The sequence below is a fragment of the Flavitalea plasmicola genome, from assembly GCF_030546645.1.
Classification (GTDB): Bacteria; Bacteroidota; Bacteroidia; order Chitinophagales; family Chitinophagaceae; genus Puia.
Genome location: NZ_JAUOTO010000009.1, coordinates 1 through 115,343, shown reverse-complemented (window position 1 = coordinate 115,343; position 115,343 = coordinate 1). Strand labels below are relative to the sequence as shown.

General features: G+C 51.0%; 101 protein-coding genes (1 of these 101 running past the window's edge). 54 read left to right on the top strand and 47 right to left on the bottom strand.

The window, feature by feature from the left end:
• From Q4E93_RS30065 to Q4E93_RS30045, 5 genes are all read right to left on the bottom strand, one after another.
• Positions 1–779, bottom strand: the 5' portion of a protein-coding gene (locus Q4E93_RS30065) for a VCBS repeat-containing protein (protein WP_303591641.1). 2,590 nt of this gene lie to the left of the window's left edge; only the first 779 of its 3,369 coding nucleotides appear in the window; the start codon lies at positions 777–779; the stop codon falls past the left edge of the window.
• Between the two features lie 2 nt (positions 780–781).
• Positions 782–2,383 (bottom strand): glycoside hydrolase, encoded by a 1,602-nt coding sequence (locus Q4E93_RS30060; protein WP_303591640.1) that lies wholly within the window; start codon positions 2,381–2,383, stop codon positions 782–784.
• 74 nt (positions 2,384–2,457) lie between these two features.
• Positions 2,458–4,053 carry a RagB/SusD family nutrient uptake outer membrane protein gene (locus tag Q4E93_RS30055; RefSeq protein ID WP_303591639.1) on the bottom strand — a complete coding sequence of 532 codons (1,596 nt, stop codon included), beginning with the start codon at positions 4,051–4,053 and terminating at the stop codon, positions 2,458–2,460.
• A 23-nt stretch (positions 4,054–4,076) separates the two neighbouring features.
• Entirely contained in the window at positions 4,077–7,298 is a 3,222-nt protein-coding gene (locus Q4E93_RS30050; RefSeq protein ID WP_303591638.1) for a SusC/RagA family TonB-linked outer membrane protein, read from the bottom strand.
• 170 nt (positions 7,299–7,468) lie between these two features.
• Positions 7,469–11,530, bottom strand: a complete 4,062-nt coding sequence (locus Q4E93_RS30045) for a hybrid sensor histidine kinase/response regulator transcription factor (RefSeq protein ID WP_303591637.1) — start codon at positions 11,528–11,530, stop codon at positions 7,469–7,471.
• A 203-nt stretch (positions 11,531–11,733) separates the two neighbouring features.
• Here Q4E93_RS30045 and Q4E93_RS30040 point away from each other — a divergent pair, with 203 nt between their 5' ends.
• The 6 genes from Q4E93_RS30040 (at position 11,734) to Q4E93_RS30015 (ending at position 21,888) form a co-directional block, all read left to right on the top strand.
• Positions 11,734–14,787: a SusC/RagA family TonB-linked outer membrane protein gene (locus Q4E93_RS30040; protein ID WP_303591636.1), complete on the top strand. Its 3,054-nt coding sequence runs from the start codon at positions 11,734–11,736 to the stop codon at positions 14,785–14,787.
• A 12-nt stretch (positions 14,788–14,799) separates the two neighbouring features.
• Complete coding sequence (locus tag Q4E93_RS30035; RefSeq protein WP_303591635.1) at positions 14,800–16,263, top strand: RagB/SusD family nutrient uptake outer membrane protein; 1,464 nt, start codon at positions 14,800–14,802, stop codon at positions 16,261–16,263.
• Positions 16,264–16,375: 112 nt separating this feature from the next.
• On the top strand, positions 16,376–17,443 hold the full coding sequence (locus Q4E93_RS30030) for a Gfo/Idh/MocA family protein (protein WP_303591634.1): 1,068 nt from the start codon (positions 16,376–16,378) through the stop codon (positions 17,441–17,443).
• A gap of 115 nt (positions 17,444–17,558) precedes the next feature.
• Entirely contained in the window at positions 17,559–18,050 is a 492-nt protein-coding gene (locus Q4E93_RS30025; RefSeq protein ID WP_303591633.1) for an asparaginase domain-containing protein, read from the top strand.
• A gap of 87 nt (positions 18,051–18,137) precedes the next feature.
• The gene (locus tag Q4E93_RS30020; RefSeq protein WP_303591632.1) at positions 18,138–20,483 is read left to right on the top strand and encodes a TonB-dependent receptor; all 2,346 of its coding nucleotides are present in this window, start codon (positions 18,138–18,140) and stop codon (positions 20,481–20,483) included.
• 109 nt (positions 20,484–20,592) lie between these two features.
• Complete coding sequence (locus tag Q4E93_RS30015; protein WP_303591631.1) at positions 20,593–21,888, top strand: alpha/beta hydrolase-fold protein; 1,296 nt, start codon at positions 20,593–20,595, stop codon at positions 21,886–21,888.
• On the opposite strand, the gene Q4E93_RS30010 is transcribed toward Q4E93_RS30015, so the two are convergent.
• Positions 21,877–22,281 (bottom strand): response regulator, encoded by a 405-nt coding sequence (locus Q4E93_RS30010; protein WP_303591630.1) that lies wholly within the window; start codon positions 22,279–22,281, stop codon positions 21,877–21,879. The genes Q4E93_RS30015 and Q4E93_RS30010 overlap by 12 nt on opposite strands.
• A gap of 114 nt (positions 22,282–22,395) precedes the next feature.
• Between Q4E93_RS30010 and Q4E93_RS30005 the strand changes: the two genes are divergently transcribed.
• The gene (locus Q4E93_RS30005) at positions 22,396–23,922 is read left to right on the top strand and encodes a S10 family peptidase (RefSeq protein ID WP_303591629.1); all 1,527 of its coding nucleotides are present in this window, start codon (positions 22,396–22,398) and stop codon (positions 23,920–23,922) included.
• Between the two features lie 9 nt (positions 23,923–23,931).
• Here the strand turns inward: Q4E93_RS30005 and Q4E93_RS30000 are convergent, their stop codons facing one another.
• Both Q4E93_RS30000 and Q4E93_RS29995 read right to left on the bottom strand, forming a co-directional pair.
• Positions 23,932–25,272: a cytochrome P450 gene (locus Q4E93_RS30000; protein WP_303591628.1), complete on the bottom strand. Its 1,341-nt coding sequence runs from the start codon at positions 25,270–25,272 to the stop codon at positions 23,932–23,934.
• The gene (locus Q4E93_RS29995; RefSeq protein WP_303591627.1) at positions 25,269–26,846 is read right to left on the bottom strand and encodes an amidase; all 1,578 of its coding nucleotides are present in this window, start codon (positions 26,844–26,846) and stop codon (positions 25,269–25,271) included. The genes Q4E93_RS30000 and Q4E93_RS29995 overlap by 4 nt, the downstream gene beginning before the upstream one ends.
• An 80-nt stretch (positions 26,847–26,926) precedes the next feature.
• Here Q4E93_RS29995 and Q4E93_RS29990 point away from each other — a divergent pair, with 80 nt between their 5' ends.
• Both Q4E93_RS29990 and Q4E93_RS29985 read left to right on the top strand, forming a co-directional pair.
• Positions 26,927–27,391, top strand: a complete 465-nt coding sequence (locus Q4E93_RS29990; RefSeq protein ID WP_303591626.1) for a DUF2059 domain-containing protein — start codon at positions 26,927–26,929, stop codon at positions 27,389–27,391.
• Positions 27,392–27,468: 77 nt separating this feature from the next.
• Positions 27,469–28,137: a hypothetical protein gene (locus Q4E93_RS29985; RefSeq protein ID WP_303591625.1), complete on the top strand. Its 669-nt coding sequence runs from the start codon at positions 27,469–27,471 to the stop codon at positions 28,135–28,137.
• Here the strand turns inward: Q4E93_RS29985 and Q4E93_RS29980 are convergent.
• The 3 genes from Q4E93_RS29980 to Q4E93_RS29970 all read right to left on the bottom strand — a co-directional run bounded on the left by Q4E93_RS29980 (position 28,123) and on the right by Q4E93_RS29970 (position 31,129).
• Complete coding sequence (locus Q4E93_RS29980; RefSeq protein WP_303591624.1) at positions 28,123–28,815, bottom strand: LytR/AlgR family response regulator transcription factor; 693 nt, start codon at positions 28,813–28,815, stop codon at positions 28,123–28,125. The two genes, Q4E93_RS29985 and Q4E93_RS29980, sit on opposite strands and share 15 nt — an antisense overlap.
• Positions 28,812–29,819 (bottom strand): sensor histidine kinase, encoded by a 1,008-nt coding sequence (locus Q4E93_RS29975; protein ID WP_303591623.1) that lies wholly within the window; start codon positions 29,817–29,819, stop codon positions 28,812–28,814. Before Q4E93_RS29975 ends, Q4E93_RS29980 begins: the two co-directional genes overlap by 4 nt.
• Positions 29,820–29,899: 80 nt before the next feature.
• A complete protein-coding gene (locus Q4E93_RS29970) occupies positions 29,900–31,129 on the bottom strand; it encodes a family 16 glycosylhydrolase (protein ID WP_303591622.1) in 1,230 nt (409 codons plus the stop codon).
• A 264-nt stretch (positions 31,130–31,393) separates the two neighbouring features.
• On the opposite strand from Q4E93_RS29970, the gene Q4E93_RS29965 reads away from it, so the two are divergent.
• Both Q4E93_RS29965 and Q4E93_RS29960 read left to right on the top strand, forming a co-directional pair.
• The gene (locus Q4E93_RS29965) at positions 31,394–31,846 is read left to right on the top strand and encodes a carboxymuconolactone decarboxylase family protein (protein ID WP_303591621.1); all 453 of its coding nucleotides are present in this window, start codon (positions 31,394–31,396) and stop codon (positions 31,844–31,846) included.
• Between the two features lie 21 nt (positions 31,847–31,867).
• On the top strand, positions 31,868–32,710 hold the full coding sequence (locus Q4E93_RS29960; protein WP_303591620.1) for a sigma-70 family RNA polymerase sigma factor: 843 nt from the start codon (positions 31,868–31,870) through the stop codon (positions 32,708–32,710).
• A 13-nt stretch (positions 32,711–32,723) separates the two neighbouring features.
• Here the strand turns inward: Q4E93_RS29960 and Q4E93_RS29955 are convergent, their stop codons facing one another.
• On the bottom strand, positions 32,724–33,077 hold the full coding sequence (locus Q4E93_RS29955) for an MmcQ/YjbR family DNA-binding protein (protein ID WP_303591619.1): 354 nt from the start codon (positions 33,075–33,077) through the stop codon (positions 32,724–32,726).
• A 101-nt stretch (positions 33,078–33,178) separates the two neighbouring features.
• Between Q4E93_RS29955 and Q4E93_RS29950 the strand changes: the two genes are divergently transcribed.
• On the top strand, positions 33,179–33,616 hold the full coding sequence (locus Q4E93_RS29950) for a GNAT family N-acetyltransferase (RefSeq protein ID WP_303591618.1): 438 nt from the start codon (positions 33,179–33,181) through the stop codon (positions 33,614–33,616).
• Here the strand turns inward: Q4E93_RS29950 and Q4E93_RS29945 are convergent.
• From Q4E93_RS29945 to Q4E93_RS29915, 7 genes are all read right to left on the bottom strand, one after another.
• The gene (locus tag Q4E93_RS29945) at positions 33,613–34,839 is read right to left on the bottom strand and encodes a hypothetical protein (RefSeq protein WP_303591617.1); all 1,227 of its coding nucleotides are present in this window, start codon (positions 34,837–34,839) and stop codon (positions 33,613–33,615) included. The two genes, Q4E93_RS29950 and Q4E93_RS29945, sit on opposite strands and share 4 nt — an antisense overlap.
• 12 nt (positions 34,840–34,851) lie before the next feature.
• On the bottom strand, positions 34,852–36,174 hold the full coding sequence (locus Q4E93_RS29940; RefSeq protein WP_303591616.1) for an OmpA family protein: 1,323 nt from the start codon (positions 36,172–36,174) through the stop codon (positions 34,852–34,854).
• 9 nt (positions 36,175–36,183) lie between these two features.
• Positions 36,184–36,738, bottom strand: coding sequence for a hypothetical protein (locus Q4E93_RS29935; protein ID WP_303591615.1), 555 nt, complete (start codon positions 36,736–36,738; stop codon positions 36,184–36,186).
• Complete coding sequence (locus tag Q4E93_RS29930) at positions 36,735–38,129, bottom strand: IPT/TIG domain-containing protein (RefSeq protein ID WP_303591614.1); 1,395 nt, start codon at positions 38,127–38,129, stop codon at positions 36,735–36,737. The genes Q4E93_RS29935 and Q4E93_RS29930 overlap by 4 nt, the downstream gene beginning before the upstream one ends.
• Positions 38,130–38,199: 70 nt before the next feature.
• Positions 38,200–38,847 (bottom strand): response regulator, encoded by a 648-nt coding sequence (locus Q4E93_RS29925; RefSeq protein WP_303591613.1) that lies wholly within the window; start codon positions 38,845–38,847, stop codon positions 38,200–38,202.
• A gap of 46 nt (positions 38,848–38,893) precedes the next feature.
• Positions 38,894–40,990, bottom strand: a complete 2,097-nt coding sequence (locus Q4E93_RS29920) for a tetratricopeptide repeat-containing sensor histidine kinase (protein WP_303591612.1) — start codon at positions 40,988–40,990, stop codon at positions 38,894–38,896.
• Between the two features lie 43 nt (positions 40,991–41,033).
• Positions 41,034–43,661 carry a hybrid sensor histidine kinase/response regulator gene (locus tag Q4E93_RS29915; RefSeq protein WP_303591611.1) on the bottom strand — a complete coding sequence of 876 codons (2,628 nt, stop codon included), beginning with the start codon at positions 43,659–43,661 and terminating at the stop codon, positions 41,034–41,036.
• 204 nt (positions 43,662–43,865) lie between these two features.
• Here Q4E93_RS29915 and Q4E93_RS29910 point away from each other — a divergent pair, with 204 nt between their 5' ends.
• Positions 43,866–46,652 (top strand): M14 family metallopeptidase, encoded by a 2,787-nt coding sequence (locus Q4E93_RS29910; protein ID WP_303591610.1) that lies wholly within the window; start codon positions 43,866–43,868, stop codon positions 46,650–46,652.
• Between the two features lies 1 nt (position 46,653).
• On the opposite strand, the gene pdxR is transcribed toward Q4E93_RS29910, so the two are convergent.
• On the bottom strand, positions 46,654–48,126 hold the full coding sequence (gene pdxR / locus Q4E93_RS29905) for a MocR-like pyridoxine biosynthesis transcription factor PdxR (RefSeq protein ID WP_303591609.1): 1,473 nt from the start codon (positions 48,124–48,126) through the stop codon (positions 46,654–46,656).
• Between the two features lie 78 nt (positions 48,127–48,204).
• On the opposite strand from pdxR, the gene Q4E93_RS29900 reads away from it, so the two are divergent.
• Positions 48,205–49,119, top strand: a complete 915-nt coding sequence (locus Q4E93_RS29900; RefSeq protein ID WP_303591608.1) for an EamA family transporter — start codon at positions 48,205–48,207, stop codon at positions 49,117–49,119.
• A 6-nt stretch (positions 49,120–49,125) separates the two neighbouring features.
• Here the strand turns inward: Q4E93_RS29900 and Q4E93_RS29895 are convergent, their stop codons facing one another.
• The gene (locus Q4E93_RS29895) at positions 49,126–50,103 is read right to left on the bottom strand and encodes a GlxA family transcriptional regulator (RefSeq protein ID WP_303591607.1); all 978 of its coding nucleotides are present in this window, start codon (positions 50,101–50,103) and stop codon (positions 49,126–49,128) included.
• Between the two features lie 144 nt (positions 50,104–50,247).
• Here Q4E93_RS29895 and Q4E93_RS29890 point away from each other — a divergent pair, with 144 nt between their 5' ends.
• From Q4E93_RS29890 to Q4E93_RS29870, 5 genes are all read left to right on the top strand, one after another.
• Positions 50,248–50,655 (top strand): VOC family protein, encoded by a 408-nt coding sequence (locus Q4E93_RS29890; protein WP_303591606.1) that lies wholly within the window; start codon positions 50,248–50,250, stop codon positions 50,653–50,655.
• A 34-nt stretch (positions 50,656–50,689) separates the two neighbouring features.
• The gene (locus Q4E93_RS29885) at positions 50,690–51,106 is read left to right on the top strand and encodes a DoxX family protein (RefSeq protein ID WP_303591605.1); all 417 of its coding nucleotides are present in this window, start codon (positions 50,690–50,692) and stop codon (positions 51,104–51,106) included.
• A gap of 173 nt (positions 51,107–51,279) precedes the next feature.
• Entirely contained in the window at positions 51,280–51,459 is a 180-nt protein-coding gene (locus tag Q4E93_RS29880; RefSeq protein ID WP_303591604.1) for a hypothetical protein, read from the top strand.
• Positions 51,460–51,478: 19 nt separating this feature from the next.
• Positions 51,479–52,147, top strand: a complete 669-nt coding sequence (locus Q4E93_RS29875) for a hemerythrin domain-containing protein (protein WP_303591603.1) — start codon at positions 51,479–51,481, stop codon at positions 52,145–52,147.
• A gap of 81 nt (positions 52,148–52,228) precedes the next feature.
• A complete protein-coding gene (locus tag Q4E93_RS29870) occupies positions 52,229–53,146 on the top strand; it encodes a c-type cytochrome (RefSeq protein WP_303591602.1) in 918 nt (305 codons plus the stop codon).
• A 30-nt stretch (positions 53,147–53,176) separates the two neighbouring features.
• Here the strand turns inward: Q4E93_RS29870 and Q4E93_RS29865 are convergent, their stop codons facing one another.
• Positions 53,177–54,046 carry a hypothetical protein gene (locus tag Q4E93_RS29865; protein WP_303591601.1) on the bottom strand — a complete coding sequence of 290 codons (870 nt, stop codon included), beginning with the start codon at positions 54,044–54,046 and terminating at the stop codon, positions 53,177–53,179.
• Positions 54,047–54,136: 90 nt separating this feature from the next.
• A complete protein-coding gene (locus tag Q4E93_RS29860; protein WP_303591600.1) occupies positions 54,137–54,775 on the bottom strand; it encodes a 3-keto-disaccharide hydrolase in 639 nt (212 codons plus the stop codon).
• Between the two features lie 182 nt (positions 54,776–54,957).
• Between Q4E93_RS29860 and Q4E93_RS29855 the strand changes: the two genes are divergently transcribed.
• Positions 54,958–57,378, top strand: coding sequence for an ABC transporter permease (locus Q4E93_RS29855; RefSeq protein WP_303591599.1), 2,421 nt, complete (start codon positions 54,958–54,960; stop codon positions 57,376–57,378).
• Between the two features lie 24 nt (positions 57,379–57,402).
• Positions 57,403–59,964 (top strand): T9SS type B sorting domain-containing protein, encoded by a 2,562-nt coding sequence (locus tag Q4E93_RS29850; protein ID WP_303591598.1) that lies wholly within the window; start codon positions 57,403–57,405, stop codon positions 59,962–59,964.
• A gap of 22 nt (positions 59,965–59,986) precedes the next feature.
• On the opposite strand, the gene Q4E93_RS29845 is transcribed toward Q4E93_RS29850, so the two are convergent.
• From Q4E93_RS29845 to Q4E93_RS29835, 3 genes are all read right to left on the bottom strand, one after another.
• Positions 59,987–61,252: an amidohydrolase/deacetylase family metallohydrolase gene (locus Q4E93_RS29845; protein ID WP_303591597.1), complete on the bottom strand. Its 1,266-nt coding sequence runs from the start codon at positions 61,250–61,252 to the stop codon at positions 59,987–59,989.
• A gap of 135 nt (positions 61,253–61,387) precedes the next feature.
• Entirely contained in the window at positions 61,388–61,879 is a 492-nt protein-coding gene (locus Q4E93_RS29840; protein ID WP_303591596.1) for a RidA family protein, read from the bottom strand.
• A 91-nt stretch (positions 61,880–61,970) separates the two neighbouring features.
• Positions 61,971–63,005, bottom strand: a complete 1,035-nt coding sequence (locus tag Q4E93_RS29835) for an AI-2E family transporter (RefSeq protein WP_303591595.1) — start codon at positions 63,003–63,005, stop codon at positions 61,971–61,973.
• An 11-nt stretch (positions 63,006–63,016) separates the two neighbouring features.
• Between Q4E93_RS29835 and Q4E93_RS29830 the strand changes: the two genes are divergently transcribed.
• The 9 genes from Q4E93_RS29830 (at position 63,017) to Q4E93_RS29790 (ending at position 68,731) form a co-directional block, all read left to right on the top strand.
• A complete protein-coding gene (locus tag Q4E93_RS29830; RefSeq protein ID WP_303591594.1) occupies positions 63,017–63,607 on the top strand; it encodes a Crp/Fnr family transcriptional regulator in 591 nt (196 codons plus the stop codon).
• Positions 63,608–63,687: 80 nt separating this feature from the next.
• Positions 63,688–64,011 (top strand): ArsR/SmtB family transcription factor, encoded by a 324-nt coding sequence (locus Q4E93_RS29825; RefSeq protein WP_303591593.1) that lies wholly within the window; start codon positions 63,688–63,690, stop codon positions 64,009–64,011.
• A 6-nt stretch (positions 64,012–64,017) separates the two neighbouring features.
• Positions 64,018–64,482 (top strand): SRPBCC domain-containing protein, encoded by a 465-nt coding sequence (locus Q4E93_RS29820; protein WP_303591592.1) that lies wholly within the window; start codon positions 64,018–64,020, stop codon positions 64,480–64,482.
• A 5-nt stretch (positions 64,483–64,487) separates the two neighbouring features.
• The gene (locus tag Q4E93_RS29815; protein ID WP_303591591.1) at positions 64,488–64,898 is read left to right on the top strand and encodes a DoxX family protein; all 411 of its coding nucleotides are present in this window, start codon (positions 64,488–64,490) and stop codon (positions 64,896–64,898) included.
• Positions 64,895–65,473, top strand: a complete 579-nt coding sequence (locus tag Q4E93_RS29810; protein WP_303591590.1) for a YdeI/OmpD-associated family protein — start codon at positions 64,895–64,897, stop codon at positions 65,471–65,473. Before Q4E93_RS29815 ends, Q4E93_RS29810 begins: the two co-directional genes overlap by 4 nt.
• Positions 65,474–65,839: 366 nt before the next feature.
• Positions 65,840–66,370 carry a YceI family protein gene (locus tag Q4E93_RS29805; protein WP_303591589.1) on the top strand — a complete coding sequence of 177 codons (531 nt, stop codon included), beginning with the start codon at positions 65,840–65,842 and terminating at the stop codon, positions 66,368–66,370.
• Positions 66,371–66,417: 47 nt separating this feature from the next.
• Positions 66,418–67,353: a ring-cleaving dioxygenase gene (locus Q4E93_RS29800; RefSeq protein ID WP_303591588.1), complete on the top strand. Its 936-nt coding sequence runs from the start codon at positions 66,418–66,420 to the stop codon at positions 67,351–67,353.
• 32 nt (positions 67,354–67,385) lie between these two features.
• Complete coding sequence (locus tag Q4E93_RS29795) at positions 67,386–68,021, top strand: alpha/beta hydrolase (RefSeq protein WP_303591587.1); 636 nt, start codon at positions 67,386–67,388, stop codon at positions 68,019–68,021.
• Positions 68,018–68,731: a pirin family protein gene (locus Q4E93_RS29790; RefSeq protein WP_303591586.1), complete on the top strand. Its 714-nt coding sequence runs from the start codon at positions 68,018–68,020 to the stop codon at positions 68,729–68,731. The genes Q4E93_RS29795 and Q4E93_RS29790 overlap by 4 nt, the downstream gene beginning before the upstream one ends.
• Here Q4E93_RS29790 and Q4E93_RS29785 read toward each other — a convergent pair whose 3' ends face one another.
• Positions 68,732–69,949, bottom strand: a complete 1,218-nt coding sequence (locus Q4E93_RS29785; protein ID WP_303591585.1) for an alpha/beta hydrolase — start codon at positions 69,947–69,949, stop codon at positions 68,732–68,734. It abuts the gene before it with no gap.
• Between the two features lie 71 nt (positions 69,950–70,020).
• Here Q4E93_RS29785 and Q4E93_RS29780 point away from each other — a divergent pair, with 71 nt between their 5' ends.
• On the top strand, positions 70,021–71,214 hold the full coding sequence (locus Q4E93_RS29780) for a tetratricopeptide repeat protein (protein WP_303591584.1): 1,194 nt from the start codon (positions 70,021–70,023) through the stop codon (positions 71,212–71,214).
• Positions 71,215–71,216: 2 nt separating this feature from the next.
• On the opposite strand, the gene Q4E93_RS29775 is transcribed toward Q4E93_RS29780, so the two are convergent.
• Entirely contained in the window at positions 71,217–73,598 is a 2,382-nt protein-coding gene (locus Q4E93_RS29775) for an ABC transporter permease (RefSeq protein WP_303591583.1), read from the bottom strand.
• Between the two features lie 93 nt (positions 73,599–73,691).
• On the opposite strand from Q4E93_RS29775, the gene Q4E93_RS29770 reads away from it, so the two are divergent.
• Positions 73,692–74,390, top strand: a complete 699-nt coding sequence (locus tag Q4E93_RS29770; RefSeq protein WP_303591582.1) for a 2OG-Fe(II) oxygenase — start codon at positions 73,692–73,694, stop codon at positions 74,388–74,390.
• Here the strand turns inward: Q4E93_RS29770 and Q4E93_RS29765 are convergent.
• Together Q4E93_RS29765 and Q4E93_RS29760 are read right to left on the bottom strand one after the other, a co-directional pair.
• Positions 74,387–75,061: a flavin reductase family protein gene (locus Q4E93_RS29765; RefSeq protein WP_303591581.1), complete on the bottom strand. Its 675-nt coding sequence runs from the start codon at positions 75,059–75,061 to the stop codon at positions 74,387–74,389. The genes Q4E93_RS29770 and Q4E93_RS29765 overlap by 4 nt on opposite strands.
• 67 nt (positions 75,062–75,128) lie before the next feature.
• A complete protein-coding gene (locus tag Q4E93_RS29760; RefSeq protein ID WP_303591580.1) occupies positions 75,129–75,473 on the bottom strand; it encodes a hypothetical protein in 345 nt (114 codons plus the stop codon).
• A 127-nt stretch (positions 75,474–75,600) separates the two neighbouring features.
• Between Q4E93_RS29760 and Q4E93_RS29755 the strand changes: the two genes are divergently transcribed.
• Positions 75,601–75,888, top strand: coding sequence for an outer membrane beta-barrel protein (locus Q4E93_RS29755; RefSeq protein WP_303591579.1), 288 nt, complete (start codon positions 75,601–75,603; stop codon positions 75,886–75,888).
• A 243-nt stretch (positions 75,889–76,131) separates the two neighbouring features.
• On the opposite strand, the gene Q4E93_RS29750 is transcribed toward Q4E93_RS29755, so the two are convergent.
• The 3 genes from Q4E93_RS29750 to Q4E93_RS29740 all read right to left on the bottom strand — a co-directional run bounded on the left by Q4E93_RS29750 (position 76,132) and on the right by Q4E93_RS29740 (position 78,623).
• A complete protein-coding gene (locus tag Q4E93_RS29750) occupies positions 76,132–76,965 on the bottom strand; it encodes a LytR/AlgR family response regulator transcription factor (RefSeq protein WP_303591578.1) in 834 nt (277 codons plus the stop codon).
• Positions 76,949–78,154 (bottom strand): sensor histidine kinase, encoded by a 1,206-nt coding sequence (locus tag Q4E93_RS29745; RefSeq protein WP_303591577.1) that lies wholly within the window; start codon positions 78,152–78,154, stop codon positions 76,949–76,951. Before Q4E93_RS29745 ends, Q4E93_RS29750 begins: the two co-directional genes overlap by 17 nt.
• A gap of 130 nt (positions 78,155–78,284) precedes the next feature.
• The gene (locus Q4E93_RS29740; RefSeq protein ID WP_303591576.1) at positions 78,285–78,623 is read right to left on the bottom strand and encodes a hypothetical protein; all 339 of its coding nucleotides are present in this window, start codon (positions 78,621–78,623) and stop codon (positions 78,285–78,287) included.
• 186 nt (positions 78,624–78,809) lie between these two features.
• Here Q4E93_RS29740 and Q4E93_RS29735 point away from each other — a divergent pair, with 186 nt between their 5' ends.
• Positions 78,810–80,144, top strand: coding sequence for a D-arabinono-1,4-lactone oxidase (locus Q4E93_RS29735; protein ID WP_303591575.1), 1,335 nt, complete (start codon positions 78,810–78,812; stop codon positions 80,142–80,144).
• A gap of 475 nt (positions 80,145–80,619) precedes the next feature.
• The gene (locus Q4E93_RS29730) at positions 80,620–83,001 is read left to right on the top strand and encodes an ABC transporter permease (protein WP_303591574.1); all 2,382 of its coding nucleotides are present in this window, start codon (positions 80,620–80,622) and stop codon (positions 82,999–83,001) included.
• A 41-nt stretch (positions 83,002–83,042) separates the two neighbouring features.
• On the opposite strand, the gene Q4E93_RS29725 is transcribed toward Q4E93_RS29730, so the two are convergent.
• Positions 83,043–84,341, bottom strand: a complete 1,299-nt coding sequence (locus Q4E93_RS29725; protein ID WP_303591573.1) for a spondin domain-containing protein — start codon at positions 84,339–84,341, stop codon at positions 83,043–83,045.
• A gap of 187 nt (positions 84,342–84,528) precedes the next feature.
• Between Q4E93_RS29725 and Q4E93_RS29720 the strand changes: the two genes are divergently transcribed.
• The 3 genes from Q4E93_RS29720 to Q4E93_RS29710 all read left to right on the top strand — a co-directional run bounded on the left by Q4E93_RS29720 (position 84,529) and on the right by Q4E93_RS29710 (position 87,247).
• On the top strand, positions 84,529–85,269 hold the full coding sequence (locus Q4E93_RS29720; protein WP_303591572.1) for an SDR family NAD(P)-dependent oxidoreductase: 741 nt from the start codon (positions 84,529–84,531) through the stop codon (positions 85,267–85,269).
• Entirely contained in the window at positions 85,247–86,272 is a 1,026-nt protein-coding gene (locus tag Q4E93_RS29715; RefSeq protein WP_303591571.1) for an aldo/keto reductase, read from the top strand. Before Q4E93_RS29720 ends, Q4E93_RS29715 begins: the two co-directional genes overlap by 23 nt.
• Positions 86,273–86,341: 69 nt before the next feature.
• The gene (locus Q4E93_RS29710; RefSeq protein WP_303591570.1) at positions 86,342–87,247 is read left to right on the top strand and encodes a helix-turn-helix domain-containing protein; all 906 of its coding nucleotides are present in this window, start codon (positions 86,342–86,344) and stop codon (positions 87,245–87,247) included.
• Here the strand turns inward: Q4E93_RS29710 and Q4E93_RS29705 are convergent.
• The gene (locus Q4E93_RS29705; protein ID WP_303591569.1) at positions 87,237–88,277 is read right to left on the bottom strand and encodes a serine hydrolase domain-containing protein; all 1,041 of its coding nucleotides are present in this window, start codon (positions 88,275–88,277) and stop codon (positions 87,237–87,239) included. The two genes, Q4E93_RS29710 and Q4E93_RS29705, sit on opposite strands and share 11 nt — an antisense overlap.
• A gap of 80 nt (positions 88,278–88,357) precedes the next feature.
• On the opposite strand from Q4E93_RS29705, the gene Q4E93_RS29700 reads away from it, so the two are divergent.
• The 3 genes from Q4E93_RS29700 (at position 88,358) to Q4E93_RS29690 (ending at position 91,430) form a co-directional block, all read left to right on the top strand.
• Positions 88,358–89,653, top strand: a complete 1,296-nt coding sequence (locus Q4E93_RS29700) for a M20/M25/M40 family metallo-hydrolase (RefSeq protein ID WP_303591568.1) — start codon at positions 88,358–88,360, stop codon at positions 89,651–89,653.
• Between the two features lie 335 nt (positions 89,654–89,988).
• Entirely contained in the window at positions 89,989–90,576 is a 588-nt protein-coding gene (locus tag Q4E93_RS29695; protein WP_303591567.1) for a Crp/Fnr family transcriptional regulator, read from the top strand.
• A gap of 68 nt (positions 90,577–90,644) precedes the next feature.
• Positions 90,645–91,430 carry a sterol desaturase family protein gene (locus tag Q4E93_RS29690; protein ID WP_303591566.1) on the top strand — a complete coding sequence of 262 codons (786 nt, stop codon included), beginning with the start codon at positions 90,645–90,647 and terminating at the stop codon, positions 91,428–91,430.
• Here Q4E93_RS29690 and Q4E93_RS29685 read toward each other — a convergent pair.
• Positions 91,420–92,313: a type II toxin-antitoxin system death-on-curing family toxin gene (locus tag Q4E93_RS29685; RefSeq protein WP_303591565.1), complete on the bottom strand. Its 894-nt coding sequence runs from the start codon at positions 92,311–92,313 to the stop codon at positions 91,420–91,422. The two genes, Q4E93_RS29690 and Q4E93_RS29685, sit on opposite strands and share 11 nt — an antisense overlap.
• Positions 92,314–92,576: 263 nt before the next feature.
• Entirely contained in the window at positions 92,577–93,542 is a 966-nt protein-coding gene (locus tag Q4E93_RS29680) for a glycoside hydrolase family 43 protein (protein ID WP_303591564.1), read from the bottom strand.
• A gap of 106 nt (positions 93,543–93,648) precedes the next feature.
• Between Q4E93_RS29680 and Q4E93_RS29675 the strand changes: the two genes are divergently transcribed.
• Positions 93,649–94,122: a YybH family protein gene (locus Q4E93_RS29675; protein ID WP_303591563.1), complete on the top strand. Its 474-nt coding sequence runs from the start codon at positions 93,649–93,651 to the stop codon at positions 94,120–94,122.
• Here Q4E93_RS29675 and Q4E93_RS29670 read toward each other — a convergent pair.
• Positions 94,097–95,119 carry an AraC family transcriptional regulator gene (locus Q4E93_RS29670; RefSeq protein ID WP_303591562.1) on the bottom strand — a complete coding sequence of 341 codons (1,023 nt, stop codon included), beginning with the start codon at positions 95,117–95,119 and terminating at the stop codon, positions 94,097–94,099. The two genes, Q4E93_RS29675 and Q4E93_RS29670, sit on opposite strands and share 26 nt — an antisense overlap.
• A 503-nt stretch (positions 95,120–95,622) precedes the next feature.
• On the opposite strand from Q4E93_RS29670, the gene Q4E93_RS29665 reads away from it, so the two are divergent.
• Positions 95,623–96,657, top strand: a complete 1,035-nt coding sequence (locus Q4E93_RS29665; protein WP_303591561.1) for a glutamine synthetase beta-grasp domain-containing protein — start codon at positions 95,623–95,625, stop codon at positions 96,655–96,657.
• 391 nt (positions 96,658–97,048) lie between these two features.
• A complete protein-coding gene (locus Q4E93_RS29660) occupies positions 97,049–97,486 on the top strand; it encodes a carboxymuconolactone decarboxylase family protein (protein ID WP_303591560.1) in 438 nt (145 codons plus the stop codon).
• Positions 97,487–97,491: 5 nt separating this feature from the next.
• Here the strand turns inward: Q4E93_RS29660 and Q4E93_RS29655 are convergent, their stop codons facing one another.
• From Q4E93_RS29655 to Q4E93_RS29645, 3 genes are all read right to left on the bottom strand, one after another.
• Positions 97,492–97,956 carry a hypothetical protein gene (locus Q4E93_RS29655; protein WP_303591559.1) on the bottom strand — a complete coding sequence of 155 codons (465 nt, stop codon included), beginning with the start codon at positions 97,954–97,956 and terminating at the stop codon, positions 97,492–97,494.
• A 100-nt stretch (positions 97,957–98,056) separates the two neighbouring features.
• Entirely contained in the window at positions 98,057–98,449 is a 393-nt protein-coding gene (locus Q4E93_RS29650) for a hypothetical protein (RefSeq protein ID WP_303591558.1), read from the bottom strand.
• 108 nt (positions 98,450–98,557) lie between these two features.
• On the bottom strand, positions 98,558–99,487 hold the full coding sequence (locus tag Q4E93_RS29645) for a 3-keto-disaccharide hydrolase (RefSeq protein ID WP_303591557.1): 930 nt from the start codon (positions 99,485–99,487) through the stop codon (positions 98,558–98,560).
• A 106-nt stretch (positions 99,488–99,593) separates the two neighbouring features.
• On the opposite strand from Q4E93_RS29645, the gene Q4E93_RS29640 reads away from it, so the two are divergent.
• The 4 genes from Q4E93_RS29640 (at position 99,594) to Q4E93_RS29625 (ending at position 104,002) form a co-directional block, all read left to right on the top strand.
• Positions 99,594–100,109, top strand: a complete 516-nt coding sequence (locus Q4E93_RS29640; protein WP_303591556.1) for a hypothetical protein — start codon at positions 99,594–99,596, stop codon at positions 100,107–100,109.
• Positions 100,110–100,314: 205 nt separating this feature from the next.
• Positions 100,315–101,379, top strand: coding sequence for a hypothetical protein (locus Q4E93_RS29635; protein WP_303591555.1), 1,065 nt, complete (start codon positions 100,315–100,317; stop codon positions 101,377–101,379).
• Between the two features lie 10 nt (positions 101,380–101,389).
• Entirely contained in the window at positions 101,390–102,484 is a 1,095-nt protein-coding gene (locus Q4E93_RS29630; RefSeq protein ID WP_303591554.1) for a T9SS type A sorting domain-containing protein, read from the top strand.
• Positions 102,485–102,631: 147 nt separating this feature from the next.
• A complete protein-coding gene (locus tag Q4E93_RS29625) occupies positions 102,632–104,002 on the top strand; it encodes a site-specific integrase (RefSeq protein ID WP_303591553.1) in 1,371 nt (456 codons plus the stop codon).
• A 42-nt stretch (positions 104,003–104,044) separates the two neighbouring features.
• Here the strand turns inward: Q4E93_RS29625 and Q4E93_RS29620 are convergent, their stop codons facing one another.
• Positions 104,045–104,374 carry a hypothetical protein gene (locus Q4E93_RS29620; protein ID WP_303591552.1) on the bottom strand — a complete coding sequence of 110 codons (330 nt, stop codon included), beginning with the start codon at positions 104,372–104,374 and terminating at the stop codon, positions 104,045–104,047.
• A gap of 52 nt (positions 104,375–104,426) precedes the next feature.
• On the bottom strand, positions 104,427–105,059 hold the full coding sequence (locus tag Q4E93_RS29615) for a hypothetical protein (protein WP_303591551.1): 633 nt from the start codon (positions 105,057–105,059) through the stop codon (positions 104,427–104,429).
• A gap of 131 nt (positions 105,060–105,190) precedes the next feature.
• Here Q4E93_RS29615 and Q4E93_RS29610 point away from each other — a divergent pair, with 131 nt between their 5' ends.
• A complete protein-coding gene (locus tag Q4E93_RS29610; RefSeq protein WP_303591550.1) occupies positions 105,191–105,505 on the top strand; it encodes a helix-turn-helix domain-containing protein in 315 nt (104 codons plus the stop codon).
• A gap of 574 nt (positions 105,506–106,079) precedes the next feature.
• Here the strand turns inward: Q4E93_RS29610 and Q4E93_RS29605 are convergent.
• On the bottom strand, positions 106,080–106,451 hold the full coding sequence (locus Q4E93_RS29605) for a hypothetical protein (RefSeq protein ID WP_303591549.1): 372 nt from the start codon (positions 106,449–106,451) through the stop codon (positions 106,080–106,082).
• Positions 106,452–107,074: 623 nt separating this feature from the next.
• Here Q4E93_RS29605 and Q4E93_RS29600 point away from each other — a divergent pair.
• Positions 107,075–107,428 (top strand): helix-turn-helix domain-containing protein, encoded by a 354-nt coding sequence (locus Q4E93_RS29600; protein ID WP_303591548.1) that lies wholly within the window; start codon positions 107,075–107,077, stop codon positions 107,426–107,428.
• A gap of 320 nt (positions 107,429–107,748) precedes the next feature.
• Here the strand turns inward: Q4E93_RS29600 and Q4E93_RS29595 are convergent, their stop codons facing one another.
• The 3 genes from Q4E93_RS29595 to Q4E93_RS29585 all read right to left on the bottom strand — a co-directional run bounded on the left by Q4E93_RS29595 (position 107,749) and on the right by Q4E93_RS29585 (position 112,129).
• Positions 107,749–108,843 (bottom strand): ComEA family DNA-binding protein, encoded by a 1,095-nt coding sequence (locus Q4E93_RS29595; protein WP_303591547.1) that lies wholly within the window; start codon positions 108,841–108,843, stop codon positions 107,749–107,751.
• Complete coding sequence (locus Q4E93_RS29590; protein ID WP_303591546.1) at positions 108,836–111,529, bottom strand: AAA family ATPase; 2,694 nt, start codon at positions 111,527–111,529, stop codon at positions 108,836–108,838. The genes Q4E93_RS29595 and Q4E93_RS29590 overlap by 8 nt, the downstream gene beginning before the upstream one ends.
• Before the next feature lie 369 nt (positions 111,530–111,898).
• Positions 111,899–112,129 carry a hypothetical protein gene (locus Q4E93_RS29585; protein ID WP_303591545.1) on the bottom strand — a complete coding sequence of 77 codons (231 nt, stop codon included), beginning with the start codon at positions 112,127–112,129 and terminating at the stop codon, positions 111,899–111,901.
• A 665-nt stretch (positions 112,130–112,794) separates the two neighbouring features.
• Here Q4E93_RS29585 and Q4E93_RS29580 point away from each other — a divergent pair.
• The 4 genes from Q4E93_RS29580 (at position 112,795) to Q4E93_RS34505 (ending at position 114,764) form a co-directional block, all read left to right on the top strand.
• Positions 112,795–113,049 carry a hypothetical protein gene (locus Q4E93_RS29580; protein ID WP_303591544.1) on the top strand — a complete coding sequence of 85 codons (255 nt, stop codon included), beginning with the start codon at positions 112,795–112,797 and terminating at the stop codon, positions 113,047–113,049.
• Between the two features lie 33 nt (positions 113,050–113,082).
• Entirely contained in the window at positions 113,083–113,373 is a 291-nt protein-coding gene (locus Q4E93_RS29575; RefSeq protein ID WP_303591543.1) for a helix-turn-helix domain-containing protein, read from the top strand.
• Entirely contained in the window at positions 113,354–114,220 is an 867-nt protein-coding gene (locus tag Q4E93_RS29570; protein ID WP_303591542.1) for a reverse transcriptase family protein, read from the top strand. The genes Q4E93_RS29575 and Q4E93_RS29570 overlap by 20 nt, the downstream gene beginning before the upstream one ends.
• Before the next feature lie 256 nt (positions 114,221–114,476).
• Positions 114,477–114,764: a PIN domain-containing protein gene (locus tag Q4E93_RS34505; protein WP_368501908.1), complete on the top strand. Its 288-nt coding sequence runs from the start codon at positions 114,477–114,479 to the stop codon at positions 114,762–114,764.
• The last annotated feature ends 579 nt before the right edge of the window (positions 114,765–115,343 follow it).

The following is a 115,343-nucleotide window of genomic DNA, read 5'->3' as shown; positions in this document are numbered from 1 at the left end:
CTGATGGCTACGCCAAGCCCATACCCATCGTCTTTGATGCCGGCAGACGACGAAACATCTTTAAAATAAGGATGGTTGGTGCCCGCAAGGATCCCCATGTTTTTATACAGCTTGTCCGATCTGATGGAAAGACCACTATTGTCGGGCCTGACAATATCATTTTGCGAAACCGCAGGATGCAGCTCGTGATTGACGAGATACATATCCAGCCGCCCGTCCTTGTCAAAATCGAAGAACGCCGCTTGTGTGGAATAGCCCGTATCAGCCAGTCCATATTCCGAAGCGTTTTCCGTAAAAGTAAGGTTGTGTTGATTGATGAAAAGCAGGTTCTTTCTTCTCTCGCCTGGCACATTGCCGGATACGCAGACATAAATATCCGCATACCCGTCATTGTTAATATCCACTACACTGATTCCCGTGCACCAGCTGGTCGTTTCAAGGCCGGCACTTTGGGTGATATCCCGGAAGTGATGATTCCCCAGGTTCAGATACAGCCCGCTACTGCCCTGCGATGCCCCGAAAAAAAGATCCGGCAGGCCGTCGTTGTTAAAGTCCCCTACTCCAACGCCACTGCCCATATAGGCATATTCGTCAACCACCAGGTTGACAGAGTCGTTTTCAGTGACCGTATTACTAAAATGGATGCCGGAAGTTCCGGCATCCAGCTTGCTGAAGAGGGTGACCGCGCTGTTATGCTCTTTGCAGGACATGGCCAGCACCTGACACAGCAGCAGCCATGGCAGGAATGATCTGTTTATATTTTGGCCACCTGCGCTCAAATCTAATGGTAGTTTGCCGTCAATGTGGTGACGCTTCTCGGATCCAACTGAATATTGTTAGCCGCCATACTGGACTTCTTCAGGTTCTTGGTACTGCTGGTCACATATGCCGTAAAATCACTGCCAGTCAGGTTGACAGAAGCGCCCAATCCTCCCAAAGATATAACAGAAGAAGTTGTCCGGGTATTTACAATGACAATAGCCAGTGTTTTTCCAACAGGGTCGATATACGCCGATACCATGATATCGCCTGCCGCGTACGCCGGATCAGTTTGATTGTTCAGGACGGCATCTACTCTGATCATTCCGGGCCTGACGAATCTCGAATAATTACCCATGCACCATAGTTGTTTGCTGTCGGACACCAGGCCATCGGTCTTGGACAGCTGCGGATCCGTCGTACCCGATGGGCCATTGATATACACCAGTCCATCACTGTAATTATAAGGATTAATACCCAGCCACCATTGCCAGGATGACGTATTGGCAACAGCCAGGTCGTTATGGATCACCTTTGCCACATAAAGCCCGTAATCGATGTTCGTATTTCTCGGATAGCCGTTTAAAGATCCGCAGATATCGCCCAGGACCCCAAATTCCGTCATCCACAATTGGAGAGAGGAGCTGGTGTTCACTGCGCTGGTATGCACCGCCTGACGGTCCTGCACCAACGTATTGTCCGGGCAGGTGGTAAAATAACTATGGTAAGAAATGGTATTGTCGACATTAGGGATGTTGCCGATATAGTTGGAACTGGAAGGATTAAACCATTGGCTGATCTGGTCACCCCGGTTATCTGACGTGGCAGCGTTCAGAAAGGTCACTTGCCCGGCCTCACCGGTAACAACATGGGTGTTTACCCCATTCGTCTGCAGATCGGGCCCCAGGACCTTCACCAGGCTCGCAATATCTGTATTGGATGCCGCCGTCCCCTCCTGGTTGTTGGAAGGCCCCCAATTCCATTGCGGCTCATTGACAGGACTTATATAATCCAGCGGTGTACTGGTTCCCTGAAAATGCTTACATACCTGGACGAGAAAATCAGCATAGTCCTGAAACCTGGAAGCGCTGAGGTTGAATTGGGCCGTGCCGGTGCCATAAGCTCTCGCATTAATGGTCATAGTGACGGGAGGAGAAGCCGCAAAACCCAGCAGATACTTTACACCCCTTTGTTTGGCTGCATTCATGAACCATTGCTGGCCTTGCTGCTTATTCCAGTTGTAGGTGCCATCCGGGTTTTGAAAACACTCCTCCCGCCTGTATTCGTCCGCTATGCCACTGGTGTCTCCCTGCTCGGAGCTTCCGGCCCCGATATTAAATCGCCAAAGCGACAACCCAATGCCCTTTGGGTTGCCGCTTGGATCCACATCCATGCTAAATAGATAATCGGCTATCTGGTTTTTCTTCGAAAGATCAGCCCAGTTACCCACGAACTTCGACGACCACGCATCGGACGCGCCAAAACTGTGAATGGTTTGATGCGTTGCCGTCACGTTCACTTGCAGCGTTGCCTTTTGCTGGCAGGTGTCTACGCCGTTGAATAGGCAGGGATCCGTTGGCGGAAAAGAAGAAGAGGAAGATCCTTTCTTGCAACTAAGCGCCAAAGATAGAATTGCAAACAAAATATTTACCATAGCCGGTTGAGATCGGTTCATTTCGTTTTCATTGAGTAGCTCCGCTAATAACCCGGGTTTTGCTTAATGACGCCGCCGCCTGCCTGAATTTCCTGCTGTGGAATAGGAAAGAGGTCATTGGTTCCCGGCTTATAAAGCTTCCCTTTATTGGCAGTCACTTCAGCAATATTGGTCCTGCTGTCATACGGGTCTGTATTTGTCTGCAGCCATTGCACATAAGTGCCGTTGGTTCCAAACATGGAGGACATCAACGTCGTTCCATTCACTTTTACCCTATGCAGATCATCCCATCTCACATCCGCATATTCCCCTGCCAGTTCCAGTCTTTTCTCCAGGATAATAGCGTTGACCAACGCATCCCCGGACAGGCCAGTCTTAGGCGTTAGATTTACGCGCGCCCTCACCTGGTTGAGCAATCCGCTGGCCGTTGCGGCATCCCCTTGCCGGGCGGCCGCTTCAGCGTAGATGAGCATCAGGTTCGCCAGGCGCATAAATATATAAGGTTTGGGCTGCCAGCGGTTGCTATACCCCTGATTGGCGGGGCTACGGTCCGCCAGCGGAATATAGTACTTTCTCCAGTTCCTGGCCGAAGTATTCCCACTGGGATTGCCATTCCAGCTGGTCACCTGAGGGTCTCCCGCAACAGGCTGTCCATTTTTTATGATGGTATTCACCCTTCGGATACTATCGCTTTCATTTAAAAAAGCATCCTCCAGGTTGCTGCTGGGCACATGCCAGCCCCAGCCCCCATCGGCGCCGCTTCCCGCAACTACAGCATTCACATTGCCGATCAGGTTGTTCGCGCCGATCTCGAAGATCGACTCCTGCCCATTGTAATAAGCAGCTTTGAAAATATCCCCGTAATTGGGTTCGAGCTGGTATTCATTCAAACCCATTAATTGACTTGCCGCCAGGACCGTAGAATCGTAATGACCGGCCCATAAATTCGCATAGGCCAGGTAAGCCAGGGCCGCGCCCTTACTCGCCCTTGCCATATCCTCAGGACTGGTATAATTCTTACGTTGAGGCAGGTTGGCTGCCGCAAATTCAAGATCGGCGTTGATGAACGCCCACACCTGGTCAACGGAAGCCCTTGCCAGCGGGATCTCGCTTTGCTTGGTATTTTCCGTATACAGCGGCACCCCGCCAAAATTCTTTGCCAGGTCCATATAAAAGAACCCTCTCAAAAACCGCATTTCGGCCAGCAAACGGGTTTTCAATGTGGCGTCAATAGTCGATTTGGACAAATTGGCGATCCCGAAATTACACTGTCCGATCCCCAAATAGCTAAATTGATAGAGGTTGTTAACATCACCTGAAGTAGGAGTGATGCTTTCCAGACTGCCAACTTCACGGTAGCCCGCCGCATTGCTGAATCCCCCGAGGTTTCCCAGCCAGCCGTTATCAGTGGCTGTTTCCAAATTGAGCCGGTACCACATGGTCTGCCACCAGTCATTTTGGTTGATGGCGGAATAACAACCCGTCACATAGTTGATACAACCCGCGGGTGTTTGAAACACGGCAGTATTCTCAACAGTTTGTAGCCCGTAGTAAGGGATATCCGTGAAACTCTTCTTGCAGGAAGATAGCATGAAGGCGCCTGAAAAAAAACAAACCAGTATGATCTTAATATTTTTCATAATTACAATGTTATAGGTGAGAATTATAATCCCAGGCTTACACCAGCATTGAATGATTTGGGCACCGGGTATTGCCCTCTGTCAACCCCCTGGTACTGCTGGCTGTCGGATTGCACTTCGGGATTAAAGCCTTTGTATTTGGTAATGGTGGCCAGGTTCTGCGCTCCCACATAGACGCGAACACTCTTGATGCCGTTCACTTTCAGGAAAGGAAAAGTATATCCCAATTGAATATTCCGGATCCTGGTAAAGCTCCCGGATTCCACATACCAGCTGGAGAAATTATAATTGTTCCCCGTGGCAGGATTGGGATTGACTGCACTGGTATTGTCAGCCCTCCAGATCTTGTCATAGCTGCCGGCAATTACGTTGGATGCACGGTCGCCGGTGATCAGGTAGCGTTTCGTAGTATTCGCTACCTTTTGCCCATATGAACCATACATTTCCGCCAGCAGATCGAATCCCTTAAAATCAGCCTTGATCGAAAAATCCATATTCAGCTTCGGATACGGATCACCCAAAAAAGTGCGGTCACCTGCCGTATTGATGGTACCATCTCCGTTTACGTCAACGTATTTGAAATCTCCCGGCTTAGCCAATGGCTGGATCATATTGCCATTCTTATCGGTATACGCATTGATGTCGGCCTGTGACTTGAATATGCCCGCCACTTTATAGCCGTAAAAAGCTCCGACCCCGCCTTTGGTATACATTCTCGTAAAGGACATTCCGAATCTCTCCTGTTCCCGGTAGCCATCCTGTACCCCCACATCCAGGCCCTGAACACCACCCAGGCTCAGATAAGTGGATTTCACATGGCTCAGGGAGATCCTGGGGATGATCCTTAGCTCATTCGGCAGGGAAATGATATAGCTGGTTGAAAATTCCCAGCCCCTGTTCCCGATACTGGCCACGTTGGCCGTTGGCAAATTAGGCTGTCCCGCACTCAAAGGAATGGACGGCAGCGTCAGAATGGCGCCGCTGGACTTATTGTCGAAGTATTCAAATTCGAAGTTCAGCTTGTTATTGAACAGCGTTCCATCCAATCCCGCTCCACGATCCAGGTCAGTCTCCCATTTCAGATTCGGGTTCCCTATCTGCGTGGGTACGGTTCCGTACGCCATCTGCCCCGCGAATGGATAGGTGGCGCCCGTGGATACCAGGCTGTACCAGGTGCTCCGGGTGATCGCATCGGCATTGCCTCTTTTACCCCACCTCGCTTTAAGCATAAGATTATTCATCCAGCCAAAGCTTTTCATAAAATCTTCGCCAGACAGGCGCCATCCAACTGAAACAGACGGGAAGAAGGCATATTGGTTGCCCGGCGGGAATTTGGAGTTGCCATCCCTTCTTGCGTTGGCCGTTAAATAATATTTGCCGTCATAATTGTATTCCACACGACCGAAATAAGCAGATCTTTTTACCCAGTAGGCATTGTTGATTCCCCCCTTAGGGCTGGAACTTCCATCGGGCCCAATTCCGAAAGCAGCCAGCACGGCAGGATTGGTCAGATCCATATTGAGGTAATCGGCATAGGCGAACAGGGGATTGTTGCCATTGGAACTATCAGCGGAAACTTTCTGACTGCTGCCATAATATTCCTTTTGTTCCGCAGCTTCCTGACCGACAAGCGCCGTGATATGATGCTTTTCCGCCACATTCAGCTTATAGGTCAGCACATTGCTCACCACCCAATTGTATTTGGTGTCGAATCCCGTCCCCGCCTTGGTCAACGCACTATAACTATTCGGGTTCAGATAATACCTGGGTGTGAAAAAATTACTGGTGGTATTATCCACATTGGCTCCGACAGTGGTGCGGAAGGTCAGGTTCTTAATGGGTTGGATTTCCATGAATGAACTGGATTGGATCCCATATAGTTGATTGGGGCTCAAGGTGGCCAGGTTCATGCCAAACACATAATTGGGAGGAGGCGTTCCATTCCCCGGCCCCCCATAAGGTGTTCCATAAGCGCTCCATTGTGCATCGTACAGCGAAGGATTTGCGGAAGCGGGGATATGCTGCAAATTCGGATTAATGAAGGGGCTCGTTATAGGGTCCGTGCCCAGCAGCCCTAAAAAGTCCACCGGTGTGTTGATCCAGGTTTCATACCGTGGGGCAATAGATCCTCCGAACTTCAGCCATTCGTTGATCTTAAAGTCGCCGGTAAATCGGGCGGTGATCCTTTTCCAATCACCCACCTTGGTGTTGGCATGCGCATCAGTATAAGACAAGCTCATGGCATACTGCGATTTTTCAGACCCGCCCGTATAGCTGATCCCTACATTCGTAGTGGGACTATGAGGGTTGATCACGGCCTTCCACCAATCTGATGACTTGGTAGTATCATATTGATTGACAGGCGTCTCCGTAATGGTAAAACTGGGATTGGACAGCCGTTGGAATCTCAGCCATTCCGCGGAACCTGCCATCGTAAAAGGCTTCTTAACTGCCTGGGACTGGTAATTCACCGTGACATTCAGATTACTTTGACCGGCCTTGCCTTTTTTCGTGGTGATCACAATGACCCCACTGGCGGCCTGCGCCCCATAGATAGCCGCAGCGGATGCATCTTTCAACACGTCCATCCTTTCAATGTCTGCCGGATTGATGGAATTAAAATATCCGCTTTGGATGGGAACTCCGTCAACGATCAAAAGAGGCTGACTGGATCCCTGGATGGTATACACGCCCCTGATATATATATTAGGTTGCGCGCCCGGGCCGTTTGAACCGGCGAGCACGCGGACGCCTGGCACTTCGCCCTGAAGGGAATTTGCGGCGTTGGGATCTTTAAAGGTCGTCAGCTCTTTTCCGGAGATGGAACCCACCGAACTGATCAGATCCGCCTTCCTCACCGTACCATATCCCACTACTACCACGTCGCTCAGGCCTTCACTCGCCGTTTCCAATTGCACTTCCATATTCCCATTTTTGGGAACAGCCACCTTTTTAGGGGCATATCCTATATGAGTGAACAGGAGGATGGAATTGGCAGGCACACTGATGGTAAAAGTCCCTGCATCGTTTGTTCTGGTTGAATTTTTTCCACCGTCCACAGAAACGGTTACATCCGGGAGAGGAGCGCCGCCTGCGCTTACTTTTCCTGTGATCACCTGCTGGGCCCACAGCGTGGCCGAGGCACAAAACAGCAGGATGCAGATCGATACCATTCTTCGCCCAGCCCGAAGGGAGACAAAAGAATTCCTGGCTGTGTTTACAGCCGAAAACAATAGACTCTTCATAATGACAAGCGTCGTTTAGTTTTAGTAAATTAATTCTATAGCAGGTCTTAACTGTATGCAAAGTACTCAGCCCAAACAGGGTTGAGGGGGGACAAAACACACAGGAATGGGGGGTAAAATGCGCAGAAATTGAAAATTCCCCCCTTTTTTGAGCAGATTTTAGCGAAGGATCATTCCTCCACCTCCCGGATACTATTTAATTGCTGGTTAAAAGATTGCCGGTATTTTTTGATGTATTCGGAAGGGGTTATGCCAAAGATGCCCACAAACTGCTCTCTGAAATACCGGGAATCACTGATGCCAACCTGGAAAGCAGCCTGGCTGACATTTACATTTTCCGTCAGCATCAGCACAGCGGCCCTCCTAAGCCTGATAGATCGGATAAAAGCGTTCAACCGCTGCCCGGAGATCGCCTTGACCTTCTGGTTGAGCCGCGAATGGCTCATACCCATGGCCTTGGAGAACTTCTTCATGGTAAACTCCTCATTATCAATATTTTCCTCAATTACAGCGATGCATTTTCTCAGGAAGTCCTGGTATTCCTTTGGCACCTTGACCGTGCTTTCCTTTAGCGTGATACTGTCCAGGAAATACCGCTGCAGCACATTCCTGTTCTTAAGCACCGCTTCCACCCTCGCCATCAGATGCTCGCTGTCGAAAGGCTTGGTAAAATAATCATCGGCTCCGCCTTCGATCCCCTTTAGCTTGGTTTCCGATGTCGTGGCGGCCGTAAGCAGGATCACGGGTATATGGCCCAGAAATTCGGACTGCTTGATCTTGGTACATAGCTCGATGCCATCCATTCCGGCCATATTAATATCGCTGATAATAAGATCGGGAATATGTTCCTCCGCCAGCTGGAATCCCTCCACGCCATTATCAGCCGTATATAGCAGGTATTGGGACGAAAAAAGCCGGTATAAATACTGCCGGATCTCCGCATGGTCGTCGATCAATAAGATGGATTTTTTTTCTGTCACCACTTCTTCCACCGTTTTGCCCTTGCTGGGAACCCCGGGAGTTTCATCCGCAACACGCCCCTGTTCTTCCATCAATTCTTCTAAAAGTTCAAATTTTGCTCCCGGACCTTCCATGACGTAAGCTTCCCCTAGCTCCGGGATTTGCTTCAACAGGCAAATAGTAAAGACTGCTCCCTCCCCCGGTACGCTCTTACAGCTGACAGTACCCTTATGACGTTCGATAAAATGCTTTACCAGGAAAAGACCGATCCCGAACCCTGCTTTACCTTTATTATTGGCGTGCACCTGCTGGAATTTATCGAACACCTTTTCCAGATCGTTCTCGGGGATCCCACATCCCGTGTCGCTGATTTCAATACAAACGCGCTCTCCGGTCTCCGTCAAACGAAAGTCAATGCTTCCCCCTGGAGGTGTAAACTTAAAAGCATTGGAGAGGATGTTGAAAAGGGCTATTTCAATTTTTTCATAATCACCCTGTATGAGCATCGATCCCATTGAAGCGGTAAACCGGTAGCTGATCTCCCTGGAGGCCGCCTGCTGGGTAAAACATTGATATACTTCGTCGCATAAAGCCACGATATCGATAGCAGATATCTTCAATACATCTCCGCCGCTATCGGCTTTTCTGAACAACAGCAGCTGATCCACAAGGCTTAACAGGCGCCGGGCATTCCGGTGCGCAACGGCCAGGTCTTCCATGGGCAAGCCGCCGCCCGTTTGTCTCATCGCCTTTTTCAGCGGGTCTATGATCAGCGTCAGGGGCGACCTGAATTCATGGGATATATGGGTAAAAAAAGACAGCTTCCTTTCAGAAAGGTTCTTCTCTTTTTCACTTTCAAGCTGGGCAAGCTTGATCTCGAACTTCAACCGCTCCTGCCTGCGCGCATACTGAATGTACAAATAAATAGACCCGGCAAATACCATGGCATAAAGCAAGTACGCCCACCAGGTTTGATACCAGGGGGGCAGAACGATGATCCTCAGCAGTTGTTCCGCATTGCTCCACTTACCATCCGGACCGGAGATCTTAACTTTAAGATCATAGCTGCCGGCCGCCAGCCTGGAGTAATTGGCGGTTCTGGCAGTAGTGACATAATTCCAGCTTTTGTCCCATCCATCCAGGTAATAAGCATATTTTATTTTATCCACCCCGGTGAAAGTGAGTGCGACAAAATCCATGGAAAGGATCGACTTGGCATAGGGCACCGTGATCTCTGTTATCTTTTCCATGTCACGGCCTGAAACATAGGAAGTGTCTGCCTCCACAGGTTTATTGTCTATATTGATCCTATCCAGGAAAACTTTGGGTGTTTTTGCGTTATTACGGATGCTGTCGGGGAAAAAATAATTGAAACCCTTAATACCGCCGAAAAGGAACTCCCCTGTGCTCAAAGCCGCAGCCGCATTAAAGCCGAACTGGTTGCTTTGCAACCCGTCGGATTGTGTAAAGTTCCTGAAAGTCCGTGTTTTTAGATTGAACTTTGCCAGCCCATTGAAGGTGCTGATCCATAAATTCCCGCTTCCATCTTCCAGGAACCGCAATAGCATATTGCTGGGCAGCCCATCTGTTGTCGTATACTGGGCCGACTGCCCGTTCTGACGATTGAAAAGGAAAAGTCCCCCGCCCAGGGTGCCGACCCATAGATGCTTATCCCTATCCTCATGAATGCAACGGACCGGATACCCCAGGTTATAAAAGGTATGGTTTCGATGGTTTCGATCGATCCTGATAAGGGTGGTATAATTGCCCCCCCAAAGATTACCTTCACTGTCTTCAGCCATGCATTGAAGATTGGTAAGCCCCTGGTCGAATAGAACAAACCGGTTCAGGGCCCTGTCAAAATAATACAGACAACCCTCATTGGTAGCGCTGGCCCAAAGCGTTTTTTGTGAATCTTCGAAAACAACCCAGACATTATTTTCTTCTGCCTTGGTCGCCGGGTTAAAACAATTGTACCTTTCAAAGGTGCCTGTTGCCTTATTAAACCTGTTAACCCCTCCAAACCAGGTTGACACCCATAGATCTCCCTTATAATCCTTGGTTATACTGGTGATAAAGTCACTGCTGACGCTCTTCGGTTCCGACGGGGAATGCCTGAAACAACGATAGCTGTTCTTCACCCGGTCCCAATACCTTAACCCGGCCCCGTCAGTACCGACCCAAACATTGCCTTTCGCATCTTCACAAAATGAGAGTATGAAATTATCTACTAAGTTACCTCCGGAGGTTGGCTCATAGACCGCTTTTCCAAAGGGTAAGGCAACGGGGTCGATTATGTTGATGCCGCCCCTTAAAGTGCCGATCCATTTGCGTTCTTCCGCGTCTTCATAAATGGTAAAGGCGGAATTGCTGTTTATCAGCGGTTTTCCATCGCCTCTCGTCAACGGCCTTGCAAAAGGAGCGCTATCCGGCAGGGTCCACAATCCAGCCCCGTCCGAACCTATCCATAAGACCCCCTTCTTATCCGGGCACAAGGTTACCACCTTCGCTTTAAAAGGCATAAAATTGCCGGAATAACTGTTTGACCCGGGATCATATAAAAAAACCCCGGCATCATTTGCCAGCCAAAGCCTTCCTTTACCATCGGTTTTCAGGCAATTCACCTGCTGAATGCTGCTGTTGGCCTTATAAAGCTTTTTTTGCACGGGGTTATAGCTGAATAACCCCTCATGTTGTACAAATACCCAAATGCGATGATCAGGCCCCTCTTCGAGCCCGGTGACGTCATACTTTCCGGAAAGCTGACCCTCTAAAGGGACCTGCAGGCCATTAGCAGCGCCATTTTCAAACAGCAGCAGCCCATTGTGCTGGGTAGCCACGAATATACAGTTGGAGCGGACCGCCTTCACCTGGTGAACATTATCGTGGAGACCTTCCAATGTCCCTGATAAAGAAGCATATCGTACTTTGGAGAATTTTGCCGTGAGCACATTGTATACGCTTAAGCCCTCTTGCCCCCCCACCCAGATATTACGGCTCTTGTCCTCTTCTATAGCGTAAATATTATTGATGGCAAGCGAATTGGTATCCCCGATCACATTATGGAATACTTTAAAAGCATATCCATCATATCGGTTTAGCCCATCGTAGGTACCGATCCATAAAAAGCCATTATGATCCTGACAGATACTGATAACTGAATTATTGGAAAGCCCTTGCTCTATTCCAAGATACCTCACCGGTAATTCTCCGGCAGTAACAGCCTGCGTAGAAAAGTAGAGCAAAAAACAAAAAGCATATAGAGATCTCATATTACGCTTATTACCCATGCCCAAATCTATAGCAAAAGCATTATATCTGTTAAATAAGCACCTTTCTATTAACAAATCGCCCAAAACATGCCAAGATAGCTGAGTAAAATCCCAAAAAGGCCCATCACGCGCCAGGGGCGATTAAATAATTTTAGCGGCGCGCAAAATGCCGAATGTCCAAATCAATTAATAATTACTGCTAAATGAAAAGATTGCTATTTGCCATCCTTGCATTATTTCTTTGCATACTGGTTAAGGCTCAAACAAGAAAAATTACAGGAAAAGTGTCGTCTGCCGCTAATGCCCCCTTAGCAGGAGTCACAGTGCAGGCGAAGGGTACCCAGCTCGCGACGGCCACCGATGCAGAAGGGAACTTCGCCTTGTCCGTCCAGTCACAAGGCACGGTGATCCTTGTTTTCTCCTACATAGGGTTCGAATCGAAAGAAGTGAGTGTCACGGGCGCTGACCCCATCACAGTCGCGCTCACCGAAAAAGTGCAGGGCCTCAATGACGTGGTGGTGGTGGGATACGGGACAGCCCGTAAAAGGGACCTCACGGGCTCCGTCGCTTCCGTCAACGCCAAAGATCTCGACAAAACCCCCGTCATCAGGGCCGACCAGATGCTCCAGGGCCGTGTCAGTGGCTTACAGTTTACCCAGACGGATGGCCAGCCCGGCAGCGTTACCTCCATCCGCATACGGGGAACCAATTCCATCAACTCTGGCAATGAACCATTGTACGTCATCGACGGTTTTGCCGGCGCCGGTGATCTCAACTCCATCAACCCGGGTGATATCCAATCCATAGAAGTGCTGAAAGATGCCTCCGCTACCGCCATCTATGGCAGCCGGGGCGCCAATGGCGTTATCCTGGTCACCACTAAAAAAGGTTCCGCCGGACAAAATAGTGTCACCGTAGATGGCTACAACGGGATCCAGAAAGTAGCAAAAAAGCTGAAGATGATGAACGCTAAACAATTCGGCATTTATCTCGACACCCTCCAGCAGCAAAACAATGCTCTAAACCCCGCTTCCGCCCTGCCCCTGCCATACACGGCAGATCAGATCAACAGCCTGGGGTCCGGCACGGACTGGCAGGATGCCCTGTACAGGGTCGCTCCCATTCAGAATTACCAGCTGGGCTTCACGGGCGGCAACAGCGACACTCGCTACTATTTGAGCTTTAACTATTTTTCGCAGGACGGCATCATGCGGAACACAGGCTTCCAGCGAGGCACCATCCGGATGAACCTCGACAAGAGGATCAGCGATAAATTAAAAGTGGGCTTTAGTTCCCAGCTCGCATATACCTCCCAGTTGATAGATGTCACCAAAACAGACGTAGGCTATGGCGCAGCCGGCGCTGCGCTGGCCATGAGCCCGGCCACCTCCCTCCGCGACAGCACCGGCGCATATACTTACCAGAATCAACCCCTGCCCTACGTGTCCGTCATCGGCAATCCCGTTGCCGGCATCGTTCTGGCCAATGACAGGATTGGCATTTTCAGAGGCCTGGTCAACGTTTTCGGAGAATATGAGATCATTCCCGGCCTGCGCCTGAGATCCAGCATCGGGGTCGACTACAGCAGCAGCACGGAAAAGAGGTACATCCCCACCACCACCTATCTGGGCGCACAAACCACAGGTTCAGGATACGCAGGTACCAGCAATCGCTACAGCTGGCTGAATGAAAATACCCTCACCTATAGCAGGAAATTCAATGAGAGCCACGCCGTCGATATCGTAGGAGGATTTAGCCTCCAGGCCTTCGACACCAGCGCATACAGCTCTTCCAGCACCAATTATTTCACCAACTCCCTGGGGTCGAACAACCTGGCCATCGGAGGCAACGTGCAGACACCCACCAATTCCGGCACCTTGAATACCCTCGCCTCTTATTTCGGACGGATCAATTACAGGCTGAAAGAAAAATATCTCTTCACTTTCACCATGCGCGCGGACGGGTCCTCCCGTTTCGGAACATCCCACAAATGGGGCTATTTCCCTTCCGGCGCTTTTGCATGGCGCATGTCGGATGAAAGCTTTATCAAGGACATCAGGGCGATCAGCGATCTTAAGCTCCGCACCAGCTATGGCGTAACAGGCAACCAGGAGATCGGCTCCTATCAGTCCCTTTCCCAGTATACCACCAATGGCTACGCCCTGGGGTCCACCCCTGTAAGAGCAGTGGGCATCACCCCCAATAACATCGCAAACCCCAACTTGCACTGGGAAAGCACCGCAGCAGCAGACGCAGGCGTCGACCTGAGCCTGTGGAGCAACCGCGTCACCCTCACCGCCGATTATTATTACAAGACCACCAGCAATCTGCTCCTGAACGTAGCCATCCCCCAGTCGTCCGGCTACGCCAGCATCCTGCTCAATGCAGGAAAGGTACGCAACCAGGGATTCGAGCTGTCCATCACATCGCGGAATATGGACGGACCAAGGTTCAAATGGTCTACCACGCTTAATTATGCCGCCAACAGGAACAAAGTGCTGAATCTGAATGGTACGGACAGCGTTCTGGTCGGCAAGACAGGCCCCTATATACTGACCAACGGACTGGCGCCTGCCATACTCATCGTAGGACAGCCGATAGGCGCTTTCTACGGATATAAGTTCAAAGGCATCTGGCAAAGCAAGGATCAGATCGCTAAAAGCGGGATGAAGGACAAACTGGTCCCAGGTGACCCCATCATCGCTGACCTCAGGCACGACAGCACCATCACAGGAGCCGACAAGACCATCGTAGGTCACGCCCAGCCGAAATTCATCTATGGCATGACCAACGACTTCAGCCTGGGTCGCTTCAATATATCCGTCTTCCTGCAAGGCGTATACGGCAACGATATCCTCAACGTGACAAAATACTCCCATACTACGGGCGGCACCAATAATCCCTTTGTGGAAGTAACCAATGCCTGGAGCGCCACCAACGCCAGCAATACCATACCGCGCGTCAACAGCAGCATGCTGAAAGGCTTGGGCGTGGTTGACAATTTCATCGAAAAAGGAAGCTACCTCCGCATCCAGACGGTAACCCTGTCCTATAATGCTCCGCTTCCGAAAATAACCCATGTCTTCAAAAGCTCCCTGATCTATTTCACCGTGCAGAATCTATATACCATCACCGGATATTCCGGATACAATCCGGAAGTGAGCTCCTATGGAATGGATAATCTCAGCGCCGGCATCGACCTGAATCCCTATCCTCCCGCAAGGACTTTCATCGCGGGCATTAAAATGACATTTTAAATATTAATGACAATGCAAAAGATTAATTTAATATATATCCTCGGTTTTCTCCTGTTATGCGGCTCCTGCAAAAAATTTCTGGACGAAAAACCCCAAAGCTTCCTGACCCCCGACAATTTTTATCAAACGGCCGCCGACGCAACAGCCGCGCTCAACGGCGTGTTCAGCGGCCTCGAAGCCCAGACCTATTATGGCAGGACGGTTTGGATCATCTCGGAAAACTCCGCAGACCTTCTTTACCCCTCAGGAGGCAACAGCGACAGGACCACGCTGTATCAGAACAATTATACCTCCACCAACGGCGAGATCGCCAACTGGTGGAACAGCAGCTATAAAATGATCAAAGGCGCCAACGACGTCATTGCCCACGTCCCCGGTATAAAAATGGATGTGGCCGCTCAGAACAATATCCTGGGCAACGCTTACTTCTTACGCGCAATGGCCTACTTCGACCTGGTGCGCAGCTTTGGCGATCTGCCCCTGGTCACCCGGCCGATCGTGGGAAGCACGGACACATTGTTATATCCCCACCGGTCGCCCGCGTCCAAAGTTTACCAGCAGATCATCAGCGATCTGCAATTCGCAGAAGCCAATTGTCTGGCCGAGAATAAGATCGCTTCCGGTAACAAAGGTCTCGTCTCCACCGGCGCCGCCTCCGCCATGCTGGCCAGAGTATACCTTACAAGGGCCGCCACGGCATTCGCCGATCCATCCGACAACCAGAATGCCCTGGCAGAATGCAACAAGGTCATTGGCTACCCTTATTATAGCCTGTTGCCCAATTATCAGGATATCTTCGACTGCGCCAAAAAATACGGACCCGAGCACATTTTCTGTGTCCAGTTCGCATTGCCACCCGCCACCGGGAATATCACCCTGAGAATGTTCACCCCCACCGCCCTGGGTGGCTCCGCCTCTTTCTTTTGCCAGAACACCTTCTTCAACAACGGGTATTCCACCGCCGACTCCATCCGGAGGAACTGGAACATAGCCAACAAGGCCAGGAGCATCACCAGCGGAGCAATACAGTCCACAACCCCTTTCTTTTATAAATACAGGGATAGCCTGTGGACACCCCAAAGTAATAACTCCCGGGTCAACTGGATCGTCCTCCGACTGGCGGATGTCTACCTGATGCAGTCGGAAGCAATGAATAACATCGACCCCACCGACCCCGGCAAATTCAACGGCGTGAATAAAGTGAGGGCAAGAGCCGGCCTGACAGATCCCACGCAACAGTTGGATCTGACCAATACGCCGACAAGCGACGCATTCGTGGATAGCCTGGTGGCCGACAGGGCAAGGGAACTGTGTGTCGAAGGGGAAAGACGATGGGACCTCATCCGGTTGGGACGTTTCAAGCAGAAGATGGCCGCCCTGAACATTGCCATCGACGACAACCATCTCCTGTTCCCCATTCCACAATCAGAAGTACAGGTAAACAAACATCTTATTCAAAATCCGGGTTTCAACTAAACCCTCCACTATTGCAAAAACTTTTGCAGCTAAATAAAAACTTAGCCTGCGCCCGCATGCACAATTCCAGCCGGAATTATTCATACTTTCGGCATACATAATTGTCAACACCATGCGCACCATTGCCCTCTTCTTCCTCCTGCTGGCGACATTTGCTTCCTCTGCCCAAAAGATCCTGAAGGTAGGCGTCGCCGGCCTCACGCACGACCACGTGCACAACATCATGAACCAGTTCAAAAGAGGAGAGGTCATCATCGCAGGCATCGCAGAACGGGATCAGCAGCTGATCCAACGGTACAAACAACGCTACGGCCTTCCCGACTCCTTATTCTATCCCAGCCTCTCCACCCTGCTGGAACATATCCACCCCGACGCCGTACTGGCCTACAACGCCATCTCGGAACACCTGGGCGTAGTCGAGCTTTGCGCGCCTAAAGGCATCTCCGTCATGGTGGAAAAACCGCTGGCCACCACCGTCAAAGATGCTGACCGCATCTCCGCCCTCGCAAAACAATATCATATCCATGTCCTCACCAATTACGAAACCACCTGGTACAACACCAACCAACAGGTCAACGTCATGGTCAACAGCCAGCACGCCATCGGCGACATCCGAAAGATGATCGTACACGACGGCCACCAGGGCCCCCAGGAGATCGGCTGCTCTAAGGATTTCCTCCACTGGCTGACAGACCCCGTAATGAATGGAGGGGGCGCCATCCGTGACTTCGGCTGCTACGGCGCCAACCTCATGGTCTGGCTCATGCAGGGCAAACCTCCCATCTCCGTCACCGCCATCACCCACCATATCAAACCCTCCATCTACCCAAAAGTAGATGACGACGCCACCATCCTGCTGGAATATCCCGATGCAACAGGCATCATAGAAGCCTCCTGGAACTGGCCCTATGGCATAAAAGACCTCGAAGTTTTCGGCGTCAACGGCTACCTCCATGCGCTGGACGGTAACCATCTGCAACAACGGATGAAGCAAGGCTATGACAGCGTCCCCGTCACCCCCGCAGCCTATCGCGATAATATCCCCTATCTCTCCGATGTCCTCAGCGGCAAGCTGGACCCCGGCAACGACCTTTCATCCCTGCCGAACAATCTGATAGTGGTGAGGATCCTCGCGGCCGCCAGCCAGTCAGCGAAAGAAGGGCGACGGATCACATTATAGGGCGAACCCTTCGGGCCGGGCTATCCGCTATAGTCCTCACCTCGTAACCTCGGTTCCGGGCTACCGCTTCTATCCCTTTCGCATAAATCCATATCTTCGCCCAAAATTTCCCCCCATGATCTCCATCCGTATATTCGTCACTGGCGGCACCTTCGACAAAGAATACAACGAGCTCACAGGCGAGCTCTTCTTCAAGGAGACCCACCTGCCCGAAATGCTCAATCGCGCCCGCAGCACCCTCGACGTGACCGTCAGGACCCTCATGATGATCGACAGCCTCCACATGACGGACGAAGACCGTGAGCTCATCGCTCATCAATGCCGCGCTTCCCAGGAAGACAAGATCATCATCACCCACGGCACCGACACCATGTCGGTCACCGCCCGCGTCCTGGCCGAAAAAGTAAAAGACAAGACCATCGTCCTCACAGGCGCCATGATCCCCTATAAATTCGGCAGCTCCGACGGGTTCTTCAACCTGGGCGGCGCCCTCGCCTTCGCCCAGATCCTCCCCCACGGCGTCTACGTCGCCATGAACGGCCGCTATTTCACCTGGGACAACGTCCGGAAAAACAGGCAGACTGGCCAGTTCGAAGAATTGCAGTAGAGCGGCCGAGCCTGATTCTTCCCTTTTTCGTAACCGCTTTTCCCGATCCGGCCTACCCCCGCGCTCTTCACGGCTTAATTTCGCCGGATGAAGCATATATTACAGTTCGTTCTCTTAATAATATTATCCCTCAACTGCTTATCCCAACCCACTCCCCCCGAAAACCACACCGGCGCCATCACGGGCACCGTCACCACCAGCGACGGCAAGCCCGCCCAGGACGTCTCCGTTCATATTAAAACAAAAGCTGCCCTGACAGACGATAAGGGCCAGTTCACTTTTAGCCATCTGGCCCCGGGCACCTACGAGCTGAACATATCCCTGGTAGGCCACGCCCCCGTCCACCAACAGGTCACCGTCGAAGAAAATAAGACCACCACCCTCTCCCTGCGGCTCCAGGTCTCCGAACAGCAATTGGATGAGGTGACGGTCACCACAGGTCATAATAAATTCAACAAGAAAGAGACGGACGATGTCGCCCGTATGCCCTTGAAGAATATCGAAAATCCCCAGGTCTACTCCGTCGTCACAAAAGAGATCATGCGCGAGCAGGTGATCACCGACTATAACAGCATCTTCAAGAACGTACCGGGCGCCGGCGTGCCATTGGTATACAACCAGGGCAGGAGCTCCCTCCTGGCCCGGGGCTTCACCACGGCCAACCTTATCCGCAACAGCATCTCGGGTTTCGTATACACCAACATCGATCCCGCCAACCTGGAAAGGCTCGAAGCGATCAAAGGCCCATCCGGCACCCTCTTCAACAGCAGCATGATCTCCTTCGGCGGACTTTTCAACCGTGTCACTAAAAAGCCCCTGGAAACATCCCGTACGGAGATCAGCTACACGGGCGCCAGCTTCGACCTCAATCGCCTGACTTTCGACGTCAATCGCCCCCTCAATGACGCTAAAACAGTTCTCTTCCGGGTAAACGGGGCCCTTCACACGGAAAATAGCTTCCAGGACGCTGGCTTCACCCGCAACCTATTGCTGGCGCCCAGCTTTGTGTTCAAAGCCAACGACAGGCTCACTTTCCTCCTCGATATCGAAGCTTCCACTTTCAACGCCACTTCGCCCATCCGCTTCACTCCTGCAAAGTCTGGCAAGGTGACGAACATCAGGGACCTTGGCATGGACTACAAACGCTCTTTTACGAACAATACCCTCGACTACACCACCCGCCAGCTGAACGTGTTCGGCCAGATCAACTACCAGCTGTCTTCCATATGGAAATCCCAAACCAACTATACCCGCACCTTCTCTACGACAGAAGGCTACGTCTCCCAACTCATCGGCAAGTCGGACAGCACCCTCCAGCAAAGCGTTCAGAAAGAAAATTTCCCCTACAATGGCACCGAGATCCAGCAAAATTTCATAGGCGATATGCACATCGCCGGTCTGCGCAATCGCATCGTGATCGGCCTGGACTACTATAACCAGAAAAGCGACCGTACTACCCCCACCATCAATATGCCCGTCATCAACTTCCGGCACCCGGGCGCCGCCTATAATAATTTCAATACCTCCAAAGTAGACTCTCTGGCGGCAAGCGCCGTATATTCCATTTACAAGACCAATCAAAATACCTACGGCGCCTATGTCTCAGACGTCCTGAACATCACCCCGCAGCTCAATATCATGCTCAGCCTGCGGGCGGATCGCTTCGAAGACAAAGGCACTTACTATCCCGCCTCCGACTCCACGGCGGGCGCCTTCACCCAAAACGCCCTCTCTCCTAAATTGGGCATCGTATACGAAGTGGTCAAGGACAAGATCTCCCTTTTCGGTAACTATATGAACGGGTTCAGCAATACAGGGGGAACAGATTTCAACGGCGTTTCTTTCAAGCCCCAGCAGGCCAACCAATGGGAAACAGGCATCAAGCTGGACGTCTTCAACCACCGCCTCAGCAGCACCATCAGCTATTACAACATCGACGTCAGCAATGTCACGCGCGACGATCCCGATCACGCCGGCTATTCCATCCAGGATGGTACCCAGCTCAGCAAAGGCATAGAAACAGAGATCATCGCCAATCCCTTTGCCGGATTCAACCTGGTAGCAGGCTACACCTACAACGACAGCAAATTCACCAAAGCCAATAAGACGGTGCAAGGCCTGCGCCCCGCCGCCGCAGGTCCTGCCAACCTCCTCAACATCTGGGCCAGCTACCACCTGATGAATGGTAAAGCCAAAGGTCTGGGCTTCGGTCTGGGCGCCAATTACGGCAGCTCCTCCTTCCAGACCAACACGACGACGCAGGTCTTTACCATCCCTTCCTATACCGTACTGGACGCGACCATCTTCTACGATCAGCCCGGCTATCGCCTGGGGATCAAAGTAGACAACCTCACCAACGAAAAATATTGGTCATTCCGGCTGGCGCCCCAAAACCCCACCCGGATCTCCGCCTCCATCAGCTTAAAACTCTAATGCGGATGATCACCCGGGATCTTCCGATCCATCACATATCTCCATTAATTCATCACATTTGAAAAAAAACCCTTCCCACATAACTTAATCTTGTTGAAAATTCAGCAAGATGAACCGCATATACCTATCCGTCTTAACGATCCTCCTCTCCATCCACACACATGCCCAACCTATCACCCTGGGCAAGACCGACACCGTCTACTCGAAGACCCTGGGCGAACCCCGGCGCATACATATCTACCTTCCCTCCGGCTATGGCGACACCTGGTTCTATCCCCGCCGCTATCCGGTGCTCTATCTGCTGGACGGCGACACCCACTTCGCTTCGGTTTGTTCCATGATCCAGCTCCTCAGCGAAGCCAGAGGCCCCCTGGACTTCCCGGAGCTCATCATCGTTGCCATCCCCAATACGGATCGCGTGCGCGATCTCACCCCCACACGCCCCACCCGTCAACCCCGGATGGACAGCGCCGCTCTCAGCCGCACCGGCGGCGGCGAAAAATTCCTCTCCTTCATCAGTAACGAGCTCATGCCCCATATCGACTCCATCTACCGCACCGCCCCCTATAAGATATTCATGGGCCACTCCCTGGGCGGACTCACCGTCGTCAACGCCTTCCTCCACCACACCGCCCTGTTCAATGCGTACATTGCCACCGACCCTAGTATGACGTGGGACGACCAAAAATTATTACGACAGGCAAAAGACATCCTGCAGGAAAATAAATTCTCCGGCAGGTCCTTATTCCTCGCCATAGCCAACAATACCCCTCCGGGGCTGGACACCATCGCTATCCGATCCGACTCCAATAATGAGTTCGCCCGCCACATGTCATCCATCTTTTCCCTGCGGAACACCCTGGCGGCAGCCTATCCCCAGCCACCTTATCCGTTCAAACCTTTCTCTGGTCAACCTCCCATCCCTGAAAACCTCCCACCCGCCGGCCCGGCCCCCTTCCGCTTCTCCTGGAAATACTACCCCGAATGCGATCACGGCTCCCTTCCCCTCCCCGCGGAATACGATGCCCTTCGGTTCACTTTCAACTATTATTCCCTTCCCTTTCCCTTCCCGGAATTCTTCCAGCCCACCTGGACACAGGACTCCCTGCTGACCACCCACTTTAAGGTCATCAGCCGCTATATGGGCTACAAGGTATTGCCGCCCGAGACCCTCGTCAATAATATGGGATATAATTTAATGGGCAGCCGCCAGTTCGACAGGGCCGCTTACTACTTCCAGCTCAACATAGAGAATTATCCCAACAGCTTCAATGTGTATGATTCCATGGGCGATTTGCTGGCGGCAGAACAACAAAAAGACAGCGCCATAAAATGTTACCAGAAAGCGCTCACCCTGCGTGAAGAACCCGGCACCCGGCAAAAAATGGAGAAGTTAAGCAGGTAGTTCCACCGTACGGAACCAGTAGTTGATAAATGATCTCATCTTGAATAAAGCATCACTATAGCTGGCAGGCTTTAATATAAAGCTGGTAGCGCCCGCCGAATAGCTCGACGCCACATCGTCGGGCGAGGCGCTTTCGCTCAGCACGATCACAGGCACCCGTTGATACCCTTCCGTATCCCTGATCTTCCGGATCAGGTCCATCCCATTGTAGGGTTGCGCATTCATGCTCAGTAGGATCATGGGCGGCCGGTTAGCAGGATCCTCCAGGTAAGCCGACAATTCGACTCCATAGATGAATTGAATGTCACCTATCATCCCTTCGGCCCGAAAAGTTTCCTCCGTAAGCTTCCGGTCGTCCGGATCATGTTCGATCATCAGTACTTTTGCGCCCATAAATGCGGATTATTCCGTTAAATGTACTCATTTTCCGCCGTTCATCCCATCGCCCCCTTATTCCTATCCCGGAAAAAACTACCTTAAAGACCTAAATTCATAAAAAAACAGCATATGAGAAAACCCATCACAATCGTGTTGGCCATCGCCATCCTATTAGCCACCCTGACCGCAAAAGCACAACCGGCGCCCATTCCCCCACAGGATACCAGCATCATAACCAAACCTGACAAGTCTATAACCAAACACACGATAAAAATAGACGGCAAACCCATTACCTATACAGCCGTGGCAGGGACCCTCCTCCTGAAGAACGAAAAAGATGAATCCATCGCCTTGTTCGGCTACACCGCCTATATCAAGGACGGCGAACCCGACGTATCTCATCGCCCCCTGACCTTCGCATACAATGGCGGCCCCGGCTCTTCTTCCATGTGGCTGCACCTGGGCGCGCTCGGACCCCGCCGCATCGCCATCAATGATCCCACCTTCACGCCTCCCCCACCCTATAAGCTGGAAGACAACGATCATTCCATCATCGACGTTACAGACCTGGTCATGGTCGACCCCATCGGCACGGGACTGAGCCACCCCATCGGCAAAGCCACCAACAAAGACTTCTGGGGCGTCGACCAGGACATTAAGTCCGTTAGCCAGTTCATCTCACAATATATAAAGGAGAATGACAGATGGAACTCTCCCAAATACCTGCTGGGAGAAAGCTATGGCACCACCCGATCCGCCGGCATCGCCAGCTATCTCCAGGACAACCTGGGATTACAGCTCAATGGCGTAGTCCTGGTCTCCTCCGTCCTGGACATCCATACCCTGACCTTCCAGGATGATATCTCCCATGTGCTCTACATACCTACTTATGCAGCCGTGGCTTATTTTCACAACAAGCTGGCCAGCAAACCCGCCGACCTGGAAGCCTTCCTGAAAGAAGTACGGAGCTTCTCACAGGGAGAATATGCCACAGCCCTCCAGAAAGGCGACGCCCTCACCGATGCGGAAAAAGGACAAATAGCCGCTAAGCTCTCCGGCTATACAGGAATTAGCAAGGACTATTGGACCAAGGCCAACCTCCGCGTCTCCGAGCCCGCTTTCACGCAGGAGCTGCTCCGCGACGAACACCAGATGGTAGGCCGCCTGGACGCCCGCTACAAAGGCATTAACCAGGACCTGCTGAGCCAGTTCTCCAATGACGACCCGCAAAGCACGCAGATCAGCCCGCCCTATATCGCTGCTTTCATGAACTATTATTACACGGAGCTAAAGGTTAACAAGAACTACTCCTATCACGTATCAGCCTATGGGGCAGAAGGCTTTAAATGGGACTGGCATCACGCCGCCAATGGGGGGGACGGCTTCCCTGTCATGCCCAATACCAGCGTGGACCTGGCCGGCATCATGAGCAAAAATCCCAACCTGAAGATCCTGGTGCTCAACGGGTATTACGACCTGGCCACCCCCTTCTTCGGGACCGAATACACTTTTGACCACATGGGCCTGGAAAAAAAGATCCGCGCCAACGTCACGATGAAATATTACCCGGCCGGGCATATGATGTATATCCATCTGCCTTCGCTGGTGGCATTTAAGAAAGATGTGGCGGCATTTATCCAGGACACGTCAAAATAAGTAAGAAGTTCAGCCTTTGCGCTGCACTTGCAGCACCACCTTGTCGGGGCGCAGTGTGATCAGCGGCAGCATGACGGGCGTCTGACCCGTAGCAGCGATGGTAAACGCCCGAAAGAAAGCATGGACAAATAAGCACATTTCTGCCATAGCGAAATTATTGCCGATACAAAGCCGGGGCCCCGCTCCAAAGGGAAAGAAAGCAGGCATCTTACGCAGCTTCCCGGCCTCGTCGATAAATCGCTCTGGCAGGAATGCTTCGGCATCCTGCCAATGGTCCTTATGCCGGTGCAGGCCATAAAAGAAAGGCAGCACGACGGCTCCCTTGGGGTAGACCCACGGCCCATAACGATCATCCATGATAGCTACCCTGTCCGTCATGAAGGCAGCAGGTCGCAGCCGCATCGATTCATTGATGACAGCATTGATATAATCGTTCCGTATACTGTCATGAGCAGGAATACTTTCCGAGATCTCTTTCAATCTTGCAAGGACGTCCGGCTTACCGGACACCTGCGACAGCAGCCAGGACAAGGTATTGGCCGTGGTTTCATGACCCGCCAGCAGCAACACCAGCACCTCGTCGATGATCTGCTCCTCCGACATGGACGCTCCCGTATCCTCGTACCGGGCGCCAAGCAGCATGTCCAGCAGATCATTATGCTCACCCGCGTCATTTCTCCGCTCAGCAATGATGTTCCGTACGATCTCCCGCATCCGCTCCCTCCGCCGCAGGTTGATCTTGTCCTGCCGGCTGATGAAATACGTGAGCTTACGCAGCGGACGATTCACATCCTTCACCACAAAATCCTGCAGCTTGTTAAAAAGAAAACTCATCTCCTGCATCGTCTCCGGCGAGAGACCAATATCGAATAGACTTCGGAGGATGATCTTAAATGCCAGTTGGTAGATCAGCGGATATACGTCGATCCCTTCTCCCGTAGGCCAGTCGGCGATGGTCTTTTCAATCGTCTCCACCATGATCGAGTACAGCCCCTGCAGCCGCTTTGCATGGAAGCCCGGCTGTATTAACCTTCTTTGCTGCAGCCAGTAATTGCCGTTGGAAAAAAGCAGTCCCTTTCCAAACATACGCCCCACCTTCCCGGTGGTGAACTCCGATTTACAGTAGTTGGTATGATTGTCCCTTAAGACATACTGGATAAAAGCAAGGTCCTGGGTAATGATGACCAGTTTCTTACCCGGAAAGATAACAGAGTACGCATCCCCGAACTTTTCCATGTTCAGCCGGATGGCATTGACAGTATTGCGGCGGAAATACCGGAAGCTTCGAAGAATAAGCGTGATAGTGGAATACCCATCCGGGATCTTATATTGCTCGTTATAGATTTTCATACAGGCAATAAGGTAGCTTTGAATTCCGGCGCCATCCTTTTCCTGCTGGCCTGCTCGTAGCTGTACGCCACCGTCAGCAACGCACCTTCCTGGTAAGCCCCGCCCACAAAAGACAATCCGACAGGCAATCCCTGCACCGCCCCCATGGGGACAGTGATATGCGGATAACCCGCCTTCGCGGCAGGAGACGAAAAGGAAAAACCGGACCCATAGCCACCCAGCACCAGGTCGGTACAAATGGCAGGGCCGCTGGTGACGCCTACCAGCGCATCCAGCTGATTTTTCATCATGAGATCATCGATGATCTTGCGCGCACTGGTAGAGCTGGCCAGCGCGTCTATATACTCCTTGCTGTCAAGGCCGCCTTTTGCCTCGCTGCTCTCCAGCGTCTCCTGTTTGAAATAGGGCATGGCCTTCGCCTCATGCTTACGATTAAAATCGATCACGTCGGCCAGCGAACGGATACCTTCCACACCGGCGCCCGCCAGGTATTTATTCAATCCATCCTTGAACTCGTATTGTAATACAGTGAACTCCGTAGAACCCAGCTCCTTGATAGGAGCCAGTAGCTCCACCTCCACGATCTCCGCTCCCTGCTGCTTCATCACGGCTATCGCCTGCTGATACAGGGCCACCACCCCTTCGTGCCCCTTTAATTGGGACTTTTCAATCCCGATCTTTTTCTTTTTCAATCCATCCGCCAAACAATACCTCGTGTAGTCCCGCTCCGTCCGCCCCATACTTTGCTTCGTCACAGGATCGTTCTCATCGACACCGGCCAGCGCACCCAGCAATATAGCCGCATCCTTCACCGTACGCGCCATCGGCCCCGCCGTATCCTGCGTGGCAGAGATAGGAATGATCCCGCTCCGGCTCCAAAGGCCTACCGTAGGCTTGATCCCTACAATACCATTATTGGAAGAAGGGCTTACAATCGAGCCATCCGTCTCCGTCCCGATGGCAATGGCGCACAAGTTGGCCGCCACTGCGGCCCCGGACCCGGCACTGGACCCGGAAGGATTACGGTCAAGCACATAGGGGTTCTTCGTCTGGCCACCCCTGCTGCTCCAACCACTGGTACTCCTGCTGCTCCGGAAATTAGCCCATTCGCTGAGATTGGTCTTGCCCAGCAGGACAGCCCCCGCCTCCCGAAGCTTTTTGACAATAAATGCATCCTCCTTCGCCCTATGTCCCAATAAAGCCAACGATCCCGCCGTCGTCATCATCTTATCTCCCGTATCGATATTATCCTTTACCAATATGGGTATTCCATGCAAAGGCCCCCGCACCTTGCCCGCCTTTCGCTCCTTATCCAGCTGGTCCGCAATAGCAAGTGCATCCGGATTGAACTCCAGCACGGCGTGAAGCATCGGCCCGCTCTTATCTGTCTCTCCGCTCCATTGTAAATAAGCCTCGGTCAGCGCCCGGGAAGTGTATTTCCCCGAAGCCATGAAAGCCTGCAGCTGATCGATCGTAGCTTCCTTAAAGACAAATGCACGGGGCCCCTCATTCAGCAATGCCATCAGGGAAAGCCCCGAGATTGACCCATTTTTGAGAAAATCGCGTCGACGCATGGGAATAGGTGTTTTTTCGAATATACATAAATAATAAGCACCTCACCGCTGCGTTTTTAAGTAGTCTAAAATCCATAAAAATGTCCAGAGTCCTGCTTTGCATCACATTATTATTATCATCATACCTTCTCTCCGCGCAGGAGACCACCGTCTCCACGATCGAAACGCCTAAAATAAAGAACATCAGGAGGATGCTGACGCTCACCGGCTCCGGCAAATTGGGCATACAGGTGATGGAATCGATGATCACGAATTTCAAAAGCCATTACACCAACGTAGACTCCTCATTTTGGAGCGACTTCATGAAAGAAATAAGACCGGAAGATCTGGTGAACATGGTCATCCCCGTGTACGATCGCAATTTCACCGCCGAAGAGATCGAAGGCATGATCGTTTTTTACACCTCTCCCCTCGGCCAGAAAGTCCTTGCCAAATTACCCGTCGTCATGCAGGAGTCCATGCAGATAGGCCAGGACTGGGGCCAGGAGCTGGCTAAAAAAGTGTTCCTGAAATTGCAGCAAAAAGGATATATAAAGGAAGGATGACCGTCGACGCATCTTCCTGTCCTGTCGATTCTTTACCCCCATGCCGCCTTGCGTAAACTAACTTACTTCAAAAACGCATGGCAGCTATATCCACCCATAAAGGCCCGCCCCCGGCCGGCGTAGCCGGGATCTTTACCCTGCTCTTCCTGAGCAGCATCGTCCTTTCCCGTATATTGACGCATAACGCGCCCATACCCATGCCTTATGGCAACCCCTGGCTCTCCCAGCAGTACTTTCTAACCTTTCCAAATGTAGTCAAACTGAGCGGCTTCCTTCAGTTGGGATCGGCCATCGCATTGGCGATCCTTACCGCATCTCTCACCAGCCGGCTCCGCTTTCTGGGGATCACCGCCACCGGCCCGCACATCGCCCTGGCAGGCGGCATAGCCGCCTCGACCTTCCTTGCATTCTCAGGGCTCGTCAGCTGGGTGCTTTCCCAACCAGGGGCAGCAAATACTTTTGACACCATGAGAAGCCTGCAGCTCCTGGGCTTCGTTGCTGGCGGCGCAGCACATACAGCCGCCCTTGGGCTATTGATAGCAGGCATCGCCGTGCCATGCCTGTTGCTAAAGCTCCTGCCCAATGGCTGGGCCATCGCTGGCATTGTCATTGCCGCCCTTGCCGAACTGTCCACACTCAGCATGATCCTGCCGCAGCTGTCCTTCCTGCTTCCCCTGGCCCGCTTTCCCGCCATGGTCTGGCTCATCGTCGCAGGAGCCTGCCTCCCCCGGTCAAAACCGCAATAATGCGCTCAGGTTGCCCCGGTAATTTTCGCTTAGGGGCAGTTCAGCTTTTCCCACCACTACCAGGTCCCGCCGGATAGACGACACTTTATCGGCATGCACGATATAGCTTCGGTGAATACGGGCAAACCGCCTTCCCGCCAGCTTTTCCTCCATTGCCTTCATGCTCATTTTCGTGATCAAGGGTCGGGCGCTGCCTTCCATATACACTTTCACATAGTCTTTCATCCCTTCGATATACAGAATGGAAGGAATATGTATCTTCTCCAGGTTGTACTCCACATACACAAAGAAATAATCCGGCTGCTCCCCCGCCCCCGCCTTCAGGTTAAAAAGTTCCTGCGCCCGGTTACACGCTTTCAAAAACCTTTCAAAAGACACAGGCTTTAGCAGATAATCCACTGCATGCAGGTTAAACCCCTCCACCGCATGCTCCTGGTAGGCCGTTACAAAGATCACCATGGGCGGAGTGGGCAGGGATGCCAGGAACTGAAGTCCGCTCAGCCCCGGCATCTGTATATCTAAGAATATAAGGTCCACACTGTGCCTATGAAGGACCTCAGCCGCTTCCAGCGCATTCCGGCACCTCGCTACACATCGCAGAAATGGCACCCGCTGAATATTGTCGACCAACAGGTCCAGCACCAGCTTCTCATCATCGACGGCAATGCAATTCATCATGACAGCACAAGATTTAATTCCACCGTGTAAATTTCGTCCTTATCCGTAATACGCAACTTATGACGACCGGGATATAAAAGTTCCAGCCGGCTGCGCGTATTGGCCAGCCCGATGCCGGGACTTTTATCTTTCACCAGGCTATCTTTGTTATAATTATTGCTGACCATAAAATAAAGCTCGCTCCCCTCCCACCTCAATTCAACATGGATAAAAGCATGCTTCACCATCCCGATGCCATGCTTAAAAGCATTTTCCACAAAAGGGATCAGCAACATCGGCTCGATCACTGCCCCCGTCCCGGGATCGGGCATATCCATTCGAATTTCCACATCCTCTCCAAAACGCAGCTGCTGCAGGTCTACAAAATTTCTCACCAATGCCACCTCGCTGGAAAGAAGGATCTTTCCATCCCCCGATTCATACAGGGAATAGCGCAGCAGCTCGGAAAGCTTGATAAGAGAAGGCTCCAGCAATGGCGACCCCTGCCTTGCCAAAGACACCATATTGGTCATCATGTTGAACAGGAAATGAGGACTGATCTGCTGCCGTAAGAACTTCACCTCGGCCGCAAGCCGCTCAGCCCTTCTCTCTTTTTCTATCCTGTCCAGCCGTATACGGTCCCTCACCAGGCTATAGACAAAAGAAGCCATCAAAAAAGCAACGGGTGGAAAGAACAACAGCCGGCGTATAAAAGGAGTAACAGCGATATCCGGTGCCCACACCTGCATAATGGAGAGCTTCCCGTAATAGGAGCCCGCCAATATAAGAACCAAAGAAAGAAGGTACAAGGGCCACCGCCGTCTCGTCATCAGCCGCGGGTAAAGGAAAAACGTATTTACATAAAACAGCCCTACATGATACAGGTTGGTAAAAAAGAAAAATGCGCCAGGCACTCCGGAGCCACCTGGCGCATTGTGAAAGATAAAAGCGGGTATGGCCAATAGGATCGCCCATATCACCACGTGAACCGCAGGCATAAACAGGGATACTTTGAATACGGGCATAACATCTAAGTTACAGCCAAATCCGCCAAACACCACCATGTGTAGACAGACCCCTCATTTGTGTCGACACCCCATCAACCTTATTGATTCACGCGGAAACTCTCCCACGCCTGCGCCGTCGCCCGGGTACACGTCATCGCCTGCGTTCCATTCTCACTGCTGACAAACATCCCATTATTCCCCTGCAGCGAGATCGTCCCATCCGCATTATTGATCCAGGTAAACTGCTCCCACCCCTGCACCGTCGCACGATTGCATGTCATAGCCTGCGCCCCGTTCTCACTGCTCACATACTTACCCATACTTTGCAGCGACACCTTACCCCCGCCGGCATCCACCACAAGGAACTGTTCCCATCCCTGCGCGGTAGCACGGTTGCAGTTCATCGCCTGTGTCCCGTTCTCGCTGCTCACATATAAACCGTTGTTTCCCTTCAGGGTGATCGTCTGACCAATAGGAGCACCCGATCCACCCGAATTGTTGATATCATACACCCGCACATAATCCACCATCATAGTCGTGGGCAATGCGCCATTGTCGATGGTATTGCCGGGCAGATCCCCGCCGATAGCCAGGTTAAGGATGATAAAGAAAGGATTGTGGAACGCCCCGGTATTATTGATATTGTTGGCAATATTCCCGGTCACATACAGCGTATTGTCGACATACCACCGGATGCTGCCGGCATCCCATTCCACCGCATAAATATGATAATCCCCGGGAGTCGTGTTCGTGCTGCTGCCATATTGTACATGCCCGCTGCCGCCGTTCCAATGCATAGTCCCCAAAATAGTATTGGAAGTGTTGACATGCTCCATGATGTCGATCTCCCCGCAGGTAGGCCATCCCGCCCCCGTATTGATGCTATTGCCCAGCATCCAGAAGGCCGGCCAGGTTCCCTGCACCATCGGCAGCTTGATCCGTGCTTCAATGCGTCCATAGGTCGTGGAAAACTTGCCATACGTCTCCAGCTTCGCCGAAGTATAAGGCTGCCCACCCACGCTCTGCTGCCTTGCCGTGATCACCAGGTTCCCGCCCGTCACCGTAGCATTCGCCGGTTGATAATACTCTTTCTCATTGTTGACCCCCGGGTTGCCGGTAATGACGTTCCAGTTGGAAGTGTTGACGCCGGCGCCATCAAACTCGTCTGCCCACACCAGGGTATAAGTCACCGCCCGGGAAGTGGTAGCGGTCTCCTGCCCCGCCTGTGCAGTGGGCTTCACATCTTTTTTACAGCCAATAGATAATACAAGCATCGAAACTACCAGTCCGATGCCGGTAAGCATGCTCATTGTGGTTGCTCTTTTCATAGTAAACCGTTTTTAGTATAAGATTTAAATTATAGGTTGGAAATAGTACGTTGGCAGGAAGACAGGTCGGACGAAATTGCCGAAAAGATCAGACGCATCCAAATTCCGGACTACGCTAAAACTACTTAGAAAGTACTTTTTCATCCGTCACTGCACAAATTACGACACCGCCGCCGCTACATTTCTCCGCTTTCCGGTCACGTTTTGTCCCGCTGCTTTGTCTTCTACCCATAAAACATCACAAACCATTAAAAAACAATAGAAATGACACAGAGAATCGCTTTACAGGAAGCACCGAAAGGATTGGTCGACGGCATGTTCAAGACAGAATCCTATTTAAAAAGATCCACCCTGGATCCCAAATTGCTGGTCCTCATGCAGCATAGGGTCTCCCAGATCAATGGCTGCGGCTATTGCCTGGACATGCACCATAAAGACGCCATCCACATGGGCGAATCCGAGTTACGCCTCCATACACTGCCCGCATGGAAAGAATGTCCCTATTTCACCGATAAGGAAAGAGCCGTCCTGGCCTATGCCGAATCATTGACCCTGCATGCAGACGCTGACGACGCCATATTCGATGGCCTCAAACCATTCTTCTCCATGGCCGAGATAGCGGACCTCACCCTCGCCGTCGCCCAGATCAACAGCTGGAACCGGATCAATAAAGCATTCCGCAGCACCCCCGGAAATTACCAGGTAGGCCAGTTCTGAAATCATATATTTTTGTCGGACATGAAAGACTATCAATCCATCCTCTTCCCCTACGCATACAACATCCTCGGTTCCTCCGACGATGCAAAAGATGCCGTGCAGGAGGTCCTGTACAAATACCTCGCCTCGCCAAGGGAAGGGGTTGAGAACGAGAAGAACTATCTCATCCGCTCGGTCATCAACCAATCCATCAATATCAAAAAAAGCAAGAAGAAGATAGTCCGCGATGACGTCTGGCTCCCCGAACCCATCGCCACGGAACAGGCAGATACAGATCTCCATCTCAGCGACATCGTCTCCTATTCCCTGATGGTACTGATGGAGCAGTTAAACCCGAAAGAAAGGGCAGTATTCATCCTGAAGGAAGGGTTCGGCTATTCTCATGAGGAGATAGCCGAATTGCTTTCCGGGACCGTGGAAAGTTCCCGCAAGCTCCTGAGCCGGGCAAAGACGAAGCTCGACACCTCCCAACCCATCCGCAGACAGCAGCCAGCGCCCTTTCCCACCGACCTCCTGGAAAAATTCATCGGCGCCATCCGCGCCCGGGATATCCAATCCCTCGAAGGACTGCTCACTGAAGACATCAAATACTCGGCTGACGGCGGCGGTAAGATCAAAGTGATCAGCAAACTCACCTTCGGCCAAAAAGGCGTGTCCGAGCTCCTGCTATTGGTTCATCAACGGTTCATGCGAAATGCATCCATCGTTCCCACCATGATCAATCACCAGCCGGCACTCCTGTACTATCTCAGGGACAAGCTGATCAATTGCCAGGTATTCAGCATCTCCCCCGACGGCAACCAAATAACCCAGATCGATAATGTCGTCGATCCGGAGAAGTTAAAAACTATCGCAGGTCATTGAAATACAGGATCTGTCATTTTAATTTCCATTGCTCGAGGAGCTTTGATGGCGCTATTTCCTTCCAACATTCCATGATCAGCACCCGTAGCTTCTTTTTCCCGATCTTTTTCAGTCGTACCAGGACGGCGGGATAGTTACGATAGTGCTCGGTAAAGAAGAATACATCCGGGTCATTCTCAAGCCAGACATCCCGGTCATCAGAATGGATCATGATGGTCTCTCCGTCCTCTTTCAGCCGGAGCAGGAGTTTTTTCTTCACTTTAAATGCAGGAGTTCCATAACTGGTCGACTCTTCCGTCGCAGGAAAATTGAGGTCCTGCATCACCTGCCGGACGACCTTCCAATGTGTGAGGTCAGGTATGTACATGAGTGTAGCAATGATCGCTTTACCGAAAATACCAAACATTTAGCATCCGGCAAGAGCGAAGGCAAGGCGATCCGAAAATAATTTTGTTTCTTTGAAGAACCATGAACATCGTTATCAGACCAGCCGCAAAAGAAGACTTTCCCTCCGTCTTCAACCTCTTCAGGGAATTCTCCCTCTTCCAAAAAACACCCGAAAAACTACATATCACCCTCCAACAGCTCACAGCTGACGAAGAACATTTTAAATGCTTCGTCGCCGTCGCGGACGGCCAGATCATCGGCTTCGCCACCTGGTTCTTCGCTTACTACTCCTGGACAGGCCGCGCTATCTACCTGGACGATCTCTACGTAAAAGACACTCACCGAAAATACGGTATAGGCCGCCAGCTCCTCGACACGGTCATCGGGCATGCTAAAGAAAATAATTGCAGGTCTGTCCGCTGGCTCGTCTCCCGCTGGAATGACAATGCCATCGGGTTCTATCAAAAGATGGGCGCCCACATCGACGATACGGAGATCACTGCCGTCCTGCCCCTTTAATTACAGATCGGCAATGTATTCTGCAGGTCCCACCAAATTTTTCCCTTCTTCGCACTTGCGATCGCCGGCTGAGTGGCATATTGCTGATCCAGCGCCATCATCCTGGTCTCCGCATCCTGTAGAGCGCTCAGCTGTTCCCTCAGGCAGCTGACAGCATTTCCCCCATGCCTGTGCGACATGCAGATATTGAGCTTTATATTTAAAATGCTCTCCCGCACCTGATCCAGCGGGTCCATCATATTGATCATCGCCCGCTGTGCCGCGCTATCGTGGTAAAGGTTGCCTTGCTGGCTCTTGCGCACCAGCTCCTCATGCTTCTGGTTCAACGCTCTTTTAAAATCGACGATCGCCTGTTTCTCCGCCCTGCATTCTCCCGTCACCTGTTCCTGTTTACGGGCCACGTCCGCCTGTTCCTCCTGTATCTCCTGATGTTGCTTGGCAATGAACGCATCCTCCTGCACCTTGAAAGGAGCCGGATTAAAGCAGTTATGTACATTTTCCATTGACCCTATCCGGACATAGTTGGCCCCGAAATTCATCTCCATGATCAGGTAAAGCCCTTCTTCGCAATACATATACCCGACGCCGAAAGCGCCCAGGAATTTCAGGGGATGTAGCTTGTCCGGGAATCTGTCGCCATAAATAAAAAAGGTATTGACACTGCCATCATACCGGTAAGCCCTGGCATTGATCTTGTTGTCGCAATAGGCACGCATCTCCGACTTCCGCATCATATCTGCTCCCGCGGGTCGCGTTGCCGTAGGCGATTGATACAGGAAATTCTGTGTATTGCCCGTATGTACCCAATGGTCGATGCCATTCTTGCTTTTTTGGTTCTTGTACATGTACACATTCCCCTTCAGGCTCATCACCGTAAAGGTGAAATTTTCCAGTTCAGGCATGATCTCCAGTACAGCGCCGCCATGGGAAGAAGGAGGCAGTATCCCTGTCAGCCCATTATGCGTGTCCAGGTAAATGCTTTGTTCCGCATCCATACGGCCCACCTTCATCTTCAGGTACAGCTGCTTATCGAAACAATAAGGCTGCCCGTTCGGCACGATAATGATGGGCTGGCTTCCTCCCGTGAGCACAGGCGCTCTGGTGATCTCCTGCCTCCACTGGGCAAAATGTATCGTATCCCGCCGGGGAGGCGGGTTCTGTGCATATAGATCGCTCCAAATACTGAACAAAAAGCAACATCCTATCAATAGACGTCTCATCATTTCATAATTTATTTACAGCTTGACAAATTCCACTCTCCTGTTCTTAGCCTTCCCCGCATCCGACGTATTGGCAGCCACGGGCTGCGTAGCTCCCTTTCCATCCGACTGCAATCGGGCATCCTCGATGGAAAAATGGGTCATGATATAATTCTTCACGGCGGCAGCCCTCCGTTTCGACAGATCCAGATTATGCGCGGCCGCGCCATCGCTGTCCGTATGACCCACGATCAGCACCCGCACAGAAGGGTTCTTCGCTAGCGCATCCCCCAACTGGTCGATAACAGCATACGACGACGGCTTGATCACATCACTGTTGACATCGAATAAAATATCATTGGTCACCGCCTTGCCATCTTCCAATAATTGTTTCACCAGCAGGCTCCGGGCATCCGTCTCCGCCGAAGCGATCCGGATATTGCCCACCAGCACATCCACCTGGGGAGCAGGCACCATATACACGCTGGATAAATAAAAATTATTCCGCATGCCAGGGGTCAATGCCCTGGGCAGATCTATCAGCTTCACCTGGTCCGCATACACGCGTATCCGCGTCTTGTTGATGGCCATATCGATATGCAGCACCCTGTTGGCGTAGGAGGGCAGGGGAAAATCGTTCTTATTGCCTACCACATCCTTCAACCCATACTCCAGGCTATGTCCGTCGTTCTCACGGTATCGGTTGATACCCACAAAGAATTTATCCTTATAGGCTATATCGTCTTTCAAAATGTCCGACACGGAAGTAAGTCCGAACTGAATATAAGGCGTCAGCTGATCCCCCTGCGCCTGCAGAAAAAGGTCAAATCCGATCGTGCAGTTCTCCGGCAAAGCCTTGTTCAGCACAGGATTGACAACGGAATTATGCGCTATGTCCAGCCACTTTCCCCGCTGCCCTTCGATATTCACCACCTTACCGCTGCCATTGGTATTCCATTGCGCCGGAAAATCCAACAAGGCGTCCTTCTCAAAATGCTCTTCGAAAAGGACATTCGCGCCCGGCACAAAATCTCCATACGCTCCCCCCGAAACCACCGGCCCGCCCGGCATAGCATCTCCATTTCCCTCTCTCACTCCCGACATGGTACTACCTGCCGTAGCCCCACTGGCGCTCCCGGCCCCGCTATTCTCATCCACCTTCTTCGGCTTCTTCTTAAATAAATTCCCGATCGCCCTCCCGGCCTTACTCACACTCGAATCTATCCCACCACTAATACCCTGATCCATCTTATCTCCGACTTTCTGCTTGGCCGTCCCCTTCGCCCTTTCCCCCAATGTCTGTCCTTGCCCGCACAAAGCGCTTAAAAAAACCAATAACCCAAGAATAAAACATTTCATAAAAAAAGTTTAATGATTAGGAGGAGTCACCAGCACCGGTGTCGAATAATTATTACGCTCGTTCGACTCCTTTGAATTATTATAAAAATCCGCCAGCAGGATCAGGTAGAACTTGTCACCCCCCCGCACATCGCTGATCAACACCTCGAACGTCAGGTCCCCGCCCCAGCTTTGCCCGCCTTTTACGATCGGTAGCTTGGGTTCCGCTGCACAATAGGTCCACGGCGCCATCGACCCATGGTCATTCGCAGCCGGAGGAAGATTGGCAGGCGGCTTATATGTTCCCGATGCGTCAGCGTAAAAGCACTTCAGCGTCGTCAGCACGTTCGAAGGCAGTTCCCCGATGTTGCGTACTCCCACGCTCACCGTCACCACGAAAGCCCCCCGATTCACATCCTTGACGATACTTTTCACACTAAAACTCGTGACCTCCAGATCCGGCGGCCTGTAGTAACGGATATTCGGACCCACCGGCTGCGGCTTTCCCGACAGCCTGGGCGGCAGGGTTTGGGCACAGGCTATATACCCTACGCCCATCAACAGAAAAAAGATGATAGTTCTCATTGTATGGTTACTTTACGTATGCAATTCCATGTCTTGTCGGCCTGGTAGAAGGTATTGGTGGCATCTCCGACAGAGCCCGCCAGCATCCCCGTGCCAAGGCCGACACCCCCGAGGGTCTGGACAAACCCATCCGTATTGACCCTGCGTACATGGACAGGCGGATAATCGTCAGCATTTTCCTCCGTGATGTAAATGACGCCGGAGGCATCCATGGCCATTCCTACGATACCGACAAATCCCACAGCATCTCCATAGCCGTCCACGTTGGAATATAATTTATTGTTGCCGGCGATGGGATACACGCCGCCCGAAAGCCCCACCTTACTGATGGTGCTTCCATCAGCGACATAGAGCATATTATTTCTGCAGATCATTGCCACAATGCCGTTAAAACCTCTTGCAATGGTGGTTACCACACCCGTGGGCGTGATCTTTCTGATCCAACCGCCGTCACCTACATAGACATTGTCCGAACCATCGACGCATATGCCGCCATACAGAGAGCTAAAACCGGCAGCGGTCCCTATCCCATCCACAGCACGTTGCGTCGCATTGCCCGCAAAAGTGGTTACCACACCAGCCGGTGTGATCCTCCTGATCCGATAGTTATCCAGGTCGGCGACATATACATTGCCGGAGTGATCGACAGCCACCGAATACGGATGATGAAACATCGCCCCCGTGCCCGTCCCATCGGCAAAACCCACAGCGCCGCTGCCCGCGACGGTCGTCACCTGCCCGAAATTGTTCATCTTGCGGATACGGTTGTTCTCACAATCCGCTATATAGATATTGCCAATCGCATCGCGGGCCAGACCCGTTGGATGGTTGAACTTGGCGGCATTTCCCGTTCCATCCGCATAGCCGGGAGAGTTCTGCCCGACACCCGCGACAAAGGACATGCCGGCATTCCAATCATAGATAAACCCAGCGCCGGAGGACCATTTACCTTTTACAGCTACGGAGATAGGCCCCGTGCCCGCCTTATCCGGCACGATGGCCAGGATCTGGTTGTCGGACATACCCGTAACGATGGCCGCCACGCCATTCACCTTTACTACAATATCCGAAGTAGCGTTCCCAAAATGCTGTCCGCTGATGGTGATATAGGTACCCCGCGTGCCTTCAGCAGGTGTCACGTCGCTGATGCTATGCTCAGCCCCAGGTGCCATCGTTGGCGGATTTTTTAAGACCACCTGTTTCTGAACAGCCGTCAACAATCGGGGAGAGACGATGGTCTTTGTACTGCTGGCGGTGGAGTTCGCCGGCTTCATAGCGACGCCGGACACCGGCTTTGCAGCATTTGGAGCGACCGGCTTAAAAGGCGTCTGTGCCTTTGTATTCATATACAAGGCGGCGCTTACACATAGGAGGAAGATATATTGTTTCATAATACCCGAAAGTACCCTTTCAGGCTGCCCACTGCAACTACATCATCATGTAGGCATCTATCCAACTCCCTTAGAACAAAAGGCTTATCAGCTTTCCCTTCAATCCCTTGGACACTGCTTCCGGGGCGGAATGTACGTGAAGCTTATCGTAGATATTCTTGATATGAAAGCGTACAGTGTCCATGCTTATTTTTATTTCCACGGCGATCATCTTATAGCTGAACCCCCTGGCCAGCAACTGTAAGATCTGGACCTCCCGTTGTGAAAGGTCCACATTTTCCGTATCCGGACCCTTGGCCGCCGGCACCATCTGCAGGATCTTACGGGCTACCGTGCCCGTCATAGGAGCCCCCCCGCTAAGGACATTCCTGATGGCGGAAGGGATCTCTTCCGTAGCACATCGCTTCAGGATATAGCCCGAAGCTCCCGCACACACGGCATTAAAGATATTCTCATTGTCATCAAACACGGTCAGCATGATAACAGGCAGGACCGCATCCATCTGCCGGATCCGCTTCACAGCCGATACCCCATTCACGGCAGGCATATCGATATCCATCAGCACCACATCCGGCTTCAGCTCCCGGATATCCGTCTCCACCGTCTCCGCATTGGACATAGCGGCGATCATCTCCATGTCAGGCTCCTCACGGATCAAAGTCTCCATGCTCTGCCTCAGCGCTTCATGATCATCATACATTAATATTCTTACAGGCATATACTTCTCAATTTACGTCCCCCCATCCTTCTTCCGTCCTACATCATCATGTAGCCGCCGGCAGGTCCAACAGTACGGTAGTCCCCCGCCCCGGCGACGCCTGGATATGGCAGCGGCCATCCAGGGAAGCCGACCGCACACGCATATTGTTCAGGCCATTGGTGCTCCGCGGCTTATCCGGCTCAAAACCCACCCCGTTGTCCTTCACCTCCAGCAGGATCCGGGCATTGCAGAGCCGGAAAGACACTTCCATTAAAGTACAATGGGAATACTTGGCTGCATTGTTCACCGCTTCCTTGAAAATAAGGAAGATCTCCTTCCGCTGCTGCATGGAAAAGGAATGGCCCAGCAGCTCTTCCGCGGCTTCAAATCGGATAGCGATCTCCCTGGCCTCCAACGTCTGGGCAAGATATTCGCGCATCCGCACCATCATATTCTCGATCTTGTCATTGTCACTCCTGATAGCCCACACGATATCGCTCATGCTCTGCTGCATCTGACGGGACTGCTCCGTGATCTTCTCCAGCAGGGAATAGGCCCCGGACTGGTCCTTTTCCAGGTGGTTACGGCTCACCTGCGAAAGGATGTGAATGCTGGTAAGCGTAGACCCCAGCTCGTCATGGAGGTCACGGGCAATAAGATTACGCATCTCCAGCAACGCCGCCTGTTGTTGCAGCTTCTTCTTCAGCTGCCAGCGATTGAATATTCCCGCGGCGATCAGTGCAAGCAGGACAACGCTTCCAATAAGGATATTCCTTGTCTGCTTTTGCTGCTGCAATTGCCGCTCTTTCAGCTCCTTTTCCGCCCGCGCCAGCTGCAATTCCTGCTCCTTGCTCTTTGCCTGCAATTCACTTTTATCCAGCTCCACCTCCTGCTGCGCGATCCGGGTACTCTGCAGCTCCCCCGATTGCGACAACAAACTGATCTCATTGTCCTGCTTCTCTATCTCCAGCTGATGGATACGCTCATTAGCCTTCAATTCCCCAATAGCCTTATCCTTCTTCTCCGTCTCATACCGCGCCTGGATCTCCGCTATGTTGCGCGCCGTCTCCGCATGCAGCATACTATCCTTATAAGCATAATACTTCTTCAGGCTTTCATACGCCCGGTAAAAATCCTTCCGCTCCTTATAAAAAACGGTCCGGTAATAATATAGGTCCCTGAGATTGCTCTTATCGTCGATGGCCAATGAGATCTTAACCCCCTCGTCAAAATAACCCTCCGCTCCCACCGAATCCTTCAAGGTCCCGGACAGTACCGCAGCAGCTATACAGCGGTGGGCCAGCATACCGGAATCCCCCGTCTCACGGCAAAGCCGGATGGCCTTTTTCTCATACTCGAATGACTCCTCATTCTTCCCCCTCCGGTTCAACATGAGGGACATACCCGTGTAGCTTTGCGCCAGCCTCCTCTTCGATCCGCTGAGTTCCGCATACCTCAGCCCCTCCCGCTGAAGGCGCATAGCCTGGTCCATACTGTCCATCTGAAGATAGATCTGCGAAAGATTGTTATAAGACAAGGCAAGTATATCCTTATCCTGACCCCTCTCCCGGATCCGCAGCGCCTGGGTCGCATACTGGATAGCTTCCTGCTTATTGCCCAGCTCCAGGCTGCTGCCGGAGAGATTGCTGAGCGTTTCTGCCATACCGTCAGCATCATTGATCCTGTCGTAGATACGCATCGCCTTCAAATACCACTCCCGCTGCTTATCCAATTCACCCTTATTACCGTACAGGTATCCCATGTCGTTATAAACCCTCGCTGTATGGGAAGACTGCTCTTTTTCCCACCGCACCGATAGTGACCGCTGAAGATAGGCCAGGGCTTCCTCCTTCCGATTGGCGGCAAGGGCCCATTGTCCCAACCCATAGTAAGACCTGGCAATAAGAAAACTGTCCTTCAGGAAAAGGCTCAGCTGCAATGCCTGCCGGCACAGCAACGCGGCGGAATCGAGTTTGGAAAGTTCTTTAAGCCTGTCGGCTTCCTCCAGTAAGGCAGACACATGCGCGGGATCCTGGACAATATGGGCCCTTTCAGTGCCGTGATGGCGCTGTGAGGTCCGGTCGGACTGGGCGACGACGGCGGAAAGGAGTAAAAGGGATAGGCCGGTCAAAAGCCCCGGCAAGAGGCGATATTGGCTCATGTTGTAAGGCCCTTGCCATGAAGATACTAAATTGATATCAATCCTACTCCTCCGGACTCAGTACAAATCCTATCCGCTCTATTTCCTCCTTCAGCAGCGGCTCCATCCCCTCATATACGTCCTGCACCATTTGCACCAGCCCCGCCACCTCGTCCCCCTCCCTGCTTTGAACTTCTATCTGCGCCAACAGGCTATGCAGGACATGCGCTTGCAGCACACGGGCGCTTCTTTTCATTCTGCCGGCACGGTAGACCACCTGCTCGTGCTCGCCGCCGAGAGCAGCCCCCCGCATTTCAGCTATCCTTCCGGGAGATTCACTTATAAAGGCATTAAGCCGGTCCCATAGATAATGCCGGTCATCCATCTGCCGTAGCAGGCTCAGGTCATACGCCGGCAATTCATCCGCCATCGCTCCCGCATCCTGGAACAAAGGCAGCGCACTGCGCCCATCCAGCAGCCCGGCGATCTTTTTGTATAGTTCTTTAAAATCAAAAGGTTTGGTCATATACTCGTCCACCCCCGCATCCAGGCAGCGTACCTGCTCGCCTACCAGGGCCGTAGCCGTCATGGCAATGATCGGGATCTGCAGCTTCAGCTCATCCCGAATGAGCTTTGTCGCCCCATAGCCATCCATGACTGGCATCTGCAGGTCCATGATGACGAGATCATAACCATTGTCCTGCAGCAACAGGTCCACGGCTTCCCTGCCGTCGTTGGCCAGCTGAACGATGCCCCCGGCCTTTGTCAGCACATATTCCACCAGTTTCTGGTTCACTACATTATCTTCCGCCACCAGGAATCGCCGGCCCGTCAATAACTGGCTGTGATCAGTCATGGCCGTCGCTGCCCGCCCGCTCGCCGTCTCCTCCCGCTCACTATTACCATAGGAGAGGGAAAAACTAAAGACAGATCCCTTCCCCGCTTCACTTTCGACTTGAATATTTCCACCCTGTAATTGCACCAACTGCTTGCTGATAGCCAGCCCCAATCCGGTGCCGCCATACTTCCGTGATATATCGAGGCCCGCCTGGGAGAAATTGTCGAAGATCTCCGGCAGCCGCTCAGCCGGGATACCAATGCCGGTATCCATCACCGTAAACAGCAGCTCGGCATGCTCGGCCGTTCGTTGCTGTAAGTCGACTTTCAAAGTGACGGCGCCTCGCTCCGTAAATTTAATGGCATTGCCGATAAGATTGATCAATACCTGGTTCAGCCGGTAAGGGTCCCCTTTCATTAAATGAGGGAGCCGTGCATCTGTCGACAGGTGAAAAGCCAATCCCTTTTTCTTCACCCGGTGGATAAAGATCGCTTTCACATTCTCCAGTACATCTTTCAGCCTGAAATCTATTTTCTCGATGGCAAGCTTACCCGCTTTGATCTTGGAGAAATCCAGGATATCGTTGATGATCACCAGCAAATTGTCCGCAGATAGTTTGATAATGTCGACGAATTCTTTCTGCCCTTCTGTAAGAACGGTCTCACGTAATAGGTTGGTCATCCCCTGTATGCCATTCATCGGCGTTCGGATCTCATGGCTCATATTGGCAAGGAACTGCTCCTGCATCCCTTTGGCCGCCTGCGCCTCCCTCGTGGCCGCGATCAATTGCTGCTGGTAATGCGCCCTCGACCTCTCCAGTTCCTCCTTCATACGATGCGTTTCGGAAATATCCCTGACGATACACTGAAAGCCAGCGGGTTTTCCCCGCCGCAGCAAAAGCACGGCAAATTGCTCCACCCACTTTATCTCCTTATCACGTGTAAGTATACGGAAGCTGAAAGAGGTTTCCCGGACACCACTTTTCAGCTGATTGAAATAATGCTTCCTGACCTCCCGCAGGCTGGCAGGATCTATCAGCATCGAGAAATGCTTACCCTGCAGCGCCTCCGCGGAATAGCCCGTCAGCTCCATCGCCTTGGCGCTGACAAACGTAATATACCCTTCTTCATTCGTGGAGTAGATCACGGCGCCGGCATTCTCGATGAGCATCCGGTATTTTAATTCACTTTGGAGAAGATTCTTTTCCGCATTTTTTCGCAGAACAATATCCCTGTTCAGTTGAAGGAGGATGACTACGATGAACAGAAAAGCCAGCGCCGAACCCGTAATGAGCATATAGGTGCTCCCTCGCTCATTGCTCTGTCTGGCCGCCTGCCGCTGGGTAAGCAGGTTTCGCTCTTCCCGCATCATGGAACGCAATGCCCCTTTCATCCGGTGGATCATGGCCGCGGCCTTCATACCCGCACTTGGCCGGTCTATCACCGCCGTCCCGAGATAAACAATACTATCCACAAATATCCCCAGCTGGTGCGTATAGCCCGACAGCTCCCGCAGATAGGTCCGCTGAAGCACATTGTCTTCCGTTAGCTCCTCCAGCCGGGTGAGATATTGCTCCAACAGTCCATGGGACTCCGCCATGCGCGCCTTTAAAGTGTCCGCACCACTGATACTATACTGAAGAGAATAAGCCTCACCCTCCGCCATCTCACTGTCTATCCGCTCGATCTGCTCGATCACGGAATAGGTATGGTCGATCCAGTACCTCTCGTTCTTCATGTTCGCCTTGTTGGAAAAGATCAGCCACCCCACCAGGCAGAGGGATGCTATGGAGAAAAGCAATAGCCACGTTATCTTCCGTTGAATTCCGGACAATCCATTAAAAAAAGTTCTCATACCTGTCAATGGCGTTGAAATAAGCACTTAACCAATTGTATAGTAACGCATAATCTCTTCTAAGATTTCTGCCTTATCAAAGAAGGGTCGTTTTTTTAGAAAAATTACATATAAACACCTATTTTTCATTCGCCCGTTGGTGTATTTTTTCGCACGCCCCCATATTTATTGGATAAATTCGTCTGAACGCACAAACGCCTGTACATGAGAAAGCTCGCCGCCGCAATGGCCATCATTTTCTTTTACAATATCCATGCCCTGCACGCCCAGCATATTCCTGCGCCCAAACAACATTTCGGCTTCAACATCGGTGACGATTATCAATTGGCCACCTACACCCAAACGGAAGCTTATTTCCGCAAGCTGGCAGCCGCGTCGGATCGGGTCCGCCTGGTAGAGATCGGCAAGACCGAAGAAGGCCGGACACAGCTCATGCTCATCGTTTCATCTCCTAAAAATATCCGGGATCTGGACCGCTACAAGACGGTCTCTCAGCAGTTGGCCCATGCCGAAGGCCTTACTGACGAACAGGCCCATGCGCTGGCAGCCAAAGGCAAGGCAGTAGTATGGATCGATGGCGGCCTTCACGCCACCGAAACAGTAGGCACCCACCAGCTGATCGAGACGGCCTGGCAGCTCATCAGCCGTAAAGACCCGGAAACCCTGCAGATCCTGGACAATGTGATCATCCTCCTTACACATGACAACCCCGACGGACAGGAGTTGGTATCCTCCTGGTATATGCGCAATCCCGTGCCTGAAAAAAGATCGTTGGAGAATGTTCCCCGCTTGTATGAAAAATATGCAGGTCATGACAATAACCGCGACTTCTTCATGCTGAACCTGAAAGAGACACAGAACATAGGTCGCCAGCTCTTCATCGAATGGCTGCCCCAGATCATGTATAATCACCACCAGACAGGTCCCGCCGGCTCCGTACTGGCAGGCCCTCCTTATCGCGATCCTTTTAACTACGTTTTCGACCCGCTGATCCTCACCAGCATCGACGCGGTAGGCGCCGCCATGAACAATCGCCTTAACGTAGAAGGCAAGCCGGGCTATACCCAGCGCTCGGGTTCCGTCTTTTCCACCTGGTACAACGGCGGCCTCCGTACTACTACCTACTTCCATAACATGATCGGACTTTTGACAGAGATCATCGGCAGCCCCACGCCGGCTACAGTGCCCCTGATCCCCCAGCGGCTGATCCCCAACAGCGCCACTCCCAATCCCATTACCCCGCAACCCTGGCATTTCAGGCAATCCATCGATTATTCCGTTTCACTGAACTATGCCGTGCTGGACTACGCTGTCCGCTACAGGGACGAGCTGTTGTACAACATGTACAGGATGGGCCTCAACTCCATCCAACGGGGACAAAAAGACTACTGGACCCTTTCGCCTAAACGCATCGCCGCCATTGAGCAGCTGTATAGGGATGCGCCCCGTGAGAGAAGGTCGCCCCGTGCCGATTCCGCCGCCGGCGAGCCCGAAGACTCCAATGCCATTCCCGTCAAATACTATGATAGTATCCTGAAAGATCCCGCCCTGCGCGATGCCCGCGGTTACATCATTCCCGATCAGCCCGACAACGCTACAGCCATCCGTTTTATCAACGCACTCATCAACACAGGCATCGTCGTCTATCAGGCTACGGATGACTTCTCGGTCTCCGGCGCCTCCTATAAAAAGGGCTCCTGGATCATTAAGACCGACCAGGCTTTCCGCCCGCACATTCTGGATATGTTCGAACCGCAGGACCATCCCAACGACTTCCAATACCCGGGTGGTCCTCCCATCCCTCCCTATGACGCAGCCGGCTGGACCCTGGCTTACCAGATGGGAATAAAGTTCCAGCGCATCCTGGATCCATTCGACGGCCCCTTCCGCCGCATCCCCTATGGAGAAGAGCAGCATCCGAAAAAGACATTCACGGCGGCAGCGCCTTCCGGCGGTTTCATCCTTGACGCAAGGGCCAACCAATCATTTACAGTAGCCAACGACCTGCTCAAACAGGGCATCGGTGTCCATCGTGTGACGGATGCCGCCACTGCCCTCCCGGGTTCCTTTTACATTCCCAATACCCCCCATGCAATAGCAGCCCTCACCGCCTCCATCGCCTCCACAGGCGCCGAAGCCTCTCTCCTCGCTCAAGCCCCCAACCCCGCATCCCTCAGCCCCATCCGGCCCGCGCGTATAGCCCTTTGGGATACCTACGGCGGCTCCCTGCCCTCCGGCTGGATCCGCTGGATCGCAGAGCAATACCATTTTCCCGTAGAGGTCATTTATCCTAAAGACATAGACAGCGTCGACCTCCATGCCAGATTCGACCTGATCATTTTTGTATCGGGTGCCATTCCGCCCCTGCCCACCCCCGGCGCCACCATGCCCGGCCGCGGCCGCTTTGGCGGCCGTCAGCCCAAGCCGGAAGACATTCCCGAAGAATACCGCTCCCACCTGGGTCGCATCACCGCGGACAAGTCTATTCCACGTCTGAGAAAATTCCTGGAAGAAGGCGGCAACATCGTCACCATCGGCGCCAGCACCAACCTGGCTTATCACCTCGGTCTGCCGGTCCAGGACGCACTCACCGAATTAGTGGGAGGAAAAGAAAGGAAATTGCCCGGAGAAAAATTCTATGTCCCCGGCAGCGTGCTGCAGGTCAGCGTGGATTCCACCCAGCCGGCAGCATGGGGCATGAGCGGCAAAGCCGATATCTATTTCGAACAAAGCCCGGTCTTCAACATCTCACCGGCTGCCTATACTTCCGGCCAGATACGCCCCATCGCCTGGTTCGCCACCGACAAACCCCTGCGCAGCGGCTGGGCCTGGGGCCAGGCCTACCTGCGCAATGGCATAGCCGCTTTCGTAGCTACTGTCGGCAAAGGGAAGCTGTACGCCTTCGGTCCCGAGATCACTTTCCGGGCCCAGACGCACGGGGCATTTAAATTTCTATTCAATGAGATGTATGTCCCTGCTGATCCGCAATAAACTACCCGATCGCCTTCTTCAATATTCCCACAGCCTCTTCCATCTCCTTTTCATTCATGGAAGCAAACCCCAATCGTACGGCATTGGGCCGGGGTGGAGGAGTATGATAATACTCCTCCCCTGTACTAACATACAGCCCCATCCGCCGCGCCTGTTCCGCCACAGCCCTCGCCGTGGTCCTTCCCGTATATTGAGCCCATACGGCAAATCCTCCATCCGGCACAGTAAACCGTATCTTGCCTGCCAGCTCATCCTGCAGCATAGAACAAAGCAGGTCCCGTCGCGCGTGGTATATCTTGTTGGCCTTTTTCAGATGCCGGCCGATATCCCCATGTTTTAGCAGATTGGCAATAGCCTCCTCCAGCAGTTGTTCGCCCTGCCTGTCCACAAGCCGGCGAAGGCACGTGGCTTCCCGGATCAGGTTCGCCGGCGCCACCATAAAGCCGATACGAATGGCCGGTGCAATTGTCTTGCAGAAGGAACCTACATAGATCACATTGCCATAATGATCTATGCTGGACAAAGGCAAAATAGGGCTCGTGGAATACTGAAAGTCAAAATCATAATCATCTTCCAGGACGGCAAATTGATATTTCATAGCCAGTTCCAGCAACTGCATTCTCCGCGCTGGCGTAAGTGTGACCGTGGTTGGATTATGATGATGGGGAATGAGGTACAGCAACCTTATTTTTTTCCGGCGGCAAAGCTCTTCCACAGCATCGACAACGATGCCTCCCTCATCCACAGGTACGAAATTCACCCGGGCCCCGGCATTTTCCAACACCTGGGTGGCGCCCACATATCCCGGTTCTCCCACTATTACATGATCTCCCCATTCCAGCAGCACCTGGCTTGTGAGATAAAGTGCCATCTGTACCCCCTTCGTTATGAGTAATTGCTCGGGCGATACCTGCAGGCCACGGGTCTCGTTCAAAAATTTAGAAAGCGCTGTCCTTAGATTTTCCGAACCCTGCTCGGGACCGTAGGATAAATACTTCGCCGTGAACTTGTAATGGGCAAATCGCCGGTATTCCCGTATCAGCAGGTCCACAGGAGCCAGGCGTGTGTCGGGAAATCCGTCGTTGAAGACCAGCCTCTCCCGGACAGGTGTATAGGTCCCGGCATACTGGAATTTTTTCTCACGCACAGGGAATGCCGTCCTTTCAGGGTAAACATAACCAGCCTTCGAAGCCGCCATCTGCCGCGGCTTGATCTCAGGCAGGTTTTCCGAGACATACAATCCTTTCCGTTCAAAGGACTCCACCCAATCCTGCGCCAGCAGCTCGTCATAAGCCGCCAATACTGTCTTACGGTGAATGCCCAATGCGCCGGAAAGGCTCCGGCTGGGTGGCAGCGCCATGCCCGGCTTCAGAACACCCTGCTTGATGATACCTACAATGCCGTTGGCAATCTGGAGATATACAGGCACGGCAAGGTCCTTGTCAATGGTAAGCAAACGGTTGATCGGCGTCATGCTGGACTACTTTATTTGAATAATCTGGACTATAAAGATAGTCCAATGAGGGGATACATTTGATAAAAACCAAGCAATATGAACACGAAAAAGATCCTCATTATCCTGGCTTTTATAGCCATCTATTTCATCTGGGGTACTACCTACCTGGCTAATCTCTTCGGCCTGCAAGGCATGAAACCTTTCGTCCTCTCCACGCTGCGGTATACCGCGGCCGCTGTCATATTGCTTGTTTGGTGCTTTGTCAGAAGACTATCCTTTCCGAAAGGCGGTCAGCTGAAAGTGCTTGCCATCAGCGGGCTGCTGATGCTGGGTGGCGGTGCAGGTTTTGTGGTCATCGGGGAACAGTATATAAATTCAGGGCACGCGGCCGTGATCATCGCCACGGAGCCACTGCTTTTTTTACTGATGGACAAAAAAAGCTGGAGAACAAATTTCTCTGATAAATGGATGCTCACGGGATTGCTGCTGGGTTTTACCGGGATCTTTATGTTCTCGCGTTTTACCGCAGCCACGGGTACCGCAATGGGCGGCGTGATGGAAACGATAAAGGGAACGGTACTGGTGCTGCTGAGTTCGGTATTCTGGGTTTCCGGGACCTTATATGCCAGGAGGCATCAGGTAAGTCACAGCTCCGGCGTGGCCGATGCCGCCGTGCAACATCTGGCAGCTGCCATTGCCTGTTGCGTTATTGCCTTGTCGCAGGGCGAATGGGGTTCCTTCTCTCCGTCGGAGATCCCCACAACGACCTGGGGTGCGCTGGCCTTCCTGGTGGTGATGGGCTCCCTGGTGGCCTTCATAGCATTCTCCTGGTTGATAAAAGTAAGGCCCCCTGCCATCGTAAGCACGCATACCTATGTCAACCCCGTAGTGGCCGTCGTCATTGGTTGCCTCATTGCCAAAGAACAGATCGCCCCCATGCAGATCGCAGCCCTCGTCATGGTCCTGGCAGGCGTAGTGCTCACCGCAATGAAGAAGACTTCTGCCTTATGATGCAGGTTAGTTGAGAGATTGCTTATTGTATTTGTTCCGGTAATCCACGGGCGACATGGAAGTGATCTTCTTAAAGACATCCCGGAAAGCCTTGATATTGGAGTAGCCTACGTCATACATCACTTCATTGACAGTCTTGCGGCCCGTCTCCAGCTGCCGCTTGGCAGCCTCTATTTTCAGGCGCTGCATATATTCCAGCACCGTATTGTTCGTCGCCCGCTTGAACCTTCTTTCGAATGTACGACGGCTGATGGCGAATTTCTCGCTCAGCATGTCAATGGTGATCTTGTCCTGGTAATTGGTTTCGATGAATTCCTGTACCTTGACGATATCCGGATCATTGTGGATCTTCTGGCCTTTGAATATGCTGAAGGGCGATTGGCTCATCTTGTCGATGTCCAACACAAAGAATTTGGACGCCAGGATGGCCAGCTCACGATTGGTATATTTCTCGACGAGGTGCAACAGCAGGTTCCAGTAAGAATTGGCGCCGCCGCTGGTATAGATCCGGTCATTGTCCGTCACTACCCTGGATGCGGTAAGGTCCACTTCGGGGAACATCTCCTGGAACTCATTCGCGAATAGCCAGTGCGTGGAACAGGTCTTGCCATTCAGCAGCCCCGTGCTGGCCAGGATAAAAGCCCCCAGGCAGAGGCTTGCCACTTCGGCTCCCGCCTTATATTGTTCGACGATCCACGGTACAAATTCCTGGTTCAGCTTGATGGCCCTTCCCAGGTCACCGCTCACTGCCGGTATGATGATCAGATCAGGCTTTGCCGCAGCGCCCAGCACCGTGTCCACATGAATGGAGAAGATGCCTTCCGTAACTTTTACTTCTTTGTTCAGTCCAACCAGCTGCACCCTGAATAAAGGGTCTTTTCCGGCGCTCTTTAAAAATTCGTTGACGGCCGTGAATAAATAGCGGGGATCGGCTACCGCTTCGATCACAGCAGTTTCAGGAACAAGGATGGCGACATTTTTCATATAGTGCTAGGTTGTGTGATTCCCTGTAAAGATAAGGGGAAGCCCTGTCGTAAACAACCCCCCGGATTGACGTATTACCATACTTTCAATCTGGCTTTGCGGCAATAGCTTTGTTGTATCAAAATCACCAGATAAAGCCAGGATATGACACAGATCCACGCCTACTTGAATTTCAATGGCCAGTGCCGGGAAGCCATGACATTTTACCAGGAATGCCTGGGTGGCGACCTCACCCTCCAGCGGGTAGCGGAATCCCCTATGGCCGCCCGGTTGCCGGCCAGCGAAGATGCCAATATCATGCATAGCATCCTCTCCCGCGACGGACTCATGCTCCTGGGGTCGGATATGATGGGTAAAAAGCTGGAAAAGGGCAATGCCGTCTCCCTTTGCCTGCGGTGCAGCAGCAACGAAGAGATCAATACCTTCTTCGACAAGCTGGCCATGGGCGGTAAGGTAAAAATGCCCCTCCACCAAAGCTTCTGGGGCGCCACTTATGGCGAGCTCACCGATAAGTACGGTATAAACTGGCTCTTTCATTACGCAAGAAATTAGTCAAAAATTAAATAACACATAAAATCAACCAATTATGCGACGCAACAAGATCATCTACTGGATTTTCACAGGTATCATCTTTGCCTTTGATTCCCTCATCCCCGCCCTGACCTCCAATACGCAGCTGGCGATCGACGGCATCCGCCGTCTGGGATTCCCCGATTATTTCAGGGTCGAGCTGACAGTCTTTAAAGTATTGGGAGGCATTGTCCTCATCCTTCCCATGGTGCCTCGCCGTTATAAGGAATGGGCCTATGCCGGCTTCGGCATCAATTTTATCTCGGCCACAGTAGCTACCTGGGTCGTCGGCGGTTTTTCACCCAACATCGTTCTGCCCCTGGTCCTCCTGGCCATGCTGGTCATCTCATACGTCTCCTATAACAAGCTCGCCCAATCCAAATCCAAACCCCAAGCCCTACCCCAGGAACCCAATCAATACTTACCCGCATAATCTCATGCCCGGGCGAGCCATCGCCCGGGCAACCTACAAACACCTAACACATCCCCACCCCCGCAAAAGAAAAGGCATTAAATACAGGCGGAGAACCCAGTCGGCGCTATATGCCTGAAGTCCGCCTTACCTTTCGGTCAGAGCATTCAGCCACCAATGCCCCATAGCATTTCATGCACAACAAGGAACAAATGCCGAATGGTACCGAAAGTACAGCGGCGGAAGGCCATATAGCTGCCGACAAAGCAAAAGACCCAAAACCCAAAAACCCTAAAAACCCTAAAAACAAAACTTTTCGTACCTTAGAGTCCTTCAAAACTCAAAAAGCCGAAAAACCAAGTGCCCGAAAATAATTATATATTCTCCCAGGTAATGCAACGCTACCTGCTCGACCCATTACCCCAAGCCCATCAACCCCTTCATCCTGGGGTCGACAATGAATTTATTACGGCCCTGCTCCGTTCCTTCGAAGAAAAGACTTTCAGCGCCGCTGACTTCGAACCCTATCGCATCGGACTGATCGTGGACTACATTCAGCGGACCCATTCCTTTTATTTACAGAAGAAGCTGCCCGAAATAGCCCAGAGCATCCTCCTCCTCTCAGGGCATTATGAGTCCAATCACCCCATCCTGATGATCCTGCAGACGTTCTTTCACAGGTATTGCCAGGACCTCACCACCCACATCAACGAAGAAGAAAAACTGCTGCTGCCCTATATCGTTAAATTGAACAATGCCAACCTGGCCCCTTATCACTTTTCCGAATACGTCATGGCAGGCCAGCGTTACTCCATCGCAGAATTCCTCAAAGATCACCACGATACGGAAGACGAGCTGAAAGACATACGCGAGGCCATTCGCCTCTACCAGCCACCCTCCACCAATGAATCCCTCTATCGCATCCTGCTCACTCAGCTGGAGACCTTCGAACAGGACCTGCACGTGCATGCCCTCATCGAGGAAGAGGTGCTGATCCCAAAAGCGCTGAAGCTGGAATCCGAGGTCCGCAGCCGGATGGACGCCACGGGTAAGCTGAACTGACCCCGTTTCATCCTATAATTATGACAGTCCATTCACGGGCGCATTGTCCGGCCGGATCGCCGCGCCTACCTTGCCCCTATTATGCAAAGAGTAAAAAAAATCGCCAAATGGACTGGCATCGTATTGCTGCTGATCATCGCCGGTCTCACCGTCACCGTCGCATCCCGCCAGCACCTGCATTTCGACGCCCCCTATCCTGACATTCATGCTTCGTCTGACAGCGTAGTCATCGCCAGGGGGAAGCATCTCGTATACAGCTCGGCCCATTGCATCGATTGCCATCAAAAGGCAAATGCCGATTCGCTCATCGCCCTCGGACAGGAAGTCTCTCTCATCGGAGGGAACTGTTTCAATCTGCCATTAGGAAAGATCTATTCAAAGAATATCACCCCGGATAATGAGACAGGCATTGGCAAATACACGGATGGGGAAATAGCCCGCGCCCTGCGCTATGGCGTTCATCCCGACGGGACGGTGGTCTACGACTTCATGCCATTTCACAACACCAGTGATGAAGACCTGACGGCCATCATCTCCTACCTCCGCTCCCAGCGACCTGTTCACAACGAAGTTCCGGAGCATGCGCCCAACCTGATGGGCAATGTGGTAAAAGCTTTTTTGGTAAAGCCCGTAGGGCCTTCGGAACCGCCGCCCGCCGCCGTGAAACACGATACTACTGCGGCTTATGGACGCTATATGGTGCTCAATCTGGCGGAATGCAGCGGCTGTCATACCAAAAGGGACATGACGGGCGCCTACATCGGCGAACCGCTTGCAGGAGGTGGCAACATAGAAGGGTTTATAACTCCCAACCTCACTCCCGATCCCAGTAGCAGGATCTATAAATGGACCAGACAGGATTTCATCGCCCGTTTCCGGAAAGGCAGGTTGATCCCCGGAAGTCCTATGCCCTGGGGTTCGTATGGCCGGATGACCGATGAGGAGCTGACGGCAATTTATAATTACCTGAAGACAGTAAAGCCTGCCCAAACAAAGTAAGCAGGCTTTACCTTAAAAAAGAAAGAAACCCTATGGCTGTGGTGCCACTACTGTACTGGCATTGACATAAGGCCAGAAACCCGGAGTGGGCACACTAACGCCCTTGGTATTGCCGCGTTTCAAACTGTCCGAACCAAAATAATACAGGGGCCATCCCTTGTAGGACAGCTGGATCTTTCCAAACAACATGACAGTATCGAACGCAGACTTGTCGAGAAGGGACGGGATCTTGTTTACGCCAGTCACCTCATTCATGGGCCATATGGCATTGTTGCTGAGATCGGCTTTCGTGAATGTATTCTTCTTGAACTTGTCTGGACTAAATGCATACAGCGTCCTGCCGCGATCATCCGTGATGTACTGCGTAATGCCCACCTTTGGCTGAAAGAGGCTGTCATATTGAATGCCATCTTTGCCCACCAGCTGCTTATTGGCCAGCATCACGGTATAGTCCGGCTTGGCAACATACCAGACGCTGCCTGCTTTGTCGCCTTTCACATCGCCCGCTTTCGCATCGTTCTGAAAATAATACAATGGCCATCCCTTGTAGGTCGTTTGGCTTTTCCCGTCGCTGCGGACGATAGTAGCGAAGTCCTTGGATTCCAATCCTTCACCCAGCTTCGTACTGTTGGTATGGAAGATAGGCCATGCCGTTAGACAGCCTCCTGTACAGCCCGAGTTGCCATCTGCATCGATCGTGAAAAAATACAGCGTATTGCCGGCGCTGTCGGTCAGTATCTCACCGAATTGTGCGTTTGTCGACAGCTGAACGCCAGTCACGGCAGCCGGTGTAGCGTTATTGTTGTTGTCCTTCTTACAGGCTGCCAGTGCTAAAGTTACCCCAATAGACAGGAGGGTCAGGGTCCGGTATTGCCCGGCCCATTTGATAAATGTGCGCATTGAAAAATTGGTTTGCAAATACAAACGCCGGCTTAAACCATGGGGTTGGCTCAGCCATATAAAATAATTTTTCAATCCATTGGTCGTCCGTTAATCCAATGACTTCACCATAATGTTCTTGAAATGCACCTTGCTGTTGGGATCATGACCTTGTAATGCGAAAGTGCCGCTGGAGATAACCCGGCCTTTCATATCCTCGGGCCTGTTCACATTGTCAGGCTCGGTATAGTCGACGACTACTTTATCGTTGATCTTGATGATAACCCTTTTGCCCTGCACGGAAAAAGACTCGGTGTACCACTCGTTGTCTTTTACGTATACTTCCTTCACATCCTGAACGGCATAAAGGCTGCCCGTTCTGCGCCAGTCCGTATGAGAGTTGTTCACCTGCACTTCATACCCTTTTTCAGGCCAGCCGCTTTCCTGGTATTGTGTATGAAAATAAATGCCCGAATTGCTTCCCGGTTCGGTCATCACATCCGCTTTGAACTCGAAGTTCTTAAAGTTATGGTCCTTCACAGGCCCGACATAAAACAGATGCGCTGTATTGCCATGTGCGATGATCGTCCCGTCCTCCACGGAAAAAGTGGATGCATTTTCACCTACTTTCCATCCGTCCAGCGATTTTCCATCGAATACAGGTACCCAACCAGACGCATGCTGATGAGCCACTTTACACGATAATGTCCCTAAAGCCAAAGCAACGATCAAAAACAAACCCTTTTTCATATCTTTTTATTTGATCAGCCAAGATAGGGCTTTATCCTTTTAGCAAAATGCGACAATACCGCACAGCAACTGTATCGAAAACAAACATAAAAAAACGCCATAGTCGAATCAACTATATCATTATCAACAAATTACACTCTGGCATTTTCTTAGTGGCATACCAAAGTACCTAATACGATCTCATGTTCAAGAACTACTTCAAAATAGCCCTGAGGAGCCTCCGTAGGAACAAAGCCTTCACAGCCATCAATATCGCAGGCCTGGCCCTCGGCATCGCCTCCTGTTTGCTCATAGTACTTTATGTTCAGCATCAGCTAAGCTATGACCGCTATAATAAAAAGGCCGATCGCATCGTCCGTGTTGTCCTTAAAGGCAAAATGCAGGTGGGCGAGCTCAAAGAATCCCATGTCATGCCCCCCGTAGCCGCCGCCTTTAAAAAAGATTTTCCGGAAATAGAAGAAGCTACCCGCATTCGCGCTTATGGCACTCCTCGCATCACCTACAAAGACAAAACATTCAAAGAGGACGAAATTGCCTTCGTTGACTCCAACTTCTTTCGTGTTTTCACGGTTCCCCTGATCAAAGGCGATCCAAACACAGCCCTGGCAAACCCCAATACCCTCGTGATCTCAAAAGCCGTGGCGAAAAGATATTTCGGCGATGAAGACCCCATCGGAAAAGTGCTGCAGTTCAAGGACAACAAGGCCGCAGCCACCGTCACCGGCCTCTTTGATGAGATCCCCGCGAACTCTCATTTTCATTTCGGGCTCCTGATCTCCATGTCCTCCTTTCCCGAAGCGAAAGACCCTTCCTGGATCACTTCCAACTATTACACCTATCTCGTCCTGCCCGAACATTACGACTATAAAAAGCTGGAAGCGAAGTTGCCGGCAGAGTTCGACAAATATGTCGGCCCTCAAATGGAAAAAGCCATGCACCTTACGATACAACAATTTAAGAAGAATGGCAATTCCATCGGTCTCTATCTCCAGCCGCTCACGGATATCCACCTGCACTCGGATTTCACGGGAGACATGGAGCCGCACGGGGACATTCGCTATGTCTATATCTACAGCGCCGTCGCCCTCTTCATGCTGCTGATAGCCTGTATCAATTTTATGAACCTCTCCACGGCCAGCGCCTCCAAAAGAGCAAAGGAAGTGGGTGTCCGTAAGGTAATGGGCTCCGTGAAAGGACAGCTGGTACGCCAATTTCTGGTGGAATCCCTCCTGCTGACGGTCGTGGCGCTGGCGATAGCCCTGGCGCTCGTGAGCATGGCCCTGCCCTTTTTCAACGACCTGACAGGGCAGCACCTGGGCCTCCATCTTACGTCAAACCCCTGGATCCTTCCCGGGCTGATCCTCTTTGGACTGATCACCGGCCTGCTGGCCGGCAGCTACCCCGCTTTTTTCCTCTCCTCTTTCAACCCTATCACCGTACTGAAAGGCAAGCTGACCACAGGCAAAAAGACTGCCGGCCTGCGCAGCGGACTGGTCGTATTCCAGTTCTTCATCTCCATCAGTCTCATGGTAGGTGCAATGGTCGTGTACAGACAGCTGTCCTACATCCGTCATAAAGACCTTGGCTATAGCAAGGACCAGGTGCTCATCGTGCATGAGGCCTGGTGGCTGCGAAATAATACAGAGGCGTTCCGTCAGCAATTGCTGCGGGACCCGCGTGTAATAAGCGTCTCCGCTTCAGGCTTTCTGCCCGCAGGACCTTCGTACGATAATAACTTCTTTGCGTATTCAGATGGAAATTCCAGCCAGATGATCAAGAATATCCGCTATGACGTGGATGATAACTATATACCTACGCTCGGCATGTCGATGGCAGATGGACGTAATTTCTCAAAGGAGTATGCCTCGGATTCCAATGCTGTCATCGTCAACGAGTCTGCCGTCAGCGCCTTCGGCTGGAAAGGCAGCGTTCTGGGACATACGATCACCCATTCAGAGAACGATGGAGCCAAAACTACCTACCATGTCATCGGCGTGGTGAAGAATTTTCACTTCAGATCGCTGCACGAACAAATTACACCGCTCGTGATGACCCGGGGAGAAGACTGGAATAACTTAATTATAAAGACGAGGACAAAAGATATCGCAGGCCTGCTGACAACCCTGCGCCGCCGCTGGTCCGAGATGACGACGGAATCGGCATTTTCCTACTCCTTCCTGGACCAGCGTTTTGACAACACCTATAAATCCGACAGGAACATTGGCCTGATCCTGGGCATCTTCGCAGGGCTCACTATCTTCATCGCCTGCCTCGGCCTGTTTGGCCTGGCTACCTTTACAGCCGCGCAGCGTACCAAAGAGATCGGCATCCGAAAAGTGCTGGGAGCCGACATATCGGGTCTGGTCACCCTGCTGTCCAAAGAATTCCTGAAGCTGGTTGGCGTGTCCTTCCTCATTGCAGCCCCTTTCACCTGGTGGGTAATGAACCGTTGGCTCCAGGACTTCGCCTACCGCAGCCCCATCAGCTGGTGGATCTTCCCGGCCGCCGCCATCCTGGCTCTCCTGGTCGCACTGGTGACCATCAGTTCACAGGCCATCAAAACGGCCCTGACCAACCCCGTGAATAGCTTGCGGGCGGAATAAGAAAATAGTATCTTTAAGCGCTCAATGAACCCGAAGACCTTCCCCCTCCTGCTGTCTTTATACCTGCTCCTTACCACAGGTAACGTTTTTGCCCAACCCGGCTCCTGCACCAAAGGCGGCTTTCAGGCCGTTATAGGCGACAACGGTCAACAAACAGCCAATGACCTGAAGGAATGTATTGGGGGCAATGGCTACGTCCTGGCCGGCAGCACGACCCAGAACACCGCAGGCGGCACGGACGCCCTGCTCATCGTCACTGATACGAATGGCGTTACACGCTGGGCAAAGACCTATGGCAGCCAGGGCAACGACGGCTTCAACAATGTTATCCTTACAAAAGATGGGAACTATCTCGCCATCGGATGGAGCAATTTCAACTCCCATACCTCGGATATCTTTGTCGCCAAGATCGATCCGAATGGCAACCTGCTTTGGTCCAGATCCTATGGAGCGGCTACGACCTATGGCGAAAATGGACATGCCATCGCAGAGATGGATGACGGTACTTTCGCCATCGCAGCCGATTACAACAGCGAACCCACACTGGTGCAATCCGTTTACATGAAAATTGACGCCAGTGGCAACCCGATATGGATAAAGATGCTGCAGGATGGCGGAGCGTCACAAGCTTATGGCCTGGTAGTACAGGGTGATATGATCACAGGCACGGGTGTGGTCGCCAGAGGCGGCCTCAGCACTTACAACGATGGCTACCTGGTAAAGCTCCGCGCCGGCGATGGCAGCATTGTCTGGACAAAGAACATCGAAAGCGAGAACAGAAGCAATCGGCTGGAGGCCATCCGCTTAAAGAACAACCAATACATCCTGGACATGTACAACACGGATACCTGGGTATCAGGCAACGTGGTTCCCATGATCTTTACCACCGACACCAGTGGCAACATCATCTATGACCAGAGCTATGAGATCACGGGTTTCCTGTCCAACTGGCCCGTCAGCAGAGGCATCTGTCCCACGGCCGACGGCGGATATCTCAGCGCCATTTCCGAGCTCAATACCAACACGTCCCCCCGGTTCGTGAAGATCGGCAGTGCTGGCTCCGTGGACTGGACGGATAACTTCGTCACCTATACGAGCCAGCAAATGCACATGTCCCTGCAAGACGCCAACGGCAACATGCTGGCCGTCGGACAATGCCTGCAGCCAAATGGGGCTACCGATATCTTATTTATCAAGACCAATCCCAATGGCCTGCTCGGCGACAACACCGGCCAGTGCCAGGTCACCCATCCCACAGCCACCAACCGACCTATACCTATTACTATCTCCGATGCCGGACCCGGCTATTGGACCAATATTAGTGATGGGGGCATCACCACCTCCACACCCCTTGTCTCCTTCGCTCCTTATCTCGATCACACCACCTATCCCTGCGATGGCGTAGAACATTGCAAGACCCTGAATATAACAGGTAAAGACACCCTATGCGACTGGCATGCGGCTGTCAACTACCTGGGCGTAAGGGACCCCGGCTGTACAAGCCAGATAGTTTGGTCCGTGGACAACCCGGCTATTGCCACCGCTACAAAACTCAATGACAGTACCGTAACGGTACAGTTCAACGCACCCGGCTCCGTCACCCTGCATGGCGAGATCACCACCACCTGCGCCATCATCACTGCTGATAAAAAGATCTGGGCCTTCGACAGCATACCCGTCAAATTAGGTAATGATACAGGCATTTGCGTGTCGGCCACCCTGACCCTGGACGCAGGTCCCGGCTTCCTGTCCTATGACTGGAGCACAGGGGCGGCATCACAAAAGATCACCGTCAACACACCGGGAGAATACTGGGCGGCAGCCGCATATAACCCATCCTGTCTTTCCCGCGATACCATAGAGCTGGCTGTTTATGATCCCAGGGTGAACCTGGGGCCGGACACGGCGCTCTGCCGCAACGACACTTACACATTTGAAGCCAACGGTACTTTCAACGACTACCTGTGGCAGGATGGCTCGACCAACAGCAGTTTTACCACAGATCAGGCCGGAAAATACTGGATCCGGGTGCATGACAGCCATAATTGCGCCGCTTCAGACACGGCATATATTCTCGCCATCCACGAATTACCCGCTGGATTCCTGTCCCCCACCGCCACCATCTGTACAGATGACTTCCTGGTGCTGCATCCCGAAGGCATATGGTCATCGTATCTCTGGTCCACCAATGCCGTGACGGATACTACCACCATCACAGCCCCCGGCCCCTACTGGCTCGAAGTCACCGACCGCTTTGGCTGTAAAGGCCGCGAAAATACCATCGTTACTGCTGCAGATTGCCGCCGGGATATCTATTTCCCGGGCGCCTTCACACCCAATGGAGATGGGAACAATGATGTATTCCGCCCAAAAGTATATGGGACACTGGCAGAATTTTACATGGCCGTTTTTAATCGCTGGGGAGAAAAAGTGTTCGAAACAAAAGATGCCACCCGGGGCTGGAATGGCGTTTTCAAAGGGGTCTTGCAGTCCAGCAACAGCTTCGTATGGTATGCGATCTATCGCTTCTCAGGACGCACCCAACGCCAGCAGAAAGCAAAAGGCAATCTCACCCTCGTGCGTTGAATGCGCTCGTAACATCTGTCGATCAATGCAACGCCGGCGCCTGCTTCCGCGCAGGCCTGGGTAACACCGGCGGCTTGGCGATCCCGTTGAGGTCATAAACGATCCTTCCTCCTTTAATGGTCATCGCACATTCCAGTCTCTCTGTCCCCTCCACCCGGCGCCCCGTATAATCGAAAAATCCGAAGGATCCCTTCCGTACATTCAGCAATGCAACATCCGCCACCGCACCCACTGAAAGATGCCCCAGCTCTTCATGCCTGATCTCACGCGCCGGATTCCAGGTCGTCGCACGCACTACACTATCCAGTGGCATACCCATCGCTAGGAACTGATCACTCACATTCAGCAGGTCCTTCATAGACGCATTTATACTCCTCGCATGCATATCCGTGCTGATCGACGAAGGAAAGAACCCCTCACGACAGGCAGGTATCGCCTGGGAGAAAGCAAAGCTGATCTCCCCATACCCCACATCGAAGACGATGCCCCGCTTCCGCGCTTCCCAAACAAAAGGCTTCACCCGCCGCGTCAGCGTATCCACAATGAATTCCCTGTCCCATAATTGCCCGAAACAATGCGTAAAAACATCCCCCGGCCGCAAACGCCGCATGTAGAGCTCCTCGATGGAGAGAGGAGGTTTACTGCTCCCGAAATCGATCATCACGGGAACATGGGCGAGCACACCCCCCTTTACGGCCTCGTCGACAGGCTTCCACGAGGGGCCTGAATAGTGAGCGACCTTAAAACCTACGATCTGCTCGGGGTATTTCCGGGCGACCTCGGCCGCCATCTGACCATCCATATCCGCCGTATCCTGCTCGAAGTTTTCACCCCGCATTCCGCCACCTACGATATTTACCCATGCCAGCACCCGCGTCTGGCTGCGCTCGATCACCTGTTTCTGGAACAACGGAAAATTGCGCCAGCCCACGCTGCCCGCATCCACCACCGTGGTGACCCCGGTCCGGAACGTAAATCCGTCCGGAACGATCCCCTCATGCCCATTGCTATAAGCATTTTCAAACCCGAAAAAAACGTGCGCATGAATGTCAATAAGCCCAGGCATTACATACAATCCGCGGGCATCCACCACCTGGGCCGCCTGCCCTGCATCGATGGACTTATCCACCCGCGCGATCTTCCCCTCACTGATAGCCACATCCATGACGGCATCGATATGATTCTTCGGATCGATGACATGCCCCCCTTTAATGACGATAGAATAAGTTTGTGCCATTCCTCCCAGGCACAAAAAAAAGAGAGGCAGCAGCAGGTACAATCTGATCATGACCGTACCTCCTGCAGGTCCTCCCCGTTTGGCTTCACTTTGTTTATATCCGAACTCATGTGTAGTGTAGATGTAACGCCAACCCCATATACTGACCTTTGCCTTCTTTCCATTAGCAATTAATTTAAACCCGACCTATACATAAGCGATGCAATCCATCTCCACGAGGGAATTCCCCGGGACCCCGCCTTTTGCAACAGCTACCGTCGTACGCACAGGCGGCTTGCTTCCAAATCTTCCTTTATATACTTCGTTCATCCCCTGGTAATCCGCAATGTCATTCAGAAAAACTGTCACCTTCAATACCTTTTGCATGGAAGACCCGGCCGCGATCAGCTCTTTTTCCAGCTCCTTCAACACGATCTCCGTATGCGCCTTGATCTCGAAAGGTTCAACGTGTGCACCCTTTCCGGCAATAAACACCAAACCATTGTATTTGGTATTTCCGGAGAACAAGGGCACGTCCTGCTGATATTCCGCCTCGGGCATACCTGCGGTACCCGCCTCATGCCGGACACTGCCCGTCGCCGTTTTTACGCGCTCAGCCTTGCTTACGACAGTCGCTCCCACCAACCCGCCAATCGTCCCTAACAGTCTTTTTAAAGCAGTTCTTCTTTGCTTTTCCATGTTTGACTCTTTTAAAGGTTTTGCAATTAATTTGCAATAAATATAGCTCTAATTTCGAATAAACGACCATAAAATGCAAATAAATTGCAACTTAAGTTGGCTTTTTCCCGGCCTCGGCATTATGCCGGAACTCCGCATTATATATCTTTAAGAGAAGTAAGAAGTAGCTGATCAGCAGCGGCCCGAAGATAAAGCCCCAAAAGCCAAACAGCTTCAATCCCACGATGACCCCCAGCACGGTGATGACCGGATGGATATCCCCTATCCGTTTCAGCAATGAGATCCGCGCCAGGTAGTCTACATTCCCGGTGACCACCAGGCTGTAAAGTCCCAGTCCGATGGCCTGCCCCGTATGACCCCCAGCAAACAGCGATACGACCAGCGGCACCCAGACCACCATGGTGCCCACGATAGGGAAAAAAGCGAATACACCGGTGAGGAAACCCCACAGCACAGGATCTCCCACCTTGAAGATCCAGTACCCCAGCGCAGCGAATAACCCCTGTATAATGGATATCAGCGGGATCCCGATCGCATTGGCCCGCACCATATTCTTGGTCTCCGCCGCCAGCAGGTCGATATTTCCTTCTTTCAAAGGAATGAAATTGCCCAGCGCCTTCTCCATCTCCCGCCCGCTCGTCAGCATAAAAAAGGCAAGGAACAGGATCATGATCAGGTTCCCCAGCATTACAGCCGTACTGTTCAGCAGGATGGGAATGAAATTGGTCGCCATCTTTTGCATGCCCTGGATATTCTGCTGCGAAAGGATCTCCTGCCCTGTCCACTGCTGCACCTGATTCGAGAAGGATTGCAGCACCTTCGTTACCTCATGGGTGTTGGTAAAAAGCGCATTGACCTTCCCTGACAGCATCCGCACCGTAAAAAATATGGGCAGCCCGATACAAACCAAAAATCCCACCAGGAAGGTCGCCGCCGCCAGCCCCTTCTTCCAGTGCCGCTTCTCTGTTAAATAAAAATAAAGGTCCCGGCTAAGGATATATAATGTCACTGCGCCCAGGAAACCGGGAAAAAAGTCATACAGCTCCAGCAAAAGCACCACCGCAAGCCCCATCACGCCCACCAACAGCAACAGCTGACGTATCTTGTTGTTATAAGTATCTGCCATATATTTGACCCATGTTTGACTTACTCTACCAAAAGATCAATGAAAAGATCACTCTGACAGAGGAAGAGTTCAATCTGTGTAAAACCCTTTTCTCCCCGAAGAAGTTACGTAAAAAACAGTACATTCTGCAGGAAGGAGACGTATGTAAATATAACATCTTTGTTACAAAGGGCCTGTTACGGTCATACACCATCGATGATAAAGGCAACGAGCATATCCTCCAGTTCGCCCTCGAAGGCTGGTGGACAGCCGACCTCTACAGCTTTTTCACGGAAGAGCCCTCCCTCTTCAACATCGAAGCCCTGGAAGACAGCGAACTGCTCCTGATCACCCGCCCCTCCTGGGAATCCCTCCTGCAACAGATCCCCGCCTTCGAACGCTATTTCCGCATCCTTATACAAAATAATCTCATCGCCACCCAACGCCGCCTCATGGAATCCCTCAGCGAAACAGCCGAGCGGAAATATCTCAAATTCATGAAGACCTACCCCGAAAGCGTCCAGCGCGTCCCCCAGCACATGATCGCCTCCTACCTGGGCATCACCCGCGAAACCCTCAGCCGCCTCCGCCGCGACATCGCCTCCGGCAAATCCTTCCCGTAAATCAGTGATCAGGGCCAACAGCAAAAAAAATTTGCGTAGCTAAATAACTACACATATATTTGTAGTCAAATAGCTACATAATGAACCTCAGACGAGACGTATTTCAAGCCATAGCAGACCCGACAAGAAGGGCTATCCTCCTGTTGGTGGCTACGCAATCGATGACGGCAGGTGCAATAGCCGCAAACTTCGACACTGCCCGGCCCACCGTCTCAAAACACCTGCAAATACTCACCGAGTGTGAATTGCTTGAACAGGACCAGAATGGCAGGGAAATTTACTATCACATCAACGCAAAGAAAATGAAAGAAGTAGCAGACTTTATTGAGCCATTCCGCAAAATGTGGGATGATAGGTTTAATAAATTGGAAGCCATCATGAAAAAATACAAAACGAAAAAATAGAAGAACATGGAACAAAAAACCAGGATCGCTGCCGAAGACGGTAAACAGGAGTTAGTGATCACAAGGGAATTCGATCTGCCTGTGGAATTACTTTTCAGAGCGTATGTAGAACCCGACATTGTTGAGCAATGGATGGGAACAAAGGTGTTGAAACTGGAAAATAAGAAACACGGCGGGTATCAGTTTGAAACCACCGATCCCAAGGGAAACAAATATGGGTTCCACGGGGTAATCCACGACTTCACTCCGAACCAGAAGATCACCCGGACATTTGAAATGGAGAATACGCCTTTCTCCGTCCAGCTGGAATTCCTGGAATTTGAACAACTCACTGAAGACACCAGCAAGCTCACCATGCATGTAATATATAGATCAGTAGCACAAAGAGACCAGGTGCTGCAGTTACCTTTTGCTAAAGGCATAAATATGGCACACAACAGAATTCAGGACCTCCTAAGCAAACTAAAATAACCCTTATGACAAAGAGAAATAAAATTATCTATTGGATCGCTACCCTCTGGCTCTCATTAGGAATGACAGCCACCGGATTGGTACAGTTATTCAAATTGTCCTCCCACGGATCCGTATCACCACCCGGGGCGGATGGCATCAAACTTTTGGGCTATCCTGTTTATTTTCTCACCTTACTGGGTATCTGGAAAATCCTGGGAGTGGTGGCAGTGCTTGTTCCTAAATTTCCTTTATTAAAGGAATGGGCTTATGCCGGCTTTTTCTTCGTCATGTCGGGAGCGATATTCACACATATCGCATTGGGCAATCCCATAAACGACATATTCCCCTCCCTGTTATTGCTAACCCTGACGTTGGTATCGTGGTTCTTCAGGCCCGCGGACAGAAAGATTATTTCAGCTAACTTTAACAAATGAATCCTAAAGTTGATTTTTACTTTGATAAAGCCAAAACGTGGCAGAAAGAACTGGAACAATTGAGAACCATCGTTCTTGACTGCGGCCTGACCGAAGAATTGAAGTGGGGTGTTCCTTGCTACACGTTAGGGAAAAGTAACATCGTCCTGATCCATGTATTTAAGGAATATTGCGCGCTTTTGTTTTTCAAAGGCGCCCTGTTAAATGATGCCAAAGGCATCCTCATCCAGCAAACGGAGAATGTACAGGCCGCGCGCCAGATCCGGTTCACCAATCTCCGGGAAATAGTGAAGCTGGAGGCCACCCTGAAAGCCTATATTTATGAAGCCATCGAAGTGGAAAAAGCCGGTTTGCAAGTGAAGTTGAAAAGGACGGCGGAATTCCCCATCCCTGAAGAATTTCAAAAGAAATTAGATAAGAATCGTGCCTTAAAAACTGCTTTTGAAGCATTGACGCCAGGACGCCAAAGAGCATACCTTCTTCATTTTTCCGCCCCCAAACAATCCAAAACCCGGGAGTCAAGGATTGAAAAATCCCTGAAACAGATCCTCAGCGGAAAAGGACTAAACGACTAAAATACCCATCCCCCTCCCATCAATTCCCATCCCCCGAACTTCAAACACTTCAAAACACCCGCCAAAACCTGCATTTCATAATTGCTCATCAAGGCAGCTATATGCCTGTAGGAGCCTTATCTTTCCGGCAGGAGAAGTGTGTGCCAATGCCCGGCAATAGTCCTGGTTCAATGTTGTACTGAAATACATCGGAGAGAGGAAAGTACAGCGACGGAAGGCCATATAGCTGCCGACACAGCAAAAAACCCTAAAAACACCTAAACAAACCAAAATCCATTGATCTACATCACACCCATTTATTACCATACATCAATGGTCCCCCCATCCCCAAGAGCGTACCTTTACCACATCAAAAAAACAAAAAACATGTCAAAATCTAAATGGTCAATAGACCCCACGCACTCAGAAGTAACATTCAAAGTAAAACACCTGATGATCAGCACCGTCACCGGGCACTTTAATAAATTCAACCTGGAGGTATTCACCGAAGGCGACGACTTCAACACCGCCTCCGACATCCTGTTCACCGCCGACATCGATTCCATCGACACCAACAGTGATCAACGGGACGCCCACCTCAAATCCGAAGACTTTTTCCATGCCGCAAAGCATGCGCAGCTGGAATTCAAAGGCACCAAATATGAATCAAAAGGCGACGAAGCCAAATTACATGGCAACCTCACCATAAAAGGGGTGACCAAACCCATCACCCTGAACGTGGAGTTCGGCGGCATCGTAAAAGATCCCTATGGTCAAACCAAAGCCGGTTTCACCGTCAGCGGTAAGATCAGCCGCAAAGAATTTGGCCTCACCTGGAGCGCCGTCACCGAAGCCGGTAGCGTAGTAGTGGGTGACGAGATCAAAGTGAACGCTGAAGTCCAGTTAATTAAAGCTTAATGATACCACCTGCCTGCCTTGCGGCAGGCAGGACAAATAAAAAAATTATGACAGACAGAATACTCGGCCTGCATCATATCACGGCCATCGCCGGTAATGCCCGGCGCAATCAGCAATTCTACACCAAAGTCCTCGGGCAGCGCCTGGTCAAAAAAACGGTGAATTTCGATGATCCGGGCACTTATCATTTTTATTTCGGCAACGAAGCGGGTACCCCAGGCACCATCCTCACCTTCTTTCCCTGGGAAAGCATGGGCCCCGGTCGTACAGGGTCGGGCATGGCCACAGGCATAGGATATTCCGTACCGAAAGACAGCCTGGAATTCTGGAAAGATCGTTTCAACCAGGCAGGGACCAAACAAGGGGAGATAGGCCAACGCTTCGGCGAACAGTACCTTCCCTTTCAGGACCCGGATGGACTGAACATCGATCTCATCGTAAGCAGCACCCCCGATGACAGGCCTTCCTGGACCACGGCCGAAACAACCACGGAAAATGCCATCAAAGGCTTCCACAGCGTTACCCTCACCCTGCGCAGCATAAAACCCACGGCTACCATCCTGACGGATATATTCGGCTACAAACTGCTGGAACAGGAAGGTCCTCGCTACCGGTATATCACGGACGCCATTGAGAATGCGGCTATCGTGGATCTGATCGAAGCGCCTTCTGCCCCCCACGGTTACAATGCTGCCGGGACCAACCATCACGTGGCCTTCCGGGTAAAGAATGATGAGATCCTGATGGAGTTCAGGGAGAAGATCGCTAAAAAAGGCTTGCACATCACGCCCAAGATCGACCGCGACTATTTCTTCTCATTGTATTTCAGGGAGCCCGGCGGCGTATTGTTCGAGCTGGCCACCGACAATCCCGGCTTCACCCGGGACGAGCCGCAAAATGAGCTGGGAACGCACCTGAAGCTGCCCCGGCAATATGAATCCGACCGTGCCCGCATCGAGGCCGTACTACCCAGCCTCGATTGATCCCAATCCCTTGACCCACAAAATTTATCTTTATGCACACGAAGAACATCATCACCGCAGGCAGGCGATTGGAAGAAGCCGGCAAAGCCCTCATCCTGGTCCATGGACGGGGAGGGCAGGCAAACGATATTCTCTTTCTGGCCGATGAGCTGGCAGTAGGAGATTTTGCCCTCCTGGCGCCCCAGGCCACAGGCAATTCATGGTACCCTTATTCCTTCATGGCGCCGTCGGTACAGAATGAGCCCTATCTCTCCTCAGCCCTTAATATATTGAAAGGGCTGGTGGCCGACATCCACGAAGCAGGCATCACCAATGAGAATATTTATTTCCTGGGGTTCTCCCAGGGCGCCTGCCTGACACTGGAATTTGTCGCGCGCAATGCGGCCCGCTATGGAGGGATCGTAGCCTTCACCGGCGGTCTCATCGGGGAAAAGATCAACCGCGAAAATTATAAAGGGGACTTCGGCGGTACCCCTGTCTTCATCGGCACCAGCGACCCGGATCCGCACGTACCGGTCCAAAGGGTGTATGCCACCACGAATATTTTGAAGGAGATGAACGCCTCCGCGACGGAAAAAGTATACCCCCTGATGGGGCACACCATCAGCCAGGACGAGATCGACCAGGCCAACAACCTCATCTTTAACCCCGTAACACAAATTATATGAAGACCCTGCTCTTCCCTGCTTCCGAAAGAGGGACCAAGGACATCGGCTGGCTGAAAAGCAATTTCGCCTTCAGCTTCAGCGACTATGCAGATCCGTCCAAAAGCGCCTTCGGCACCCTGCAAGCCTTCAACGACGACTTCCTTCAGCAAGGAAAAGGATTCGGCATCCACCCCCATCAGAACATGGAGATCATCTCCATCATGCTGCAAGGGAAGATGAACCATAAGGACACCATGGGTTACAGCACCACAGTGGAAGAAGGTGGCGTACAGATCATGAGCGCGGGTGCCGGTCTCCGGCACGAAGAGTATAATATTGGAGAGGAAGAAGTGAATTTCCTGCAGATCTGGATCCAGCCCAAGCTGCAGAACATCAATCCACGCTATCAAACCCGCAGCTTCCCGAAAGCTAACAGAAAAAATCAGCTGAAGACCATCGTCTCCGGAGAGGAAGGACAGGAACATTGCTGGATCAACCAGAACGCAAAATTATCGCTGGGTTATTTCGACAAGGGAAAAGACCTGACCTACACTTTCAACCCCACCAACAAATGTCTCTTCATTTTCGTGATGGAAGGCAGCATCAGCGTCAATGGCGCCACGATAAAGGAAAGGAATGCCATGGGCATTTGGGCCACAGGCGAGATCGCCATCCATACCGATGATAACAGTCATTTCCTTATCATAGAAACGCCCGTAAACCAGAAATGATCACTTCTTTGCCACACTTTTGACAAAGCCGACAATACGCTCGACCAGTTCCTTGTCCAATCCTGATTGATCGTTCCCATAGGCAGCAATGTTCTTATCCCGGTCCATGGGCGCATCTTTCAACACATGGTTCATGCTGTCTATCAGTACGAGCCCGGCCTTGGGCGCAGCTGCCTTCAATTTCTCTGCGTCTTCCCGGCCCACCTGCAGATCCGTCAATCCCTGGATAATGATGACAGGCATCTTTAGTTTGCCGATCTCACGGGCCGGATCATACCGGTTCCACGAAGCTATATAGCCTTCAACGCCGGCCTTCAGGCTGTCCAACGCCTTTTCAACTCCCGCAGCTGAACGCCCTTGCCGCGCCAGTTGCCTTCTTAATACGGCCTCCGCGGGTTCCCCCACGCCTGCCAGCGAAACAAATCCGTCTGCCTGCCCCTCACGCACGGCAATAGCCCCGATCAACGCCCCTTCGCTATGCCCGATCACGATCACCCTGGAAAAAGCGGCATCAGCCTTTAATTTTCGTATACACGCCACCGCATCATTTACATAATCCTCAAATCGCAGGCTGTCCATCCTGCCCGTGAAATTTATGCTTTCCCCCGTATATCTTTTATCAAAACGGTAGCTGGCGATCCCGCGCTGCTGCAATGCCTCTGCCAGCATCCTGTAAGGCGCGGCCTTTACGCCCAAAGGATTATTCCCGTCCCTGTCCGTGGGACCCGACCCGGCGATCACCAGAACAACAGGAATTTTACCTTCCACATCCCGTGCCGGCATCAACAACTCTCCATGTAGCTCGCCCCCGGGCACCGCGACCTTGTAATTGGTGTGATAAACAGGCTTGACATAATTATTCGGTCGGTTGAACAGCCCCGCAACATGGTAGCTGCTATCGATCACCAGCACCAGCACCAAAGTATGCTTCGACCCCGCGGCCCCATACCGCTTATAGTTCGCGCGGCTTTCGTCCAATTTAAATGCGTCCAGGTCGCCCACTGCCGCCTTGATCTGCACCAACAGCTCCCGCCATTTTTCAGCCGTCACCGCCCCCTTCATCTGGGTACTGAAAATCCCATAAATACTGTCCGCCGCATCGCCGGCATACCACTTGCTGAAAGCTTGCAGCGTCCCGTCATAAGACGCAACCCTCTCCTGCCCTGTGGTGCGCATAGTCAAAAACACCACCCACAGAAAAACGAAATATTTACGCATAAAACAAAAATACCGGATTTTTATATGGAATTTAACCACACCCGGATCTCATCCATTTAAACCATTAGTCCATGAGAACATCTTTTCTCTTCTTATTTATTATTCTTACCATCTATGCAGCACAATCCCAGCCCATCCGTGACACGGGCAAACCGCCCGTTACCAATAGTGCCATAAGATCCTGGTCCCCGGACAAGAACGTTGTGATGGACTATTTCCAGAACCAGCAGTTCGCGGAAGCCATCGATTATCTCCAGCCTGCTTTTGCCGCCGACTCGTCCAATATCAACACCCTGTCCTGGCTGGCCTACGCCAATTATATGAACGAGGACAAACAAGCTTCCGAGGTCTGCAATCTCCGCATCTTACAGCTGGACAGCAATAATATCTCCGCCCTGTCCTACCTTGTCAATCTGAACAAAGACGATGCCCACGTCATAGCAATGGTGTATGCCCTCCGCCTTATCAGGCTTCAACCCAACAAAGCTGCGTGGTGGCGTACCATGGGCGACCTGTTCCGTCGTTCCAATGAGATCGATTCCGCCATCATCTATCACCGCCATGCCTATGAGCTGGCGCCCACCGACAGTAAGAACGCAGTGGCGCTGGGAGATGCCCTCATCGAAAAGAAGTTATACCACCAGGCCGACAGCGTTCTGGATGCCGGCCTGGCCCGTGATTCCATGAACCTTTCTTTGCTGAGATCGCGTATCCACTCTGCCTACCTGGCACAGGACTTTGCCGCCGCCATCGCTCCGGGAGAAAAGATCAGGCAGCTCAACGTCCCCATCCTCAATGCCCTCACCTGGCTGGCCCTCTCCTATTACAACCTGGGAAAATATCCCGAATGCGTCTCCACCTGTGAATACATGCAATACAATGGATTTGACATTGAATCCATTTATTATTACGAAGCCAGGGCCTATTCAAAAATGAAAGAATATAAGAAAAGCAACGACCTGCTGGCCATCTGTCTCAACAAAGCCATCTCCCACACAGCGGAATGGTATTATAATGACCTGGGCAGCAACTTTGAGGAACTGAAGGATTATAAAGCGGCCGTCGCCCATTATGACACAGCCTACTTTCTTTTCAAAGAGCCGCTCATGCTCTATAATTGCGGACGCATCAGCGAGACCGCATTAAAGAACCCGGGCTTGGCCCGGAAATATTTCGCCCTTTATCTCAAAACCGCACACCCTACTTCCGCCGAAGAGAAAAAAGCCTATAACTACGTCCGTTCGCACTGGGCCAGGCGCAAATAGAACTATTCGGTCCGCAGCCCCCGGCTGGGGTTGCGCGTTGCCGCCTTTATCACCTGCAAACCGACGGTGCATGCTACGATGAACAATGCCGCCAGGCCTGCGCCGGCAAACAACGTCCAGCTGACCCCCGTCCTGTAAGCAAACCCCCGTAGCCACCGGCGCAATCCAAGCCACGCCAATGGGGAAGCGATCAGCAACGCAATTCCCAGCAGGACAAACAGGTGCCTGCTCAACATCCAGGCTACATCGGAAAAGCCCGCCCCTAACACCTTCCGGATGCTGATCTCCTTTGTCCGTCGTTCGGTCGTAAAAAGCACCAGCCCCAGCACACCCATACAAGCTATCATAACAGCAACGACCATCGCCACCGTGATGAGCCGCTGTGTCTGCCGGTCCTTTGCATATAATTGGGCAATGGATTCATCCAGCCAGGTAAATGAAAACGCCTCCCTGGGAAATAGCTGCTTCCATACCTGCCCGATCCGCGCAAGCGCATCCCTGCCGCCTCCTGCCCCTAATCTGATCCCCACACTATTTTCAAGCTCGGGCACATGCCCGATCGCCAGCGACCGGATAGCCTCATGAAAAGACCCCGTATGAAAGTCTGCCACTACACCTACTATAGGGTAAACCTTCCCCTGGATCCGGATCATGCGTCCTATCACTGCCGCATCACTGGAAAAACCCAACGCCCTCCTGTATGTTTCATTGATCACAAGCTCATGAAGGCTGTCGCTTTCAAGCATATTCCTACCCGCCAACAGCTTCAAACGGTAAAAAGGGACCAGGTCTCTTCCTCCGGCCAGCAACGACACAAGCATGTCTCCTCCCGTCTGGCCTTCTATTTTCATCGGAACCTCGATGATGGCCGCCCCCATCGGAGCATGCCCCTGTAATATACAATCCTCCACGCCCGGCAATTGCTTCACCCGCTGCCGGAACAGCTTCACCTCTTCGGAACCATTCCATGCATTCATTGTGATCACCGCATCTTTTGTAAAACCCGGGCTCGTATCCAGCATATATTCGATCTGGTTCCTTACCCCGAGGACCCCGATGATAAAAACAAGAGAAAGCACGAACTGAAAACAGGTTAGTATCCCGCGGTAGCTTCCTTTCTCATCCACCGCTCCTTTCAGGCTTTTTACTGGCAGATAAGAAGATAGTATCCTGGCCGGATAAACGCCGGCCAGCAAGGTGGTCACCACCATCATGGAACCAACGAACACCAGCGTATCAACGCTGAAAAGGGAAAACGTAACGCCCGCCGGAATGTAATCCCTGAACAAAGACAATAAAGGAAACACCATCGATATGGCAACAGCTGTCGCCAGAAAGGTCAGCAGGAACGTCTCCACCAGGAACTGTCTCACCAGGCCGCTCCGGCTGCCCCCCAATACTTTGCGCACACCTGTTTCCTTCGCTCGCTGTATCGACTGCGCCGTCGAAAGGTTGACAAAGTTGACCACAGCCATCAACAGAATGAACATGGCGACACCGATCAACACATATAGCATAGGCAGATCCGCCTTCCTGATACCATCGTGATCATAGGCCGCATTGAAGTGCATATCCGATAAAGGCTGAAGCACAAGACCAAATTTCACCAGCCTTAGCATGGAGTCGGTTCGCAGGTGCCGCGCCGCAAAGCCAGGCAGTTGCTCTTCCACCCCCGCCCGCACCCTGTCCTTTGCCAGCTTGACAAAAGCCCTCGCCCAGGGATTCCCCCTTGCAAAATGCCAGTTATCTGGTTGGTAGCTGTTCTTCAACCCGCTGCGCCCGATAGTGCTGATAGAGATAAATTCAGTATAAGGAATGTCGGTATTTTCTTGCCAGTCCTTCACCACTCCCGTCACACGCACCCGGATGGAGTCATCATAGATCAGTTCTTTTCCCAGGATATCATTAAAAGCAAGCCCTCCAAAATATTTCCGGGCCTTCCGCTCAGACAACACCACAGAAAATGGATCCTCCAATGCAGTGACAGGATTACCAGCCAGCCAATCATACTTGAAAATAGAAAAATACCCCGGCGCTGTAATGATCGTTCCGTCATGTCCCCGGGCAGGGTAACGGTAGTAGCTGGCAACAGCCTCGATCCCGGAGATCTCTTCCTGCAAAGCATGGGCAACGGGAGGAGGGGTATCCTCGGTATAAGCTACGTCAAGCGTCCCTTGTCCCCGGTCCTCCTCTACCCTTCCGCCCAGCCTGTAGATCCGGTCCCCGGCCGGGTGATCCCTGTCAAAGCTCAGCTCATAGCTGCATACTTGGTAAATGACGATACAGGCAGCAATACCCATGGCAAGCCCCAGTATATTGATGAAGGCAAATATCTTGTTCCGCGACAAAACGCGTAATGCCATCTTGAAGAAATGCTGCACCATACCTTGGTTTTCCTTATGATGCGGGCCCTTCCCTTTTCCACAATCCGCAAGAACCGGGTTTCCCTCCCTCACCTCCTGTAATATCTTTGCACTATGCAAAACATTGACAATCTCGACTGGGATGCCGCCACCGGCAGCCTGCATGAACATGGCTATGCCCTGATCCCCGCATTCCTTGACGAAAAGGAATGCCATGACCTGACAGACGCCTACAACAATCCAGCCTTCTATCGCAAGACCATCACCATGGAAAGATATCGCTTCGGAAAAGGCGAGTATAAATATTTCTCCTATCCCCTGCCTCCCCTGATCCAGTCCATCCGGGAAGCCATTTACCCAAGGCTGGTACCCATTGCCAATGACTGGATGAAAGCCTTGAATGACCCCAAAACCTTCCCCGCAGACCTCCCTTCCCTATTGGAGCAATGCCGGGCCCACCACCAGGACAAGCCCACCGTGCTGATCCTGCAATATGGGGAAGGCGGTCATAACACCCTCCACCAGGACCTGTATGGCGAGATCTTCTTCCCGATGCAACTGGTGATCTTTCTCGACGAACCCGGGAAGGATTATACAGGCGGCGAGTTCGTTCTTGTCCAACAGACTCCCCGCGCCCAGTCAAAAGCCATCGTGCTCACTCCACGCCGGGGCGACATGCTTATTTTTACAACGAATTTCCGCCCCGTAAAAGGCTCGAGAGGTCATTATCGGGTAAACATGAAGCACGGCGTAAGCCCCGTCCACCAGGGCGCCCGCCATACTTTGGGCATCATCTTCCACGATGCCACTTAACCTGCCATTTTCTCCTTCGACCGCAAAATATCCACCGTTTGGTACAGTCGCTCGGGTATAGTCGCCAGCCTCGAGCTATGGATCTTCTCCCCCAATCCATAGAACTCCTGGAAGGACATCATCAATGGCCGCCATTTATCCGGATCCACACGGTCAGGATGCCCCTCCATGATAATAGACTCCTCCAGGTGCACCCTTTGCACCCGCAGCTCCAGCGTAAGTATCTTTCCTTTCAACGCTTCATCCTTTGCCGCCAGCGAATGCACATCCTCCACCACCACTTCCATCTGCACAGGGCATTCCATCACGCGCGGCGCAGACACCGTCTCCGACGCACCGGGCGTCAAATGAGCCAATGCAAACTTGTCAGACACATGACGATAACCCTTCTGTAATTTTCCCGCAGGCACGGGATCAGACCCGGTCGTCAATGCCAATGCATTCACCTGTCCGGCCTGGTGCACGGAAGGAAGGTTCAATACCCCTTCGCGATTGCGTAAAAGATTTTCCGTCGTCTTGGAAAACGCAGATATTCCGATGATACAACGCCACCCCAGCCAGAATATGGAGGAAATAGGCGCTACGTTGTAGGAGCCATTCTCATTCACGGTGCTGATCAGCACCACGGGGGTGCCAAAGTATAAGATGGAAGGTTCGGCGATCTTGTGCATATAAGTAATTTTTATACCGTAAAATTACCCTGCGGGACCCGGCCTTAAAACCCGGAACTTGCGAACTTTATAGCAACCTGCTCTGGATCCCTATCCTTCTCCCGGACACGTAGCTTCCCAGCTTCAAAGTGATCACTTCGGGGAACGCCGTATACTTATCCGTTCCTAAGATCAATATCCCTTTCATACCACAGGAAGGGACGCAAATCCCATACACCATTCGCTCACAGGATGATTGTCGGCTCCGTGGGAAGTAATGCATCTCCAGGATCTCAAAATCATTGGCCCCAATCAAGAGTGCCTGCTGAGCGCATAGCAGCCGGTTGCCCGTCAGGTTGAAATCAAGATCGAATCCCCGCTCCTGCATGTCAATCACCGCATCGACGATACACAAAAACCGGTGCCATTTCATACTATAAAGTTTGAAATGCAAATGTTGGAAGATTCACCCTCCGGGTCAATGACTTTTTGAAGGCATTTGTTGTATAAATGCCTGCCTCCTGAAAAAATCATCCCCCAAAACTCCTCATTACAGCCCCATGGCTGTCGGCGCCTACCGATTCAAACAGCAATTCGAAATGGGAGCTGGTTTCTCCAAAAGCATCCTGAAGGACCAGGGTACCCTCACGCTCAACATCACCGACATTTTAAATAGTAACAAACGGCGCTATACGACGTCTTCCTTCGACGTTTCTTCCATCACCCGCGACAACGCCGAAACCCGCTTTGTAAAACTGGTCTTCACTTACCGTTTTGGCAACGCCCGGGTCAAAACCGCCCGCACCCGCCAGACAGGTATCGAAGAAATAAAGAATAGAATGAACTAACAACTAACCCAACCCTACAACCCAAATCCTCGCCCCGCATGATACCGTGAATGGCAGGGCCCGCCGGTCAGCTATAGCCTGAAGGAGCCTTATTTTAGGCCAGGACATTCAGGCACAAAAGCACAATAGAATTTCCGCTCAATAAAGAAAAAGCGCACAGTGGTACCTAAAATACAGCGACGGAAGGCCTATAGCTGCCGGCAATGAAAAAAGCAAAAACTAAAAACCTAAATCTTAAACCTCCTAACCCAACACCTTCCTCACCCCCTGCCTAAACAACTTCCCAATCGGTATCTCCACCTTCTCAATCTCCACTAACTCATGCGTATACGACCTGATCTTCCCAATGCTTACAATAAACGAACGATGCGTACGTATAAAAGCCTGCTCCGGCAGCATCGCTTCCACCGAAGAAATAGATTGCTTCGTAATGATCACGCCATCACTTGTATGGACCTTCACATAATCCTTCATACTCTCCACATACAGTATATCCTGCAGCATTACCTTCACCATCTTACGGTCCATCCGAAAATAAACGAATGCATCTCTCCCACCCGTAATCGAACCAGTAACCGGCCCCGTAACCGGACCGGTCCAACCACCAGAGCCGGCCGAACCTCCCGAACCTCCCGAACCTCCATAACCCCCAGAACCACCAGAACCTCCAGAACCACCAGAACCTCCAGAACCAATAAAATTACCGGCACCGCCGGCTGCCTTGCTCACCGCCTTGACAAACCTGTCAAACTGTATAGGCTTCAGCAGATAATCCACAATATCCAGTTCGTACCCTTCCAACGCATAATCCGCATGAGCCGTGGTAAATATCACCTGGGGAGGATGTTTCAACACTTTCACCAATTCCGTCCCTTTCAACTGCGGCATGCAAATATCCAGGAACACCAGGTCGACAGATCGTTGCTGCAACAGGCTCAGCGCCTCCATGGCATTCCCGCATTCTCCCGCCAGCTCCAGCATGGGCATCTCGCTGATATAGCGGCGGAGGATATCCCTGGCAGGTGGTTCATCATCCACGATCAGGCATTGAATGGGCGGACTATTGTGCGGGTTCATAATGTTTGTTATTAGCGTTCACCACATGCCGGACCTCGGATCCGGCACGCCTTTCCAGTTGCAATCGCAGGTTTACAATATAAACATCGTCTTCATTGTTGATCACCAGCTGATGTTTATCCGGATACATGAATTCCAGGCGTTTTTGAACATTGGCGATCCCTATGCCACCGCCGCCAATGGACAACCCAGGCGCTTTACCATTTAATAATTTCATTTTCATCTCATCGCCATCAAGGACGATCTGGAGGCTCACCCATGGCTGGTCAAGCATTTGGCTGGTCCCATGCTTAAAACAATTTTCTATAAAAGGCAGCAACAGTAAAGGAGCTATATAAACATCCCGTGTATTCCCTGAAAGTTGAACGACCACGTCAAGTTTATTCCCATACCGTACCCGTTCCAGCAAGACATAGTCCTCCACCATCTTCAGCTCTTTGTCCAGGAGCACCAGCGGCCGGTCGCATTCGTATAGCATATACCGCAGGAGGTCTGACAATCCCGCAATGAGCACAGGAGCCGACGATGACCCCACCTGCGCATGCGAATAAACATTATTTAACGTGTTGAATAGGAAATGAGGGTGTACCTGTGCTTTCAGCAGCTGCAGCTGTGAAGCGACATTTTCCTTCTGCAGTTCCAGGTTACGGGCCTGTTTAACATACCAGTACTTCATCAGTTTGATAGCAGCAGCCACGCCACCGATGGTAACCCCTCCGCGCAGGCCGGCCATCAGGCTCATAAAAAAGCTGGAGATATTATCAAGCCTCCGAGGAACAAAATCGCCTAATATCCAACGCCGGGCCCCGTCAAGGACATAGACGCTTATCGCGGCTGACATGGCGCCTGTGGCAATGAACAACAGCACCACCAATATGGCAGTTTGGACATATTTCCCTTTCACGACAAACTTAGGTATCACGTAATAGATGAGGGAATAGGAAAGAAAGATATGAGGCGCCATGTAGAACAAGGCGTCGACCATGGACAACGCCAGCGCCTGCGGATAGGTCAATTGGGACCATCCGTGCGCAAACGAATACAGGAAAGCCTGTGTCAGCCACCAGAGGCTCCAGAACAAAAGATGCCGTTTCAGCCGGTAGCTGAGCTCATTCGAGAATATGAATGGATAGGCCTCCATGCTATAAAAATAATCATCGCCGGCCGGATTTGCATCCCCGCTCGTCATTTGTCGATATAAAGACGATTTTGGTCGACTAACGGCCAAACCCTTCGCTCGCCTTAACCAACCTTCTTCTTCCTCGCCAACCTTCCCCGGCCTTCACGAACCTCCCCCGACCTTATTCGACCTTCACCTGTTATTCACCCCTTCTACCCTTCACTGTCATCCACCTCTCCTCCCCGGACTTCCCCCTCTTCTCCCAAGCTGTCACCGCCTGCTCCAGCTCCTTAGTCAACCATAGCTTCGTCCTTTTACGGTCCGTATTCAAACTACCTTTCATCCGCTCCTGGCGCACCAGTTGATTGTCATTATTATAAAAATGTACAACGCAGGAATCCCCGTTACTTTCCACTACCCAGTATCCTCTATCCGAAACCCAGCTGGGCGCAGGTCGTACATCATCCTGCGCTGCGGCTGGCAGGGCGGCCAGCCCAAGAATAAACCCCACGCCGATGGCAAGTATTGTCTTTTTCATACTTCGAAACTACACGTCCAATCGCCCCATAAATGGAAAAGTGGATCAACATGCCCTGTGCGCCCTCATACGGACACGCCACATCGGCCAGCTCCTAAATCAACGCCCAACGTCCTTTGTCGACGATTTTCTCCTACCTTTAACCCGATGGGATCGTCGATCCATCCCACCCGTAAATTGCATCAGATGAAAAGAAGGACTTTCTTACAGCTATCTTCAGCCGTCGCCGCCGGCAGTACGATCATGCCCGCCATGGGCCAGAATGACGATGGCAGGTTAAAGAACTGGGCGGGCAATATTGAATATAGTACGGATCACGTACATTATCCCCGCTCGGTAGAAGAGGTGCAAAGCCTGGTGAAAAAGCTGCAAAAATACAGGGCCTTGGGCACGCGGCACTGCTTCAACAGGATTGCCGACAGTACGGCGAACCTCATCTCCAGCAGGGACCTTAACAAGGTTATTTCCCTTGACACGGCGGCAAACGCGGTCACGGTAGAGGGAGGCATAAAATACGGGGAGCTGGCGCCTTACCTGGATGAAAAAGGCTATGCCCTCCACAATCTGGCATCGTTGCCGCATATTTCAGTGGCGGGCTCGATCACCACGGCGACACATGGCTCGGGCGTCGGCAATGGCAATCTCGCCACCGCTGTTACAGCGTTGGAGATCGTCACAGCAGCGGGTGAAGTGAAACAGTTCTCAAAAGAAAGGAATGGCGATGAATTCTACGGCGCCGTTGTCGGCCTGGGCGCCCTGGGAATAATAACGAAGGTCACGCTGTCCATCCAACCCCGTTTTCTCGTCCGGCAAAATGTCTACGAACATCTGCCCGTTGCACAGTTGAAAGACAACTTCGAAAAGATCCTCTCCACAGGCTATAGCGTAAGCCTTTTCACCGACTGGCAACGAGACTCCGTCAACGAGGTCTGGGTAAAAAGCCGGGTAGATAGGGATCCCGCACCTGTCAGCGAACTCTTTGGAGCAACCGCCGCCACAAAGAACCTTCACCCCATTGCCGCCAACCCGGCAGAAAACTGCACGGAACAAATGGGCGTTCCTGGCCCCTGGCATGAAAGGCTACCACATTTTAAGATGGGCTTTACACCCAGTAATGGAGCAGAGCTGCAGACAGAATACTTCGTCCCTCTTCACCACGGAGCAGAAGCCTTTTCCGCCATCGCCCGCCTCGGCCGGCAAGTCAGCCCCCATCTCTTTATCTCCGAGATCCGCACCATCGCCGCCGACCACCTGTGGATGAGCCCCTGCAGGAACCAGGACTCCCTCGCCATCCACTTCACCTGGAAACCGGACTGGCCCGCCGTCAGCAAACTATTACCCGTCATTGAAAAGGAGCTGGCCCCCTTCAACGCCCGGCCGCATTGGGGTAAACTCTTCACCATGTCCCCGGCTACCCTCCAACATCATTATGAAAAATTGAACGACTTCAAACAACTCGCCGCCTCCCTCGACCCCAACGGAAAATTTCGTAATGAATTCCTCACCAAAAACCTATACTAACACCAAAAGGAAATAAACTCCCACCACACCTACTCCAAACCTAAAACCCAAAACCTAAAAACCAAAAACCCCGCAAAAAAGAGGTATACCCCTCTCGCCCCCACACGACCACAGGCAGAGAACTTCGTCAAAGCTTCGTTCCTCGCTTTTCCTCGTTCGTAACCTTCGCTCCGCTCGGTTAGGCCTGTAGCCGCCTTATCTTTCCGACGGGAGAAAAGTGTGTTAATGTCTGGCTTTAGTCCTCGATCAGTCTTTGCTGAAATTGATCGGAGAGAGGAAAGTACAGCGGCGGAAGGCACATAGCTGCCGGCAAAGCAAAAAGGCAAAAACCTAAAACCTAAAACCCAAAACCGCACAGCCGAATGTCTCAAAACCGAACATATCTAAACCATCCCCACACCTAACCCCATCAAAAACAACCAACTACACCCTGGCACCCTAATTGACCCCAAACCTCAACTCCCAACGCCTAATTATGCTGAAAACCTACTGCAAAATCGCCTTCCGCGTGCTGTTCCGTAACAAAACTTACAGCACCCTCAATATCTTAGGCCTGGCCCTCAGCATGTCCTGCGGCATCCTCATCTTCACCTTAGTGAAATACCACCTCAGTTTCGACAACTTCCACAAAGACTCCTCCCGTATCTACCGTTTCGTAACCGAACAACATCGCGACATCGTCAGCTACACCGGCAGCGTCCCACCCCCCTTCGGCAAAGCCTTCCGCGATGACTACAGCTTCAGCGAACAGACAGCCCGCATCGCTTCCTGGGAAAGCACCCAGGTCTCCTTCCATGTCGGCGCCGACCTGAAAAAATTCAAGGAAAAAGATGGCATGGCATTCACAGAAGCCGGCTATTTCGACATCTTCAATTTCCCGTTGTTAAAAGGCGATAAGACAACAGCGCTCACCGAACCCAACACTGCCATTATCACCGAAAGCACGGCACACAAATATTTTGGCAGGGAAGACCCGATGGGCAAGACCATCCGGCTGGACGACAAGATCGATTGCCGCATCACAGGCATCCTAAAAGACCTGCCCGTCAATTCCGACAGGCAAACGACCATCTTCGTCTCCTGGCCCACCCTCCGTTCCTACAATGAATGGATGACCCAGGACGACTCCTGGGGTGGCATCTCTTCGGAGCTGCAATGTTTCACACGGCTCAGGCCGGGTGTCGATCCCCGGCAGGTGGAACAGCTGCTGCCCGCATATGTAAAAAAATACCGGCCCAAGAGCAAGAACGTCCATATTTATAAGTTACAACCCCTGGCGGAAATTCACTTCGATGCCCGGTATGGGGGTCCGATGGCTATGCGCAATTTATGGATCCTGGGCATCATCGGGCTATTTCTCCTTATCACAGCCTGTGTCAATTTTGTCAATCTGGCGACGGCGCAAGCCTTACGACGGTCAAAAGAAGTGGGCATCCGCAGGGTACTGGGCAGTCTGCGGGGCCAGCTCTTCTGGCAATTCATCGCCGAGACGGGACTGATCACACTGGTAGCCGCCGGACTGGCCATCTGCCTGTCCCTGGTAGCATTACCCACTGTCAATGAATGGTTCGAGTCCCGCATGTCCATCGATTTTGCAGACCTGCAGCTGCTGCTTTTTATTCCACTGCTCATCCTGGTGGTCACCTTCCTGGCAGGCGCCTATCCCGGCCTTATCCTCTCCGGGTTCCGTCCCGTGGTGGCGTTGAAAGGCCGGCTGTCGCAGCAGCACATTGGCGGCTTCAATATGCGGCGCGCTCTGATCGTCACCCAATTTACGATCTCCCTGATCCTGATCATGGCCATGCTGGTCATCACCCGGCAAATGGAGTATACAAAGGACACGGACCTGGGCTTCAATAAAGATGCCATCGTGATGCTGCCCATGGGAGGCCCGGCAGGATTACAAGCCAACACGCTGCAGCAGCGCCTCGCCGCCATTCCCGGCGTTGAAAAAGTATCCCTTTGTTATGCGGCACCCGCCTGGGAAGATTCCTGGACCACTACGGTCCGTTTTGACACCCGTTCCGAGGCAGAGATCTTCAGGGTCAATGTAAAGTCCGCCGACGATCAGTACCTGCAGACATTTGGACTCCACCTGGTGGCAGGCAGGAATATCTTCCCCAGCGACAGCGCCAGGGAATGCGTGCTCAATGAGACAATGATCAACAAGCTCCAGCTGGCAACCCCCGGAGAAGCCCTTGGAAAGAACATAAGAATGAACGGCAAGGACCTCACCGTCACCGGTGTGGTAAAAGACTTCCACGACCGCAGCCTGCACGAAGACATCGACGCTCTTTGCATCACTTCTTATGCAGAGAACTATCAGGCTTATGCCGTCCGGCTGAATATGAAGAATATCACCGCCGTCATGCCCGCGCTCGAAAAGACCTGGAGCAGCTCGTTCCCCGGCAAGATCTACGAATACCAGTTCCTGGACGAGTCCATTGCCTCTTTCTATCGGACTGAAAGTATCATTCTCAAGTTCGTCAGTATCTTCTCCTTCATCGCCATTTTCATCGGCTGCCTGGGTCTATATGGCCTGGTCGCTTTCATGGTGACGCAAAAGACAAAGGAGATCGGCATCCGCAAGATCTTAGGCAGCACTGTCACGGGCATCCTGTGGATCTTTGGAAAAGAGTTCGGCCGGCTCATTGTCATCGCTTTCCTGGTAGCTGCACCCGCCGCCTGGTGGTTCATGAGCATGTGGCTGCGGAACTTTAAATACCATATAGTCCTGGGCCCCTGGCTGTTCATAGCAGGTCTGCTGATCATAGCCGGTATTGCAGCCTTCACCATCGGGTACCAGAGCATTCGCGCTGCCCTGGCCAATCCCGTAAAAAGCATTCGGACGGAGTAAAATATCAAACCACTCTCCCCAAAAACGGATGGCTGATCCTCCTACTGTACCGTCACTTTGATGATATTCTTAATAGCGGGCAGGGTGGTGAACGCATTCGGATTCGGGACCACGGCAATAGGCTTGCTTTCCGCCAGCGGCGTCCCTGCCAGGTTGAATTGTGTAATTCCGGCGCCCGGGAACTGGTTCACCGCCGATCCATCATCATACAGTCCGATCGTAGTGGAAATATCCCCCGTCATCGTCGCATCCACCCCATTCCCCATGGACGCAAAGAACCAATCGTTGGAGAAGCCATACATCGTCGCAATGGCCAGCCTGTCTCCCTTGCTCACGGAAATTTCCTGCGATACCTGGCTGCCCGCCATATCTCCCATCATGGGCAGCAATACCTTCGTTACAGCCGCAGGCAGCACATACACTGCCTTGATACCCGGCTTATGCAACAGGTTGGCCGCTAATGTATCTGCATTACCCTTCTGTGCCAGCGGCGTTAGCCCCATCCCCCTATCCTTCTCTCCCACTTTGTAGATGGGATTGTCGATCCCGTTATAGATCACTACCAGTACGGGCGACAAGGGAGTAAAGATCCCCGTAATGCTTTGGACATACGTGTGCAGCGGCGCATTATTCCCCGCCTCGGCAATGGAAGTAAGTCCATTGGCGGTTGGTTGCCCTTCCTTATACAATGGGTTCGGGCTCAGCAACGATCCGCCCACAATATAACTGACAGCCCACACCCCGGGACTGAGCGGCGTTTCATTGGCCGTGCCCCCTGAAATATTTTGCAGGGTCAGCGTAAAGGTGGAATTGCCATTATAATGCAAGGTTGCTTTCACCAGCGAAGAGGCCGCCAGGTAAGTATTGCCCTGCGCATCCGTACCCTTCACTTCTGTAATATTATGCACGTCCGCTGTCCCCGGATGATTTGCTTGAGCGCCTGGCGCCTGGTTGATCCGCGTCCCGTTATCCCATAATTTCACTTGTGCGGAAACATCCCCTTCAATAGGCATCCCTTGCGCATCATAAACGGCGATCCCCGGATTGGCCGGGGCAAAGAACAGGTCGTTGGACCATCCATACATAGTGGCAAAGGTTAAAGCCTCTCCTTTGGCTGCGGAAAAAGTGATGGTTGTGGATTGTCCCGGCAATATCAGCGCCGGAGAGCCCGTTCCCTGAAAAGTCCCCGACTCTACCAGCGGCCTGGAATCTAATACATTGGTCACCATGATAGTCTTTTTCTCCTTGGGGCCGCCTCCATGGTCATCTTTCTTGCAGGATTCAAGCGCTGGAAGCAGCAATACCAGCGCAGGCCATAAACGTAGTTTTGTCTTTGTCATAATTGCTTTTTCACAAATTTCCCCCCCTTCCTGCCTGTGAACTGACAACCACTTGACATACTATCCAGCCTTATGCTTTCCTTAACAAAAAGGCCCAATTGTTTGAATTTCGCAACTATTGGTTTGAAAGCGATAACAACCACGCCATCCTCCCGGACTACATTTGTAGTATCCAAAACCACCGATCATGCACAACAAAAAAGTATGGTTTATCACGGGCGCCTCTCATGGACTGGGCCTTGCCTTCGTAAAGATGCTGCTGGAAAAAGGCGATCGGGTGGCCGCTACCACAAGATCGATCGCAAACCTCTCCAGGAATATCACCGCCCTGGCCGGGAACTTCCTGCCCCTCCAGGTCGACCTGACGGATGAACAGGCAATAGAACAGGCCATCGCCGACACGCATAAGACTTTTGGCCGCATCGACGTGGTCGTCAATAACGCAGGCTATGCGGTCCATGGCGCCATGGAAGAGCTGGGCCCCGCTGTCATCGACCGCTGCTTCGCGATCAACACCGTGGCGCCCATGACGGTCATGTACAAAGTCCTCCCTTATCTCCGCCGGCAACGTTCAGGATATATCCTCAACATTTCGTCCCTGGCAGCCTGCGCCTCCGCTGCCGATACGGATATGTACGCAGCCACCAAACACGCCATTCTGGGCCTCTCCGAAAGGATCATGGAAGAAGTGCACAGCCTGGGGATCAACATCACCGTTGTCGCCCCCGCGGCTTTCCAGGCACAGCTCTGGTCAAAAGAATATTTCACCATGGAGAATGTGAGGCTCCACGATCACGACGAAGTAGCCGCAGGCTTCATCGAGCTGGCCGGTCAGCCCAACCCGCCCCGCCTCCTATTGCTGGATAATCATACTACTCCCTTAAAACTTGAAAAACATTCAAATAATGAGATACAATTTGTTAGGTAATACAGGCCTTAAAGTATCGGAACTCTGCCTGGGCACCATGACGTTTGGCGGAAAAGGACTCTATTCTGCCATAGGCACCCTCCCGCAGGACGAGGTGGACGCGCTGGTACGCCGCTCCGTAGAGGCAGGCATCAACTTCATCGACACGGCCAATGTCTATAGCGAAGGGCTGAGCGAACAGATGACGGGTACAGCCCTCCGCAACCTGGGCCTGCGACGGGACGACCTCATCATCGCCACCAAAGTACGGGGCCGGGTAGGCGAAGGTCCCAATCACCTGGGCCTCACCCGCAAGCACATCCTGCAACAGGTGGAAGAAAGCCTGCGGCGCCTGCAGATAGACTATATCGATCTCTACCAGATCCACGGATATGATACGCTGACACCCCTGGAAGAAACCCTGGCCGCACTCGACACCCTCGTCACCAGCGGCAAAGTACGCTACATCGGGTGCAGCAATCTGTCCGCCTGGCATATCATGAAATCCCTCTCCGTCTCCGAACGCCACGACTATGCAAAATTCATCTCGCTGCAGGCCTACTACACCATCGCCGCCCGCGATATAGAAAGAGAGATCGTACCTTTGCTACTGGATCAGAAAATAGGCCTGATGGTATGGAGTCCCCTGGCCGGTGGGCTGCTCAGCGGCAAATACACCCGCAATAGCGCCCCCGAAGAAGGCCGTCGCGTGAACTTCGACTTCCCGCCGGTGGATCGGGAAAAAGTCTATAATGTCGTTGATGCCATGCAGGAGATCGCAAAGCCCAGGAACGTCTCCGTAGCCCGGATCGCCCTCGCCTGGTTATTGCACCAGCCCGTCGTGAGCACCATCGTCATCGGCGCCAAAAGACCCCAGCAGCTGGAAGACAACCTCGCAGCCATCGATCTGAAGCTCGACCCCTCCGAACTGGAAAAGCTGGACACCGCCAGCAAACTGGCCCCCGAATACCCCGGGTGGATGCTGGAATACCAGGGCAAGGACCGTAAATGGGAACGTTCTTAACGCAGCATAAACTAACATAGAACAACTACGAACACAACCTGGAACAACTACAAACAAAAGCGAACAGCAATGTCCAACACCGAAACCATCGCAGACTTCTATCGTAATAAATGCCTCGGCATCCCGGACAACCTGGAAAGAGAGGTGGGACATTTCAATGCATTCAAAATAGAGGACCTGGCCCTGGTCAGCAAAAAACCCGTCACCTATGCCCGGCGGGATTACTATAAGATCTCCCTCATGCGCGGCCATCACATCTATCATTATGCGGATAAGAGCCTGGAAGTATCCGGACCGGCATTGCTGTTCTTCAACCCCCGCGTACCCTATACGTTCGAGAACGTGGACGAGAGCCAAACCAATTCAGGTTATTTCTGCATCTTCAAGGAAGAATTTTTCAGCGACCACATGCGCGTGAGCCTGCGCGAGCTGCCCATGTACGCAACCGGCGGCAAACCCGCCTATACGCTCGACCCCACACAGGATAAGAATGTAAGCCATGTCTTTGAAAAAATGCTGGAAGAGCTCAGGTCCGACTATCGTTTTAAATACGACCTGATCCGCAATTACATCATGGAGATGGTGCATTATGCCCTGAAAATGCAGCCGACGGAAGCGCTCTACCAGCACAAGGATGCCAATGCCAGGATCACAGCCGTATTCACCGAGCTGCTGGAACGCCAGTTCCCCATCGAGTCCGCGTCTCAGCAATTTACCCTCCGCAGCGCCCGGGACTTTGCCGAGCAGCTAAACGTTCACGTTAATCACCTGAACCGTGCCATCAAGCTCAGCACAGGCAAGACGACCACCGGGCATATCTCTGAAAGACTGGCCAGCGAGGCCAAAGCCCTGCTCAAACATACAGATTGGAATATTTCCGAGATCAGCTACTGCCTGGGATTCGAAGAGCCGGCGCATTTCAACCACTTCTTTAAAAAACAAACCCATATGACTCCCTCGGCATTCAGAGGCTAGCGTCCACCAGCTGTTTCAATTCCCTGAATCTCGCCTCCCTGTCATCCCGCTTTATATAGAAGGCCATCAAAAAAGCACAATACCCTTTTTCATTGTCCACCCATGGCACACTCCCGAATAATCCGGGACTGGTCACCGTTGTACCCTCCGGCCGCACGACCCATTCCCCATAGCCATAGCCGATTTGTGCCATCGGCACAGGTGAATAGGCAACCCTTACGTCCGGATCGATCCGATCTTTTTCCATCGCCGCTACACTGCTTTCACTCAATATCCGGTGCCCCTGGAACACGCCTTTCCCAAGGATCATCACCAGGAAGTTCAAATAATCTTCCGGCGTACTGCTGGCGCCTCCTGCCGGCAAGGCAACCCTCCCCTTTCCAAAATCCGTATCCTTCATGTCCAGCGGCCGGGCGATCCGTTCCGCAAAAAGCTCTTCAAAACTCGCGCCCCCGATCTTCTCGATGATGGCCCCTGCAATCTGCAACCCCGCATTGCTATAATGGAAAACTTCCCCTGGGGTCCCTTCCATCGGCATCTTCGCAATATATTCCATCGCTTCGTCCATACTGCCGACCTTCCTCAAATCCTTGAGACTCTCCTTCAAAGGCGGCTCGTTGATCCCCGTAAGATGGCTGAGGCATTGGCGCACTGTGATCATCCCTTTTCCATGGGCCGAAAGCACTGGCAGGTATTTACCTACGGTGTCGGAAAGCTGTAGTTTTCCCTCATCTACAAAGGTCATCACCAGCGCAGCGCTCAGCCATTTGCTGCAGCTGGCAATCGGCTGGCGGGTAGACATTGTATAATCACTGAGGTCCGCCTCCTTTTTCTGACGCCGGGCGATGAACTTGTTCACCATTTTCTGTTTTCGGGTCATCTCGTTGGCCGACTGGCTATACACCAGCTTTCCATCCTTCCATACCGCCAGCATGGCCCGGCCGCCCATCTCTTTTACATGATCCTCCATCCACTGGTCCAGCTTATCCGTGCGCTGCGCCCGCCCGGCCGAAGCCACCAAAACAAACAAAATTGCTATCCCTGTATTTTTTAATAACATAGCCCTATTGACCGGGAAAAACAATCCGGGTTTAATATCTTTAGTCTACCATGAGTAAAACTATCTGCTATTTGTTCGCCTTTCTGGCTTCAGTGGTCTCCTTTACTGCAAAGGCCCAGCTTTCACCCGCTGAAAAAAAAGCCATCGCCTGGGTCACCACCCATATGGACAGCACCATGCGGCTGCTGATCGAATCCGTCAACATCAACAGTGGTACGCTCAACATCGCAGGCGTGAAAAAGGTCGGGGCCATATATGCGAAGGAGCTGGAAAAGCTGGGCTTCACCATCGAATGGGTCGCCGAACCCGACTCCCTCCACCGGGCAGGGCACCTCGTAGCTACACATAAAGGCAAAAAAGGTAAAAAGCTCTTCCTCATCGGCCACCTGGACACCGTCTTCGAACCCGATATGCCCGCGGGTCTTTATACAGTCTTGAATGACTCCACCGCCACAGGCCAGGGCGTCAACGATATGAAAGGGGGAGACGTGGTAATGATCGCAGCCTTGCAAGGCCTGCAGGCCGCCGGACTGCTGAAGGACCTTAATATCGTCGCTTATTTTACAGGTGATGAGGAAAGATCCGGCTTCCCGCATCAGGTGGCCAGAAAAGATTTCATCGAAAGGGCGAAGACATGCGACATAGCCCTCGGTTTCGAATCGGCCATGGGCCTCCACACCGTAGCCGCCGCCCGCCGTGGCGCCAGCGGCTGGTCCCTGGACATCACCGCCCGTACAGGGCATTCCTCCCAGGTATTCACCGACTCGGCCGGCTTTGGCGCCATCTATGAGGCAGCTCGCATCCTCAACACATTCAGGGAACAATTAAGCCACGAGAAATACCTCACTTTTAACCCCGGTCTCATCGTCGGTGGCTCCGGGATGAAGCTCACGGACCAGGATGCCCGCGGCGAAGTCCTGGGCAAAACCAATATCATCGCCCCTGCGGCGCACGTGACAGGCGACCTGCGCTTCCTCTCCGAAGCGCAAAAGAACGCCGCCCGTGAAAAAATGCAGGCGATCGTAGCCGCCAGCCTTGCCGGCGCCCAGGCGGCCATCAGCTTCACCGACGGCCTTCCTTCCATGGAGCCCACGCCCGGCAATCTCGGACTGGTAGCCCAGCTGGATAAGGTCACCCGTGACATGGGCATCGGAGAAACAATAGCAGGCGACCCCGGCGCCAGAGGTGCCGGCGACATTTCGGACATCGCCCAATACATGGATTGCCTCGACGGGCTGGGAGCCTCCGGCGGCGGCGCCCATAAAGCAGGAGAGACCATCAACCTCAAGGAGTACCCCGTCCTCATCCAGCGCGCGGCGATCTTTCTCTACAGGCTCGGGCGCTAAAAACACCCGGACGGCATATATATAAATAGTTGACAGTGAAAAGACGGCCCCAGGCCATTCATGAATAACCAACCCTATTGACAATCGAATCATCGATTTCGATGCATCCAAATGTCCAGGTTGGGTAAAACAATCCCCACTCCCAATATCCTCAAAAAACGATAAGATCTTGAAAACCCATTACTTCCCGGTTGGCAGGTTTTTAGATACTACTTAGGCAAAACCTTAACGTCGACTTTAACGTAGATATTCACAACTGATATACCGATACCTCCAACACGCAGACCCCGGACGTCATTTATCCGGGGTCATTTTTTTTCCTTACCTTCCGGCGCATGTCACCCGCCGATGAAATAGCCCACTACGTCCATCTTTTCAAAGGACTATTACCCGAAGACGTCACCCAGCTCTACACACTGGCTGAAACAAAGATCCTCCGCGCCGGAGAGATCTATATACAGAAAGGCTTCATTTCTCAAAAGCTTGCCCTCATCAGCCAGGGCCTCATCCGCGCTTACCATCTCCAGGACAACGGGGAAGAGATAACCATCAGCCTTCGCTGGGAACAGCAATTCCTCGCTTCTTTCGACAGCATCATTCATCAAAAACCATCCCGCTTCACCTACCAGGCCATGGAAGACACTACGCTGATGGAGGTGGACTATGCCACCGTTCAACCCATCATCGACAACAACCCCCGGTTATCGGCTATGCGCCACCTCTTGCTAATGCAGATCCTCTCGCAGTCCATTGAAAGGATAGAATCCTTTGTATTGCTCAGCCCCGAAGAGCGCTACCTCAGGCTGATCCAGGAAAAGCCCGGCATTTTCAACCGGGTACCCAACAAGCACATCTCCACCTTCCTGGGCATCACCCCCGTGTCCCTCAGCCGCATCCGGAAAAGGATCGCCCGGCCCCGCTAATTATCTTTTGCTAATTTTTCCCTGTTCCGTCCAATATACCTTTATGGCAACAAGTTCAATACAAACGTATGCACACCATACTCCATCTTATCACCCGGATCTTCACCTTCACGGCCCTGCGTTACTTCGTCATCGCCGGCATCTTCTTTGCCCTGTTCTATGGCCTCATCCGCGAACGCTTCACCCGGAACAAGATCCAGCAGAAACACGCCGGCAAAAAAGACTTTCGAAGAGAGATCCTGCACTCACTCCAAAGCTCCCTCGTCTTCACGATCATTAGCTATATCATCTTCCTCACCCCTTTCTCAAAATATACGCTCGTTTATCATAACCTCTCCGATCATTCCATCGTATGGCTGGTCTTCAGCCTCCTCCTTTGCCTCATCATCCACGACACATACTTCTATTGGATGCACCGGCTTCTGCACCACCCAAAAATATTCCGGCTCACCCACCTGCTGCATCATCGCTCCACCAATCCCTCCCCCTGGGCCGCCTATTCCTTTCATTTCATCGAATCCTGGACCGAAGGCGCCGTACTGCTGCTGATCGCGCTGATCCTCCCCGTCCATATCCTCACCATCGCCTTGTTCACGATCATAAGCCTCATCATCAACGCATATGGTCACCTGGGATACGAGATCATGCCGCGCAGCTTCAGGAGCTCCTTCCTCTTCGAAATATTCAACACCTCCGTCCATCACAACATGCACCACAGCAAGTTCAAAGGCAACTACGGCCTTTATTTCAGGATCTGGGATCGCCTCATGGGCACCGAACATCCCGACTACGTCCGTGAATACGATCGCATACAGGGACAGCGCTTCAGCGTTGCATCTCCTGCTAATTCTTAAGGTTGATCAGGTTGACCACCACCTTCGCCATCATATCCTTTTCTTCCGGCTTGCTTTCGGCGATCATCAGCGTCAATGCCACCAGCGCATTATCCGCAATCTTCTTCGACCCATCCGGCCTGTACAGGATACTGTTCTTCTCCAAAAACCAAACAAACAGGAAAGCTGCTATCCGCTTATTCCCATCTGAAAAAGAGTGGTTCTTTATCACGAAATATAAAAGGTTCGCTGCCTTCTCCTCCACACTCGGATACAGATCCTTTCCTCCAAACGTCTGGTAAATAGCCGCCAGCGAACCCTGGAACGATTCATCCTTTTCATTCCCAAAAAGACTGCTCCCGCCGAACTTATCCTTCAATCCCTTGATCGCCTTCATCGCCTCCGGATAATTGATCTGGAACAGCTCCTCCTTCGTCGTGGCCCCCATCTCCAGTATCTGGTGATCATACTGGTCCAGTACATCCAGCGCATATGTGTAATCCGTGATCACCTTCAACAGCCCTGTCGCCTCCTCCGTATTCAATGCCTTTCTTTCTATCACATTTCCCAGCAGCTTCACCGTCTGCCGCAATTCATCCAGCTGCCGCGACTGCTGTTGCATCCGATGTTTGTCAATAGCATAACCCTTTGTAAGATAATCTTTTAAAGTCTTGTTAGCCCAGATCCGGAACTGCGTGCCCCGCTGGGATTTCACCCGATAGCCCACAGAAATGATGACATCCAGAGAATAATATTCGATACTTCTTTCAACATTACGATTTCCCTCTTTTCGAACTATCAAGGATTTCTTGACACTTCCCTCCCTGGCCAACTCTTTCTCATTAAATATGTTTTTAATGTGAAGGCTGACATTTTGTTTTGTCTGCAGAAAAAGCTGCTGCATTTGTGATTGTGTGAGCCAAACCGTATCATTTTCTACCTTGACTTCGATTTGAGTCTCCTCACCAATTTGATAAAACGTAATATTCCCTCTCTCTTCCATAAAATGAAATTTAAAAAGTTAAAGTAAAATTGGGTACCTATTACCCGGAGAGTGAGATATCGTAGAAGAGAGATATAAATATACTAAAAACATTAGCGCATAAAAAATCTTTTTGACACCACATAACCCGTAACACCCGCAAAAGCCACCTGCACGATCCTATCTTATTTCAACCTACGCTCAGCCACCCCTTCCTTCGTGATCGTCACAGGCTTAATCAACCCTTTCTCATCAAACTCCATCTTATCGATACAAGTCACCCTGTGATTCGCATCCGTCTCCTCCAACGGCCTCCGGTGATAAACAATATAATAGTCATCTGTCCCCGGGATCTGCAGCACGGAATGATGCCCCGCTCCGGTAGCCACTTTCATATCCTGCTGCAATATCTTGCCGATCCGCTTAAACGGTCCCACCGGACTCTCCGCCATCGCATAAGCCACCGAATAATCAGGCCCGCCCCATCCGCCTTCCGACCACATAAAATAGTATTTGCCTTTCCGGTAGATCATATACGGCCCCTCCACATAACCCTCTGGCGTGATCTCCTTGAACGTCGTTCCATCCGGAAAAGGAAGCAGTCCCGTAAAATCAGGCTTCAACCGCACAATATTACAATGACGCCATCCGCCATAGAGCATATACCACGAGCCATCCTTATCATGAAAGACGGCCTGGTCGATCGGCTGTGCGCCGTTGTGGAATCGATCGATCAATGGCTTACCCAGATAATCTGAAAAAGGCCCTTCCGGCCGGTCCGCCACAGCGACCCCGATCCCACCCACCGTAGAGTCGTTCTGTATATCATTAGCGGCGAAGAAGAAATAATATTTACCGTCCTTTTCAGTTATCGCAGGCGCCCACATCGCCCGCTTCGCCCAATGGATAGCGCTCGTATCGACGATATGCCCGTGCTTTTCCCAATGAACAAGGTCCGCGGAAGAGAATGCATCGAAGAACACCTGGTCCTTATACCGTGCCGAAAACGTCGGGTATATCCAATAGGTGTGACCGAAGACGGCCGTTTCCGGGTCCGCGTACCAGCCGGGGAAGACCGGATTGCCCGATCGCGTCTGGGCATGGGAAAAATGGGCCAGCGAAAGAAGCAGTATACAGATCCTGATGCGCATATGAATGATTGTCGGATGAAGATACACCAAACACGCCAATCTCTCCGCATCTCACGCCAACCCGTAGATCCGACCCTCCACCCGCCTAATTTTACTCTAAAAAGGAATGAAAAAGATCACTACCATCGGCACTCTTTTGACGCTCACACTCCCCCTGATCCTGCAAGCCCAGGCAAAACTCCCCGAAACAGATATCCAGTCCATCACACGCGTCAACAAACAATATGGGGAAGCCTTCGCGAAAAACGACTCCACGCTTTTCCTCGATTGTTACACCTCCGATGCCTGCCTCCTGGCGCCCAACGCACCCGCCCTTTGCGGAGAAAAGAGGCTGCAGGTCTTTTACAGAGCCGCCTACAACACGGGCATGCGGAACATCGTCTTTACGACGGCTAACTGGTACGGGTACACGGGCGACTATGTCACGGAGCAGGGAACTTACCAGCAATTTGACGCGAATAACACACCCATCGGCACGGGCAAATACCTGGTCGTATGGCAAAAACTAGCCAACGGATGGAAGATGCTCAGAGATATGTTCAATGCAGATTCCCTCACGCGGACTCCTTCCGGCTCTTAATATAATCTAAGGGCGTTTGCCCCATCCATTTCTTAAAAGCCCTGGCAAAAGCGCCAGGGTCATTATACCCCAGCATGAACGACACCTGCTTGACAGACTGCCCGCCCGCACTTAAATAATCCAAAGCCAGCTCCTTCCTCACCGATTCAGCCAGCTGCTGATAGCGCACGCCCTCCTCCTTCAGCTTACGTTGCAAGCTCCGTACGCTCATATGCAGGTTGGCTGCCATTTCAGCCAGCTCCGGCACACCCAGGTAACTATTTCCCCTCATCAGCTGCACCAATCGGCGGGACACCGAATGCACGTCGGGATATTGCCTGTTGGCCGCCGCCAGCCGCTCCACCAGCACCTGCTGTAGCGCATAATTGGCCGTCAGGATCGGCTCTTTCAAAGAGGCATAGGGAAAGGCCAGCACATAATCCGCCCCGTCGACCACCTCTTCGATCCTGAAGACCCGTTGATATTCCGCCAGGTCTTCCCCCGAATAAGGCAGCTGCACAGACGCCGGCCGCATCTTCACCAGCAGCAGCCCATCCATCTCATGCAGCACAAACGCCATCGATAGCTCCAGGATGTGCTTCTTCAACAGGGGAAAACCCTGCAGCCGTTCCGCAAAAGGCAGCAGCCTGACCACAAACCCTCCCGGCCGCGCCGTCACCGTCAGGTCAAAAAGATCGGTGAGCAAGGGAGTATAAGCGGCACAGTTCTCCAGCGCCTCCCCGATGGTCCTGCTGTTCCGGATCACCGCTCCTACGATTCCCAGGGCCGCCAGCTGCAGGCGTTCGCCAAAATGCAGCCCAAACAGCCGGTCGCCCGACAAAGCCACCGCAGCCCCGAAAAGGTCATTCAACTGCTGCGTGCTGATCGCTACGGGTCCCTCCGACCGCAAAGCCTCCAGGTCGATCCCGCAACGCCGGCACAACCCTTCGGCCGGAATATCCTGCTGGGCAGCATAGGAAATAAGACTTACAACAAGGTTCTTCTTAATGTCTGCCATATAAGATCTACCTCAACAACCTTCCCTCCAATTGGTTGCCCAATGCCAGGCATCCGGTTATATATTCCTGAATATCCGTCATTTATCTTATAAATACCCGCCCCGGCACAAGGCATTCCTTATTCATATTATATAATTATATATATAATAAATATCTGCCCCTAATCTGAACATAATCTATTTTAAACGGGGTTTATTATTTTTTTAATAATTTTTCAGCTCAAACCCCTTTCTTGGCGGGTCAAAATATTCATATTAAAAATTTATAATATTTTTCAATATAAAAAATTTTATACTTTCGTCTTGCTGTAAAGTGCATTAAAAAGGTATTGCTTGTCGACCTTCATCTCCGATGGATGACCCCAGGTAATACCTTTTGCACCACTCCAATATCCATAAGGCAACGAGCTATTCAAATAGTCTGCTGAGAAACTTACTAACTGACCTGACCCATTAGATTAAAGTAGTAAGTATCATTCTATCACATAAAAAAACAGTGCACTATGTCCATTGCAAAACTTGAGTATATCTGGCTCGATGGATATCAACCCATCCAAAGTTTGCGTAGCAAAACAAAGATCGAAAAAGACTTCTCCGGCAAACTGGAAGATGTCCCTATGTGGAGCTTCGACGGCTCATCCACCGAACAAGCCCCCGGCGGCTCTTCGGATTGCATACTCCAACCCGTATACCTGGTGAAAGACCCGCAGCGTAAGAACGGCTACCTGGTAATGTGTGAAGTACTGAGCCCCAACGGCAAGCCCCACCCCAGCAATGGCCGGGCATTGATCGACGACGACGACAACGACTTCTGGTTCGGATTCGAACAGGAATACTTCCTCTGGAATCCTGACACTGATAAACCCATCGGTTTCCCCGAAGGCGGCTACCCCCGTCCCCAGGGCCCTTACTATTGCTCCGTCGGCGCCAAGAACGCGTACGGCCGCGCCATGGTAGAAGAACACCTCGACGCCTGCCTCGAAGCCGGCCTCAATGTGGAAGGTATCAACGCCGAAGTTGCCACCGGCCAATGGGAATTCCAAATCTTCGCCAAAGGCGCCAAAGAAGCCGGTGACCAGGTTTGGATCGCCCGCTATCTGCTGGAACGCATCGGCGAAAAATATAACATCGCCATCAACTGGCATTGTAAACCCCTGGGTAACCTGGATTGGAATGGCAGCGGCATGCACGCTAACTTCTCCAACACCCTGCTCAGGACCGCCGGCAACCGTGACGCTTACGAAAGCGTTTGTGAAGCCTTCCGCCCCGTCATCCAGGAGCACATCGACGCCTACGGCCCCGATAACCACCTCCGCCTGACCGGCAAGCACGAAACAGCCGCTATCGATGAATTCAAATACGGCGTATCCGATCGTGGTGCATCCATCCGCATCCCCATCGCCACCGTAGAAAGAGGCTGGAAAGGCTGGCTCGAAGACCGCCGCCCCAACAGCGCCGCCGATCCCTACAAAGTTGCCGGCCGCATCATCAAAACGGTGAAAACAGCCAAAGTAAAAGAAGTAGAACTGGTCGCCTAAAAACAACCGATCAATACATCAGGGGAAGTGTTAGCAATAATACTTCCCCTTTTTTTGTCAACACCTAAACAAACCTAAAACCCAAAACCTAAAGCCTCAAACCTAAAACCCCGCAAAAAAAGGGGTATACTCCCCTCGCCTCCACACGACCCCAGGCAGCTATAGCCTGAAGTCCGCCTTACCTTTCCGACGGTAGAGATTCATACAAATGCCCGGTAATAGTTATCGCTGAAAAAAGCACTCTCATTCATCGGAGAGAGGAAAGTACAGCGGCGAAAGGCATATAGCTGCCGCCAAAAGAGAAAGAAGAAACAACCCACAAAACACCTAATCAATCCATGCCCAAAACCCTCTCAATCCCTTAATTTCGCCCCAAAAAATAAAACAACCCATGCCCCGTTTCATCATGGCCCAAGTCCAGCCCGACGCCTACAAAGCCATGGGCGCCCTCAGCAAATACATCGCAGAATCAAATATAGACCGCCTGCACCAGGAACTGATCCGCATCCGCGCCTCGCAGATCAACGGTTGCGCCTATTGCGTCAACCACCACACCAGGGACGCCCGCAAGCTGGGAGAGACCGAACAACGCATCTACCTCATCAGTGTCTGGCGGGAAGCCACCAACATCTTCTCGGAGGAAGAACAGCTGCTCCTCGCCATCACGGAAGAAATTACCCTGATCCACCAAAAAGGACTGAGCGATGAACTCTACGACAAAGCCATTCAGTACTTTGGCGAAGAGAAAACCGCTCAGATCATCATGACGATCATCACCATCAATGCGTGGAACCGTATTGGAGTTGGGTTAAATATGCATCCCGAATAAACGTTTTACAAGCTCTTGATCGCTTTCACCAGCGCGTCGGCCTCGCCTTGCTGAATATCCGTGACGTCGCCTTCATCCGTGCATACAAGCGTAAATTTCGCAGTCTTCTTCTTGGTCTTTCTATCTACGGTCTTGTCATCCGTTCGTTTGATGGAAAAGCCCTTGTAAGTAGCCTCCGTTCCATCATCCGCGGTCATCAGATAGCTTAATCCCTGCTCGAGGTAACGTAATTGTACCAGGTTGCCGAATTTAAGCGTGGATACATTGTGATTATTGGGATACTGCTTGTCCCGGAAGGTCAGTAAATACATGGTGTCATTGTGCTTGACAATACGCTGCAGCTGCAAGGGCCAGTCTCCCGACCGCAGTTCAGCGATAGTAATCGTGGAGGTATTCGAAATAGTGAATTGCGCCTTGGCTTTTACAACTACAAACGGTAATAAGACGAATAAAAAGATAAGCTTTTTCATAGTGTTACTAATTTCGAAGATATTGATTGACTATTGACAATTAATTAAAACGGATAACCACACTATTTATTGTGGCACAAAGACGAGGAATATCAGCCTCTTAGAAGCTCCTGATAGCCTTGCTCATCATGTCAGCCTCCTGTTGGCGGAAGTCGCAGGTCGAATATTTCGTGCGCAAGATATACCACCAGCCTTCATACTTTTTATTCGCACGCTTGACGCTGTAATTGGAGAAACTGGCCTCGTCCCCGTCATTACCCCGTTTCAGGGCCGACAAGGCCGAATCCAGATAAACCAATTGCGCCCTATTGGCAAATACCAGGGTATCATACACCTCCTCCACCAGCACCTGCTGGTCGCGGAAAATAAGTGAATAAGATTTCCCCTCCGATTCAAGGCTGATCGGCCATTTACCGCTGCGTATCTCAACGGAATTAGGGGGGCCCGTTTTGGCAAATGGAAGAAGTAATAAACTCAGAAATAGCTTTTTCATATAATATTTGGATGTGCCAATATAAAAAGAAAGATTTGAAAATGCAAGTCTCTCTATCCTGTTCGGATATAGCACATCCCTATATTAATAGCCAATTTCGCGCCGGAATTATTTCGCCGTCGTGATCCGTATATTCCTATACTCGATAGGCCCATGATCCCCCTGTAAATAAATAGACCCCGGCTCACCTTCCCTGCTATCCAGTGCGCCGCCCGTGATCCCCGGTATCTCCTGGTTACAGATCACCGTCTTGCCATTGAACACCACCGTCACCATCCGGCCCACCAGGGTAATATCATACGTCTGCCACACCCCCGCACCCTTCGACGCATTTTCACTGGGCGTGAGAAACCCATAGACTCCGCTGATCTGATCGAATGCAGGATGCAGCCCCTCACCGTCCTCTATCTGTACCTCATAACGTCCCCGTAAATAGACTCCGCTGTTGCTGCCTGCAGGGCACCTGAATTCAATATGTAATTTGAAGTCGGAGAATTTTCTGTCTGTCACAATGTTCGCGCCGGAATGCGGACTGCGTAGCACGCCACCTTCCGCCAGCCATTGATTCGTCCCATTGGCATGCCAACCCTTCAGGTCGTGTCCGTTAAACAGCGGCACCGGCGCTCCCCATACGGGCGCCTTGGCGCGTTTCAAAGACGGCGCCCGCCGGCCCACCCATTGATATTCCTTCCCATTGGGCGCTATCATGATCCCCACCAGCGAGTCCCCCTGCAGGGTGCCTTCGACTGTCAGGTCCTTGTCTTCCTTTTCCCATTGCGGCGGTATGGAAAAGCTGATCTTCCCCTGGCTATAGTTGATCTTCGAGATAGGCCGGGCGCTTCCCCCTCCTCCCACAAACCTTCCCACCAGCGTGCTGAACCCGGAAAGCTGGATCTCCAGCCAGGAAGGCGTTTCCCGCTCCGATGAATGCACCGTGATATCCCATCGGCCAATCACATCGCTAACACTATCGGCAGGCGCCGCGTCTGCAACAATCGCTCCCACCCATAACACGAAAACAAACAATATTTTTTTCATATGCGTTGATTGAAGAAATGAATATACAGTAAAATAATATATAAATCACCCTCAGGTAAACTCCTGTATACTTTACTATCTTGCGCTTTCCCAAAAACATAAACCAATGAAAAAGATCCTCCTTTTCACAGTCACCATTGCGCTCTTTTCTTTATCCTGTAAAAAATCCAGTACCTCCGGCAGCCCTTACTACATCAAAGCCTCCGTGGACGGTACACCCAAAACTTTCAACGTGAATGCCATGGCCATGAAAATGAGCGTCGGCATGACTTCCATCTCCGTCGTTGGCAACGTAAAATCAGCCGCCGACCTGGAAGGCATCAACATCACTATCAACAACAGTCCCAGCGGTAAACCCATTGTTGCAGGGACGTACAGCGAATCCGACGCCACCGATTTTGCTGCGGCGGCTGTTTACAACCCGGGCAGCCAAACCATCGTATGGGGTGCGGGGGATTATCCCAACCCGCCCCATCCACTGACGATCGTCATCACCTCCATTGATGACAAAACGATCAAAGGTACATTCAGCGGCGACTTCTATTACACCAACACCGCTACAGCACAGTTCGGCCCTGACAAAAAAACATTTACCAACGGAGAGTTTTACGTGAAATTCTAAAAAGCAAGGCCTTACTCTCCCAAAAGCCAGACGGCCTCCCCAAAAGGGAGGCCGTCTTATTTACAAAAACCCCACGACCACACCTTACAGCCTTCCAAACCCGCCGTTCGGCAACTGCCGTCCACCAACTTCCATTTTCTTCTTTTCTTGCACCACTCCCCCAACCACCCGAAGGCCACTATTTTTTCATAACAATCACATTACAATGAAAAGAGCCCTGCTCCTCGCCGGTGCCGTCATCGCACTGTCCCATCTCGCCAGCGCCCATATCTGGCGCGTGAACAACGACCCGTCAAAGTCCGCAGACTTCGTTCTCATCAACGACGCCATCGCAGCGGCAGCACCCGGCGATACCCTTCACATCGAACCCTCCGCCACTCCCTACCCGAATTTTCTGCTCAACAAACGCCTGGTCATCCTGGGCAACGGCTATTTCCTGGGCGGCGGAAACCTCCAGGTGGATAAGGACAGCAGCGTGTCCAACGGCATGGTCGTCGACAGCAGTTCCGCAACAGCCAATGGCAGCGGCAGCTTCATCGCAGGTATGACCTTCAACAGCATGTCCTTCCTGCACAACGTCCACGACGTCACCCTCACCCGTTGCCATGTGATAGGACAGGTCAACATCACGGCTTTCGACAGGCCCACCACGGGCATCATCATTACAAAGAATTTCCTGGAATCTTTCATCGTCTCGGCATTCCTCACCGCACAGGTGACGGCTACCATAGAAAACAATATCTTCTCCACGGCCACCGGCGTCGGAGGCGCGTCCATCAACCTGGATGCCAACGTCACCGGCCTCTTCCGCAACAACACCGTCAACTTCGCACAGGCAGACGTAATCCTGAACAATTTCTACATTGCCAACAACGTATTCGTCTCCACCAATATGGCCGCCATCACCGGCGGCAACAACATCATCCGGAATAACTCATTCGCCGCACCCACCGTCACCAATGTAACAGATGGTGCAGATGGCAATCACACAAATGTCGACATGTCCACCCTGTTTACTGGCAACACGTCCACAGGTTATGGGGACAGTCGTTTCCGCACGGCCGGCCCGGGCGTCCTGCGCGGTACAGGCGAAACCATCGGAGGCATCACTCCCGACCGCGGCGCCTACAACACCGTTGCCGCCACGGACTCCTATCGCACCAGCGGCATCCCTCCCATCCCTTCGATCTATCGGCTGACCGTGCCCGTTTCCGTTGATCCTTCCGCCACCACCATGGACATCATCCTAAGCACACGCAGTAACAATTAAACTGGACAACATGAACTTACGTATCATCCTGCCTATAGCAGCCTTCCTCGCCGGAACCATGCTCTCCTCTGCCCAACCGGCCTATTCCCCCGCTCCTTCACCTCCTCCGCAAGTCACCGCCATCGAATGGTTCATCGATACCGACCCGGGCTTCGGCAACGCCACCCCCTTGCCACACACCGACGCACCCGACATTACATCCCTCATGGCCACCATACCTTTGGCTTCTATCTCGCATGGGGTCCACCAGCTATTCATCCGTAGCAAAGATGCTTCCGGCAGCTGGAGCCTGACGGCAGCCGGCACGTTCGAGAACCTTCATCCCCCCTACTCCCCGAATGCCTCCGCACCAGCTCCCATCACGCAGCTGGAAGTCTTCTTCGACAACGACCCGGGCTTCGGCAATGGGATCAAACGATCTGTCTCTGCGGGCACGGACATCTCCAACCTGTCCCTCACGCTGGGCATCGACACCCTGTCCAAGGGTCCCCACCGGCTATTCATCCGTACCCCCGGCAGCCTCACCGCTTCGGCTGGCTTTGCCAACGACGTCCCCCTCCCCCTCACCTGGCTCTACGCAAAAGGTGAAATCATAGATGGTCAATCCCACCTCACCTGGGCTACCGCCGAAGAACACAACACGAAAAGCTTTGAGATCGAACACAGCCTCGACGGCCATGCCTATACCTCCATCGGCGCCACTCCCGCCGCAGGCAATAGCGCACAGCAAAAAGAATACGCCTGGATCCATACCCATCCCGCCTCCGGCGCCAATTACTATAGGATCAAACAGGTCGACCTGGACAATAAGTTCACTTATTCCAGCATTGTCCCGCTGTTCTATACCCCCTCGCTCTTCATGACCACCGCAATACCCAACCCTTTCACCTCCAGCCTCACTGTCGTTCTGGCCACACCCGCCGACCGGTCCTTGCTCACCATTTACAACACTGCCGGCATCCCCTTGTTTAAAACCCAGCTACCCGATGGCACACGCCAGCAATACCTGGATCTGAGCAGCCTCCCGGCAGGCGTCTACTTCCTTCAACTGCAGAGCGGCACGCACCTGGAAATACTCAGGATCCTGAAGAAACCCCAGGGATAAAAAGGCATCCCCCTTGATCCGGAGGTTCGAATCCCTCCCTCTCCGCAGATAGAATTTTCAAATAGTATTAAGGGCTCGTAGAACGCTGGTTCTCCGGGCCCTTTTGAATTTTTCCACTACAAGTTGTTCTAAAGAATTTCAAAGTTCATGGAGCCTGATTCGGTGCCTCGTTCTTTATCGGAATTTTGGTGCACCGAATCTCAGAAAAGCCCCACCGGGCCTGCAATTCTCAAAGATCAACCGCTTTTGGTGACGGACGCAAAACCGATTCAAAAACCAAAAACACAGTGGAACATGGAACATCGTATCAGCACCCTCTTTTATGCTCGGAAATCTAAGAAGACCAGCGACGGCCTAGCACCCGTCTATATGCGCATTACCATTAATGGGCAGCGTCTTGAGCAAAGTATCCAGCGGTTCATCGATCCCGCGCACTGGTCCGCCGCTGCCGGGCGGTTGAAGGGAAACACTTCCCAGGCCCGGCAATTGAATTTGTATTTGGACACCCTATCGAGCAAAGTGTTGCAGAAGGAACGGGAAATGGTGATGGACGGGGTTGCCATCAATTTTGCGAATTTCCGCGAGAAGTGGCTTGGCCTCACGGAGCCGGTCCGTCCATTGCTTGAGGTGTTTCAGCAGCATAATGACCAGATGGCCGCACTCATCCGGGCTGGAAAAGAATTTTGTCCAGCAACGCTGGATCGCTATAATACCTGCCGTGATCATGTTCGTGAATTTATCAAATGGAAGTATGGGACGCAGGATATTGACATAAAACGGCTGGATTATGATTTTGTCGCTGATTTGGAGTTTTGGTTGAAAACTCATCGGAACTGCGCCCACAACACGACTTTGAAATATATCGGCAATCTTAAGAAAATCGTTAATGGCTGCATTCGGAAGGGTTGGCTACCCCGAGACCCTTTTACCGGGTTCAAGCGGACCAAGCAGGAAGTAGAGCGGGAAGCCCTCACAGAGCTGGAGTTGGAAAAGATCGATTCCAAGGTCTTCCCGACTGACCGGCTAAACCTCGTGAGGGACATCTTTTTGTTTTCCTGCTACACCGGCTTAGCATATGCGGATGTCAAGAAACTTCGCCGTTCTGAGATCGCACAGGGTATCGATGGGAATTCTTGGATTTTCACCCATCGGCAGAAAACCGGTACCCAATCGCGGATTCCCCTCATTCCACCGGCAAGGACAATAATGGAGAAATACCAGGACTTACCACCTTGCTGCGATTCCGGCCATGTCCTGCCTGTCTTGAGCAATCAGAAGATGAACGCCTATTTGAAAGAAATCGCCGATGTCTGCGGGATACGGAAGAATCTAACCTTTCATATCGCCCGGCATACTTTTGCCACGACAATCACATTGAGTAATGGGGTGCCCATCGAGTCGGTCAGTAAGATGTTGGGGCATAGGAACCTGAAAACGACACAGCACTATGCGAAGGTGCTCGACAGGAAAATCAGTGAAGACATGACGATCCTAAGAACGAAGTTTGAGCGGAAATGAAAGAACAATCCTGTGGTAATGCAGCCCAAGAACAATTTAGGCTCAGGCCGATTCGCAATCCTCGATTAGTTCAGAATAGATATCGAATATTGTTGTCCCATCTTCTGCCTCTAAAAGAAAGGGAGCACTAATATCAATGGTAAATATCTGTCTGTTATTTTGATCGAGGCGTTCACCGATGATGTGGCATTCTATTCGCGCGGATTGAGGATAAATGACATCCGGTTGGAGTGTTTCATAAACATCGAAATATACAGTCTTATCAACTATTGACCATTCTTTACCATTTACGTCCTTGAAAACAGCTCTTACCCAGCCTGGGTAGCTGCTACTGTCCACGAACTCGGTCACAGTTACAGAAAGTGATTTCATAGCCTAAAATAAACAAAACAATTTTTAAATGTGTTTGAGCAGCTGCCTTACATTATTCCCGGAAGAACTTAATCAGTTGAGGGCGATATTCCGGGTCCTTCTCTTTAAATTCAATTATCTTTTCTCGTTTATTAATATTTAAGTATAGTTCAGCGTAGTCATCTTTACTGGGACCCTCAAAAAAGAGCTTGTATTCATCTATGGTCGAATCATAATGGTATACCGCGCCCAAAGTTTTGCCAAAGGTGTGCATATTTACATAGGCCACTGATATTGTCTTGATAAAGTGGCTTGACGAGTCCATCTTTTGATTGTATTCCTCTGCCATGAAGCGAATAAAATTATCACTTTCCCAGCCGGTGCTCTTTATTAGGATAGATCGGCCAAACCCTTTTTCTCCGTCCTTTTTAGGAATATCAAGAACCAATCCCAATTTTCCGTTTTCCGAGGTTGATAAAGCCTTATATATTATGGTAGTGTCAGTTTCTGCGATCTCAACGATAGATAGAGCAAAGTCTCCGTCCCCGGTATCGTCTCCGTTATCCTTATATTTTATTACAGGTTTCTCCGGATATGTTTCCTCGGTGGTTAAAGCCCCATTATTGGCATTTTTCTCCTTTAGAGAGCTTCCATTTGAACAACCTAATGTTTGCAAAACAACGACTACGAAAACTAGCCTTTTCATCAATTGGTTTATTGAGAAAAATAGTCAATTGGATTGATTTTGTCCCAATTTCCTTAAAAAATCTTTCCGTGCCTGTTCCCCACACTGAAAGACTCGCTTCAGCGTATGGTAAATTGAGCTAAAAAGTACCTATGGGTAAACTACTTTATTTAATGGATAACGACCAAAAGCCGTCGCCCTCTCAACTGGTCACAATAAAGGACCTGGAGGAATTCCGGACTAAAATGTTGATGGATATAAAAATGATACTGGAAGGCCATCTGAACAAGACCAACAAACGCTGGCTTAAATCCAATGAAGTGAGGAAAATGCTGGGCGTCTCAGCCGGGACCTTACAGACCCTGCGGAACAATGGCAAGATACCCTTCGCCAAGATGGGCGGTCTTACCTATTACGATGCAGCCGAAATAGACCATCTCTTGACTGCCCAAAAAAGGGAACCCTGAACAGGTTTGCCGGAGGGCTTCTGCAAAGGGGCTTCCTGCATGGTTTTCGAGCTTTCTTCTTTGGCAAGTCTCTAGAGGTGAGGGCGCGTTGAAGCGCCCAGCAAGATGTATAAATAGCGCCCGAAATGATTTTGCACCTATTTTTTGACCTTCTGAGTGCGCGTGGTGGCGCACAGCAAGATGTATTGTTGTCAGCAAGAATTAGGTTATTATACGTTGCTGGGCGCGTAGTAGCCCGACTTCGGGGCGCGGTGCGTCCCGGATTAAAGGGCCTCTTTGCGGCGTCTATGCGGCCGCAGCCGAGCAGCAGTAGAATAAGATCCGGCCTTGGGGCCGGCTTTGGCGCTTCGCGGTGGAATATCATTGCCTTCGGCTTTAGTATCTCCGATCGCCAGAGTGCGGTATTCAGCCTAAACTCATAGTCGATCCGTATAATAAGCAATGATATCCCTCCGCGAAGTTTGTCTTTTTATCCCGACTTGTACAACTTCCGGGTAGCGAAAAAAACCGGCCACATGGGCCGGTTTTACCCAACCAAAGCCAAACCCTCTCCAGAGCCTATTGAAAAGATTATTTATAAGTGATTAAATTTTTCGGGCTTATAATCCCGGAAGACACTGGTCTTAGATTTCTCTTTCAATCGGGCCAGCATAAATTCATGGATTGTAGAATAGTCTGTCCCTAATAAGGAAGAAAATCGCATCATTTCCCCAACCGTCCATTCCTTAGGATCTTGTACCTTCTTACAGAAGGTGTAAAATGATATACCCAGCTCGGTGGATAAACGGGATAGACTGATAATTGCGAAAATCTGTTCAAAATCTTTTATCCTACCAGCCTCCATTTCATTCTTTATGGAATTTAGCCGGTTGATACGACGCTGCGCTTTCTTCTGAATTTCGCTATTCGTCAGCTGTTGTGTCTTTTCGGTTTCTCTTTTCTTCATCAGCCTCGTGCTTTTTAAGGATCAAAAAGGCGGCTTCAAACAAAAGCTCCATATTCTTATGTAGAAGGATAATATCGGCCCGTTTCTCGGGATTGTCAAACGGTGGGCTATCCGTGGTCAGGCAGGTTTCCAGGATTTCGTCCTGGAAAGTTCTCAGATCGACCAAATGATAGTCACAGAAAAACTTTTCCAAAAAAGCTATTGGATCGTTTCGGTACTCCTTGGGCAGCCGAACGGGATTATTATAGAAATCCAGGTGTTCGAAATAATGTGACATAAATTCGGATTAAGATGTTTAACCCGAGTCTGGCGTAAGAAGAGGCTAACCAAAAAAAATAGGGCGGGCCTCGTCTTACCGTCCGGAGGCACCGCGAAGAGCCTGAAGTCGATAAGCTGATAGAGGCCCACCCTATATTATAGATATAAGATGGGCTATTCACTATCATCTCGACTTCTCTGAAAATTCGCGGTTTTCCGGACGAGACTCATAGCGAAGTCTTTCACGTTTTGTGAAAGACCTGCAAGGTTAATTAATATTTTCAGATCAAATATAGGTAATAAATCAATCCGACGTACGATCATAGGTCGGAATATTTTTAAAATTCGTCCACCTTGTTAATCATATGAAAGCACTCGAAAAATCAGACAAGGATGCAATAAAACTGCGGTTTGCCGTGGGGCTTAGTAAGCTCTTGGAAAAAAGTGACATAAAAAGCTGGAAGAAATTAGCAAAGGAAGCTGGGATGGAGCCATCCCATATTCAAAAAATTGCGGCGGGAAAGGTAGATGTAGCTCTGACAACAAATATTTCGCTGGCAGCAGCATTTGGAATAACTTATCCAGAACTGGCAGAAACCTATGAACATGTAACGGAAAAGGATATTCAGGAATTTCTTGAAAAAGCGGAAGCGCAGAAAAAACTGAAGGGCAAATCAAAACACCCATTGTCATCTCCTATAAAGAAAAAGCGGATTTAGCGTTATTTATTCTTTTTCGCAGCCCAATTCAAAACGCACATTCCAATAATATTTACCAGACTGAATATTATCCCAATTTTTATATAAGTTTTTATTGTTGCATCCAATAGGTGGTCAGGATTCATGATATGATACACAATCACACCACAAATAAAAATAAGAACTGTTAGAAATCCGATCCAATAAATTAAATGACCCAGTTTTTTCATGTGGATGACTTCAGGAATGTTTGATAAAATGTAATAAAAGCAATCAAAGCTCCTCAAAACCATCAGCCCGGAATGGATTTTAGGAAAAGATTGGGATAGCCTTTATATGAGTTAAACGACGCCTTCAATCTTGAGGGCGCGGGCGATATCTAGACGAAGTTTGGCAAAAGGCTGATGACGACCTTCCAAGGAAAACAGGTCTTTACCGAATATATCGGCCCTTATCTGATCCTTTGCAATGCCAGTATGTTTTGCCAGTTCAGTTAGTTGTGCTTCACTATACTTCTTGCTTTTTAAAATGAGATCCAAGGCCTTGTCCTTATGGAAGGGATAACGACCATGCAATTTAAAGGCCTTGACATAGTCTTCGTAGATGGATGCCTGGCCATTATAATCGAAACGGATGGAAAAGTCTTCGACAGCGATGATATTTTCTGTGATCTCGCCCTCATAGATTGGCTTCAGACGTATTTTAGCGTCTACATCGAACGCCGCTGAACTGGGGCTTAGTAAAGTAAGATTTTCCTTGTCACCCAGGCTCTTTCTGCCCTTGGTTTTCGAATTGCAGGTATAGCAACAGGGAATCAAATTATACAAGGACAGCGCAAAGTGTGGATATTCCCCCTTGGGCAGCAGGTGATCCAGCGTAAAATGATTTTTGTACAGCTTATTTCTGTTTTGATAGTCCTTTATCTGTTGTTTTACGGTTTTGCTAAGCCCTATGATAGAATCCAGTTTTTCAAAAGCTGTTATAGGTCGCGCGTCCACGATCTTCGACGCTGTAACTTCCCCGATACCTACAATATTTTGAAGCTCAAATTCATCGGCCTTATTGACCAACTCCAGGCCGTCCTTATAATCACCCATATCTTCATACACATTGACATATTCAATGCCGCAATAATGACAGGCTGACAGGTTCATCTGAGTGCCATATTTCATAAAAAATTGAGACAGCTTTCCTTGCAATTCGTCATAGGGAAATACGCTCTCAATGACCTCTTTTTTACAACCTGTTTTAGTCGATGTCAATGCCTTGTCCCTAAGCGTCTTAAAATCACTGACCAGGAAATTTTCAAGAGACCAGTTCAATTTTGCGCAGTCGGGCAACCCGTCGAAATTAACCTGGAGATCTTGGAAAAGTTCTACATAATCTCCTTCGAATTTTTTTAGGGCTTCGTGTTCAGGGTATTGAATTTTATGCATTTGGGTCTAGGTTTTTGATTTCTTGCTGTAACTGTTGCACTCTCCAGTTTATATACTCTTTTGTTTCGAATTTCCGTTCGATATCCAGGATATTTTCCTCTACAATGGCTTGCAAGTAGTTCTCACCAATATTATCCCGGATAAAATAAAATTCCTGTTTTCTTAGCTCATAAGCTCCTTTAAGATCATCCCTGGACTCTTCCCCTGCCTGTTGTACGGATCGGCAAAAGTCAATGACCTCTTTGATTTTTCGTACGGCAAAAACACCTATTGTATCGTTCATAAAAAAGCCGCCTGCCAGCAGCTCATGAATGTTGGCACCAAGGGTATTCTTTTTGTTCTTTGCATCCAAAGGGGTAGCTGCGCCGCAATCGGGCCGGTCCAGGAAGAGTGTATTGCCCTTTGGAATGTCGGACAGGATAAATGGAGAATGTGTGATAAAAACGAAGTTGATAGCCTTAATATTTGGCAGCTCTAGTATTTCGACCTGTCTCCGTAGTCGGTCGAGGAACTGGCGTTGCAGCTCAGGATGAAAATAGAGTTCTATCTCATCCATTACAACATTGACATACTCGTATTTCACCAAACTTCTCTGTCCGTTATGGACGGAGTCGAGATTTCGGAGATGGTAGGTAATGGCGTTAACCGTGAAAATCAGCTGCTTTTCCCCCGAGCTTAGCTTGCCAAAGGGTGAAATCCGCTTTGGCTGTTTCCGATCCGCCATTTGAATCTCCACATCAAAACAGGATGGAGGAATTAGCTCCATGGTTTCCAGGGAACTGTTATTTAGCTTGACCCGTGCTATTTCGGTGGATAGGTCATCCAAAGTGATTAGTATAGGCGTGGTACGGGGTAGGTGATCATATCTTAGGTAGTTGACAGCCTGTCTTAATTTATAGGTGATATGGCTGGTATCCCGATGCAGGTCAAGGAAATATTGTGCTTCATCTTCCAGGCCATTTTCTTTAAGGAATTTGCGGTAGGCCCCATAGGTTTCGGCGATCGATATCAATTTTCTGAAAATGTACACCAATATCTTTCCCGTGAGCGTCTGAGCCTTTATTTCTCCGGCAATATCCGGTTTCAGATCGAATGAGGCTAGGAATAGCAGCAATGACTTTTCATAATCATTGAATTGATCGATTGGACGCTCCTTACCGCCCATGAAAATGGACGAAGCCTTTTTATCGTTCAGCTTCAGTATTAATCCTACGGCTTGCTGGTAGTCGGTGAGCTGCCGGTGATTGTCGGCCTGCTTGTCGAGGACCGGCTCCAATAAATTGACCAGTAGCCTATCTTTGGTTAATTCCTCCAATCTATTTATTTGTATCGTACCCTCTTCGCGATATGGGTCAATTGTTGCGGGAATCTGATAGCCATCATTTTTGTGAAATAGCGGCTTGATCCAGCTCCCTATATTCCTTTCGTTTAAAGCATGGAGGGAATAATTCACAAGGAAGGTATAGTACAAAGCGGAAAGCGGCAAGGAGGATATGTCTTGCGGTCTCTGAGCTTCGAATATTGATTCACTCGAACGATAGGACACATACGTTATATTTTCTCCGTTTACCGTTATCCTGTAAATCTTCTCCGTTTTGAGGTAAATTTCTGCATGGAGGTCGCTTTTTGCCTCCAGCAGGTACTCTCCATCCGTCAACATACCTGCGTCCCTATAACTACAGGCAATGTTATACATGATCGCCAAAAGCAACTCTGCTAGTGAACTTTTACCAGTACCGTTCTTTCCTACGATAGCATTGATGTCGATGCGTAGATTTTCCGAGTTGTATAGTCCATGATCTTTTTCGGGATAATAGCGTATTTGACTACCCGAATCTGAGATTGTGTAGGCTTCGAATAGCGAATACAACTGTCCGGGCTTCAGCGGACCGAGTATGTCGCCTTCGCACCCTTCCAAGGAACGGATACCCAATATCCGTAGGCCGCCGCCGGGTATATTTATATGTCCTTTGCCGACTATTTCGCTGACGATGGCACTTCTTTTGACATCCTTCCGTTGAGCGTCCGGGGTCAAGCGGACGAATCTCGCCATTTCGAGATAGTCGTCTGTATCCTTTTTAGTCAATAATTCTTTATAGTCATCATATGTATTCAAAGGGTCGAGATCGGCACGATTAGCACGGATAACAGCCATTGTATTCTTGTCCAAGGGCAGGAAATTCCTGGGCTGAATCCAAAACAGGAACATGGTAAATGAAGCCATCCCGATACCGGACCATGTACGCACCTTGGTAAAAATGTCTTTTCCGAATCCATCCTTACCTTGGTTCATCACCGCGGCGAAAGCATCCCATATCTCATTTTGGGCTATTCTTTCCCGAAATGACAGTAATCTAACTGCTACAGGGGTGGGGCAGCCGGAAAAGTCAATTTTTTCGTAGTTCCTGGTCTTGCCCAATACGTCGAAAAGAGCATCAATGCGGTCCATCCGCAAATCGTCCCCGAGGGTGAGGCTGCTTATGCTGGCGAAAACCTGTATCGGGTCGAGTCCTCCTGACGACTCTTTGTTCAAAATCCATTGATTTGCCGAAATAAACACTGGGTTACCAATACAGACATCGAACAAGGTTTTGGCTGGCTGATCTTTATTCCTTTCGTAAAATACAACCAGAGAGTTTGCCAACTCCACGTATACTTCGTACCAAGGGGTAATTTTATTACTCATGCAGTTGACAGTTAACAGTTATGTTCAATACATAAAACTAGTTTTCAGTTCATTTAGTATGTACCGTATTTGCGCCGATTTTTATCCTCCGGTGGCCGTCAATCTGCTTCCTGCGGCCCTAGAGTTGTTGATCATGAATGGAGTTTCACCCAAGCATAGTAGGAAGCAGGGGTGTCAGCCCGATCAATGCCATAGTTACCGTCGAACCTGTGCCCGACCCGCTCTGTAGCCTTGCGGCCGCTCCGAAGGTCATGACGGAAATATCCAAAAAAACCGTCTTCTCCTGGGGGACGAAAAGGGAGATTGGATTTGGAGGGACTTCCGAATTAATCATCTGAGGTTCAGCCAAACCTTAGTACAATTATGCAATTACCCCAGAAAAGTCTCCCGGCTATTTACCCATCCCACGACTTTTCCCGTTATGTCTTCTCCGAGCTCCTTATCGGGTTCGAATGGATCGTACTTGTACCATCGGCACGTCTCATTATTGTAATAGGTGATGGCTTTAAAAACGTATTCGCCAGTCTTGTGAGCGACCTTTACGCTTGCCAAGTATGGGCCTGACTCCTCCGGCAGTTGCTGTGCAATTATCCAGTCCATAATAATCCTTTTTAGCCAAATCTAGCTCGTTTCATCCACTTGGACAACCGTCTAAACACCCATTTGTGTCCAATTCAGGAATTAGTGATGCATTGCTTCCTAGAAGCAATACACTTGTGTTCGATGACTCCTTCTATATTGAGGACAAGATTTATAGAACTCCATATCTTATTCCGTAGCTTTCCCATAATGAATTGATAATACAAGAAAACTGGCTCTCTCGGTGTTAAATAGCACCCTTAGTGCATGGATATGGCCATTTTATTAACTACCAGTAATATTTATTTTGCCAGATCGCCCAATCTCCCTACATTTGTAGTCAATAGTTCTTTGATAGATGGCGTAGTGCTGAAATCCTTACGGAGTATTTTGAAGTCTGCAAAGACAACCCTTACGGGTAAACTAACATCTACCACACATTTTATCCTCAGTTACCGAACAATAGGGGTATATGTGTAATACGTGTGTGTTATTAGTGATACAGTATATAGTCTATAGTATTCGTTTCTTATAGCGCATATAACTTATATTATTTATCAATCACAGGAATATTTAGAGAGTGTACGAGAACATTGTCAACGCGTATAGGAATCAGCCAGCTCTACTCATTCACCATTGTTGAAAATCACAGGACAATAATGGTGTTGTCTTTAAAAACAAAAAATATGAGTAGGGTTAAACAAAACCGCGTCATTGATAACGCGATCAGAAGTATCGCCGTTATCACCCAGAACCAGTGTTCTCTTTCGGAAACAGACTTAAAGGTCATTGCTGAAGTATCGTCAAGACTTCAACTGTTGAAAAAGAAAAAGGGCAAAACGAATGAACAGATCTGTCAGGAAATTGTAAATGTCGTTTTGCTGTTAATCAGATTCTTTTCAAAAGATTGTAATGATGATGGCCAGATGCCTAAGTTGTAATCCGAACGCTCTTTAATTTTCTTCTTTATAATTATGGACTTAGGAAATATAATTAAAAATATCAGGAAGCAAAAGGGCCAAACGCAAGAAGAGTTTGCCCTTTCGTGTGGTATTACGCAGACCTATTTATCTCAAATCGAAGGCAACTTGAAAGAGCCTAATCTTTCTACACTGAAAGATATCAGCGAAGCGCTTGGGGTTCCCTTACCTATTCTTTTTTTCTTATCAATGACAGATGACGACGTACAGCCTAGTAAAAGAAAGGCGTTCAAAATAGTTAGACCATCTATTAACTCATTGGTAAATGAATTCTTCGCCGTATAAAGCAGCCGTATTTCAGAAATATGAATTCAAAAAGTTGTGCCACCTGATAGGTTTCACTAAGGAGCAGATAGAAGGTGTTCTTTTGAATGCAGATGTCACCTACCGGTCGTGGTCGGAAGATAAACTAGATAAAAAGGGGTTAGTGAAAACCTACAAAGATGGTACTATCAAAAAGAGGACTTATAGAAATCCATCCGTTCTGCTCAAAACTGTGCAATCTCGTATAAACAAAAATATATTTTCGCGCGTTCGTTTCCTTCCAAATGTGCATGGAGGTACAAAGAAAAAAAGCAATATCACCAATGCCAAGGAGCACCAGGGAAATAAATACTTATTCGGAACTGACTTAACCGACTTTTATCCAAACATAAAAGCCAGCCAGGTGTATTCTGCCCTGATAAAACGTGGATACTCCCCCCATTTCGCGCACTGGTTAACCAGACTGACCACAACAAACGATGAAGTCCCACAAGGTGCGCCCACCAGCAACTCCGTTTCAAACCTTGTATTTTTCGAAACAGATATACAGTTGGCCGCATTCTGTAAAGAAAACAATATTACCTATACGAGATATGTTGACGACCTAACATTCTCGTCTCCACAAAATTTTGGGCCCCTCATTGAAAACATTTTGTTGCTAATAAGCAACAATAAATTTAAAGTAAACCACCGCAAAACAGATTATGCGCGCTACCAGTTGATTACCGGGATAAAAATATTTCTTTTCAAAATTGATGGCTCCGACAAAATTATTGAGAAGGCTAAAGAGGAATTATTAAACGACAAGCCCATAAAGCCGGTAAACAACTACCTGCACAACATCAGGAAAACTAATAAAAAAAAATAAAGCCTTTGCCAAATGATTTGAGGGGCTGCGCAACGTACTTGCTTCTCCCAGTTTTTTCAAAATCCTTTGGTGCATGGTCAGGAAGCGAGTCCGCAGATGAGATTGTTAAAGGCATAAAAGACAGCAGAACTTTTAACAGACAAATCGAAGGATTGTGAATCATTATTTGCTGGATACAAACATTTGTATCTATTGCATGAAGGGACTCCATGGCCTAGCAAAACAGTTCTAAAGTGCAGGAAATGAAAACTGCTTTATTTCGGAAATTACGCTGGCTGAATTAAAATTTGGCGTTGAAAATAGCCTAGCTAAGGAAAAAAATATTACTGCACTTGGTAATTTTTTTACTGGCGTCACCATTAATCCTATTTTCCCTTGCCTGGACGTATATGCCAAGGAAAAAGCGAGGCTGAGGAAAGCGGGCCAGACTGTGGACTATTTTGATCTTTTGATCGGTGCCACCGCAATTTCGAATGGATTGATATTGGTCACGAATAACGTGAATCACCTGGGCAGAATGGAAGGAATTAAAATTGAGGATTGAACTAAACAATAGTGTTATTACAATTCTAAGCAAAGTTCCTTTGAAGTATTTATTTAAATTCAATTCCAATCGTCGCCGGATTCCGCGGTGGAAAATTCAGTGTACCGACCAGCAACCGAGTATAACACATTGAAAATAAACCACATCGGAGGTTAGATTCGAATCCCTGTCTGCTCCGTCGGCATAATACATCATTTATTTAATTCTTCTCCAGGTGAAAACACCCTATTTTGAAAATTATTTTTCAAGGCCTAAAGAAATTAGTGCATAAGCGTATTTGACTATCAAGGGTAATTGTACATTAGCAGGAAAACCCCTTCATGTCAACTACAGTTACCCAAGCCTTTGACATTTTTTTGCGAGATTATGTCAGGCTAGACAAATCGCGGTCCGATGTGGCAAAAACCAGCAAAAACAACCTCACTACAGAAATCCAGAAGTTTCCAGAGGATGGTCTGTTTCTAACATTGCACCCTAACAACACATTTATTGATTATGAAGCCTGTAGCCTTCGCTGATATTAGGACAGGTTGGAATTAGACTCGAAAGAGCTAATTTTAAACAGTCAATATGAAAAAG

Bases quoted from the DNA above. Each gene is read 5' to 3' on its own strand.
- Q4E93_RS29755 (WP_303591579.1), top strand. From the start codon at position 75,601: ATGGCTGTCGGCGCCTACCGATTCAAACAGCAATTCGAAATGGGAGCT.
- Q4E93_RS30055 (WP_303591639.1), bottom strand. From the start codon at position 4,053: ATGAAAAATATTAAGATCATACTGGTTTGTTTTTTTTCAGGCGCCTTC.
- Q4E93_RS29855 (WP_303591599.1), top strand. From the start codon at position 54,958: ATGTTCAAGAACTACTTCAAAATAGCCCTGAGGAGCCTCCGTAGGAAC.
- Q4E93_RS29985 (WP_303591625.1), top strand. From the start codon at position 27,469: ATGGCAGCTATATCCACCCATAAAGGCCCGCCCCCGGCCGGCGTAGCC.
- Q4E93_RS29800 (WP_303591588.1), top strand. From the start codon at position 66,418: ATGACAGACAGAATACTCGGCCTGCATCATATCACGGCCATCGCCGGT.
- Q4E93_RS29600 (WP_303591548.1), top strand. From the start codon at position 107,075: ATGAAAGCACTCGAAAAATCAGACAAGGATGCAATAAAACTGCGGTTT.
- Q4E93_RS29790 (WP_303591586.1), top strand. From the start codon at position 68,018: ATGAAGACCCTGCTCTTCCCTGCTTCCGAAAGAGGGACCAAGGACATC.
- Q4E93_RS29795 (WP_303591587.1), top strand. From the start codon at position 67,386: ATGCACACGAAGAACATCATCACCGCAGGCAGGCGATTGGAAGAAGCC.
- Q4E93_RS29730 (WP_303591574.1), top strand. From the start codon at position 80,620: ATGCTGAAAACCTACTGCAAAATCGCCTTCCGCGTGCTGTTCCGTAAC.
- Q4E93_RS29860 (WP_303591600.1), bottom strand. From the start codon at position 54,775: ATGAAAAAGGGTTTGTTTTTGATCGTTGCTTTGGCTTTAGGGACATTA.
- Q4E93_RS29710 (WP_303591570.1), top strand. From the start codon at position 86,342: ATGTCCAACACCGAAACCATCGCAGACTTCTATCGTAATAAATGCCTC.
- Q4E93_RS29670 (WP_303591562.1), bottom strand. From the start codon at position 95,119: ATGGCAGACATTAAGAAGAACCTTGTTGTAAGTCTTATTTCCTATGCT.
- Q4E93_RS29975 (WP_303591623.1), bottom strand. From the start codon at position 29,819: ATGCCCGTATTCAAAGTATCCCTGTTTATGCCTGCGGTTCACGTGGTG.
- Q4E93_RS29950 (WP_303591618.1), top strand. From the start codon at position 33,179: ATGAACATCGTTATCAGACCAGCCGCAAAAGAAGACTTTCCCTCCGTC.
- Q4E93_RS29960 (WP_303591620.1), top strand. From the start codon at position 31,868: ATGAAAGACTATCAATCCATCCTCTTCCCCTACGCATACAACATCCTC.
- Q4E93_RS29575 (WP_303591543.1), top strand. From the start codon at position 113,083: ATGGACTTAGGAAATATAATTAAAAATATCAGGAAGCAAAAGGGCCAA.
- Q4E93_RS29840 (WP_303591596.1), bottom strand. From the start codon at position 61,879: ATGGAAAAGCAAAGAAGAACTGCTTTAAAAAGACTGTTAGGGACGATT.
- Q4E93_RS29900 (WP_303591608.1), top strand. From the start codon at position 48,205: ATGAACACGAAAAAGATCCTCATTATCCTGGCTTTTATAGCCATCTAT.
- Q4E93_RS30015 (WP_303591631.1), top strand. From the start codon at position 20,593: ATGAACCGCATATACCTATCCGTCTTAACGATCCTCCTCTCCATCCAC.
- Q4E93_RS29715 (WP_303591571.1), top strand. From the start codon at position 85,247: ATGAGATACAATTTGTTAGGTAATACAGGCCTTAAAGTATCGGAACTC.
- Q4E93_RS30000 (WP_303591628.1), bottom strand. From the start codon at position 25,272: ATGAAAATCTATAACGAGCAATATAAGATCCCGGATGGGTATTCCACT.
- Q4E93_RS29725 (WP_303591573.1), bottom strand. From the start codon at position 84,341: ATGACAAAGACAAAACTACGTTTATGGCCTGCGCTGGTATTGCTGCTT.
- Q4E93_RS29830 (WP_303591594.1), top strand. From the start codon at position 63,017: ATGTTTGACTTACTCTACCAAAAGATCAATGAAAAGATCACTCTGACA.
- Q4E93_RS29680 (WP_303591564.1), bottom strand. From the start codon at position 93,542: ATGCGCATCAGGATCTGTATACTGCTTCTTTCGCTGGCCCATTTTTCC.
- Q4E93_RS29935 (WP_303591615.1), bottom strand. From the start codon at position 36,738: ATGAGAACTATCATCTTTTTTCTGTTGATGGGCGTAGGGTATATAGCC.
- Q4E93_RS29650 (WP_303591558.1), bottom strand. From the start codon at position 98,449: ATGAAAAAGCTATTTCTGAGTTTATTACTTCTTCCATTTGCCAAAACG.
- Q4E93_RS29890 (WP_303591606.1), top strand. From the start codon at position 50,248: ATGACACAGATCCACGCCTACTTGAATTTCAATGGCCAGTGCCGGGAA.
- Q4E93_RS29740 (WP_303591576.1), bottom strand. From the start codon at position 78,623: ATGAAAAAGACAATACTTGCCATCGGCGTGGGGTTTATTCTTGGGCTG.
- Q4E93_RS29980 (WP_303591624.1), bottom strand. From the start codon at position 28,815: ATGATGAATTGCATTGCCGTCGATGATGAGAAGCTGGTGCTGGACCTG.
- Q4E93_RS29700 (WP_303591568.1), top strand. From the start codon at position 88,358: ATGAGTAAAACTATCTGCTATTTGTTCGCCTTTCTGGCTTCAGTGGTC.
- Q4E93_RS30005 (WP_303591629.1), top strand. From the start codon at position 22,396: ATGAGAAAACCCATCACAATCGTGTTGGCCATCGCCATCCTATTAGCC.
- Q4E93_RS29570 (WP_303591542.1), top strand. From the start codon at position 113,354: ATGAATTCTTCGCCGTATAAAGCAGCCGTATTTCAGAAATATGAATTC.
- Q4E93_RS29810 (WP_303591590.1), top strand. From the start codon at position 64,895: ATGAATCCTAAAGTTGATTTTTACTTTGATAAAGCCAAAACGTGGCAG.
- Q4E93_RS29635 (WP_303591555.1), top strand. From the start codon at position 100,315: ATGAAAAGAGCCCTGCTCCTCGCCGGTGCCGTCATCGCACTGTCCCAT.
- Q4E93_RS29685 (WP_303591565.1), bottom strand. From the start codon at position 92,313: ATGCAGCAGCTTTTTCTGCAGACAAAACAAAATGTCAGCCTTCACATT.
- Q4E93_RS29970 (WP_303591622.1), bottom strand. From the start codon at position 31,129: ATGAAAAGAGCAACCACAATGAGCATGCTTACCGGCATCGGACTGGTA.
- Q4E93_RS29835 (WP_303591595.1), bottom strand. From the start codon at position 63,005: ATGGCAGATACTTATAACAACAAGATACGTCAGCTGTTGCTGTTGGTG.
- Q4E93_RS29735 (WP_303591575.1), top strand. From the start codon at position 78,810: ATGAAAAGAAGGACTTTCTTACAGCTATCTTCAGCCGTCGCCGCCGGC.
- Q4E93_RS29885 (WP_303591605.1), top strand. From the start codon at position 50,690: ATGCGACGCAACAAGATCATCTACTGGATTTTCACAGGTATCATCTTT.
- Q4E93_RS29870 (WP_303591602.1), top strand. From the start codon at position 52,229: ATGCAAAGAGTAAAAAAAATCGCCAAATGGACTGGCATCGTATTGCTG.
- Q4E93_RS29965 (WP_303591621.1), top strand. From the start codon at position 31,394: ATGACACAGAGAATCGCTTTACAGGAAGCACCGAAAGGATTGGTCGAC.
- Q4E93_RS29675 (WP_303591563.1), top strand. From the start codon at position 93,649: ATGAAAAAGATCACTACCATCGGCACTCTTTTGACGCTCACACTCCCC.
- Q4E93_RS30035 (WP_303591635.1), top strand. From the start codon at position 14,800: ATGCAAAAGATTAATTTAATATATATCCTCGGTTTTCTCCTGTTATGC.
- Q4E93_RS29665 (WP_303591561.1), top strand. From the start codon at position 95,623: ATGTCCATTGCAAAACTTGAGTATATCTGGCTCGATGGATATCAACCC.
- Q4E93_RS29645 (WP_303591557.1), bottom strand. From the start codon at position 99,487: ATGAAAAAAATATTGTTTGTTTTCGTGTTATGGGTGGGAGCGATTGTT.
- Q4E93_RS29760 (WP_303591580.1), bottom strand. From the start codon at position 75,473: ATGAAATGGCACCGGTTTTTGTGTATCGTCGATGCGGTGATTGACATG.
- Q4E93_RS29770 (WP_303591582.1), top strand. From the start codon at position 73,692: ATGCAAAACATTGACAATCTCGACTGGGATGCCGCCACCGGCAGCCTG.
- Q4E93_RS29825 (WP_303591593.1), top strand. From the start codon at position 63,688: ATGAACCTCAGACGAGACGTATTTCAAGCCATAGCAGACCCGACAAGA.
- Q4E93_RS29620 (WP_303591552.1), bottom strand. From the start codon at position 104,374: ATGAAATCACTTTCTGTAACTGTGACCGAGTTCGTGGACAGTAGCAGC.
- Q4E93_RS29940 (WP_303591616.1), bottom strand. From the start codon at position 36,174: ATGAAATGTTTTATTCTTGGGTTATTGGTTTTTTTAAGCGCTTTGTGC.
- Q4E93_RS30040 (WP_303591636.1), top strand. From the start codon at position 11,734: ATGAAAAGATTGCTATTTGCCATCCTTGCATTATTTCTTTGCATACTG.
- Q4E93_RS29820 (WP_303591592.1), top strand. From the start codon at position 64,018: ATGGAACAAAAAACCAGGATCGCTGCCGAAGACGGTAAACAGGAGTTA.
- Q4E93_RS29655 (WP_303591559.1), bottom strand. From the start codon at position 97,956: ATGAAAAAGCTTATCTTTTTATTCGTCTTATTACCGTTTGTAGTTGTA.
- Q4E93_RS29915 (WP_303591611.1), bottom strand. From the start codon at position 43,661: ATGAGAACTTTTTTTAATGGATTGTCCGGAATTCAACGGAAGATAACG.
- Q4E93_RS29880 (WP_303591604.1), top strand. From the start codon at position 51,280: ATGCACAACAAGGAACAAATGCCGAATGGTACCGAAAGTACAGCGGCG.
- Q4E93_RS30010 (WP_303591630.1), bottom strand. From the start codon at position 22,281: ATGGGCGCAAAAGTACTGATGATCGAACATGATCCGGACGACCGGAAG.
- Q4E93_RS29805 (WP_303591589.1), top strand. From the start codon at position 65,840: ATGTCAAAATCTAAATGGTCAATAGACCCCACGCACTCAGAAGTAACA.
- Q4E93_RS29775 (WP_303591583.1), bottom strand. From the start codon at position 73,598: ATGGTGCAGCATTTCTTCAAGATGGCATTACGCGTTTTGTCGCGGAAC.
- Q4E93_RS29640 (WP_303591556.1), top strand. From the start codon at position 99,594: ATGAAAAAGATCCTCCTTTTCACAGTCACCATTGCGCTCTTTTCTTTA.
- Q4E93_RS30050 (WP_303591638.1), bottom strand. From the start codon at position 7,298: ATGAAGAGTCTATTGTTTTCGGCTGTAAACACAGCCAGGAATTCTTTT.
- Q4E93_RS29925 (WP_303591613.1), bottom strand. From the start codon at position 38,847: ATGCCTGTAAGAATATTAATGTATGATGATCATGAAGCGCTGAGGCAG.
- Q4E93_RS29720 (WP_303591572.1), top strand. From the start codon at position 84,529: ATGCACAACAAAAAAGTATGGTTTATCACGGGCGCCTCTCATGGACTG.
- Q4E93_RS29955 (WP_303591619.1), bottom strand. From the start codon at position 33,077: ATGTACATACCTGACCTCACACATTGGAAGGTCGTCCGGCAGGTGATG.
- Q4E93_RS30025 (WP_303591633.1), top strand. From the start codon at position 17,559: ATGATCTCCATCCGTATATTCGTCACTGGCGGCACCTTCGACAAAGAA.
- Q4E93_RS29660 (WP_303591560.1), top strand. From the start codon at position 97,049: ATGCCCCGTTTCATCATGGCCCAAGTCCAGCCCGACGCCTACAAAGCC.
- Q4E93_RS29785 (WP_303591585.1), bottom strand. From the start codon at position 69,949: ATGCGTAAATATTTCGTTTTTCTGTGGGTGGTGTTTTTGACTATGCGC.
- Q4E93_RS29765 (WP_303591581.1), bottom strand. From the start codon at position 75,061: ATGCACAAGATCGCCGAACCTTCCATCTTATACTTTGGCACCCCCGTG.
- Q4E93_RS29895 (WP_303591607.1), bottom strand. From the start codon at position 50,103: ATGAAAAATGTCGCCATCCTTGTTCCTGAAACTGCTGTGATCGAAGCG.
- Q4E93_RS30020 (WP_303591632.1), top strand. From the start codon at position 18,138: ATGAAGCATATATTACAGTTCGTTCTCTTAATAATATTATCCCTCAAC.
- Q4E93_RS29750 (WP_303591578.1), bottom strand. From the start codon at position 76,965: ATGAACCCGCACAATAGTCCGCCCATTCAATGCCTGATCGTGGATGAT.
- Q4E93_RS29745 (WP_303591577.1), bottom strand. From the start codon at position 78,154: ATGACGAGCGGGGATGCAAATCCGGCCGGCGATGATTATTTTTATAGC.
- Q4E93_RS29865 (WP_303591601.1), bottom strand. From the start codon at position 54,046: ATGCGCACATTTATCAAATGGGCCGGGCAATACCGGACCCTGACCCTC.
- Q4E93_RS29995 (WP_303591627.1), bottom strand. From the start codon at position 26,846: ATGCGTCGACGCGATTTTCTCAAAAATGGGTCAATCTCGGGGCTTTCC.
- Q4E93_RS29945 (WP_303591617.1), bottom strand. From the start codon at position 34,839: ATGATGAGACGTCTATTGATAGGATGTTGCTTTTTGTTCAGTATTTGG.
- Q4E93_RS29690 (WP_303591566.1), top strand. From the start codon at position 90,645: ATGCACACCATACTCCATCTTATCACCCGGATCTTCACCTTCACGGCC.
- Q4E93_RS29625 (WP_303591553.1), top strand. From the start codon at position 102,632: ATGGAGCCTGATTCGGTGCCTCGTTCTTTATCGGAATTTTGGTGCACC.
- Q4E93_RS30030 (WP_303591634.1), top strand. From the start codon at position 16,376: ATGCGCACCATTGCCCTCTTCTTCCTCCTGCTGGCGACATTTGCTTCC.
- Q4E93_RS29815 (WP_303591591.1), top strand. From the start codon at position 64,488: ATGACAAAGAGAAATAAAATTATCTATTGGATCGCTACCCTCTGGCTC.
- Q4E93_RS29695 (WP_303591567.1), top strand. From the start codon at position 89,989: ATGTCACCCGCCGATGAAATAGCCCACTACGTCCATCTTTTCAAAGGA.
- Q4E93_RS29595 (WP_303591547.1), bottom strand. From the start codon at position 108,843: ATGCATAAAATTCAATACCCTGAACACGAAGCCCTAAAAAAATTCGAA.
- Q4E93_RS29585 (WP_303591545.1), bottom strand. From the start codon at position 112,129: ATGGACTGGATAATTGCACAGCAACTGCCGGAGGAGTCAGGCCCATAC.
- Q4E93_RS30045 (WP_303591637.1), bottom strand. From the start codon at position 11,530: ATGAGATCTCTATATGCTTTTTGTTTTTTGCTCTACTTTTCTACGCAG.
- Q4E93_RS29930 (WP_303591614.1), bottom strand. From the start codon at position 38,129: ATGAAACAATATATCTTCCTCCTATGTGTAAGCGCCGCCTTGTATATG.
- Q4E93_RS29910 (WP_303591610.1), top strand. From the start codon at position 43,866: ATGAGAAAGCTCGCCGCCGCAATGGCCATCATTTTCTTTTACAATATC.
- Q4E93_RS29780 (WP_303591584.1), top strand. From the start codon at position 70,021: ATGAGAACATCTTTTCTCTTCTTATTTATTATTCTTACCATCTATGCA.
- Q4E93_RS29630 (WP_303591554.1), top strand. From the start codon at position 101,390: ATGAACTTACGTATCATCCTGCCTATAGCAGCCTTCCTCGCCGGAACC.
- Q4E93_RS29610 (WP_303591550.1), top strand. From the start codon at position 105,191: ATGGGTAAACTACTTTATTTAATGGATAACGACCAAAAGCCGTCGCCC.
- Q4E93_RS29605 (WP_303591549.1), bottom strand. From the start codon at position 106,451: ATGAAGAAAAGAGAAACCGAAAAGACACAACAGCTGACGAATAGCGAA.
- pdxR (WP_303591609.1), bottom strand. From the start codon at position 48,126: ATGACGCCGATCAACCGTTTGCTTACCATTGACAAGGACCTTGCCGTG.
- Q4E93_RS29875 (WP_303591603.1), top strand. From the start codon at position 51,479: ATGCAACGCTACCTGCTCGACCCATTACCCCAAGCCCATCAACCCCTT.
- Q4E93_RS29580 (WP_303591544.1), top strand. From the start codon at position 112,795: ATGAGTAGGGTTAAACAAAACCGCGTCATTGATAACGCGATCAGAAGT.
- Q4E93_RS29920 (WP_303591612.1), bottom strand. From the start codon at position 40,990: ATGAGCCAATATCGCCTCTTGCCGGGGCTTTTGACCGGCCTATCCCTT.
- Q4E93_RS29845 (WP_303591597.1), bottom strand. From the start codon at position 61,252: ATGATCAGATTGTACCTGCTGCTGCCTCTCTTTTTTTTGTGCCTGGGA.
- Q4E93_RS29850 (WP_303591598.1), top strand. From the start codon at position 57,403: ATGAACCCGAAGACCTTCCCCCTCCTGCTGTCTTTATACCTGCTCCTT.
- Q4E93_RS29590 (WP_303591546.1), bottom strand. From the start codon at position 111,529: ATGAGTAATAAAATTACCCCTTGGTACGAAGTATACGTGGAGTTGGCA.
- Q4E93_RS29990 (WP_303591626.1), top strand. From the start codon at position 26,927: ATGTCCAGAGTCCTGCTTTGCATCACATTATTATTATCATCATACCTT.
- Q4E93_RS29615 (WP_303591551.1), bottom strand. From the start codon at position 105,059: ATGAAAAGGCTAGTTTTCGTAGTCGTTGTTTTGCAAACATTAGGTTGT.